Annotated in this window: 105 protein-coding genes and 4 tRNA genes; 35 read left to right on the top strand and 74 right to left on the bottom strand. The window is 68.3% G+C overall.

The window, feature by feature from the left end:
* From rpsC to rplJ, 27 genes are all read right to left on the bottom strand, one after another.
* Positions 1-774, bottom strand: a 774-nt coding sequence (rpsC, locus tag ACYVF6_RS01240) for a 30S ribosomal protein S3 (RefSeq protein WP_460514770.1), incomplete at its 3' end; no start/stop codon positions are given.
* The gene (rplV, locus tag ACYVF6_RS01235) at positions 774-1184 is read right to left on the bottom strand and encodes a large ribosomal subunit protein uL22 (RefSeq protein ID WP_460514768.1); all 411 of its coding nucleotides are present in this window, start codon (positions 1182-1184) and stop codon (positions 774-776) included. The genes rplV and rpsC, both read right to left, overlap by 1 nt.
* Complete coding sequence (gene rpsS, locus ACYVF6_RS01230; protein WP_460514765.1) at positions 1181-1462, bottom strand: 30S ribosomal protein S19; 282 nt, start codon at positions 1460-1462, stop codon at positions 1181-1183. Before rpsS ends, rplV begins: the two co-directional genes overlap by 4 nt.
* 18 nt (positions 1463-1480) lie before the next feature.
* Positions 1481-2317, bottom strand: a complete 837-nt coding sequence (rplB, locus tag ACYVF6_RS01225; RefSeq protein WP_460514763.1) for a large ribosomal subunit protein uL2 — start codon at positions 2315-2317, stop codon at positions 1481-1483.
* A 15-nt stretch (positions 2318-2332) separates the two neighbouring features.
* A complete protein-coding gene (gene rplW / locus ACYVF6_RS01220; protein WP_460514761.1) occupies positions 2333-2638 on the bottom strand; it encodes an uL23 family ribosomal protein in 306 nt (101 codons plus the stop codon).
* Positions 2635-3432 carry a 50S ribosomal protein L4 gene (rplD, locus tag ACYVF6_RS01215; protein ID WP_460514759.1) on the bottom strand — a complete coding sequence of 266 codons (798 nt, stop codon included), beginning with the start codon at positions 3430-3432 and terminating at the stop codon, positions 2635-2637. The genes rplW and rplD overlap by 4 nt, the downstream gene beginning before the upstream one ends.
* A complete protein-coding gene (gene rplC, locus ACYVF6_RS01210; RefSeq protein ID WP_460514788.1) occupies positions 3429-4088 on the bottom strand; it encodes a 50S ribosomal protein L3 in 660 nt (219 codons plus the stop codon). Before rplC ends, rplD begins: the two co-directional genes overlap by 4 nt.
* A gap of 23 nt (positions 4089-4111) precedes the next feature.
* Positions 4112-4420 (bottom strand): small ribosomal subunit protein uS10, encoded by a 309-nt coding sequence (gene rpsJ / locus ACYVF6_RS01205; protein WP_460514758.1) that lies wholly within the window; start codon positions 4418-4420, stop codon positions 4112-4114.
* 323 nt (positions 4421-4743) lie between these two features.
* Positions 4744-5937 (bottom strand): elongation factor Tu, encoded by a 1194-nt coding sequence (gene tuf, locus ACYVF6_RS01200; protein WP_460514756.1) that lies wholly within the window; start codon positions 5935-5937, stop codon positions 4744-4746.
* A gap of 89 nt (positions 5938-6026) precedes the next feature.
* Positions 6027-8132, bottom strand: a complete 2106-nt coding sequence (fusA, locus tag ACYVF6_RS01195; protein ID WP_460514754.1) for an elongation factor G — start codon at positions 8130-8132, stop codon at positions 6027-6029.
* Positions 8133-8239: 107 nt separating this feature from the next.
* Positions 8240-8710, bottom strand: coding sequence for a 30S ribosomal protein S7 (gene rpsG / locus ACYVF6_RS01190; RefSeq protein WP_460514753.1), 471 nt, complete (start codon positions 8708-8710; stop codon positions 8240-8242).
* Positions 8710-9084, bottom strand: a complete 375-nt coding sequence (rpsL, locus tag ACYVF6_RS01185) for a 30S ribosomal protein S12 (protein WP_460514751.1) — start codon at positions 9082-9084, stop codon at positions 8710-8712. The genes rpsG and rpsL overlap by 1 nt, the downstream gene beginning before the upstream one ends.
* A gap of 442 nt (positions 9085-9526) precedes the next feature.
* Positions 9527-13408 (bottom strand): DNA-directed RNA polymerase subunit beta', encoded by a 3882-nt coding sequence (locus tag ACYVF6_RS01180; RefSeq protein WP_460514749.1) that lies wholly within the window; start codon positions 13406-13408, stop codon positions 9527-9529.
* A 112-nt stretch (positions 13409-13520) separates the two neighbouring features.
* A complete protein-coding gene (rpoB, locus tag ACYVF6_RS01175; RefSeq protein ID WP_460514747.1) occupies positions 13521-16991 on the bottom strand; it encodes a DNA-directed RNA polymerase subunit beta in 3471 nt (1156 codons plus the stop codon).
* Between the two features lie 744 nt (positions 16992-17735).
* Positions 17736-18419 (bottom strand): hypothetical protein, encoded by a 684-nt coding sequence (locus tag ACYVF6_RS01170; protein WP_460514745.1) that lies wholly within the window; start codon positions 18417-18419, stop codon positions 17736-17738.
* Entirely contained in the window at positions 18416-19162 is a 747-nt protein-coding gene (locus ACYVF6_RS01165; protein WP_460514743.1) for a hypothetical protein, read from the bottom strand. Before ACYVF6_RS01165 ends, ACYVF6_RS01170 begins: the two co-directional genes overlap by 4 nt.
* Positions 19132-20511, bottom strand: a complete 1380-nt coding sequence (locus ACYVF6_RS01160) for an Mce/MlaD family protein (protein WP_460514741.1) — start codon at positions 20509-20511, stop codon at positions 19132-19134. The genes ACYVF6_RS01165 and ACYVF6_RS01160 overlap by 31 nt, the downstream gene beginning before the upstream one ends.
* A complete protein-coding gene (locus tag ACYVF6_RS01155) occupies positions 20511-21740 on the bottom strand; it encodes an Mce/MlaD family protein (RefSeq protein WP_460514739.1) in 1230 nt (409 codons plus the stop codon). Before ACYVF6_RS01155 ends, ACYVF6_RS01160 begins: the two co-directional genes overlap by 1 nt.
* A gap of 7 nt (positions 21741-21747) precedes the next feature.
* Complete coding sequence (locus tag ACYVF6_RS01150; RefSeq protein WP_460514737.1) at positions 21748-22914, bottom strand: Mce/MlaD family protein; 1167 nt, start codon at positions 22912-22914, stop codon at positions 21748-21750.
* Complete coding sequence (locus tag ACYVF6_RS01145) at positions 22911-23897, bottom strand: Mce/MlaD family protein (RefSeq protein WP_460514735.1); 987 nt, start codon at positions 23895-23897, stop codon at positions 22911-22913. Before ACYVF6_RS01145 ends, ACYVF6_RS01150 begins: the two co-directional genes overlap by 4 nt.
* Positions 23894-24937 carry an Mce/MlaD family protein gene (locus ACYVF6_RS01140; RefSeq protein ID WP_460514733.1) on the bottom strand — a complete coding sequence of 348 codons (1044 nt, stop codon included), beginning with the start codon at positions 24935-24937 and terminating at the stop codon, positions 23894-23896. Before ACYVF6_RS01140 ends, ACYVF6_RS01145 begins: the two co-directional genes overlap by 4 nt.
* The gene (locus ACYVF6_RS01135; protein ID WP_460514731.1) at positions 24934-26268 is read right to left on the bottom strand and encodes an MCE family protein; all 1335 of its coding nucleotides are present in this window, start codon (positions 26266-26268) and stop codon (positions 24934-24936) included. The genes ACYVF6_RS01140 and ACYVF6_RS01135 overlap by 4 nt, the downstream gene beginning before the upstream one ends.
* Before the next feature lie 6 nt (positions 26269-26274).
* Entirely contained in the window at positions 26275-27147 is an 873-nt protein-coding gene (locus tag ACYVF6_RS01130; RefSeq protein WP_460514729.1) for an MlaE family ABC transporter permease, read from the bottom strand.
* A gap of 107 nt (positions 27148-27254) precedes the next feature.
* The gene (locus tag ACYVF6_RS01125) at positions 27255-28028 is read right to left on the bottom strand and encodes an MlaE family ABC transporter permease (RefSeq protein WP_460514727.1); all 774 of its coding nucleotides are present in this window, start codon (positions 28026-28028) and stop codon (positions 27255-27257) included.
* A 31-nt stretch (positions 28029-28059) separates the two neighbouring features.
* Positions 28060-29010 carry an ABC transporter ATP-binding protein gene (locus ACYVF6_RS01120; protein WP_460514786.1) on the bottom strand — a complete coding sequence of 317 codons (951 nt, stop codon included), beginning with the start codon at positions 29008-29010 and terminating at the stop codon, positions 28060-28062.
* 210 nt (positions 29011-29220) lie between these two features.
* Positions 29221-29613: a ribosomal protein bL12 gene (rplL, locus tag ACYVF6_RS01115; protein WP_460514725.1), complete on the bottom strand. Its 393-nt coding sequence runs from the start codon at positions 29611-29613 to the stop codon at positions 29221-29223.
* 56 nt (positions 29614-29669) lie between these two features.
* Positions 29670-30236, bottom strand: a complete 567-nt coding sequence (gene rplJ / locus ACYVF6_RS01110; RefSeq protein ID WP_460514723.1) for a 50S ribosomal protein L10 — start codon at positions 30234-30236, stop codon at positions 29670-29672.
* 302 nt (positions 30237-30538) lie between these two features.
* Between rplJ and ACYVF6_RS01105 the strand changes: the two genes are divergently transcribed.
* A complete protein-coding gene (locus ACYVF6_RS01105; RefSeq protein WP_460514721.1) occupies positions 30539-31063 on the top strand; it encodes a hypothetical protein in 525 nt (174 codons plus the stop codon).
* On the opposite strand, the gene ACYVF6_RS01100 is transcribed toward ACYVF6_RS01105, so the two are convergent.
* The 12 genes from ACYVF6_RS01100 to ACYVF6_RS01045 form a co-directional block, all read right to left on the bottom strand.
* Positions 31060-31638, bottom strand: coding sequence for a hypothetical protein (locus ACYVF6_RS01100; protein WP_460514719.1), 579 nt, complete (start codon positions 31636-31638; stop codon positions 31060-31062). The two genes, ACYVF6_RS01105 and ACYVF6_RS01100, sit on opposite strands and share 4 nt — an antisense overlap.
* 57 nt (positions 31639-31695) lie before the next feature.
* The gene (locus ACYVF6_RS01095) at positions 31696-32490 is read right to left on the bottom strand and encodes a cupredoxin domain-containing protein (protein WP_460514716.1); all 795 of its coding nucleotides are present in this window, start codon (positions 32488-32490) and stop codon (positions 31696-31698) included.
* Between the two features lie 221 nt (positions 32491-32711).
* The gene (locus tag ACYVF6_RS01090; protein ID WP_460514714.1) at positions 32712-33299 is read right to left on the bottom strand and encodes a DUF6318 family protein; all 588 of its coding nucleotides are present in this window, start codon (positions 33297-33299) and stop codon (positions 32712-32714) included.
* Positions 33300-33564: 265 nt separating this feature from the next.
* Positions 33565-34074 (bottom strand): hypothetical protein, encoded by a 510-nt coding sequence (locus tag ACYVF6_RS01085; RefSeq protein ID WP_460514712.1) that lies wholly within the window; start codon positions 34072-34074, stop codon positions 33565-33567.
* A 108-nt stretch (positions 34075-34182) separates the two neighbouring features.
* Positions 34183-35037, bottom strand: a complete 855-nt coding sequence (locus ACYVF6_RS01080; RefSeq protein WP_460514710.1) for a WXG100 family type VII secretion target — start codon at positions 35035-35037, stop codon at positions 34183-34185.
* Entirely contained in the window at positions 35034-35348 is a 315-nt protein-coding gene (locus ACYVF6_RS01075) for a hypothetical protein (protein ID WP_460514708.1), read from the bottom strand. Before ACYVF6_RS01075 ends, ACYVF6_RS01080 begins: the two co-directional genes overlap by 4 nt.
* Positions 35348-36160: a hypothetical protein gene (locus tag ACYVF6_RS01070; RefSeq protein WP_460514706.1), complete on the bottom strand. Its 813-nt coding sequence runs from the start codon at positions 36158-36160 to the stop codon at positions 35348-35350. Before ACYVF6_RS01070 ends, ACYVF6_RS01075 begins: the two co-directional genes overlap by 1 nt.
* 98 nt (positions 36161-36258) lie before the next feature.
* Positions 36259-36963: a 50S ribosomal protein L1 gene (rplA, locus tag ACYVF6_RS01065; protein ID WP_460514704.1), complete on the bottom strand. Its 705-nt coding sequence runs from the start codon at positions 36961-36963 to the stop codon at positions 36259-36261.
* 74 nt (positions 36964-37037) lie between these two features.
* Positions 37038-37469 carry a 50S ribosomal protein L11 gene (rplK, locus tag ACYVF6_RS01060; RefSeq protein ID WP_460514702.1) on the bottom strand — a complete coding sequence of 144 codons (432 nt, stop codon included), beginning with the start codon at positions 37467-37469 and terminating at the stop codon, positions 37038-37040.
* 59 nt (positions 37470-37528) lie between these two features.
* The gene (gene nusG / locus ACYVF6_RS01055) at positions 37529-38404 is read right to left on the bottom strand and encodes a transcription termination/antitermination protein NusG (protein ID WP_460514700.1); all 876 of its coding nucleotides are present in this window, start codon (positions 38402-38404) and stop codon (positions 37529-37531) included.
* Positions 38405-38478: 74 nt separating this feature from the next.
* Positions 38479-38739 carry a preprotein translocase subunit SecE gene (gene secE, locus ACYVF6_RS01050; RefSeq protein WP_460514699.1) on the bottom strand — a complete coding sequence of 87 codons (261 nt, stop codon included), beginning with the start codon at positions 38737-38739 and terminating at the stop codon, positions 38479-38481.
* Between the two features lie 112 nt (positions 38740-38851).
* A tRNA-Trp gene (locus ACYVF6_RS01045) sits at positions 38852-38924 on the bottom strand.
* A 187-nt stretch (positions 38925-39111) separates the two neighbouring features.
* Between ACYVF6_RS01045 and ACYVF6_RS01040 the strand changes: the two genes are divergently transcribed.
* Both ACYVF6_RS01040 and ACYVF6_RS01035 read left to right on the top strand, forming a co-directional pair.
* Positions 39112-40314: a pyridoxal phosphate-dependent aminotransferase gene (locus tag ACYVF6_RS01040; protein WP_460514697.1), complete on the top strand. Its 1203-nt coding sequence runs from the start codon at positions 39112-39114 to the stop codon at positions 40312-40314.
* A 97-nt stretch (positions 40315-40411) separates the two neighbouring features.
* Positions 40412-41431: an adenosine deaminase family protein gene (locus ACYVF6_RS01035; RefSeq protein ID WP_460514695.1), complete on the top strand. Its 1020-nt coding sequence runs from the start codon at positions 40412-40414 to the stop codon at positions 41429-41431.
* A gap of 131 nt (positions 41432-41562) precedes the next feature.
* Here ACYVF6_RS01035 and ACYVF6_RS01030 read toward each other — a convergent pair whose 3' ends face one another.
* From ACYVF6_RS01030 to ACYVF6_RS01020, 3 genes are all read right to left on the bottom strand, one after another.
* Positions 41563-41742, bottom strand: a complete 180-nt coding sequence (locus tag ACYVF6_RS01030; protein ID WP_460514693.1) for a sigma factor-like helix-turn-helix DNA-binding protein — start codon at positions 41740-41742, stop codon at positions 41563-41565.
* Between the two features lie 128 nt (positions 41743-41870).
* Positions 41871-44483: a helix-turn-helix transcriptional regulator gene (locus tag ACYVF6_RS01025; protein WP_460514784.1), complete on the bottom strand. Its 2613-nt coding sequence runs from the start codon at positions 44481-44483 to the stop codon at positions 41871-41873.
* Positions 44484-44534: 51 nt separating this feature from the next.
* Positions 44535-47171: a helix-turn-helix transcriptional regulator gene (locus ACYVF6_RS01020; RefSeq protein ID WP_460514691.1), complete on the bottom strand. Its 2637-nt coding sequence runs from the start codon at positions 47169-47171 to the stop codon at positions 44535-44537.
* Positions 47172-47234: 63 nt separating this feature from the next.
* Here ACYVF6_RS01020 and ACYVF6_RS01015 point away from each other — a divergent pair, with 63 nt between their 5' ends.
* Complete coding sequence (locus ACYVF6_RS01015; protein WP_460514689.1) at positions 47235-48239, top strand: N-acetylglucosamine kinase; 1005 nt, start codon at positions 47235-47237, stop codon at positions 48237-48239.
* Here ACYVF6_RS01015 and ACYVF6_RS01010 read toward each other — a convergent pair.
* Positions 48208-48939, bottom strand: coding sequence for a M50 family metallopeptidase (locus ACYVF6_RS01010; RefSeq protein ID WP_460514687.1), 732 nt, complete (start codon positions 48937-48939; stop codon positions 48208-48210). The genes ACYVF6_RS01015 and ACYVF6_RS01010 overlap by 32 nt on opposite strands.
* Before the next feature lie 243 nt (positions 48940-49182).
* Here ACYVF6_RS01010 and ACYVF6_RS01005 point away from each other — a divergent pair, with 243 nt between their 5' ends.
* The 3 genes from ACYVF6_RS01005 (at position 49183) to ACYVF6_RS00995 (ending at position 50730) form a co-directional block, all read left to right on the top strand.
* The gene (locus ACYVF6_RS01005; RefSeq protein WP_460514685.1) at positions 49183-49848 is read left to right on the top strand and encodes a COG1470 family protein; all 666 of its coding nucleotides are present in this window, start codon (positions 49183-49185) and stop codon (positions 49846-49848) included.
* Between the two features lie 110 nt (positions 49849-49958).
* Entirely contained in the window at positions 49959-50381 is a 423-nt protein-coding gene (locus ACYVF6_RS01000; protein ID WP_460514683.1) for a hypothetical protein, read from the top strand.
* 70 nt (positions 50382-50451) lie between these two features.
* The gene (locus ACYVF6_RS00995; RefSeq protein WP_460514681.1) at positions 50452-50730 is read left to right on the top strand and encodes a DUF1905 domain-containing protein; all 279 of its coding nucleotides are present in this window, start codon (positions 50452-50454) and stop codon (positions 50728-50730) included.
* A 195-nt stretch (positions 50731-50925) separates the two neighbouring features.
* Here ACYVF6_RS00995 and ACYVF6_RS00990 read toward each other — a convergent pair whose 3' ends face one another.
* The 7 genes from ACYVF6_RS00990 to ACYVF6_RS00960 all read right to left on the bottom strand — a co-directional run bounded on the left by ACYVF6_RS00990 (position 50926) and on the right by ACYVF6_RS00960 (position 54478).
* Positions 50926-51981, bottom strand: coding sequence for a UDP-N-acetylmuramate dehydrogenase (locus tag ACYVF6_RS00990; RefSeq protein ID WP_460514679.1), 1056 nt, complete (start codon positions 51979-51981; stop codon positions 50926-50928).
* A gap of 7 nt (positions 51982-51988) precedes the next feature.
* Positions 51989-52408 carry a MaoC/PaaZ C-terminal domain-containing protein gene (locus ACYVF6_RS00985; protein ID WP_460514677.1) on the bottom strand — a complete coding sequence of 140 codons (420 nt, stop codon included), beginning with the start codon at positions 52406-52408 and terminating at the stop codon, positions 51989-51991.
* Entirely contained in the window at positions 52405-52875 is a 471-nt protein-coding gene (locus tag ACYVF6_RS00980) for an FAS1-like dehydratase domain-containing protein (RefSeq protein ID WP_460514675.1), read from the bottom strand. Before ACYVF6_RS00980 ends, ACYVF6_RS00985 begins: the two co-directional genes overlap by 4 nt.
* Positions 52876-53009: 134 nt before the next feature.
* On the bottom strand, positions 53010-53180 hold the full coding sequence (gene rpmG / locus ACYVF6_RS00975; protein WP_460514673.1) for a 50S ribosomal protein L33: 171 nt from the start codon (positions 53178-53180) through the stop codon (positions 53010-53012).
* A 39-nt stretch (positions 53181-53219) separates the two neighbouring features.
* Positions 53220-53292 (bottom strand) — tRNA-Met (locus ACYVF6_RS00970).
* A gap of 47 nt (positions 53293-53339) precedes the next feature.
* Positions 53340-53412, bottom strand: a tRNA-Thr gene (locus ACYVF6_RS00965).
* Positions 53413-53467: 55 nt separating this feature from the next.
* Positions 53468-54478: a glycerophosphodiester phosphodiesterase gene (locus ACYVF6_RS00960; RefSeq protein ID WP_460514671.1), complete on the bottom strand. Its 1011-nt coding sequence runs from the start codon at positions 54476-54478 to the stop codon at positions 53468-53470.
* A gap of 191 nt (positions 54479-54669) precedes the next feature.
* Between ACYVF6_RS00960 and ACYVF6_RS00955 the strand changes: the two genes are divergently transcribed.
* Entirely contained in the window at positions 54670-55554 is an 885-nt protein-coding gene (locus ACYVF6_RS00955; RefSeq protein ID WP_460514669.1) for a helix-turn-helix domain-containing protein, read from the top strand.
* Positions 55551-55724 (top strand): DUF397 domain-containing protein, encoded by a 174-nt coding sequence (locus ACYVF6_RS00950; protein WP_460514668.1) that lies wholly within the window; start codon positions 55551-55553, stop codon positions 55722-55724. Before ACYVF6_RS00955 ends, ACYVF6_RS00950 begins: the two co-directional genes overlap by 4 nt.
* Here the strand turns inward: ACYVF6_RS00950 and ACYVF6_RS00945 are convergent.
* Both ACYVF6_RS00945 and ACYVF6_RS00940 read right to left on the bottom strand, forming a co-directional pair.
* The gene (locus tag ACYVF6_RS00945) at positions 55702-55977 is read right to left on the bottom strand and encodes a hypothetical protein (protein WP_460514666.1); all 276 of its coding nucleotides are present in this window, start codon (positions 55975-55977) and stop codon (positions 55702-55704) included. The genes ACYVF6_RS00950 and ACYVF6_RS00945 overlap by 23 nt on opposite strands.
* A 5-nt stretch (positions 55978-55982) precedes the next feature.
* Positions 55983-56228, bottom strand: coding sequence for a hypothetical protein (locus ACYVF6_RS00940; RefSeq protein WP_460514664.1), 246 nt, complete (start codon positions 56226-56228; stop codon positions 55983-55985).
* 66 nt (positions 56229-56294) lie between these two features.
* Between ACYVF6_RS00940 and ACYVF6_RS00935 the strand changes: the two genes are divergently transcribed.
* Positions 56295-57173: an LLM class F420-dependent oxidoreductase gene (locus tag ACYVF6_RS00935; protein WP_460514662.1), complete on the top strand. Its 879-nt coding sequence runs from the start codon at positions 56295-56297 to the stop codon at positions 57171-57173.
* Here ACYVF6_RS00935 and ACYVF6_RS00930 read toward each other — a convergent pair.
* Positions 57148-57879, bottom strand: coding sequence for a metal-dependent hydrolase (locus ACYVF6_RS00930; RefSeq protein ID WP_460514660.1), 732 nt, complete (start codon positions 57877-57879; stop codon positions 57148-57150). The two genes, ACYVF6_RS00935 and ACYVF6_RS00930, sit on opposite strands and share 26 nt — an antisense overlap.
* 96 nt (positions 57880-57975) lie before the next feature.
* Here ACYVF6_RS00930 and ACYVF6_RS00925 point away from each other — a divergent pair, with 96 nt between their 5' ends.
* On the top strand, positions 57976-58260 hold the full coding sequence (locus tag ACYVF6_RS00925; protein ID WP_460514658.1) for a YiaA/YiaB family inner membrane protein: 285 nt from the start codon (positions 57976-57978) through the stop codon (positions 58258-58260).
* Positions 58261-58267: 7 nt separating this feature from the next.
* Here the strand turns inward: ACYVF6_RS00925 and ACYVF6_RS00920 are convergent, their stop codons facing one another.
* From ACYVF6_RS00920 to ACYVF6_RS00910, 3 genes are all read right to left on the bottom strand, one after another.
* Positions 58268-58717, bottom strand: coding sequence for a PPOX class F420-dependent oxidoreductase (locus ACYVF6_RS00920; RefSeq protein WP_460514656.1), 450 nt, complete (start codon positions 58715-58717; stop codon positions 58268-58270).
* A 67-nt stretch (positions 58718-58784) separates the two neighbouring features.
* Entirely contained in the window at positions 58785-59111 is a 327-nt protein-coding gene (locus tag ACYVF6_RS00915; RefSeq protein WP_460514654.1) for a plasmid stabilization protein, read from the bottom strand.
* 58 nt (positions 59112-59169) lie between these two features.
* Positions 59170-59955, bottom strand: coding sequence for an NPCBM/NEW2 domain-containing protein (locus ACYVF6_RS00910; RefSeq protein ID WP_460514652.1), 786 nt, complete (start codon positions 59953-59955; stop codon positions 59170-59172).
* Between the two features lie 241 nt (positions 59956-60196).
* On the opposite strand from ACYVF6_RS00910, the gene ACYVF6_RS00905 reads away from it, so the two are divergent.
* On the top strand, positions 60197-62509 hold the full coding sequence (locus ACYVF6_RS00905; protein WP_460514651.1) for a rhamnogalacturonan lyase: 2313 nt from the start codon (positions 60197-60199) through the stop codon (positions 62507-62509).
* Positions 62510-62589: 80 nt separating this feature from the next.
* Here the strand turns inward: ACYVF6_RS00905 and ACYVF6_RS00900 are convergent, their stop codons facing one another.
* Together ACYVF6_RS00900 and ACYVF6_RS00895 are read right to left on the bottom strand one after the other, a co-directional pair.
* Complete coding sequence (locus ACYVF6_RS00900) at positions 62590-63897, bottom strand: cellulase family glycosylhydrolase (RefSeq protein WP_460514649.1); 1308 nt, start codon at positions 63895-63897, stop codon at positions 62590-62592.
* A gap of 167 nt (positions 63898-64064) precedes the next feature.
* Positions 64065-64853 carry an ArsR/SmtB family transcription factor gene (locus ACYVF6_RS00895; RefSeq protein WP_460514647.1) on the bottom strand — a complete coding sequence of 263 codons (789 nt, stop codon included), beginning with the start codon at positions 64851-64853 and terminating at the stop codon, positions 64065-64067.
* Between the two features lie 189 nt (positions 64854-65042).
* Between ACYVF6_RS00895 and ACYVF6_RS00890 the strand changes: the two genes are divergently transcribed.
* The 3 genes from ACYVF6_RS00890 to ACYVF6_RS00880 are packed head-to-tail and all read left to right on the top strand — an operon-like array spanning position 65043 to position 67471.
* Entirely contained in the window at positions 65043-65417 is a 375-nt protein-coding gene (locus ACYVF6_RS00890; protein ID WP_460514645.1) for a PadR family transcriptional regulator, read from the top strand.
* Positions 65401-66426 carry a hypothetical protein gene (locus tag ACYVF6_RS00885; RefSeq protein ID WP_460514643.1) on the top strand — a complete coding sequence of 342 codons (1026 nt, stop codon included), beginning with the start codon at positions 65401-65403 and terminating at the stop codon, positions 66424-66426. Before ACYVF6_RS00890 ends, ACYVF6_RS00885 begins: the two co-directional genes overlap by 17 nt.
* 7 nt (positions 66427-66433) lie before the next feature.
* Positions 66434-67471, top strand: coding sequence for a hypothetical protein (locus ACYVF6_RS00880; RefSeq protein WP_460514641.1), 1038 nt, complete (start codon positions 66434-66436; stop codon positions 67469-67471).
* Between the two features lie 558 nt (positions 67472-68029).
* Here ACYVF6_RS00880 and ACYVF6_RS00875 read toward each other — a convergent pair.
* Positions 68030-68857 (bottom strand): LLM class flavin-dependent oxidoreductase, encoded by an 828-nt coding sequence (locus ACYVF6_RS00875; protein ID WP_460514639.1) that lies wholly within the window; start codon positions 68855-68857, stop codon positions 68030-68032.
* Positions 68858-68989: 132 nt separating this feature from the next.
* On the bottom strand, positions 68990-70144 hold the full coding sequence (locus ACYVF6_RS00870; RefSeq protein ID WP_460514637.1) for an epoxide hydrolase family protein: 1155 nt from the start codon (positions 70142-70144) through the stop codon (positions 68990-68992).
* Between the two features lie 47 nt (positions 70145-70191).
* Here ACYVF6_RS00870 and ACYVF6_RS00865 point away from each other — a divergent pair, with 47 nt between their 5' ends.
* Positions 70192-70815, top strand: coding sequence for a DinB family protein (locus ACYVF6_RS00865; protein ID WP_460514635.1), 624 nt, complete (start codon positions 70192-70194; stop codon positions 70813-70815).
* 1039 nt (positions 70816-71854) lie between these two features.
* Here the strand turns inward: ACYVF6_RS00865 and ACYVF6_RS00860 are convergent.
* The 3 genes from ACYVF6_RS00860 to ACYVF6_RS00850 all read right to left on the bottom strand — a co-directional run bounded on the left by ACYVF6_RS00860 (position 71855) and on the right by ACYVF6_RS00850 (position 74932).
* Positions 71855-72424: a TetR/AcrR family transcriptional regulator gene (locus ACYVF6_RS00860; protein WP_460514633.1), complete on the bottom strand. Its 570-nt coding sequence runs from the start codon at positions 72422-72424 to the stop codon at positions 71855-71857.
* Positions 72414-73640 (bottom strand): phenylacetate--CoA ligase family protein, encoded by a 1227-nt coding sequence (locus ACYVF6_RS00855; protein ID WP_460514632.1) that lies wholly within the window; start codon positions 73638-73640, stop codon positions 72414-72416. Before ACYVF6_RS00855 ends, ACYVF6_RS00860 begins: the two co-directional genes overlap by 11 nt.
* A gap of 497 nt (positions 73641-74137) precedes the next feature.
* On the bottom strand, positions 74138-74932 hold the full coding sequence (locus ACYVF6_RS00850) for an SDR family NAD(P)-dependent oxidoreductase (protein ID WP_460514631.1): 795 nt from the start codon (positions 74930-74932) through the stop codon (positions 74138-74140).
* Positions 74933-75045: 113 nt separating this feature from the next.
* Here ACYVF6_RS00850 and ACYVF6_RS00845 point away from each other — a divergent pair, with 113 nt between their 5' ends.
* Positions 75046-75636, top strand: a complete 591-nt coding sequence (locus tag ACYVF6_RS00845; protein WP_460514629.1) for a nucleotidyltransferase domain-containing protein — start codon at positions 75046-75048, stop codon at positions 75634-75636.
* Here ACYVF6_RS00845 and ACYVF6_RS00840 read toward each other — a convergent pair.
* Together ACYVF6_RS00840 and ACYVF6_RS00835 are read right to left on the bottom strand one after the other, a co-directional pair.
* The gene (locus ACYVF6_RS00840) at positions 75612-76889 is read right to left on the bottom strand and encodes an apiosidase-like domain-containing protein (RefSeq protein WP_460514628.1); all 1278 of its coding nucleotides are present in this window, start codon (positions 76887-76889) and stop codon (positions 75612-75614) included. The genes ACYVF6_RS00845 and ACYVF6_RS00840 overlap by 25 nt on opposite strands.
* A 310-nt stretch (positions 76890-77199) precedes the next feature.
* On the bottom strand, positions 77200-78078 hold the full coding sequence (locus ACYVF6_RS00835; protein WP_460514627.1) for a LysR family transcriptional regulator: 879 nt from the start codon (positions 78076-78078) through the stop codon (positions 77200-77202).
* An 81-nt stretch (positions 78079-78159) separates the two neighbouring features.
* Here ACYVF6_RS00835 and ACYVF6_RS00830 point away from each other — a divergent pair, with 81 nt between their 5' ends.
* From ACYVF6_RS00830 to ACYVF6_RS00805, 6 genes are all read left to right on the top strand, one after another.
* A complete protein-coding gene (locus ACYVF6_RS00830; RefSeq protein ID WP_460514625.1) occupies positions 78160-79038 on the top strand; it encodes a DMT family transporter in 879 nt (292 codons plus the stop codon).
* Between the two features lie 19 nt (positions 79039-79057).
* Positions 79058-79612 carry a dihydrofolate reductase family protein gene (locus ACYVF6_RS00825; RefSeq protein WP_460514622.1) on the top strand — a complete coding sequence of 185 codons (555 nt, stop codon included), beginning with the start codon at positions 79058-79060 and terminating at the stop codon, positions 79610-79612.
* A gap of 8 nt (positions 79613-79620) precedes the next feature.
* Positions 79621-79959, top strand: a complete 339-nt coding sequence (locus ACYVF6_RS00820) for a YciI family protein (protein ID WP_460514620.1) — start codon at positions 79621-79623, stop codon at positions 79957-79959.
* Between the two features lie 549 nt (positions 79960-80508).
* On the top strand, positions 80509-81315 hold the full coding sequence (locus ACYVF6_RS00815) for a MerR family transcriptional regulator (protein ID WP_460514618.1): 807 nt from the start codon (positions 80509-80511) through the stop codon (positions 81313-81315).
* The gene (locus ACYVF6_RS00810; RefSeq protein ID WP_460514616.1) at positions 81312-82616 is read left to right on the top strand and encodes an erythromycin esterase family protein; all 1305 of its coding nucleotides are present in this window, start codon (positions 81312-81314) and stop codon (positions 82614-82616) included. The genes ACYVF6_RS00815 and ACYVF6_RS00810 overlap by 4 nt, the downstream gene beginning before the upstream one ends.
* Before the next feature lie 65 nt (positions 82617-82681).
* Positions 82682-83632: a hypothetical protein gene (locus tag ACYVF6_RS00805; RefSeq protein WP_460514614.1), complete on the top strand. Its 951-nt coding sequence runs from the start codon at positions 82682-82684 to the stop codon at positions 83630-83632.
* Positions 83633-83639: 7 nt separating this feature from the next.
* On the opposite strand, the gene ACYVF6_RS00800 is transcribed toward ACYVF6_RS00805, so the two are convergent.
* A complete protein-coding gene (locus ACYVF6_RS00800; protein ID WP_460514612.1) occupies positions 83640-84533 on the bottom strand; it encodes a hypothetical protein in 894 nt (297 codons plus the stop codon).
* Between ACYVF6_RS00800 and ACYVF6_RS00795 the strand changes: the two genes are divergently transcribed.
* Positions 84532-84918 carry a VOC family protein gene (locus ACYVF6_RS00795; protein WP_460514611.1) on the top strand — a complete coding sequence of 129 codons (387 nt, stop codon included), beginning with the start codon at positions 84532-84534 and terminating at the stop codon, positions 84916-84918. The two genes, ACYVF6_RS00800 and ACYVF6_RS00795, sit on opposite strands and share 2 nt — an antisense overlap.
* A 1-nt stretch (position 84919) precedes the next feature.
* Here ACYVF6_RS00795 and ACYVF6_RS00790 read toward each other — a convergent pair whose 3' ends face one another.
* Positions 84920-87142 carry a caspase family protein gene (locus ACYVF6_RS00790; protein ID WP_460514609.1) on the bottom strand — a complete coding sequence of 741 codons (2223 nt, stop codon included), beginning with the start codon at positions 87140-87142 and terminating at the stop codon, positions 84920-84922.
* A 155-nt stretch (positions 87143-87297) separates the two neighbouring features.
* On the opposite strand from ACYVF6_RS00790, the gene ACYVF6_RS00785 reads away from it, so the two are divergent.
* The 4 genes from ACYVF6_RS00785 to ACYVF6_RS00770 all read left to right on the top strand — a co-directional run bounded on the left by ACYVF6_RS00785 (position 87298) and on the right by ACYVF6_RS00770 (position 93192).
* The gene (locus ACYVF6_RS00785; RefSeq protein WP_460514782.1) at positions 87298-89127 is read left to right on the top strand and encodes an ATP-binding cassette domain-containing protein; all 1830 of its coding nucleotides are present in this window, start codon (positions 87298-87300) and stop codon (positions 89125-89127) included.
* A 487-nt stretch (positions 89128-89614) separates the two neighbouring features.
* A complete protein-coding gene (locus tag ACYVF6_RS00780) occupies positions 89615-91339 on the top strand; it encodes an ABC transporter ATP-binding protein (protein ID WP_460514608.1) in 1725 nt (574 codons plus the stop codon).
* 179 nt (positions 91340-91518) lie between these two features.
* Positions 91519-92016 carry a protein-tyrosine phosphatase family protein gene (locus ACYVF6_RS00775; RefSeq protein WP_460514606.1) on the top strand — a complete coding sequence of 166 codons (498 nt, stop codon included), beginning with the start codon at positions 91519-91521 and terminating at the stop codon, positions 92014-92016.
* Between the two features lie 174 nt (positions 92017-92190).
* A complete protein-coding gene (locus ACYVF6_RS00770; protein ID WP_460514604.1) occupies positions 92191-93192 on the top strand; it encodes an ABC transporter permease in 1002 nt (333 codons plus the stop codon).
* A gap of 22 nt (positions 93193-93214) precedes the next feature.
* Here ACYVF6_RS00770 and ACYVF6_RS00765 read toward each other — a convergent pair whose 3' ends face one another.
* From ACYVF6_RS00765 to ACYVF6_RS00755, 3 genes are read right to left on the bottom strand one after another with little or no spacing between them, the layout of a single operon-like run.
* On the bottom strand, positions 93215-93871 hold the full coding sequence (locus ACYVF6_RS00765) for a maleylpyruvate isomerase N-terminal domain-containing protein (protein ID WP_460514602.1): 657 nt from the start codon (positions 93869-93871) through the stop codon (positions 93215-93217).
* A complete protein-coding gene (locus ACYVF6_RS00760; RefSeq protein WP_460514600.1) occupies positions 93868-94431 on the bottom strand; it encodes a YciI family protein in 564 nt (187 codons plus the stop codon). The genes ACYVF6_RS00765 and ACYVF6_RS00760 overlap by 4 nt, the downstream gene beginning before the upstream one ends.
* 38 nt (positions 94432-94469) lie before the next feature.
* The gene (locus tag ACYVF6_RS00755; protein ID WP_460514599.1) at positions 94470-95423 is read right to left on the bottom strand and encodes an EamA family transporter; all 954 of its coding nucleotides are present in this window, start codon (positions 95421-95423) and stop codon (positions 94470-94472) included.
* A gap of 73 nt (positions 95424-95496) precedes the next feature.
* Here ACYVF6_RS00755 and ACYVF6_RS00750 point away from each other — a divergent pair, with 73 nt between their 5' ends.
* The 4 genes from ACYVF6_RS00750 to ACYVF6_RS00735 all read left to right on the top strand — a co-directional run bounded on the left by ACYVF6_RS00750 (position 95497) and on the right by ACYVF6_RS00735 (position 99997).
* Positions 95497-96393 (top strand): LysR family transcriptional regulator, encoded by an 897-nt coding sequence (locus ACYVF6_RS00750; RefSeq protein WP_460514597.1) that lies wholly within the window; start codon positions 95497-95499, stop codon positions 96391-96393.
* 66 nt (positions 96394-96459) lie between these two features.
* Positions 96460-97632 (top strand): alpha/beta hydrolase, encoded by a 1173-nt coding sequence (locus ACYVF6_RS00745; RefSeq protein WP_460514595.1) that lies wholly within the window; start codon positions 96460-96462, stop codon positions 97630-97632.
* A 113-nt stretch (positions 97633-97745) separates the two neighbouring features.
* A complete protein-coding gene (locus ACYVF6_RS00740) occupies positions 97746-99686 on the top strand; it encodes a PPC domain-containing protein (RefSeq protein ID WP_460514593.1) in 1941 nt (646 codons plus the stop codon).
* Positions 99683-99997, top strand: a complete 315-nt coding sequence (locus tag ACYVF6_RS00735; RefSeq protein ID WP_460514591.1) for a hypothetical protein — start codon at positions 99683-99685, stop codon at positions 99995-99997. The genes ACYVF6_RS00740 and ACYVF6_RS00735 overlap by 4 nt, the downstream gene beginning before the upstream one ends.
* A 43-nt stretch (positions 99998-100040) precedes the next feature.
* On the opposite strand, the gene ACYVF6_RS00730 is transcribed toward ACYVF6_RS00735, so the two are convergent.
* Genes ACYVF6_RS00730 through melA form a run of 3 tightly spaced genes read right to left on the bottom strand, consistent with a single transcriptional unit; the run spans position 100041 to position 104874 of the window.
* Positions 100041-102062, bottom strand: a complete 2022-nt coding sequence (locus ACYVF6_RS00730; protein ID WP_460514589.1) for a beta-galactosidase — start codon at positions 102060-102062, stop codon at positions 100041-100043.
* Positions 102063-102071: 9 nt separating this feature from the next.
* The gene (locus tag ACYVF6_RS00725; RefSeq protein WP_460514587.1) at positions 102072-103505 is read right to left on the bottom strand and encodes an alpha-L-fucosidase; all 1434 of its coding nucleotides are present in this window, start codon (positions 103503-103505) and stop codon (positions 102072-102074) included.
* 1 nt (position 103506) lies between these two features.
* Positions 103507-104874 (bottom strand): alpha-galactosidase, encoded by a 1368-nt coding sequence (melA, locus tag ACYVF6_RS00720; RefSeq protein WP_460514585.1) that lies wholly within the window; start codon positions 104872-104874, stop codon positions 103507-103509.
* 138 nt (positions 104875-105012) lie between these two features.
* On the opposite strand from melA, the gene ACYVF6_RS00715 reads away from it, so the two are divergent.
* Positions 105013-105762: a YqjF family protein gene (locus tag ACYVF6_RS00715; protein WP_460514583.1), complete on the top strand. Its 750-nt coding sequence runs from the start codon at positions 105013-105015 to the stop codon at positions 105760-105762.
* A gap of 148 nt (positions 105763-105910) precedes the next feature.
* On the top strand, positions 105911-106171 hold the full coding sequence (locus ACYVF6_RS00710) for a hypothetical protein (protein WP_460514582.1): 261 nt from the start codon (positions 105911-105913) through the stop codon (positions 106169-106171).
* A 48-nt stretch (positions 106172-106219) separates the two neighbouring features.
* On the opposite strand, the gene ACYVF6_RS00705 is transcribed toward ACYVF6_RS00710, so the two are convergent.
* Entirely contained in the window at positions 106220-106714 is a 495-nt protein-coding gene (locus tag ACYVF6_RS00705) for a YajQ family nucleotide-binding protein (RefSeq protein ID WP_460514580.1), read from the bottom strand.
* A gap of 114 nt (positions 106715-106828) precedes the next feature.
* Between ACYVF6_RS00705 and ACYVF6_RS00700 the strand changes: the two genes are divergently transcribed.
* Positions 106829-106910 (top strand) — tRNA-Tyr (locus ACYVF6_RS00700).
* Positions 106911-107479: the final 569 nt, after the last annotated feature.

Below are 107479 nucleotides of genomic sequence, written 5' to 3'. Positions count from 1 at the left end.
ACCGCGGCCGCCACGACCACCACGGTCACCGCCGCGGCCACCACGGCCGCCACGCTCACCACGGCCGCCGCGCTCACCGCGCTCGCCGCCAGGCCGCCGCTGCGCGGCCGCCCGGGCCGCCGCCTGCTGCGCCTCACGCTCGGCGCGCGACGACGGGACCTCACCCTTGTAAATCCAAACCTTGACGCCGATCCGGCCGAACGTGGTGCGAGCCTCGTAGAAGCCATAGTCGATGTCGGCCCGCAGCGTGTGCCGCGGCACCCGACCCTCGTCGTAGTGCTCCGTACGCGACATCTCCGCGCCACCCAGCCGGCCCGCGACCTCGACGCGGATGCCCTGGGCACCGGCCTTCATCGCGCTCTGCAGCGCCTTGCGCATGGCCCGCCGGAACGCGACCCGGCTGGCCAACTGCTCGGCGACGCCCTGAGCGACCAGCTGCGCGTCGACCTCGGGGTTCTTCACCTCGAGGATGTTGAGCTGGACCTGCTTGCCGGTCAGCTTCTCCAGGTCGGCGCGGATCCGGTCGGCCTCCGCACCACGACGGCCGATGACGATGCCCGGCCGGGCGGTGTGGATGTCGACGCGCACACGCTCACGGGTGCGCTCGATCTCGACCTTGGAGATGCCGGCCCGCTCCATGCCCTTGCTGAGCAGCTTGCGGATCTCGACGTCCTCGCCGATGTAGGCCTTGTAGAGCTTGTCGGCGTACCACCGGCTGGTGTGGTCGGTGGTGATGCCGAGGCGGAACCCGTTGGGGTTGACCTTCTGTCCCATCAGCGGGTCCTCCTGTTCCTGCGCGTGGACTGTTCGGCGTTCTCGTCGACGACGCTCTCGACGACGACGGTGATGTGGCTGGTCCGCTTGAAGTACGGGCCTGGGCGGCCCTGGGCCCGCGGGCGCCAGCGCTTCATCGTGGGTCCTTCGTCGACGTAGGCACGCGCGACGAACAGGTCGGCGCGGTTGGCCTGCAGAGTGTTCTCCGCGTTGGCCATCGCGCTCTCCACGACCTTACGGACGGGCTCGGCGGCGGCCTGCGGGGCGAACCTCAGCAGGTCGACCGCGTCCTGCGCCGGCAGGCCGCGGATCAGATCGACGACACGACGCACCTTCATCGGCGTCATGCGTACGTAGCGCGCGACTGCCCGCGCCTGCGGGTTGTCGGTCGCCAGATCGGTGGTTGTCATCGACGCCGGCTCCTTCGGTCGTCCTTCTCGTGACCGCGGAACGTCCGCGTCGGAGCGAACTCGCCGAGCTTGTGCCCGACCATCGCTTCGGTGACGAACACCGGCACGTGCTTGCGTCCGTCGTGCACTGCGATCGTGTGACCGAGCATCGCCGGGACGATCATCGAACGACGGGACCAGGTCTTGATGACCTGCTTGCTCCCCTTCTCGTTCTGGACATCCACCTTCTTCATCAGGTGGTCGTCCACGAAGGGGCCCTTCTTGAGGCTACGTGGCATCCTTCAGGCTCCCTGTTCCTAGCGCTGCTTACCGGTCTTGCGACGACGGATGATCAGCTTGCTGCTTTCCTTGCCCGGACGACGGGTCCGGCGCTCGGGCTTGCCCCACTTGGAGACCGGGTGACGGCCACCGGAGGACTTGCCCTCGCCACCACCGAGCGGGTGGTCGACCGGGTTCATGGCGACACCGCGGACCTCGGGGCGCTTGCCCTTCCACCGCATGCGGCCTGCCTTACCCCAGTTGATGTTGGACTGCTCGGCGTTGCCGACCTCGCCAACCGTCGCGCGGCAGCGGACGTCGACCATGCGCTGCTCGCCGGACGGCATCCGCAGCGTGGCCTTCGAACCCTCACGCGCCTGCAGCTGCACCGACGCGCCGGCGGACCGGGCGATCTTGGCGCCACCGCCGGGCCGCAGCTCGATCGCGTGGATCGTGGTGCCGACCGGGATGTTGCGGAGCGGAAGGTTGTTGCCGGGCTTGATGTCCGCGCTCGGGCCGGTCTCGATCCGCTGCCCCTGCTTGAGGTGGGACGGCGCGAGGATGTAGCGCTTCTCGCCGTCGGCGTAGTGCAGCAGAGCGATGTTGGCCGTGCGGTTGGGGTCGTACTCGATGTGCGCGACCTTGGCCGGCACGCCGTCCTTGTCGTACCGCTTGAAGTCGATCAGCCGGTACGCACGCTTGTGGCCGCCACCCTGGTGCCGAGTAGTGATCCGGCCGGTGTTGTTCCGGCCGCCCTTCTTCGGCAGGGGGCGAAGCAGAGACTTCTCCGGCGTGGAGCGGGTGATCTCGGCGAAGTCCGAGACGCTCGCGCCACGACGGCCCGGCGTCGTCGGCTTGTACTTACGGATTGCCATTCGTCAGTCCTTCGCCTAGCTAACCGGTCCGCCGAAGATGTCGATCCGCTGGCCGTCCTGGACGGTCACGATCGCACGCTTCACGCTGGCGCGCGTGCCCCACCCGAAGCGGGTGCGGCGGCGCTTGCCCTTGCGGTTGAGCGTGTTCACCTCGGTCACGTGGACGTTGAACACCTTCTCGACCGCGATCTTGATCTCGGTCTTGTTGGCGGTCGGGAGGACCTCGAAGGTGTACTTGTTCTGGTCGAGCAGGCCGTAGCTCTTCTCGCTGATGACCGGCTTGATGAGCACGTCGCGGTGGTCCTTGTGCAGGTTGCTCATGCGTCAGCCTCCTTCTCCGCATCAGCGTCAGCGGCCTTCGCCGTCTTCTTCGCCGCGGTCTTCTTGGCAGCCGTCTTCTTGGCTGCCGCCTTCTTCGCGGGCTTCTCCTCGGCGTCGTCAGCGGCGGCGGCCTTCTTGGCAGCTGCCTTCTTCGCCGGCGCCTTCACCTCTACCTCGATGCCCGTGAACTGCTGGTAGGCCTTCGCGGTGAAGATCACGTCGTCGGAGATCAGCACGTCGTAGGTGTTGAGCTGGTCGGCGACCAGGATGTGCACGCTGGCGGCGTTGCGCAGGCTGAACCAGGCGACGTCCTCATCGCGGTGCAGCACCACGAGAACGTTCTTCCGCTCGGTCACCTTGGTGATGGCCGCCATCGCCGTCTTGGTCGAAGGCACGTCGCCGTCGATCAGGCTGCTCACCACGTGCACGCGGCCGTGGCGGGCCCGGTCGGACAGCGCGCCGCGCAGCGCGGCGGCCTTCATCTTCTTCGGCGTCCGCTGCTCGTAGTTGCGCGGCTGCGGGCCATGCACGACGCCACCACCGGTGAAGTGCGGCGCGCGGCGCGAGCCCTGGCGGGCGCGGCCGGTGCCCTTCTGGCGGTACGGCTTGGCGCCACCGCCGGAGACCTCACCGCGGGTCTTGGCCTTGGCCGTTCCCTGCCGGGACGCGGCCAGCTGGCCGACCACGACCTGGTGGATCAGCGGCACGTTGACCTGGACCTCGAAGATCTCCTCGGGGAGATCGACGCTGCCGGCCTTGGAGCCCTCGGCGTTCAACACGTCAACAGTCGTCATTTCGTCTCTCCGCCCTTCGCCGCGTTGCGGATCAGGACCAGGCCGCCCTTGGGGCCCGGGATCGCGCCCTCGACGAGGATCAGGCCCTTGTCGGCGTCGACCGCGTAGACCTTGAGGTTCGCGGTCGTCACGCGCTCGCCACCCATCCGGCCGGCCATCCGCAGGCCCTTGAACACGCGGCCCGGCGTGGCACAGCCACCGATCGAGCCGGGCGAGCGGTGCTTGCGCTCGACACCGTGGGAGGCCTTCAAGCCGTGGAAGCCGTGACGCTTCATCACACCGGCGAAGCCCTTGCCCTTGGAGGTGCCCGTGACGTCGATTGCCTGGCCCTTCTCGAACACCTCGACGGTGAGCTCCTGGCCGGTCGAGTAGGACTCGGCGTCGGCGGTACGGAGCTCGACGAGGTGACGGCGCGGCGTGACGCCGGCCCTCTCGAAGTGGCCCTGCTTGGGCTTGTTCACCTTGCGCGGGTCGATCGCGCCGAACGCGATCTGGACTGCCGCGTAGCCATCGGTCTGCGGCGTGCGCACCTGGGTCACAACGCAAGGACCGGCCTTGACCACGGTCACCGGAACGAGACGGTTGTTCTCGTCCCAGGCCTGCGTCATGCCGACCTTCTCACCCAGCAGGCCGCGCACGGTGCGACCTTCCTTCAAGCTGCTGCTCATTAGTGCGTCCCTCAGAGCTTGATCTCGATGTCGACGCCGGCCGGGAGGTCGAGCCGCATGAGCGAGTCAACCGTCTTCGGCGTCGGGTCGATGATGTCAATGAGCCGCTTGTGCGTCCGCATCTCGAAGTGCTCGCGGCTGTCCTTGTACTTGTGCGGCGACTTGATGACGCAGAAGACGTTCTTCTCCGTAGGCAGCGGCACCGGACCAGCGATCTTGGCGCCGGTACGGGTAACGGTGTCGACGATCTTGCGCGCCGAGCTGTCGATGACCTCATGGTCATACGCCTTCAGCCGGATGCGGATCTTCTGTCCCGCCATCGTCCTTCTCTCCTCATTCGAGCCTTGCGGCCGAGTGTCTGGTCCGCCCGGTTTCTCCGACCCCCGCGGTCGGGTGTGTCGCGTACCCAGACCGCACGGATCCCTTGGATTTGTTTTCCGTTCGGGATGTCGCAGAGCCCGTCCTTGCGGATCAGGCACAGATTGTGTTGCACGTCTCCGCTTCGGCCGCATCCGGATCAACTGACCACAGGACACGCCACGGCGACTCGCCAAAGGCAACCCGGCAAGTATGCCAGACAACCCCTTACGCAAACCAACCGGGGTGGGGCCCCGTTCGAGGACCCACCCCGGTCAGCCTTGCACTACTTGATGATCTTGGTGACCCGGCCGGCGCCGACGGTGCGGCCGCCTTCGCGAATCGCGAACTTGAGGCCTTCCTCCATCGCGATGGGCTGGATCAGCTCAACCCGCATCTCGGTGTTGTCGCCCGGCATCACCATCTCGGTGCCCTCGGGCAGGTGCACAACACCGGTCACGTCCGTCGTACGGAAGTAGAACTGTGGGCGGTAGTTGTTGAAGAACGGCTTGTGCCGTCCGCCCTCTTCCTTCGACAGGATGTAGACCTGCGCCTCGAACTCGGTGTGCGGGGTGTTCGTGCCCGGCTTGACACAGACCATGCCGCGCTCGACGTCTTCGCGCTTGATACCGCGAAGCAGCAGACCGACGTTCTCACCGGCGCGCGCCTCGTCGAGGATCTTGCGGAACATCTCGACCGCCGTGACGACCGTCTTCTGCGACGTCTCGCGGATACCGACGATCTCGATTTCCTCGTTGGTCTTCAGCACACCACGCTCGACGCGGCCGGTGACGACCGTGCCTCGACCGGTGATCGTGAAAACGTCCTCGACAGGCATCAGGAACGGCCGGTCGATCTCACGGGTCGGCTCGGGGACCGACTCGTCGACCGCCGTCATGAGCTCCATGATCTTGTCGGCCCACTCTTCGTCGCCCTCGAGCGCCTTCAGCGCCGAGACGCGAATCACCGGGCAGTCGTCGCCGGGGAACTCCTGGCTGTTCAGGAGCTCGCGAACCTCGAGCTCGACGAGCTCCAGGATCTCCTCGTCGTCAACCATGTCGGCCTTGTTGAGCGCGACAACGATGTACGGCACGCCAACCTGACGGGCGAGCAGCACGTGCTCACGCGTCTGCGGCATCGGGCCATCGGTCGCCGCGACCACCAGAATCGCGCCGTCCATCTGCGCCGCACCGGTGATCATGTTCTTGATGTAGTCGGCGTGGCCAGGGCAGTCGACGTGGGCGTAGTGACGCTTCTCCGTCTGGTACTCGACGTGCGCGATCGTGATCGTGATACCGCGCTGCTTCTCCTCCGGCGCCTTGTCGATCTGATCGAAGGCGTAGAAGGGGTTGACCTCCGGCATCTTGTCGTGCAGCACCTTGGTAATCGCCGCGGTGAGAGTCGTCTTGCCGTGGTCGATGTGCCCAATGGTGCCGATGTTGACGTGCGGCTTAGTGCGCTCGAACTTCGCCTTCGCCACTTCGGGCTCCTCCTGTTTTCTTTACCTTGCTACGCCGTAGTTCAGAACTGGCGCGGAGCTTTACGGTACGGGACGGGTGGCAGGGGCTGTTATTCGCCCCGCGCCTTCTTGATGATCTCCTCGGCGACGCTCTGGGGAACCTCGGCGTAGGAGTCGAACTGCATCGTGTACACCGCACGGCCCTGCGTCCTCGAACGCAGGTCGCCGACGTACCCGAACATCTCGGACAGCGGCACCTTCGCAGCAATCACTCGGGCGCCGTGCCGCTCGTCCATGGACTGCACGTGACCACGGCGGGAGTTGATGTCGCCGATCACGTCGCCCATGTAGTCGTCCGGCGTCGTGACCTCGACCGCCATCATCGGCTCGAGCAGCACAGGGCTGGCCCTGCGGGCTGCTTCCTTGAACACCATCGAACCGGCGATCTTGAACGCGAGCTCGGACGAGTCGACGTCGTGGTACGCACCGTCGGTCAGGGTGGCCTTGATGTCGACCATCGGATAGCCGGCGAGTACGCCGAACTCCATGGCCTCCTGGATGCCCTCGTCGACCGACGGGATGTATTCCTTGGGGATCCGGCCGCCGGTGACCTTGTTGACGAACTCGTAGCCACCGTCGCCTTCGCCGCCGGTCGGCTCCAGGTTGATGATCACGCGGGCGAACTGGCCCGAGCCACCCGTCTGCTTCTTGTGGGTGTACTCAACCTTCTCGACCAGCTTGCGGATCGTCTCGCGGTAGGCCACCTGGGGCTTACCGACGTTCGCTTCGACCTTGAACTCACGCTTCATCCGGTCGACGAACACCTCGAGGTGGAGCTCGCCCATGCCCGCGATGATCGTCTGGCCCGTCTCGTCGTCGGTCCGGACCGTGAAGGTCGGGTCCTCTTCGGTGAGCCTCTGGATCGCCGCGCCGAGCTTGTCCTGGTCGCCCTTGGTCTTCGGCTCGATCGCCACCCGGATCACAGGGGCCGGGAAGTTCATCGACTCCAGGATGATCGGAGCGTCGGGCGTGGAGAGCGTGTCACCAGTAGTGGTCTGCTTCAGGCCCATGACGGCGACGATCGCACCGGCGGAGGCCTTCTCGATCTCCTCACGCTTGTTGGCGTGCATCCGGTAGATCTTGCCGATCCGCTCCTTGCGGTCCTTGGTGGAGTTGACCACCTGGGTGCCGGAGGTGAGCGTGCCGGAGTAGATCCGGAGGTACGTCAACTTGCCGAGGTGCGGGTCGCTCATGATCTTGAACGCCAGCGCGGACAGCGGCGCGTCCTCGTCGGGCTCGCGGATGAGCTCCTCGTCCTCGTCCTTGACCGAGTGGCCCGTGATGGCGCCGACATCGATCGGAGACGGGAGGTAGTTGATCACCGCGTCGAGCAGGGGCTGGACGCCCTTGTTCTTGAACGCGGTGCCGCACAGCACCGGCGTGACCTTGCTGGCGACCGTGGCGCGGCGGATCGCGGCCTCGAGCTGCTCGACCGTGGGCTCCTGGCCCTCGAGGTAGAGCTCCATGATCTCGTCGTCGGCCTCGGCCAGCGTCTCGAACAGCCGGTCGTGCCATTCGCGGGCGGCGTCGGTGTGAGTCGCCGGGATCTCCTCGACGGCGTAGTCCTCGCCCTTCTGGGTCTCGCCACGCCAGGTCAGCGCACGCATGCGGACCAGGTCGATGACGCCCTGGAAGTCGGCCTCGGCACCGATCGGCAGCTGGACGACCAGCGGGACGGCGTTCAACCGGTCGACGATCATGTCGACACACCGGTGGAACTCGGCGCCAACGCGGTCCATCTTGTTGACGAAGCAGATCCGCGGGACGCCGTAGCGGTCGGCCTGCCGCCAGACCGTCTCGGACTGCGGCTCGACGCCGGCAACACCGTCGAACACAGCGACCGCACCGTCGAGGACCCGGAGGTTGCGCTCCACCTCGACGGTGAAGTCGACGTGGCCCGGGGTGTCGATCAGGTTGATCGTGTGGTCTTTCCAGTGGACAGTCGTCGCGGCGGACGTGATCGTGATGCCGCGCTCCTGCTCCTGCTCCATCCAGTCCATGACGGCAGCGCCCTCGTGGACTTCACCGATCTTGTAGGTGATGCCGGTGTAGAACAGGATCCGCTCGGTCGTGGTCGTCTTGCCCGCGTCGATATGGGCCATGATCCCGATGTTGCGGACCTGGGTGAGGTCAACTGTGCGGAGGTCGGTAGCCATCAGGCTCGTCGGTTCTTTCGTCCGTATGTCTTCAAGGAAGGTTTTCCCTGCTCAAGGTTGAGCAGCGCCCCCGGTGTGTGAGAGCGCTGCTCGTGAGCTGCGCTCCGCTACCAGCGGTAGTGCGCGAATGCCTTGTTCGATTCGGCCATCTTGTGGGTGTCTTCACGCCGCTTGACGCTCGCGCCCAGACCGTTGGAGGCGTCCAGGATCTCGTTCATCAACCGCTCGGACATGGCCTTCTCGCGGCGCGCCTGGGAGTAGCTCACCAGCCAGCGCAGCGCGAGCGTGGTCGACCGGCCAGGACGAACCTCGACCGGGACCTGGTAGGTCGCGCCACCAACCCGGCGGCTGCGGACCTCGAGGGTCGGCTTGACGTTGTCGAGCGCGCGCTTCAGCGTGATCACCGGGTCGGTGCCGGTCTTCTCGCGGCAGCCCTCGAGCGCGGTGTAGACGATGCGCTGGGCAAGCTGCTTCTTGCCGCTCTTCAGCACCTTGCTGATCAGCTGGCTGACCAACGGCGAGGCGAAAACCGGATCGACGATCGGCTGGCGCTTCGGCGCCGGGCCCTTGCGCGGCATTAGCTCTTCTCCTTCTTGGCACCGTAACGGCTGCGCGCCTGCTTGCGGTTCTTCACACCCTGGGTGTCGAGCGAACCGCGAACGATCTTGTAACGGACACCGGGGAGGTCCGCCACCCGGCCGCCACGCACGAGCACCATCGAGTGCTCCTGAAGGTTGTGGCCAACGCCCGGGATGTAAGCCGTGACCTCGATCTGGCTGGTCAGCCGCACACGGGCGACCTTGCGCAGCGCGGAGTTGGGCTTACGAGGGGTGGTGGTGTAGACGCGCGTGCACACGCCACGCCGCTGGGGCGAGCCCTTGAGAGCGGGCGTCTTCTGCTTGGACACCTTGTCCTTGCGGCCCTTGCGGACCAACTGCTGGATCGTGGGCACCGCGTCGTTTCCCTCTTCTTTAGTCCGTCATTCGTACGAAGTCTGTATTGGTACTGCTTGTGTGGCTTGTGCGACCCCCGCGGTCGGGTGTGTCGCGTATCCAAACTTCCGCGGCGGGCACACATTGCTAGCCAGCCAGGCGGCAGACACAGCGTGGAACATTACCACGCCTGCGTGTTGCTCGGCTAATCGGGACCTCTTAGCGACCTCATGGCGCCCAGTCAAGCCGCCACGAGCTGACGTCGCGAGATCAACGATGTCAATCCTAGACCCGAGGACCAAACGAGTTCAGCGCTACCTCCACCACCAGCAGCCGGCCGACCCCACACGGGACCACGGCGAAGGCAAACGGGTGATGTGAAGTAAAGCCCAGGCCAAAGAGAACCGACGCGCCACCCACGGATGGGCGACGCGCCGGTTCGCGTTCGTGCTGGCTTCAGCCTCAGGCGTCGTACGTACCGAAGTCGAAGTCCTCGAGACGTACGGCCTCGCCAGAGCCCGTGCCGAAGGTGTAGTCGGAGTCGTAGCCCTCGTAACCCACCATGGAGTACATCGCGGCCTTGGCCTCCTCCGTCGGCTCGACGCGGATGTTGCGGTAGCGCTCCATCCCCGTGCCCGCCGGGATCAGCTTGCCGATGATGACGTTTTCCTTCAGACCGCGCAGCGAGTCGCTCTTGCCCAGGATCGCGGCCTCGGTGAGGACCTTGGTCGTCTCCTGGAACGAAGCCGCCGACAGCCACGAGTCGGTGGCCAGCGAGGCCTTGGTGATGCCCATCAGGACCGCACGGCCGGAAGCCGGCGTGAGGCCTTCGGAGACCACCCTGCGGTTCTCCTCTTCGAAGCGCATCCGGTCGACCAGCTCGCCCGGCAGCAGCTCGGAGTCGCCGGACTCGATGACCGTGATCCGGCGCAGCATCTGCCGCACGATGATCTCGATGTGCTTGTCGTGGATCGCCACACCCTGCGAGCGGTAGACCTCCTGCACCTGGTCGACCAGGTGCTCCTGGACCTTGCGCAGGCCCAGGACGCGGAGGACGTCCTGCGGGTCGGGCGTGCCGTGGGTGAGCTGCTGCCCAACCTCGACGTGGGTGCCTTCCTCGACCAGCAGCCGCTGGCGCTTGGAGACGGGGTAGCCCTTCTCCTCGCTGCCGTCGTCAGGGATGACGACGAGCTTGCGGCTCTTCTCGGAGTCCTCGATCCGGATCCGGCCCGCGGACTCGGCGATGGGCGCCTTGCCCTTGGGCTGGCGGGCCTCGAACAGCTCGACCACACGCGGCAGACCGTGCGTGATGTCCTCACCGGCGACACCGCCGGTGTGGAACGTACGCATCGTCAGCTGCGTGCCAGGCTCACCGATGGACTGGGCGGCGATGATGCCGACCGCCTCACCGATGTCGACGAGCTTGCCGGAGGCCAGCGAGCGGCCGTAGCACTTGGCGCACGTGCCGACCTTGGAGTCGCAGGTCAGGACCGAACGGACCCGGATCTGCTCCACGCCGGCCTGGACCAGGCGCTCGATGTTGAGGTCGCCCAGGTCGGCTCCGGCCTCGGCCACCACGTCGCCGCTGGGCGCCTGGACGTCCTCGGCCAGGACTCGCGCGTAGACCGAGGTCTCCACGTTGTCGAGCTTGCGCAGCGTGCCGTCGGCCTGCTTCTCGGCGATGGCCTTGATCAGGCCGCGCTCGCTGCCGCAGTCGTCCTCGCGGACGATGACGTCCTGCGAGACGTCGACCAGTCGCCGGGTGAGGTAACCGGAGTCGGCGGTACGCAGAGCGGTGTCGGCCAGACCCTTACGAGCACCGTGGGTGGAGATGAAGTACTCCAGCACGGTCAGGCCCTCGCGGAAGTTCGCCCGGATCGGACGCGGGATGATCTCACCCTTCGGGTTGGCCACCAGACCACGCATAGCGCCGATCTGACGGACCTGGATCATGTTTCCGGTCGCGCCCGAGTGGACGGTCATGTAGATCGGGTTGGAGGTGTCCAGCCCGTCCTCCATGGCCTTACCGACCTCGGCGTGCGCCTGCGTCCAGATCTCGATGAGCTCCTGACGGCGCTCCTCGTCGGTGATCAGACCGCGGTCGAACTGCTTCTGGACCTTGGTCGCCTTCTCTTCGTACCGAGCGAGGATCTCGCCCTTGCTCGGCGGGCTGTAGACGTCGTCCATCGCGACCGTGACCCCGGAGTACGTGGCCCACTTGAAGCCCGTCTCCTTGAGCTTGTCGAGGCAGTTGGCCACCTCGACCTTGGGGTAACGCTCGGCCAGGTCGTTGACGATCGCGCCGAGCTGCTTCTTGCCCACCTCGTAGTCGACGTACTGGTAGTCGTCGGGGAGGGTCTCGTTGAACAGCGCGTGCCCGAGCGTGGTCGTGAACAGCACCGGGTCGCCAGGCGCCCAGCCCTCCGGAGCCTCCCAGCTCGGCGGCGGCACAATGCCCTTGAGCCGGATCTTGATCTTGCTCTGCAGCTTGATCTCGTGCCGATCGAAGGCCATGATCGCCTCGGCCACCGAACCGAACGCCCGGCCTTCACCCGGCAGCTCGCCCTGACGCTTCATCGTCAGGAAGAACAGGCCGATGATCATGTCCTGGGTCGGCATGGTGACCGGCCGGCCGTCGGCCGGCTTGAGGATGTTGTTGGTCGACAGCATCAGGATCCGGGCCTCGGCCTGCGCCTCGGCCGACAGCGGCAGGTGCACCGCCATCTGGTCACCGTCGAAGTCGGCGTTGAACGCCGTACAAACGAGCGGGTGGATCTGGATCGCCTTGCCCTCGATCAGCTGCGGCTCGAACGCCTGGATGCCGAGTCGGTGCAGCGTCGGCGCACGGTTCAGCAGAACCGGGTGCTCGGCGATGACCTCTTCCAGCACGTCCCACACGACCGGGCGAGCCCGCTCGACCATGCGCTTGGCGCTCTTGATGTTCTGCGCGTGGTTGAGGTCGACCAGCCGCTTCATGACGAACGGCTTGAACAGCTCGATCGCCATGCCCTTCGGCAGGCCGCACTGGTGCAGCTTCAGCTGCGGACCACACACGATCACCGAACGGCCGGAGTAGTCGACGCGCTTACCGAGCAGGTTCTGGCGGAACCGGCCCTGCTTGCCCTTGAGCATGTCGGACAGCGACTTCAGCGGACGGTTGCCCGGCCCGGTGACCGGACGGCCGCGGCGGCCGTTGTCGAACAATGCGTCGACGGCCTCCTGCAGCATCCGCTTCTCGTTGTTGACGATGATCTCGGGAGCACCGAGGTCGAGCAGCCGCTTCAGCCGGTTGTTCCGGTTGATCACACGACGGTAGAGGTCGTTGAGGTCGGACGTGGCGAACCGGCCACCGTCGAGCTGCACCATCGGGCGCAGGTCCGGCGGGATCACCGGCACGCAGTCGAGCACCATGCCCAGCGGGCTGTTGGTGGTCGTCAGGAACGCCGACACGACCTTCAGCCGCTTCAGCGCACGGGTCTTCTTCTGGCCCTTGCCGGTACGGATGATCTCGCGCAGGTTGGCTGCTTCGGCGTTCAGGTCGAACGACTCGAGCCGCTGCTTGATCGCCGCCGCGCCCATGTCGCCGGAGAAGTACTTGCCGAACCGGTTGCGCATCTCGCGGTAGAGGATCTCGTCGCCTTCGAGGTCCTGCACCTTGAGGTTCTTGAACCGGGTCCAGACCTCCTCCAGCCGGTCCAGCTCACGCTGGGCACGGTCACGGAGCTGCTTCATCTCGCGTTCGGCCGACTCCTTGACCTTGCGGCGGGCGTCGGCCTTGGCGCCTTCGGCTTCGAGCTGCGCGAGGTCTTCCTCGAGCTTCTTCATGCGCTGCTCGACGTCGTTGTCGCGACGCGACTCGATCTGCTTGCGCTCGACATCGATCCGCGCCTCGAGCGAGGGCAGGTCGCGCTGGCGGGCGTCGTCGTCGACCCGCGTGATCATGTAGGCGGCGAAGTAGATGACCTTCTCGAGGTCCTTCGGCGCCAGGTCGAGGAGGTAGCCCAGCCGGCTCGGCACACCCTTGAAGTACCAGATGTGCGTGACCGGAGCCGCCAGCTCGATGTGGCCCATCCGCTCACGACGCACCTTGGCGCGAGTGACCTCGACGCCGCAGCGCTCACAGATGATGCCCTTGAACCGGACGCGCTTGTACTTGCCGCAGTAGCACTCCCAGTCCCGGGTCGGGCCGAAGATCTTCTCGCAGAAGAGGCCGTCCTTCTCGGGCTTGAGCGTGCGGTAGTTGATGGTCTCGGGCTTCTTGACCTCGCCGTGCGACCACTGCCGAATATCCTCGGCCGTCGCAAGGCCGATCCGAAGCTCGTCGAAGAAGTTCACGTCGAGCACGTGTTCTCGAACCCCTTTGGATTGGTACTGAATGGGTTACTTGTGGGTTGCTCAAAGTTGACGGAGGTGCCGGGGAGCCGGGGCGCGGAACGCCCGGGCTCCCCGGCGACCGTCAGACTTCCTCGACGCTGCTCGGCTCTCGCCGGGTCAGGTCGATCCCGAGTTCTTCTGCGGCGCGGAACACGTCCTCTTCGCTGTCGCGCATCTCCACGGCCATGCCGTCGCTGGAGAGCACTTCGACGTTGAGGCAGAGCGCCTGCATCTCCTTGACGAGAACCTTGAACGACTCCGGGATACCCGGCTCCGGGATGTTCTCGCCCTTGACCACCGCTTCGTAGACCTTGACTCGACCACTTACGTCGTCGGACTTGATCGTGAGCAGCTCCTGGAGTGCGAACGCCGCGCCATAGGCCTCGAGCGCCCACACCTCCATCTCGCCGAACCGCTGACCACCGAACTGCGCCTTACCACCCAGCGGCTGCTGCGTGATCATCGAGTACGGACCGGTCGAACGGGCGTGGATCTTGTCGTCGACCAGGTGGTTGAGCTTCAGCATGTAGATGTAGCCCACCGACACCGGGTCGGGGAACGGCTCGCCCGTGCGGCCGTCGAGCAGTCGCGCCTTGCCGTCGTGGCCGACCATGCGATCGCCGTCACGGTTGGGGTGGACCGACGCGAGCAGGCCACTGATCTCGGTCTCCCGCGCACCGTCGAACACCGGGGTGGCGACGTTGGTGCCAGGCTCGGCCTCGTCAGCACCGATCGCCTTCAGCGAGCGCTGCCATTCCTCCTCGTCGCCGGCGATCTGCCAGCCGGACTTGGCGATCCAGCCGAGGTGGGTCTCGAGTGTCTGGCCGATGTTCATTCGGCGAGGCACACCCAGCGGGTTGAGGATGATGTCGACCGGCGTGCCGTCGGACAGGAACGGCATGTCCTCGACCGGCAGGATCTTGGCGATGACGCCCTTGTTTCCGTGCCGGCCGGCGAGCTTGTCGCCGTCCTGGACCTTGCGCTTCTGAGCCACGAGCACGCGGACCAGCTGGTTGACACCCGGCGGGAGCTCATCGCCCTCGTCGCGGTCGAACACCCGGACGCGTACGACGGTGCCCTGCTCACCGTGGGGAACCTTCAGCGAGGTGTCGCGTACTTCACGCGCCTTCTCACCGAAGATCGCACGGAGCAGCCGCTCCTCCGGCGTCAGCTCGGTCTCACCCTTGGGCGTGACCTTGCCGACCAGGATGTCGCCCGGGACCACCTCGGCGCCGATGCGGACGATGCCGCGCTCGTCGAGGTCGGCGAGCATCTCTTCCGAGACGTTCGGGATGTCGCGGGTGATCTCCTCCGGACCCAGCTTGGTGTCGCGCGCGTCGACCTCGTGGAGGTCGATGTGGATCGAGGTGAGGATGTCCTCCTGCACGATCCGCTGGGACAGGATGATCGCGTCTTCGTAGTTGTGGCCGTGCCACGACATGAACGCGACCAGGAGGTTGCGGCCGAGCGCCATCTCACCGTCGTCGGTGCAAGGACCGTCGGCGAGAACGGTGCCGACCTCGATCCGGTCACCTTCGGCGACCAGCGGGCGCTGGTTCATCAGGGTTCCGGCGTTGGAACGGTTGAACTTGGACAGGCGGTACGTCTGGTACGTGCCGTCGTCGCAAGCCACCTCGACGAAGTCGGCGCAGGCCTCACGGACCACACCGGGCTTCTCCGCGACCACGACGTCACCGGCGTCGACCGCGGCACGGTATTCCATGCCGGTGCCGACCAGCGGCGCCTCGGAACGGATCAGCGGCACCGCCTGGCGCTGCATGTTGGAACCCATCAGCGCGCGGTTGGCGTCGTCGTGCTCGAGGAACGGGATCATCGCCGTCGCGACCGACACCATCTGGCGCGGCGAGACGTCCATGAAGTCGACCTCGTCGCGCGGGATGAGGTCGACCTCACCGTGGCGCTTGCGGACCATGACCCGCTCTTCGACGAACCCACCATCGGCTTCGAGAGGAGCGTTGGCCTGGGCGATGACGTGGCGGTCTTCCTCGTCAGCGGTGAGGTAGACCGTCTCGTCGGTCACCTTGCCACTGACGACCCTGCGGTAGGGCGTCTCGACGAAGCCGAACGGGTTGACGCGCGCGAACGTCGACAGCGAGCCGATCAGACCGATGTTCGGTCCTTCCGGCGTCTCCACCGGGCACATCCGGCCGTAGTGGCTGTGGTGGACGTCGCGGACCTCCATGCCGGCCCGGTCACGGGACAGACCACCAGGACCGAGCGCGGAGAGCCGGCGCTTGTGCGTCAGGCCCGCGATCGGGTTGGTCTGGTCCATGAACTGGCTCAGCTGCGAGGTGCCGAAGAACTCCTTCAGCGCCGCGACCACCGGGCGGATGTTGATCAGCGTCTGCGGCGTGATCGCCTCGACGTCCTGGGTGGTCATCCGCTCGCGAACCACGCGCTCCATCCGGGCCAGGCCGGTGCGCAGCTGGTTCTGGATCAGCTCGCCGACCGTGCGCAGGCGGCGGTTGCCGAAGTGGTCGATGTCGTCTTCCTCGACGACGATCTCACCCTGCGGTGCCGGCAGCTCGGTCTTGCCCTCGTGGAGGGCGACGAGGTAGCGGATGGTGGCCACGATGTCGTCGATGGTCAGCACCGACTGGTCGTGCGGCAGCTCCAACCCGAGCTTCTTGTTGATCTTGTAGCGGCCGACCTTCGCCAGGTCGTAACGCTTGGGGTTGAAGTAGTAGTTCTCCAGCAGCGCCTGGGCGGCCTCCTTGGTGGGGGGCTCGCCGGGACGGAGCTTGCGGTAGATGTCGAGCAGCGCGTCGTCCTGGCCGGACGTGTGGTCCTTCTCCAGGGTGGTGCGCATCGACTCGTAGTCGCCGAACTCCTCCAGGATCTGCGCGTCGGACCAGCCGAGCGCCTTGAGGAGGACGGTGACGTTCTGCTTGCGCTTGCGGTCGAGGCGGACACCGACGGTGTCGCGCTTGTCGACCTCGAACTCGAGCCAGGCACCCCGGCTGGGGATCATCTTCGCGGTGAAGACGTCCTTGTCGGAGGTCTTGTCTGGCACTCGTTCGAAGTAAACGCCGGGCGAACGGACGAGCTGCGAGACCACGACACGCTCGGTGCCGTTGATGATGAACGTCCCCTTGTCGGTCATGAGCGGGAAGTCGCCCATGAAGACGGTCTGGGACTTGATCTCGCCGGTTTCGTTGTTCATGAACTCGGCGGTGACGAACAGCGGAGCGGCGTAGGTGAAGTCACGCTCCTTGCACTCGTCGACGGAGTTCTTCGGCGGCTCGAACCGGTGGTCCCGGAACGAGAGGGACATGGTGCCCGAGAAGTCTTCGATTGGAGAGATCTCCTCGAAGATCTCCTCCAGGTGGGACCTGTCGGGTACGTCCGTGCGGCCTGCGGCCTGGGCTTGGTCGAGGCGAGCCTTCCAGCGCTCGTTGCCGACCAGGACGTCGAAGCTGTCGACCTGCAGAGCGAGCAGGTCGGGAACTTCGGAGGGTTCCTTGATCTTTGCGAACGAGATCCGGCGAGGCGGTTCGACGAGGCCGTTGCGGCCGGTGGAGCCGTTGTTCATTCCAGTAGTTGTTGCGTCAGACGCAGTGGTGCGCGAGGCGGCCAAGAGGGGTCCTTCCGAGGCTTGCGGACTCGGTTTCTCACATGCCAGACCGACCTGGGCGCCCCCAGGCGCGGTCGGAAGGCAGGGCAAAGCGACAGTGTAGCCCTTTGGCGCACCACTGTCCAGTCCCGTTCAAAAACCTCTTCGCGATTTGTCCGACTCCCTGCGTCGCCGTTCCTTTGACGTCACTCGGGTGACGGCGAAGCACCGGTCTCGGTCACCGTGCTGGCTACCCGCGGATGGGAGTGCTTACCCATCCTTCTTCCGATCCGGGCCGGTCCTGTGCGCTGCACGCATCTGGTCTGCTTGGCGTGCTGACGTGCTGAGATGCAGCTGCACGGGCCCGCCGGCCGGCGGGTCTGCGATCGATCAACTTCTCGATCTGAGAAGGAGCATGACCCCGATCACCGTCGGAAGTCAAGCGTCATCGCCGCCCAACTCGACTCCGAAAGGTGACGTATGGGGAGAGCCGGGGAGATAGCGGAAGGGAGAAGGTCACAGTTGGGCATCAGTTCGGAGGGCCGCCGGGCGCCCGCGTGTCGGCCGCGGCCGGCAGCCGGGTTCGGCTGACGTCTGGCGCGCTGCCCGCCGCCCCGGGCAGGCGGCCGGCTCCGCAGCCGGCGACGGGCGCGCCATCGCCGGCGGCGATCGCGAGGGGCGGGCTGGCCGTCGAACGGCGAAGTGCGCGAGCCGTCGGGAACCCTAGAGCGCCTGGACGCTGGCGACCAGCCACCGGTCGTCGGTGCGTTCCATGGTCATGCGGACGCGGTTGAGGTCGGTGCGCTTGCCGGAACGGAGGGTGGAGCTGGTCGTCTGGTTGACGAACAGCAGCGTGACCACCCGGTCCGGGGTCGCGGAGACGACGGAGCCCTTGATCACCTGGGCGGACACGACGGCCTTGATCTTCAGCGCGCTCGGCCGGACGACGGTCGTCGTGGTCTTGGCGTACTGGTCGGCGAAGCCCGGCGCGAGGTGGCGCTTGGCCTTGGCGAAGTCCTTGTCGAGGTGGCGGTAGTCGTAGGACAGCATGTCGACCGCGGCCGTGGTCGCCGCCGAGACGGCTTGGGTACGGGCGTCGTCGACGCGGGAGGCCTGGTAGGCCTGGTAGCCGAAGACGGCGATCAGCACGAGCAGTACGACAAGGAGCGCCGCCAGGCCCGGGATCAGCCACGCGAACCAAGCCGGCCCCTGCGCCGTGCGGTCGGGCGGGGACGGCGGCTCATCGGGTGCCGCCTGCTCCTCGGCGGCGTCGGAGCCGGTCGCCTCGGCGGCGCCCTGGGCGCCCTCGGCGTCGTCGTCCAGAGGCTCGGTCGGCCGGTCTGCCGGTTCCACGGTCTCAGTCTTCCCCGCCGTCAAGGTGTTGGTCAGCTTGGTCAGGTCGCTCATCCAACCACCTGCAGGTCGACCACGCGCCAGCCTTCCGGCTCCTTCGACAGGTCCAGCTGGAAGCGGTAGTGCCGCACCTCCGGCTGCTTGGTGAGGACGTTGCTCACCTTTCCGTCCGCGACCACCAGGGCCCGCGCGGAGTCCTGGTCGAAGCTCACCAGGCCCGCCTCGAGCACCGTGCCCTTGGCGATCATCTTGTTCTCCGAGAGCAGCTTGCGCAGCTCGGTGAACACGTTCGAGCTCTGTTTGGCCAGGTCACCGGCCGCCAGCTGCTGGACGCGCTTCATGTCGGTGTCGAACGAGCGGTAGTCGAGCGTCGTGAAATTGACGGTGAGCTGCCGCGCCACGCGGAGCGCCTCGGCGCGGTTCTCGCGTTCGGAGGCGGCCGCCCGGGACTGTGCCGCCAGGAAGCCGACCGCGACCAGCGCGCCGACGACGAGCACGATCAGCGTGACCAGGACGGGCGTGCCGCCGGCGAAGAAGCGCCCGGCCAGCCGGGGCTCACTGCCGGAGGCCGCTCCCCCACCGCCGGCGGCCGTCTCCGGCTCGTCGGTGTCCGAGGCATCCTCGGCAGCCTCGGCCTCCGCCGGCTCGGGCTCGGCAGCCTTCCCAGCCGCCACGTCGTCCGCGGGCGCCGCCTCAGCGATGTCCGCGGCCTCGCCGGCGTCCGGCTTGGCGGCGCTGCCTTCGTCAGCACCCACATCCTCGGCGCTCACTCCGTCAGCGGCCCGATCAGCAGCCATTTCCACGAATCCTCTCCAAAGGCACCGTACTGCCCGCCCAGAGAGCCGATCTCCGCCACGGTGCCGTCCGGCAACCTGATCTTTCCGGTGGCCGGGTCGTAACCCGTCGCGCCGTACTGGTCGGCGGTCTCGTCCGCCGGCGACGGCGCCTTCTTGCTCGACGTCGACGAGCCCTGGCGGGTGTCCGCCGGGCTCGGCGTCTGCGGCGTGTCCTCGTCGGGCGACAGCGGCGAGCGCGGCAGGTGCTTCTCCTTCGCCGGCTTCGGCGCGAACTGCGACCCGCGCATCGTCGTCGTCTCGTCCTCGCAGCCGGCCTTGTCGTTGGCCGCACGCGGCTTCACGTCCTCGGGCGGCCGCTTCTTCGTCGACTCGTAGCCCTTGCGGCACGAGCCGGGGCTGAGCGAGAGCTGCAGGCCGAAGTGCGAGGTGTAGTGCCCGGTGAGCGGGTCCTTGTCGATCACGGCGAAGCTGCCGACCAGGACGTGCGGATAGAGAATCAAGATGTGCTGGACGCCCTCGAGCCGTGCCTCCACGATCTGCCCGGTCGTCAGCATGTTCCCCAGCAGCACCGGTACGTCGCCGCGGTTCTCCTCCACCAGTCCCTGCACCTGCTCGGCGGTCGCGACACCCTGGTCGAGCACCGTACGCAGGTCCTGGTCCGACTCCACCACGGTGTCGGACAGCCCGGCGAGGTCCTTCGCGAAGCTCTTGATCGAGTCGCCGGAGTCGCGCTGGGTCGAAAGCACGGTCTGGCTGTCCTCGATCAGGCCGACGGTCTCGTCGAGGTTGTCGTTGGCGCTGTGGATCAGCAGGTTGCCGTTGTCGACCAGCCGCGACAGGTCGTTGCCCGTGCCCGAGAACCCCTTGCCCAGCTCGTCGAGCACCGTCACCAGGTCTTCCTTCGGCACCGACTCCACGAGCTTGTCGACGTCGAGCAGCAGTGCCGTCGTCGGCAAGGGTGTACGCGTGTCCTTGCGCGGGATCGTCGCACCCTCGGCCAGGAACGGCCCACCGTGTCGCCGCGGCTGCAGGTCGACGTACTGCTCACCCACTGCCGACCGGTTGGCCACCACCGCGAGCGTGCTCGCCGGGATCTCGGTGCCCTTGTCGAGCTCGAGCTCCACGTGCACACCGTTCTTGGTGGGGTCGAGCGCGCCCACCCGGCCGACCGTGACGCCGCGGTAGGTCACCGCCGCGCCCTCGAAGATGCCGCCGGCCTCGGCGAAATCGGCGCGGACGGAGTAACCGCTGCTCCCCCACCCGACGTACCGGACGCCGGCGAACCCAATTCCGACCGCCGTCAGCAGGACGAAGATCATCAGCTGGACGCGCACCCTGCGGCTGACCATCACAGACCTCCCAGCAGCAGGTTGGCGAGGTCGTCGGAGTCGTCTGAGGACGAACCGTTCGAGCTCGGCTTGGGCGTCGACGGCTGCACGCCCTCCGGGCAGTTGATGATCGGCGGCAGGCAGATCGTCGGCAGCGGGATGATCGGCGTCGGCGCGTCGGTGGGCTGTGGCAGGCTCGTCGGAACCGGCAGGTTGGTCGGCAGCGGCACCGGGTTGTTCGTCGGCAGCTGGATCGGCCCCTGCCCCGACAGGATCGTCTGCAGGTCGAGGTCGAGCGTGAGCTGCAGGTTGACGTAGTCGCCGCGTACGGTGTCGGCCGCCGAGTCGGCGAAGGGATACGTGAACAGCACCTGCAGCGACTTCGGCAGCGCGTCTCCCGACTTGGCCAGCTCGGTGAGGATCGGCTCGAGGGAGTTCAGGTTGGCCACCAGGTCTTCCTTGCTCGACTCGATCACGCGCGTGCCGACCTCGCCGAGCTTGGACAGCTCGGTCAGGAGCTTGGTGAGGTCCTTGCGCTGGTCGGCGAGGATCGTGAGCGCTGCCGGCAGCTCGTCGACGGTCGTGGCGATGGTGTCGCGCTGCTTGGCCAGCGACGCCGCCAGCTTGTCGAGGTTGTCGATCGCGCGGGTGATCTCCTGCTTGTTCTCGTCCAGCTGGGACAGCAGCAGGTCGAGCTGTTTCAGCAGCTCCTTGACGTCGGCCTCGCGGCCGCCCAGCGCCTTGTTGAGCTCGGTCGTGATCGTCTTCAGCTGGGCTACGCCACCACCGTTGAGCAGCAGCGACAGCGCCGACAGCACCTCTTCGACCTCGACGTTGCGGCCGGTACGCGCCAGCGGGATCACGTCACCGTTGCCGAGCCGGCCGTACGTCTGCGCCCCTGTCGACGGCCGCCCGAGCGAGACGAACTTCTCGCCGAGCAGGCTGGTCTGCCGGATCTGCGCGGTCGCGTTGTCGGGCAGCTTCACGTTGGAGCGGACGCGCATCTGGACCTTGGCGGTGTAGCCGTCGAGCCAGATCTTCTCGACCTCGCCGACGCTCACGTCGTCGACCTTCACCGACGAACGCGGCACGAGGTCGAGCACGTCCCTGAACTCCGCGGTGACGTGGAAGACCTGGTCACCGGAGGCGACACCGCCGGGCAGCGGCAGGCTCTGCACGGAGAACGAACAGGCCGAAAGCAGCACCGCCACGGCGCCGAGCAGCCCGACCAGTCGTCGCATGCGCTTCATCGGGCGGTCACCGTCCCCCGTCGGGCGGGAGGATGCCGCCGAGTGTCAGGTCACGGGAGGGCGCGGAGTTGTTGGCACCCTCCGCCGGGCCGCCCGGAAGCTCAGGCAGGTCGGGCAGGATCGACAGGACGCTGCGCAGGTCGTCGCAGACCGACTGCGGCTGCCCGGTCTGCAGCAGCAGCGAGCAGAGGTAGAGCCCCGGATCGTCGAGCTGGGCGAAGTTGTCGCGGGTGTCGAGTGTGCCGGTCTTGGAGTTGTACGCCTGGTCGAGGTTGGCCAGCGCGACCGGGCCCTTCTCCAGCACCTCCCGCAACGCGTCCTGCTGCTTCACCAGCGTCTTCGAGAGCTCGGTGAGGCCGTCGACGTTCTTGCGCAGCTCGTCGCGGTTGTCGCGGATGAACGACTGGATCTCCTTCAGGGCGACCGCCAGCTCTGCCAGCGCCCGCTGCAGGTCCTCGCGCTCGCCGGACAGCTGGCGCGCGACCTCCTCGAGATCGGAGTTGAACGCGCGGACGTGCTCGTCGTTGGCCGCGAGCTTGCCGGTGAACTGCTCCAGCTGGCGTACGGTCGCGAACAGGTCCTCGCGGCTGCCGGACAACGTGCCGGTGGCGTCGGCGAGGTCCTCGACCGTGGTGTGGAGCTTCTTGCCCTGGCCGTCGAGGTTGTTCGCGCCGGTCTTCAGCAGATCCGACAGCGCGCCTTCCTGGTTGGCGCCCTCGGGGCCCAGCGCGACGGCCAGGTCGTCGAGGCTGCTGTAGATCCGGTCGAGCTCGACGGGCGTCGCGGTCTCGGCGAGCGGGATGTCGTGCCGGTCGGGCATGACCGGGCCGCTCTTGTAGACCGGCGTGAGCTGCACGAAGCGGTCGCTCACCAGCGACTGCGCGACGATCACCGCCCGGGCGTCGACCGGGAGCTTGTACTTCGCGTCGTAGCTCATCTCGACCCGCACCGACGTGCCTTCGGGCGTCACCTTGTCGACGGTGCCGATCGGTACGCCGAGCACGCGGACGTCGGACCCGGCGTACAGGCCGACCGTACGGCCGAAGTGGGCCGTCAGGTGCCGCTGCGGCGGGTCGGGCCACAGTGCCCACACCATCGTGGCGAGAACCGCGACCGCCACGACGACGGCGACGATGTGGACTCCCTTGGTCCAGCGCGTGAGGAGAGTGCTCATCGGTTGGCTCCCGTCACCTGTGGGACCGCGGGCAGCGGAACGAGGTTGGGGATGTAGGTGTCGAACCACGGGCCGGTGCCGAGCGTGCTGGCGAACACCCGGACGAACGGCGCCAGCAGCTCGATGCTCTTGTCGAGGTTGTCCTGGTTCTTACGCAGCACCGCAACGACCGACGCGAGCCGGGCCAGGGTCGGCTCCAGCTGGTCGCGGTTGTCCTCGACCAGGCCGGTGATCTGGTCGGAGAGGTCCTGCGCGGTCACCAGCAGCTCGTGGATCAGCTGCCGCCGCGCCTTGATCTCCTTCAGCAGCAGGTCGCCGTCGCGCAGCAGCTTCACCAGCTGGTCGTCGCGGTCGGACAGCACCTTGGTGACGGTGTTGGTGCGATCGAGCAGCTGGGTGATCTGCTTGTCGCGTTCGGCGATCGTGCGCGACAGCCGCGACAGACCCTTGAGCGAGGCCCGGACCTCCTCGGGGGTGTTGGCGAACGTCGCGTCGAGCGTCTCCAGCGCGGTCGCGAGCTGCTGGGTGTCGATCCGTTCGGTGGTCGTGGTGAGGTCGGACAGCGCCTCGAGAACGTCGTAGGGCGCGACCGTACGCGAGCGCGGGATCTCGGCGGCGGGGTCGAGCCGGCCGGTTCCCGAGGGCTCCAGCGAGAGGTACTTGCGGCCGAGCAGGGTGCGGATCCGGATCGACGCGCCGGTCTCCTTGCCGAGCCGCACGTCGTCCTGCTGGACCTTGAACGCGACGCGTACGTGGTCGCCGTCGAGCTCGACCCGCTTGACCTCACCGACCCGGACGCCCGCGACACGTACCTCGTCCTTGGGCCGCAGCCCGCCGGCCTCGGTGAACTGCGCGGCGTACGTCGTGCCGCCGCCGATCACGGGCAGGTCGCCGGCGTTGAACGCGCCGTAGACCAGCACGCCGAGCGCCGCCAGGCCGACAGCGCCGATGATGAACGGATTCCGCTCCCGGAAGGCCTTCATCGCTGGCACCTCCCCGTCGTCACGTGGAGGCCCGGACGTACCAGCTCCTGACCGGTGGGCAGCACGACCCGGCCGTCGAAGTCGCACATGTAGAAGTTGAACCAGGAGCCGTACGTCGCCGTGCCGGTGATCTTCTGGAGCTTGTTCGGCATGTTCTGCAGCGTGCGCTCGACGATCGCGCTGTTGTCGTCGAGCGTTCCCGCGACCTTGCCGAGCTGGGCGATGTCGTCCTTCAGCGGGCCGCGGGAGTCTTCCAGCAGGCCGGACGTCTGCTGGTTGAGCTCGACGATCGCCGACAGCGAGTCGCCGATGGCCTTGCGGTCTTCGGAGAGCCCGGAGACGAACCTCTGCAGCTCGCTGACGAGCAGGGCCAGCTTCTGGTCGCGGTCGGCGACAGTGCCGAGCACGACGTTGAGGTTGTCGATCAGGTCTCCGATCACCTTGTCGCGGTCGGCCAGCGTGCTCGTCAGCGACGCGGTGTGGGCCAGCAGGCTCTCGACCGTGCCCGCTTCGCCCTGCAGAACCTGGATGATCTCGTACGCGAGCTGGTTGACGTCCTGCGGCGACAGCGCGGCGAACAGCGGCTTGAAGCCGTTGAACAACACCGTGAGGTCGAGCGCGGGCTGGGTCTGGGTGAGCGGGATCGTGGCGCCGTCGGCCAGCTGGTCGGGCGAGCCGGCGCCTTCGCTGAGCGAGATGTAGCGCTGACCGACGAGGTTGCGGAACCGGATCGCCGCCTGGGTGCTGCGGGCGAGCTTCTGGTCCTGGTCGACGCTGAACGTCACCTCCGCGACGGCTCGGGAGCCGTCGCCCAGCACCTTGATGCGCTTGACCTCGCCCACCTGGACGCCGGCGATCCGGATGTCGTCACCCTTCTCGACACCGGTGGCGTCGGTGAAGATCGCCTTGTACTCGTCGGTGTCGCCGAGTCCGACGTTGCCGATCGTGATCGCGAGACCGGCCGTGGCGATGCTCGTCACCACGAAGAAGATGACCAGCTTGACCAGCGAGCCGGCGGTTTTGCCGTCGAGCCCTCTCATCGCAGGTTCACCTCCGAGCCGCGCGCCATCGGGCCGAACAGCAGCGTCGCGATGTCGGGTACGTCCTCCGGCGAGGTGCCCATGGCCGGCGCGGCGATCGCGTCGATCAGCTCCTGCTCCTCTTTCGTACCGGCGTATCCGCTGGTGGGGTTGAAGATCCCGGACGCCGACGCGTCATCGTCGTCGACGCCGACCTGTGCGTCGGACGCGGGCGCGGGGTTCTTCTGGCTGTAGGGCGGGTTGGGCAGGCCGTGGCAGGCCGGGCCGCTGTCGTCGAGGAACTCCGGCTTGTCGTTGGCGTCGTAGGCCTGGCGCTGCGGAACGAGCTCCAGGGTGATGTGGAACGCCGGCGCGCTGCCGGGGTAGTGCTCGCCGCCGCCGAACGCGTCCTCGAACCGTGGGATGTAGTTGACCATGGCTTCGATCAGGCACTTGTACTCCGGTGAGTACGTCTCGAGCAGGTCGAGCGTCGGCCGGCTGATCTCGCCGACGCTGATCAGCGAGGCCTCGTTCTGCTCCAGGAACGTACGGCCGGACGTGCTCGTCGCCGCCAGGTCGGTGAGGAAGTCGTGCAGGACCTGCTTCTTGAGTACGACGGTGTTGCCGGTCTTGGTGGTGTTCTCCAGCAGCCGCATCAGGTCGGGCGTGGCGTCGTCGTAGATCGCGGCTACGTCGGCCAGCTTGGAGATGTCGTCGTTGGCGGCCGGTACGTGGGGGTTGATCTGCTTCAGATAGCCGTTCAGCAGAACGAGGTTCGCGCCCACGTCGTCGCCGCGGCCTTCCAGCGCGGTAGCCATGGCGTTGAGTGTGGCGTTGAGCTGCTCGGGCTTGATTGTGCGCAGCAACGGCAGCGTGTCGTCGAGCACGGTCTCGAGCTCGATGCCGACGCTCGACTTGTCGCGGGTGATCACGTCGCCCGCGGCCAGCCGCTTGGTGGCCGGCTCGGACGGCACGACCAACTCGACGTACTTCTCGCCGAACAACGTCTTCGGCAGAATGCGCGCCGTCACGTTGGACGGGATCGCTTCCATCGTCTCGGGCTTGAGCGCGAGGTCGATCGTCGCTCCACCGCTCTCGTCGACGTCGACGTCGCGTACCTCGCCGACCAGCAGGCCGCGCAGCTTCACATCGGCGTGCTTGGACAGCTGCAGGCCGACGTGCGAGGTCTGCAGCGTGACGTCGGTGCTGTGGACGAAACTCTTGTTGAAGAAGGCGTAGGTGAGCCAGCCGAAGAACACCAGCAGCGCGAGGAACGCCACGCCGAGCACCTGCCGGCCCGCCCGGCCGGCCAGCCGCCTGCTCCGAAGCTTCGTTCTGGGTCGCTGCGCCATCGCTGCCTACCCTGCCAGTCTCACGGTGGTCGTCGCACCCCAGATCGCCATCGACAGCAGGAGGTCGACGACGTTGACCGCCACGATCGACGCGCGGATCGCCCGGCCTACGGCGACGCCGACGCCCGCGGGCCCGCCGGACGCGTGGTAGCCGTAGTAGCAGTGGATCAGGATGATCGTGATCGCGAAGATCAGCACCTTGCCGAACGACCACAGCACGTCGTACGGAACGAGGAACAGGTCGAAGTAGCTGTCGTAGGTGCCCTCGGACTGGCCGTAGTACTGCGTGATGATCAGCCTGGTCGCGAAGTAGGACGAGAACAGGCCGATGACGTAGAGCGGGATGATCGCCAGCAGGCCGGCGATGATGCGGGTGGTGACGAGGTAGGGCAGCGACGGCACGCCCATCACCTCGAGCGCGTCGACCTCCTCGTTGATCCGCATGGCGCCGAGCTGCGCGGTGTATCCCGCGCCGACGGTCGCGGCCAGCGCGATGCCGGCGATCAGCGGCGCGATCTCGCGGGTGTTGAAGTAGGCCGAGATGAAGCCGGAGTAGGCGCCGGTGCCGAGCTGTTGCAGCGCGGAGTAGCCCTGCAGGCCGACCTCGGTGCCGGTGAAGAACGCGAGGAACGCGATCACACCGACCGTCCCGCCGACGACGGCGAGCGCGCCGGTGCCGAACGTCACCTCGGCGAGCAGGCGGAGGATTTCCCTGCCGTAGCGGCGGATCGTACGTGGCGTCCAGGCGAGCGCCCTGAGGTAGAAGGCGAGCTGGCCGCCGAGCGCGTCGAGCCAGTTGAACGGGCGGGCGGCGGTGCGCCGCGCCGCCTGGGCCACCCGGTTGGGTGGACGGTCTTGTAGGGCAGGGATCTGCGACATCCTCGCTCATGCCCCCTTCGGCGGCACGAGCTGACTGTGCTTGCCCGGGGGACGACCCCCGGACCCCCGCGGCAGCGTCACGGCGCTGTGGCTCAGCAGCATCCGCGTCACGCTCCCTTCGGCGGCACAAGCTGGAAGTAGATGGCCTGCATCACGAAGTTGGCCAGGAACAGCAGCATGAACGTGATGACGACGGACTGGTTCACCGCGTCGCCGACGCCCTTCGGGCCGCCGCCGGCGTTCATGCCCTTGTAGCTCGCGACCATCGCGGCGATGAAGCCGAACACCAGCGCCTTGATCTCGCCCGCCCACAGGTCGGACGGCTGGGCCAGCGCGGTGAACGACGCGATGTAGGCGCCGGGCGTGCCGCCCTGGAGCACGACGTTGAAGACGTAGCCGCCGATCACGCCGACGACCGCGACCAGGCCGTTCAGGAAGCCCGCGACCAGCATCGCGGCGACGACTCTCGGCACGACCAGGCGCTGCAGCGGGTCGATGCCGAGCACCTCCATCGCGTCGATCTCCTCTCGGATCTTGCGGGAGCCGAGGTCGGCGCAGATCGCGGAACCGCCCGCGCCGGCGATGAGGAGTGCGGTCGCGATCGGGCTGGCCTCGCGTACGACCGCCAGCACCATCGCCGAGCCGGAGAACGCCTGCGCGCCGAACTGCTTGATCAGCCCGCCGACCTGCAGCGCGATCACCGCACCGAACGGAATCGCGACGAGTGCGGTCGGGACGATCGTGACGCTGGCGAGGAACCAGGCCTGCTGGATGAACTCGCGGATCTGGAGGGGACGGCGTGGGACGTTGCGGAGAACGTCGAGGACGAATGCGAACAGCCGGCCACTCGCACGGATGGGAGTGGCGGGCGTCCAGCTCACCGAACACCGCCTCTGCGGGCGCGGGCCGGCATCACGCGTAGACCTCGTCGTCGAGGAACGAGCCGGGGGGAGGGTTGACGCCGTTGTCGATGCACCACTGGCCCGGTGGGCGCTGCGTCATCCGCGGACGGCCGTCGGACGGGAGCATCTGGAGCGGGATCGCGGGCAGCGGCGGCGGCTGCACGCCTGCCTCGGCCTCGGCGGCCAGCTCGTCGACGTCCTTCTCCTCGGTCATGCCGATCGGACCGTATCGCTTGGCGCCGAGGAACTGGCGTACGACCGGCTCCTCAGACGACAGCAGCATCTCGCGCGGCCCGAACATGGCCAGGTGCCGGTGGTAGAGGAGCCCGATGTTGTCGGGCATGGTGCGCGCGGTGTTGACGTCGTGGGTGACGATCAGGAACGTGGCCTCGGTGCGCTGGTTGAGGTCGACGATCAGCTGGTTGATGAACGCCGTGCGCACGGGGTCGAGCCCGGAGTCGGGCTCGTCGAACAGGATGATCTCGGGATCGAGGACGAGCGCGCGGGCAAGGCCGGCGCGCTTGCGCATGCCGCCGGAGATCTGGCCGGGGAGCTTGGTCTCCGCGCCGACCAGACCCACCATGTCCATCTTCTCCATGACGATGTCACGGATTTCGCGCTCGGACTTGCGAGTGTGCTCTCGCAGGGGGAATGCAACATTGTCATAAAGATTCATCGAGCCGAACAGCGCGCCGTCCTGAAATAGCACACCGAACAATTTCCGCAGCTCGTACAAATCACGTTCACGGCAGGTAGCTACGTCGTAACCCTCGATATATATGTGCCCTTGATCCGGCTTCAGAAGTCCGACCAGAGATTTGAGAAATACGGACTTGCCAGTTCCGGAAGGCCCCAGCATGACGCTGATTTCGCCGGCGGGGAGATCGAGCGTGACGTCACGCCAGATCAGCTGTCCCCCAAAGGACTTCGTGAGCCCTTCGACGCGAATCTCAACGCCCACAGGCGTGCGCTCCCTTGCAATTTGGGCGAAGCGGGCACAGCGATGGGCATGGCAGCCCTGTTCGTACCCAACGAGGCAGTGGTCGCCTAGGTTACGCGCCAGTAAACCGGGTTGTGAAGCCCCTTTGCACGAAATTGCCCGAGAGCAAAGCAAAGCGCCCTGCTTTCCCCAAAAGCGGGGAAAGCAGGGCGCTTTGTGCGCTTTAGCTCGTCACTTCAGGGTGACGGTGGCGCCGGCGGCCTCGAGGGCCTCCTTGGCCTTGTCGGCCGCTTCCTTGTTGGCCTTCTCCAGGACCGGCTTGGGCGCACCCTCGACCAGGTCCTTGGCCTCCTTCAGGCCGAGGCTGGTGAGCGCGCGCACCTCCTTGATGACCTGGATCTTCTTGTCACCGGCGGCCTCGAGGATGACGTCGAACTCGTCCTTCTCCTCAGGAGCCTCGGCACCACCGGCCGCGCCACCGGCGGCCGGCGCGGCGGCAACGGCGACCGGAGCGGCCGCGGTGACGCCGAAGGTGTCCTCGAACTGCTTCACGAACTCGCTGAGCTCGAGGAGGGTCATCTCCTTGAACGACTCGAGCAGCTCGTCGGTGCTGAGCTTAGCCATGAGTGGGTGTTACCTTCCGTGGGTTCTTGATGGACCAGATCGGGCGCGTACGTCAGTCAGCTTGCGTCTGCGTCGCTGGTGTCGCTCGTGTCGCCGGCAGCGCCGCCCTCGGACTCGACCTTCTGCCGAAGTGCTTCGGCGAGCTGGGCGGTCTTCGACAGCGGTGCCTGGAACAGCGCGGCCGCCTGGCTCAGCGATGCCGACATGGCACCGGCGAGCTTGGACAGCAGCACCTCGCGCGACTCCAGGTCGGCGAGCCTGGTGATCTCGTCGACGCCGAGCGTCTTCCCCTCGAGGAAACCGCCCTTGATCACGAGCTGGGGGTTGGCCTTGGCAAAGTCACGCATGCCCTTGGCGACCTCAACCGGGTCACCACTGATGAACGCGATCGCCGATGGCCCGTTCAGCAGGTCGTCGAAACCCTCGACGCCGGCTTCCTTGGCCGCGATCTTGGTCAGCGTGTTCTTCACCACGGCGTAGCTGGCGTTTCCACCGAGTCCGCGCCGCAATTCCTGCAGCTGCTTCACGGTGAGCCCGCGGTACTCGGTCAGCACTGCACCGCTGGACTCGCGGAACTGGTCCGTGAGCTCAGCGACGGCGGCTGCCTTGTCCGGCCTCGCCATGGGTCTCCTTCGTCAGTGTGGCTGACCGCCTGTCATGGCGAAGAAGATGCTCAGAACATGAGAAACGCCCCACGCAGGCTGCGCGAGGCGTCTGGCCAGGCTCCATCGAGACTGACGTTGGTCCCACTCACCTGCGCAGGCCGTCCACGTTCTCGTGGATCCTTCGGCCGCTCCTGTTGGAGACGGCAAACCGGCGGTCTTCGGCAGGTTTGACAATACAGTACGGCCCTGTAGCACGCCAAAAGCGGCCCCAGGCCAGTGGACGGGGACCGGTCCCGAATGTCCGGTCCTATAACGGTCGCATGCCTCGAACGATGTTACGTCCGGCCGGCGCGGTGCTTCTGACGGCCGCGGCACTGTCGGCTCTGACCGCTCTGGCCGGGTGCGGCTCGGCGGACCTGCCCACCGCCGACCCGACGTCCGGGCGGACGACCTCGGCGTCACCGTCTCGTACCGCATCGCCCACCCGGACGCCGACGGCCACGGCCACGGCCACGCCAACCGCCACGCCCACACCGACCCAGAAGCCCCGGCCGAAGCCGAAGGACGGCACGAACCTCGACGCGTGCTACGACGGGAGCTGCGAGGTGCTGGTGACCAAGCCGGTCACGATCCGGCTCGACGGGAAACTGGGCGTACCGGAGCTACCCGTGGAGAACATCGGCCCGGACGGCGTTGACTTCCCCATCGTGCTGCCCGACGGCACATCGGTCGGCATGCTCGGCCAACGACCCGACCAGGGCGGTCCGTCCGGGGTCAACAAACTGCGGGTCTGGGTGGTCTGGCTCGGCAAGGACTCCGCGGTCATCCGGCTGGCGCCCGCCTAGAACGACCGGCCGACGACCTGCCAGCCGGCCCTGGCCTTGCGGACCATGTACGTATAGGTGACCTGCTCGGCGGGGTAGTCGACGCCGCGGCCGCGGCTGCTCTCCTTCACCGTGTACGGGGCGATCCTCGCCTTGACGGTGACCCGCACCTCGTCCTTGCTGGTCGTGGCAGCCGCGCTGAGCCTGGGGCTGACGAACGCGCCGCCGGTGACCGACCCGCCTGCGGCGTAGAGCTTCGCGAAGTACGCGATCGACGCCTGGCAGGGCGCGCAGTCCTTGGCCACCATGGGTTTGACGTTCGAGAAGTCGCCACTGGCCGTGGCCCGGTCACTGGCGGCCATGAACTCGCGTACGAACGCCTGCGCCTCAGCAGCCACCTTCGGATCCAGCGCCATCTGCGTCGCCGAAGACCGCGCGGTGGCCGTCGTCCGCACCGTCCCGGCAGCGTGCTCGGCCGCCTGACTGGCGGTCGGCGTGCTGGCCGCGGCCGGCTGCTTCTCGGGCTCGGCGGAACAACCGGCGACGAGCCCGGCGAGCAACAGAACAGCGAGCGGGGCCATGCCTCGTACGCGCATGGCCCCGCACACTACCGGCAAACCGGACGTTTCATCCGTTCTTTCGCAAACCTCGAACTAGTCGGTGATCACGCTCTTTGCCTGGGACACCTGGATCCGTTCAGACACTGCGTCAATCACGACCGCGTCCATGGGCTCCGTGCGCCCGTCGACCGTGACCTCGCCGTCCCACGTTGCCCCGAGGCTGATCGTGTACGTACCGGCCTTCTGGAACTGGGCCGTCACGTAATAGCCATCGGTTGCATCCTCTGGCAACGTCCCGTCGAACGCGCGCCCACGGCCCTCCGCGGTGTGCGGCTTACCGCCGTCGAATGTCCAGTTGATGGTCGCCCGGGCGTCGATCGTATATATGAAGGGTTCAACCTTGCCGAGAACCTGGCCCTGGATCCTGATGTGGGGCGGGTCGGCCTCGGGTTCCCACACTATGACGTCATCTCCGAGGTCGCCGACGGTTGCCGGATAGCGCGTCGAGACGATCGTGCTCAGGTTGACCAGGGTCCGGTTCTCCGCACCCGGGCTGTCCGGGGACACATCGATCTCGAGCCCGGTGAGCTTCTGGAAGACCTGGAAGTTGACCGCCTGGATCTCCTCCTGCGTCACGACGTGGTCCTCAGGGAGCTCCTGGCAGTACGGGGTCGCGTGTTCCTCGTCCCCGTCCTCGGGCGGGAGTGGCACCCAAGGCGGGTTCCCGTTTTGCTGAGGATTGTTGAACACCCGCTCGAAGATGATCCGCGGGGCGACCGGCCGACCGTTCTCCCCTGGGAGATCGTTACAAAACGTGCCCGCCGGGTTGTCGCCCGTGCATTGGAACTGCGAACCGTCGTACTCCGTCGGGCACTGGTAGAGCGCCATGTCTCCCGGACCCCAGTCGACATACCTCGTCGGACGGTGCGCCGGTCCTGGGTTTCCAGGCGAGCTCTCCGGGTCTTGGTAGTAGGAGCCACTTTCCTCGTGGTATTGCCACCCGATTCCCCCTGCGGGAGGCCAGGCGTACGCCGGCTCGTGCGCGGACGGCACGAGCACCAGCAGCGGTGCCGCGAGGGCGAGCAGCCCGCCTACGGCCAGAATCCTTCTCAACGCAGTTCCCACGTTCGGACCTTCCACTCCTGACCAGCCTGCTCAAGGGTGAACTGCACGTTCTGGACACCCGCCGGATCACGGCCAACCACGCCGCCCGACTTGTTGAGTGTCTTGCACTCTGTCGCCGAAACCTTCGCTGAGTACGGAACCTGCCGGACCGTTCCCGCAAGGGTGTACAGGTTGCCGACGGTCACGCCTTCCGGCGTCCCCACCTGGCATCCCTCGATTCGCCCGCCCTTGCGGTACACATCATCGATGTAGCCCAGCACCTGGCCGCAGAACCCGCACTTGTCATGGGTGAGCTTCCGCACCTCGGCGGTCTTTCCAGTCTTGTAGGCGTTGTTGAGCGCCTGCAGATAAGCGCCGACGGTGCCTTCGACCTTCGCCTTGTCAGCGGCGTCCAACTTCTCGCTGGACGACCCCTTCTTCTCATCCGGCGTCGCGTTGCTCTTGGTCGCGGTTGGAGAAGGCGTGTCCGGCGTGGCCTCGGCGGTCGTGGTTTCGTTGCCGATCGTGGTGCCTTCGGGACCTTTGTCCGAGCAGGCGGACAGCGCGAAGATGGCAACGGAAGCCACCGCCACGGCTACTACACCCCGTATGCGCACGTTTTGTACACCTCATCCGAGTTGTCCACAGGCCAACGACGATCCGCGGCGGCGGGATCGCCCATTCCGCTAACGTGATTATGATGGCCCAAACTTGCCCATGGTTGCATCCCCCGGTGAATTTTCGCCTATCTGTCCTGCCCATGGCCCCGCGGACATGAAGTCATCATCTTCGTGGATATACCCAGATCGGGCGTATCGAAGATTCCGGACGTTTGTCCACAATTCGCCGCAGACGGTGTCATTGCGGGCGTTCGGTCCATCCTTGCGGCGCCGACGGTGGCAGGAAAGGCACCTTCAGGTCCAACGTGTTGTACGACAAGCGCGCTGCCGCAAGCCCGCAGGGCAGGGCCAGGACTATGAGCAGGCTGATCCCAGCGCTCGCCCAACTGAACCTCCCGTCGGCGAACTCCATCAGGGGGTAGGCCATCAGCAGAAGCGTGAGGACCAACCATCCAGCGAAGCCGAGGCAGCCACCCAAGATGTTGAAGCTCATCGGGCCCGTCAGCCTCGCCGGATCGCCGCTACCAGCAAAGATCCGTCGAACGGTCCGCCAGGCGAACATCCCCATCGTGAGGGATACCAGGTCTACCCCGAAGACGGCGATGGCGAGGTACATCGGTGCATCTCCCGACGCCTCGAGAGTTGGCGGATCGAACGCGATCACGCCCGACAGCAGCAGGCAGAGCGCTGACAGGACGAGCCAAGGCACGATCCATCGCTGCTTGACGCCAGCTCGCTCGATGAGCACCTGCCGCTGCTGCGGCGACAGCGCGTAGAACCACTCCTGCGATCCAAGATCCTGATTCCGGAACTTCACCGCTGGTCCTCCTGCTTAGCCCCGGCCCAGCCACTGCCATCAGCCATAGTTGAGCCGCCAGTCGCTGGCGTCGCCGTCCTGCCAACTCGCGTCCGACAAGGCGGATGCCTTCGACTCTGGCCAGCGACCATCAGGAAAGGCCTCGTTGGTCGCGATCCGATTGTTGAGGTCAAAGAACGCCGCGAATTGCGGACCGACCACCGCGCCGACTGCAGCGATCAACTTCACCACTTTGTCGACACTGGTCGTGATCTTTCTTGCGATCTCCATCAGCGACCTGACGATCGCGACGATGGAGCCACCGACCTCGAGCGCGGCGACAGCTTCGATGATCGCGACGCCGAGGGCGACGTAGAAGGCCGTGATCGCTGCCGCCACCGCCAGAAGGAGGTTGCGCAAATCTTCGACGATTGCGACCACCTCGCGCATGGCCGCCAACTGGGCGCCGACAGCACCGTCATAGGCGGCCCGGGCTCGGCCCTTCCAGTCGGCCTGGACGAAGCGTTGGGACTGCTCGAGCTGACCGACAACGGACCTGACCGGGTTACGTACGTCGTTCACCCAATGCCAGGCTCCCAGCGTCGCGGCGCCAGGAAATCCGACTGCCATCAGCATGTCTCGGCAGACCGAGAGGAATGTCTCGCCTTGAAGCTTCAGGATCTCGATCTGTCGGTTGACCTGATCCCGGATGATGCCCGGCAGCTCGTCGCATGCTCGGGAGACCATCCCGAAGACGTTGTCGAGGGCCTGCTGAAAGTTCTCCATCCCGGTCTGCATCTGGCGGCCGAGCTCCTCGAGTTGAGACGGCTCGACTTCCGCCGGCTCACCTGAGGGTGCAGGATCGCGGACGTCTCGCACCAGGTTCTGGACTGGCTCCCAGAACCTCATCGTCACCACTGATCCTTCAGTTTGTGGACGCCGGCCTCTTCCTCACGGGCGTACTGATCCTGCGCCGACCACAGCTTCATCGACATGCTTCCGGCCTCGGTCACGGCCTGGTTCAGCAGGGCCGCCAGGCCATCTTGAATCTCCTGATATGGCTGGTGCATCCCCACAGCCAGACCCATCTGGTAGGTCTCCAGCCTCAGATCACCAGCGCGGCGGGCAGCAGCTTCGAGAACGAGTTTCTGCTCGTCCCACACCTTGCTGGCCTTGCGCAAGGTCTCGAGTGCGACCTGGACGTCTTCCTGGTTCGGGCCGGACATCATGCGCTCCCAGATCGGTCAGGTGATGAAGCGTCGAACCCACGCCAGTTGGCATAACGAAGCAGGGCCCCGCCTGGGTCTTGCATGACTGTGGCCAGCTCTGGCGACACCACCTTGGGAAGCGCTGGCACGCTCGGCCGGGCGTCCAACGTCTCGTATGCCGTACGGAAGGCATCGTTCAAGGTTTCGTTCAGCTTGCTCAGGCTCGCCCGACCCACCCAGGTGGCGTCGAGGAGGAGCTGTGACACGGAGCCGTCGGGTGTGAGCACCACTCGCGCATGGTCGCCGGCTGCCAGCTCGGCGCGAGCGGGATCAGCGGCCGGCTCGCGCGGTTGATTCAGCGAGGCCAGCAGCGAGATCGACTCCTCTGCCAACGCGGCCAGGTCGACCACGGGAAGCGAGTCCGTACGTGAAGTAGCTGCCGACTCCGTCGCGCTGACAACCGGAGCCGGCCGGGCTTCGGCTGCCGTCAGGGCCTCCGACCAGAGCTCGACGCGGCGTAGCTCAGCGGCCTGAATGGCCTCGAGCACGGCCGACGCGAGCTGGTCGGGTGGGAGCTTCTCCTGCCAGCGGGCGTGCAGACGCACCGTGCTCACCCTGCCGGACTCGTCGAGTGTGACCGTAGCCGCACCGAGCTGGTCGTTCGCCGTAACCGGAGTGTTGGCCGCGGACTCGGCCGCTTCCAGCCTCCCGGCGAACGCCGACGTCTCTGCCGCCAGCTCCGCCAGTTTGGACACCGCATCGTCGAAGTCGGGTGTCGGCGCCATCTGTCCCCCATTCCCCGCTACGTGCAGCGCCAGATGCGCATGCACGATATCACGCTACGTGTTCGACCGTCAACGAAAACGCATCGTGCCCCCAGTCCGAACCAGGACCAGGGGCACGATGGACAGTGCTAAAAGAGCGGTGATCAGCCTTCGACGGCGATGTGGGTCTTGTTCGGGTCGACCTGGATGCCGGGGCCCATGGTGGTCGAGAGGGTGATCTTCTTGAGGTAGCGGCCCTTGGCGGCCGACGGCTTCAGGCGCTGGATCTCGTCGAGGGCGGCGGCGAAGTTCTCCGACAGCTGCTGCTCCGAGAACGAGGCCTTGCCGATGATGAAGTGGAGGTTGGAGTTCCGGTCGACGCGGAACTCGATCTTGCCGCCCTTGATCTCCGTGACGGCCTTGACGACGTCGGGCGTCACAGTGCCGGTCTTGGGGTTCGGCATCAGACCACGCGGGCCGAGCACGCGGCCAAGGCGGCCGACCTTGCCCATCAGGTCGGGGGTGGCGACAACGGCGTCGAAGTCGAGCCAGCCGCCCTGGATGCGCTCGATCAGATCGTCAGAGCCGACGTAGTCGGCGCCGGCTGCCGTGGCGGCTTCGGCGCGCTCCCCTGTGGCGAAGACCAGCACCCGCGCGGTCTTGCCGGTGCCGTGGGGGAGGTTGACCGTGCCGCGCACCATCTGGTCGGCCTTGCGGGGGTCGACCCCGAGGCGCATGGCGACGTCGACCGTCTGGTCGAACTTGGTGCCGGTGGTCTCCCTGGCGAGCTTGATCGCCTCGGCCGGGCCGTAGAGCGCGTCGAGGTCGATCTTCTCGACCGCGGCGCGGTAAGTCTTGCTGCGCTTCACGAATGTCTCCTAAGCGAAAAGAAGCTGTGGTTGCCGGGCCAGCGCGTGGCCCTTCCACGTACGAGCTGGAGGTATTAGTCGGTGACCGTGACGCCCATCGAACGAGCGGTGCCGGCGATGATCTTCATCGCCTGCTCCTCGTCGTTCGCCGACAGGTCGGGCTCCTTGGTCTTCGCGATCTCGCGAACCTGGTCGCGGGTGATCGAGGCGACCTTCACCGTGTGCGGCGTCGGGGAGCCCTTGTCGATTCCGGCGGCCTTCTTGATCAGCTCGACGGCCGGCGGGGTCTTGGTGACGAACGAGAACGTGCGGTCCTCGTAAATGGTGATCTCGGCAGGCACGACGTTGCCACGCATCGGTTCGGTGGCGGCGTTGTAGGCCTTGGTGAACTCCATGATGTTGATGCCGGTCGGACCGAGCACCGTACCCACGGGCGGGGCCGGCGTCGCCGCGCCGGCCTGCAGCTGGAGCTTCAGGACCGAGGCGATCTTCTTCTTGGCGGGCATGGAAGTGTGATGTTCCTCTTAGATGGTTGCGGGTGCTTGTCCCTCAACAGAACAGAAGCTCAGACCTTCTGGATCTGGTTGAAGGACAGCTCGACCGGGGTCTCCCGGCCGAAGATCTCGACAAGCGCCTTGACCCGGCGGGCGTCGGCGTTGAGCTCGGTGATCGTCGCGTGCAGCGTGGCGAACGGGCCGTCGACCACCATGACAGAGTCGCCGACCTCGAAGTCGACAACCTCGGTCTTCTTTTTCTTGGCCTGCGGCGACGCCTCTTCGGCCACCACGACCGGGGCGAGCATCTTCTCGACTTCCTCGAGGCTCAGCGGCACCGGCTGGTGGGCGTGACCGACGAAACCGGTCACCGACGGCGTGTGGCGTACGGCCGCCCACGACTCGTCGGTGAGGTCGAGGCGAACCAGGACATAGCCGGGCAGAACGGTACGCCGCACCATCCGGCGCTGGCCGTTCTTGATCTCGGCGACCTCTTCCTGGGGGACGACCACCTCGAAGATGTAGTCCTCCATGTTGAGGGACTGGATGCGGTTCTCGAGGTTGGCCTTCACGCGGTTTTCCATGCCGGAGTACGTGTGGATGACGTACCAGTCACCCGGCTTGGAGTGCAGCGCCGCGCGGAACTCCGCCAGCGGGTCCTCGGTGCCCTCGACACTCTCTTCCGACTCGTCGGAGTCGGAGACATCGGAGTCGGAGACGTCGGAGTCTTCGGCCTCGACAGCGTCGTCAGCATCCTCGTCGGAGGAGGCGTCGGCAACGGCCGCGAAGGCGTCGACATCCGCGTCGACCTCATCGGCTACGTCTGCGGAGTCCCCCGCGAGCGGCTGCTCAGCCGACTCGCTCCCCGTGGCGTCGGCCGGCCGCTCCGACTCCGCGTCCAGCTGGCCGGCGGCCAGGTCGCGGGATTCGTCGTCGTGGTCGGTCACTCTCGGTACTCCGTCTTCTGTTCGTCGTTAAGTTCATAAGGTGGTGCGTGAGATGCGGTGCTCGAACGCGGCGATCAGGCGAGGACCCAGAGGATCAGCCTGCCGAGTGCCAGGTCGATCACCGAGACGATCGCGATGACCGCCAGCACGAAGACCAGCACCACCAGCCAATACGTCATGAGCTGGTTGCGAGTCGGCCAGATGACCTTCCGCAGCTCCGCTACGACCTGACGTACGAAAAGGGCCAATCGGGCGATCGGGCCGCCTCGACGCTCACCCTTCTTCGCCGGGCGAGCACGGTCCGGGGTCGCGGTGATTCCGCGGGTCTCCGTCACTGTTCGTCCTCACCGGTATCGGAACCGGACGGGCACTCCGCCCGGTGTTTCTCTGGCGCCGGTCCTCGGCGGACCACACGCTTGACTCCGACCGACGACCGGCCGGTGTCGGCAGGGCAGGAGGGACTCGAACCCCCAACCGCCGGTTTTGGAGACCGGTGCTCTACCAATTGAGCCACTGCCCTACGGCGACCGTCGACCAGCTTCCGAACCCGATGGAGAGAAGGACACGGAGAACTAGGGTCGTTGACCACCAGTGGTCGAGTGTACATGGGGCGGCCGCGAGCGTGTCGCCGATGGGCCCGATCAAGGCCAGTGCCCGATCGGTGGCCTGCGTAGCAGACTCCGGGACGGCTTTGCCACGATACTGCCATGACATCTCCTGCGCGTATCTCGGCCCGAATCGGTGGTATCGCGGAATCGGCCACGCTGGCCGTGGACGGCAAGGCGAAGGCGCTCAAGGCGGCTGGGCGTCCGGTGATCGGCTTCGGGGCCGGCGAGCCCGACTTCCCAACCCCCGACTACATCGTCGAGGCCGCGGTCGAGGCGTGCAGGGATCCGCGTAATCACCGCTACACGCCGGCGGCCGGCCTGCCCGAGCTGCGGGAGGCGGTCGCGGCCAAGACCAAGCGCGACTCCGGGTACGAGGTCGCGGCCAACCAGGTGCTGATCACCAACGGCGGCAAGCAGGCGGTCTACGAGGCCTGCGCGCTGGTCCTCGACCCGGGCGACGAGCTGCTGCTCCCGGCGCCGTACTGGACGACCTACCCCGAGTCGGTCATCCTCGCCGGCGGCGTGCCCGTGCCCGTCGTCACCGACGAGAGCCAGGGCTACCTCGTGACCGTCGAGCAGCTGGAGGCGGCCAGCACGCCGAGGACGAAGGCGCTGCTGATGTGCTCGCCGTCGAACCCGACCGGCGCGGTCTACCCCGAGGAGTTGCTGCGTGAGATCGGCCAGTGGGCCGCCGCCCGCGGCATCTGGGTGATCACCGACGAGATCTACGAGCACCTGACCTACGACGGCGTGACCGCGACCTCGCTGCCGGTCGTGGTGCCCGAGCTCGCCGACCGCTGCATCGTGGTCAACGGCGTCGCCAAGACGTACGCCATGACCGGCTGGCGGGTCGGCTGGCTGATCGGCCCGGCCGACGTGGTGAAGGCCGGCTCCAACTTCCAGTCGCACCTCACCGGCAACGTCTCCAACGTCTCGCAGCGCGCGGCGATCGCCGCAGTGTCGGGCGACCTGTCGGCGGCCGCGGCGATGCGCACCGCGTTCGACCGGCGGCGGCAGACGATCGTGAAGCTGCTGTCCGACGTTCCGGGCTTCACCTGCCCGACGCCGAAGGGTGCGTTCTACGCGTACCCGTCGGTGAAGGGCGCGCTGGGCCGGACGATCCGCGGTCGCACGCCGCAGACCTCGTCGGAGCTCGCCGAGCTGATCCTCGACGAGGTGGAGGTCGCGGCGGTGCCGGGCGAGGCATTCGGGACGCCTGGATATCTCCGGTTCTCCTATGCCCTCGGCGACGACGACCTGATCGAGGGCGTGACCCGGATCCAGAACCTTCTGTCGGAGTAGGGCGAGTCTCGTGGATGTCGCCGAGGAGCGAGGACGGCCATGGCCGCCGCAGCCCCGGTGACATCCACGAGACGTGCCCTGGATAACGTGCGCATGCATGCGCCCGCTTGACACTCTCCGCAAGGCGCACCTGCACCTGCACTTCACCGGGTCGATGCGACACTCGACGCTCGTCGAGCTGGCCGACCGGGATGGCATTCGGTTGCCGGACGCGCTGCGGGAGGAGTGGCCGCCTCAGCTCTCGGCCACCGATGAGAAGGGTTGGTTCCGCTTCCAGCGGCTGTACGACACGGCCCGCTCGGTCTTACGCACCGAGTCCGACGTACGCCGGCTGGTGCGGGAGACCGCCGAGGACGAACGCGACGAAGGGTCCGGCTGGCTCGAGATCCAGGTGGACCCTTCGGGCTACGCGTCGCGGTTCGGCGGCATCACGGCGTTCACCGACCTGGTGCTGGACGCCGTACGCTCGGCGAGCGCGTCGACCGGTGTGGGGATCGCCGTGGTGATCGCGGCCAACCGCGTGCGGCATCCGCTGGACGCACGGACGCTGGCCCGGCTGGCGTCGCAGTATGCCGGCCGGGGTGTCGTCGGCTTCGGCCTGTCGAACGACGAGCGGCGCGGCCGGGCCGAGGAGTTCGAGCGGGCGTTCTCGATCGCCCGGCGGGCCGGCCTGCTCTCCGATCCGCACGGCGGCGAGCTCTGCGGGCCGGAGAGCGTACGCGGATGCCTGACCGCACTCGGGGCCGGCCGGGTCGGGCACGGGATCCGTTCGGTGGAAGACCCCGCACTGGTCGACGAGATCGCCGAACGTCAGATCGGACTCGAGGTCTGTCCCGCCTCCAACGTCGCACTCGGCGTCTACCACGACGTGGCGGCCGTTCCTCTGCGCAAGCTCTATGAGTCCGGCGCGCCCATCGCCCTCGGCGCCGACGACCCTCTGCTGTTCGGCGTCAGACTGGTCGGCCAGTACGAAATCGCCCGCGAGCTCGGCTTCACCGACCCGGAGCTCGCCGAGCTGGCCCGGATGTCGGTCCGGGTCTCCACCGCCCCTGGGGAGACCCGGACCCGCCTGTTCGCCGACATCGACACCTGGCTGAACGGGCCGGCAGTTAGCTGAGCGAACCCGCACCGGGCTGATTTCTCGTAACCGCCCGATCCGTCGTGGGTTCGCGCATCTGCTCGCTCCGAAGATGGCTGGAGACCGAAGAGCGAGCAGATGCGCCAGCCCACGACGGCTGGGATGGCAGGTCAGGCAGAGTTGAGCAGGTGGGCCAGCTTGGCCTCCGCCAGGCGGAGCATCGTCCCGACTGCTTCCGGAACGATGTCGAGCTCGGCGGCGATCTCAGCTTCGGCCCGACCCTCGTCGCGCAGCGCCAAGGCTCGCGCATACGAGTCAGGCAGCTGGCTCAAGGCGTCGGTGCGTTCCATGTCGTTCAACCTAGAAGCGCCTGAGCACGATCGCCTGAGCATGCCCATACTCAGTTTGAGTAGCCCGCATGCTCGGTCACCCAGCGCTGTCGATACGTACGTACTAGGTATACCGATTCGTCCCGGACTCAGGCGTCGACGATGTCGCTCAGCGCGGCTCGCCCGCTGATACCCAGCTTCCCGTAGATCTGGTGCAGGTGGTTGTCGACCGTACGCTTCGACAGCACCAGCCGCTCGGCGATCTCCTTGTTGGACAGCCCCTGCGACGCCAGCTTCGCGATGTCGCGCTCGCGCGGCGTCAGCTCCGGCGCCGACACGGTTTCGACCGCGGGGGTACGAGCGCCCTCGCACCGGTCCAGATAGAGAGCCGAGCGGGTACGTGAAGCCCGCCCGCTGGCCAGCCGCCCGGCCGAATGGTGGGCCGCCGAAGCCTGCGCCGCCGCCTCGGCCGCCAGCAGGTCCGCGCCCATCCGCGAGAAGCCCTCGGCCACCTGGTCCAGCACCTCGCCGTCGCGCGCTGCGGCGGCCCGCGCGTGCAGGGCGGCCGCCTGGATGAACCCGCCGCGGACCTCTTCACGCAGCTGATCCAGCCGATCGACCGCCGATGCCGGCGAGCCCAGCCGCACCAGGTCGTGCAGCGCCGCGCCCTCCACCCCACGCGCCGAAGAATGCCGCGCCTTCACCGCCATCTCCCCCGCCAGCTCGACCGCGCCCACCCGGTCTCCGGCGGCCACCGAAACCCACGGTCGCGCCAGGTCGGCCCAGATGTCGAAGACCCGCACCGACCGTCGCGGCGACGCCTGCGCCTCGCGCAGAGCCGCCTCCGCGGCCGAGCCGTTGCCGAGCAGCGCCTCGACGTGTGCCAGCTCGCCCAGCAGGAACGCGGGTACGTGGTACCAGCCGAACTCGTGCCGGCGATATCGGCTGAGCCCTTCCCGCAGGATCTGCCGCGCCGCCACCGGCCGCCCGCGCATCCGCGCCGCCTGCGCGCACGCGACGCGGTAGATGTAGCCCGCGAAGTGCGGGCCGTCCTTCTCCGCCGCCGTGAACGCACTGCGTGCCAGCTCCGAAGCCTGCCCGATCCGCCCGCCGTACAACAGGGTCTGCACCATGCCGAGGTCGACCATCACGCCGAGGAACGGCACCTCGTCGTCCCACGGCTCGACCAGCTTGCGGGCCGTGAGCAGCGAGGTCATCGAGTCGATCCGGCCGGTGTAGCACAACGCCATCACCCGCGCGGCGTGCGTCATCGCCTCCGCATGGCGGTTGCCGAAGGCCTTGGCCAGCAACTCGTCGGCGAGCTGAACGCAGTCGGCAGCCTCGGCCGCGTGGTGCAGGAACAACGCCCGCAACCCCGCGCACTCCTCGCGTAACGCCGCATCCTGGGCCGAGAGCTCGGCGTCGCGGAGCACGGTCATGCCGCGCTCCACCTCGTCCATGCCCCAGAACAGGTTGATCGCCCGGCCGAGCACCAGATCGGATCTGTCGTCTGACGACATCGGCACGAGCATCCACTGCGCCAGCAGGTCCTCGACCTCGGTGTTCTGCTGCCCGAGGAACAACGCCCGCCACAGCACGCGGATCGCCGGCACACCCGCGCCCGCCTGGATCGCCTGCTGCGCGAGCCGTATGGTCAGGCCCATGTCGAACGCCGACCAGGCCTGCCGCAGCGCCGACATCAGGATTTCCTGCGCGACCGCCACGCCGGCGTCGAGCCGCCAGGTCGCGATCCGCAGCCAGTCGTCGTTACGGGTCGCGCCGGAGTCCTCGACGGCGTCGGCCAGCAGCCGCTTCCAGCTGCGCGCCCGCAGCGGCGGGCATTCCGAGCGCAGCACCTCGCCGTACAACGGATGCGCGAGATAGACCTCGGTGCTTTCGTCGACGCGCAGCAGGCCCTTCGACTCGACGGTCTCGAGTACGCCAGGTTCGACCAGCCGGGTCAACGCGCCGGTGCCGAGCGGCTCGCCGTAGGCCACCAGCTCCAGCGCGCGATGCTCGTCGGTGTTGAGCAGGCCGATCCGGTGTGTCACGAGCTCGACCAGCCGCGGCGCGACGACCCACTCGCCCTCCCACCGGTAGACGCCCTCGGTCTGCGCCAGCGCGCCGGTGTCGAGTCCGGCGTTGACCAGCTCGCGTAAGAACAGCATGTTGCCGCGCGTGGTGTCCCAAAGGGACTGCACGGTGCGCGACTCGACCTGGCCGCCGAGCATCTGGGCGAGCACGGCCGCCATCTCGCCGTGCGACAGCGCCTGCACCTCGACGCGCTCGACCAGCTCGTCCTTCCACAACGCCGTGATCGGCTCCGGTGCCGGCTCGCCCGTACGGATGCTGGCCAGCACGAACGCCTGCCCGGCCTGCACGAGCTGATGCAGCAGACCAGCTGATGTCTCGTCGAGTACGTGCGCGTCGTCGACGCCGATGACCAGCCGGCGCGAGCCCGCCGGCTCGGCCAGCGCGTCGGCGGCGAAGCGCAGCAGGTTGGTAGGGCTGCCGGCGTTCGGGAGCTCGGCAGGCAGCAACGACGCCAGCGCACCGAACGGAATCGAGGACGTGGCGGGCGTGGCCACCACGGAACGCGCGTGCACGCGGCTGACGTCAGCGGTGCGGACAGCTTCGGAGAGCAGGCGGGTCTTGCCCACCCCGGCGGCGCCGGCGAGAACGAGCCCGGGCACCCCCGGATCGCTTATCGCGGCACCGATCAGTTGGAGTTCCTCGGCCCGACCGACGAAGGGCCACCGCATGCTCACTCACCGAAGACTAACCCTGTCAGGCCGGTTGTGACAGTCCCAGGCTCATTCCTTACCGAACCATGTACCAAGCTCGGCTCGTCGGCTTATGCCCAGTTTCGCGTAGGCCTGGTGCAAATGGTTGTCCACCGTACGTTTCGACACCTGCAGGCGTTCGGCGATCGCCTTGTTGGACATGCCTTCTGCCGCCAGCTTCGCGATGTCGCGTTCGCGCGGTGTCAGGTCCGGCGACGAGACAGCTTCCACGGCAGGGGTTCTGGCGCCTTCGCAGCGGTCGAGCAGCAGCGCCGAACGCGCCCGCGACTCGCGCGCGCTCGCCGGCTTGCCCGCGTTCTGGTGCGCCTGGCTGGCCTGGGCGTATGCCTCGGCGGCCAGCAGGTCGGCGCCAATCTTCTCGAATCCGGCGGCCGCTTCGTCCAGTTCGTCACCGTTGTCGCGGGCCGCGGCCTCGGCGTGCGCGACGACGTACTTCAGCATCCAGCCACGGAAGGCCCCCCGGATGTCGGTCAGCCGGTCGACGACTCTCGACGCGTATCCCAGGCGTACGACGTCGTGCAACGCGGCCATCTCGACGCCGACGGCCTTGGACTCCCGGCAGTGGTCGGCGAGCCGGAACGCCGACTCGATCGCGCCGACCCGATCGCCGGCGGCCACCGACACCCACGGCCGCGCGAGCTCGGGCCAGAACTGGAGTACGCCGGTCGAGCTACGCGCCGACTCGTCGGCCTCGCGAAGTGTCGCGGCGGCCACGGCGCTGTTGCCGAGCAGGGCCTCGGCGTGGGCGAGCTCGCCCAGGAGATAGCCCGGCCCGACGTACCAGCCGAAGCTCTGCTGCCGATAGACACCGAGCCCTTCGCGCAGGATCCGGCGAGCCGTCTCCGGCTTGCCGTTGTAGCGCGCGACGTGCGCACGAGCGGCGCGCGCGAAGTACGCCGAGAGCGCTGGACCGTGGTCCTCGGCCTGGGCCGTGATGTAGTCGGCCAACTGGCCGGCGAGGTCGAGCCGGCCGGCGAACAGCAACGCCCAGACCGACGTCGTGTCGATCATCATGCCGAGGAACGGCATCTCGTTGTCCCAGGGCTTCACGAACTCGCGAGCCTCCAGGAAGATGCCGGGGTCGTCCAGCCTGGAGATGCAGGTCAGCGCCAGGCACTGGGCGGTACGGGCCAGCGCCTCGGCGTACGGCGTCGAGGGCTCGCGGGCGAGCAGCGACTCGGCGAGCTCGACCCCCTCGATCGACCGCTCGGCGTGGGCCAGCAGGACCGCCGACAGCCCGGAGTACTCGTCGCGGACCGCCTGGTTGCTGGTGGCCGCCTCCGCTTCGCGGAGCAGCTCGAGCGCGCGGTCGGTCTGGTCGAGACCCCAGCAGAGGTTGATGGCCCGTCCGAGCACCAGGTCCTTACGGTCCTGCTCCGGCATCGGCGCGAGCATCCAGTGCGCGATGAGCGCCTCGGTCTGTTCGGTTCGTTCGGCGAGCGAGAGTGCGCGCCACAGCAGCTTGACCGCCTCCACCCCAGCGCCCTCGGCGATCGCCGCCTGGGCGAGGCGCTCGGTCAACGGCAGGTCGAACGTACGCCAGGCCTGTCGCCCGGCCTTCATCAGAAGATCTGCCGAAGTGGAGATGTCGGCGTCCAGCCGCCAGGTCGCGATCCGCAGCCAGTCGTCGTCGCGCTTGTTGTCGTCGGTCTCGAGGCTGTCGGCGAGCATGCGCTTCCAGCTGCGGGCCCGCAGCGACGGGCACTGGGCGCGCAGCACCTCGCCGTAGAGCGGATGCGCCAGCTGGATCTCCTCGCGGCCGGGCCGGTCGCTCTGCCGGATCGAGAGCAGGCCCTTCTCCTCCACGGAGTGCAGCGTGCGCACCTCGGCGAGCCGCGACACGACCTCGCCGGTCAGCGGTTCGCCGTGGGCGACCAGCTCCAGCAGGCGGTGCTCGTCGGCCTCCAGCCGGCCGAACCGCGCGGCGAGCAACTCCTGCAGCCGCGGCGCCATCACCCACTCGCCGGTCCAGTGCCAGACGCCTTCGAGCTTGGCGAGCGCTCCGCTGTCGAGCCCGGCGTTGACCAGCTCACGTAAGAACAGCATGTTGCCGCGCGTGGTCTCCCACAGCCGCTGCACGGTCGCGGACGCGATCTGGCCGTCGAGCACCTGACCGAGCACGTGCTCGACCTCGGCACTCGTCAGCGCGCGCACCTCGACGCGTTCGACCAGCTCGTCCTTCCACAGGCCGGTGATCGGCTCCGGTGCGGGCTCGCCGCTGCGGATGCTGGCCAGCACGAACGCCTGGCCGGACTGCGCGAGCTGGTGCAGCAGGCCGGCGGAGGTCTCGTCGAGTACGTGCGCGTCGTCGACGCCGAGCACCAGGCGGCGCCTGCCGGCGGGCTTGGTCAGGGCCTCGGCGGCGAAGCGCAGCAGGTTGGACGGGCTCGCGGCGTCGGGCAGGGTGGCGGGCAGGAGTGAGGCGAGCGCGCCGAACGGGATCCGCGCGGTGGCCGGCGTCGCGGCGACGGCGGTGGCGAGCGTCGAGGTGGTGTCGGCGGCGTGCACGGCTTCCCAGAGCAGGCGGCTCTTGCCCACGCCGGCCGGGCCGGCCAGGACGAGCCCTGGCGCATCCGGGTCGGCGATCGCCGTCCCGATTCGCCGAAGCTCATCCGCCCGTCCGACAAACGGCCACCGTACGCCCACAAGTGAAGACTAATGGTGTTTGTAGTTAGCTGACCCCGTAATCGGCGAGCACGAAGGAGCAGCGTGTACCTCGGAGTCGACGGCGGTGGAACCAAGACCGCGTTCTGCCTGGTCAACCAGTCCGGCACGATCGTGTCCCGGGTTCAGGCGCGCAGTATCTACTACTTCGCCACCGGCATCTCACTCGTCGGCCAGGTGCTCGAGGAGGGCGTCCACGAGATCTGCGCGCAGGCCTCGATCACGCCCGCCGACATCGCGTACGCGGTCATCGGGCTGCCGGGATACGGAGAGGCGAGCGCGGACCTCGCCGAGCTCGACGCCGCGCCGCGAGCGGTGCTCGGGCACTCGCGTTACCGCTGCGGCAACGACATGGTGTGCGGCTGGGCCGGCTCGCTCGGTGCCGTCGACGGCATCAACGTGGTCAGCGGCACCGGCTCGATCGCATACGGCGTGCGCGGCGGCGAGGAGCTGCGGGTCGGCGGCTGGAGCGAGCTGTTCGGCGACGAAGGGTCGGCGTACTGGATCGCGGTGCAAGGGCTGGCGGCGTTCTCGCGGATGAGCGACGGGCGGCTGGCCGCCGGGCCGCTGCTGGACGTGCTCCGGTCGGAGCTCGCGTTGCACGCCGACCTCGACCTGATCGACCTGGTCGTCAACCGGTGGGAGGGCGACCGGACGCGGATCGCGGGGCTGTGTCCTTATGTCGTGGAGGCGGCGGCGCGCGGAGACTCGGTCGCTGCCGGGATCCTCGACCGGGCGGCGGCCGAGCTCGCGCTGCAGGTCGACACGATCCGGCGGCGGCTGGACTTCCCCGCCGGCGAACCCGTTCTGGTGTCGTGGTCAGGTGGAACGTTCAACGCGAAGCCGGTCGTCGAGGCGTTCGTCCGCGAGCTGGCTGTTCTCTATGCGGAGTACGAGCCGCGGCAGCCGCTGTACGAGCCCGACCTCGGTGCTGCTCTCTATGCCGCCAGGCTCGCGGGCACGCCCATCACGCCAAGTACGCCTACTACGCCTACTGCGCCTACTGCGCCTACTGCGCCTACTGCGCCCAGCCGAAGTCGACCCAGCTGAGCATCGGGCCTACCAGCCACCAGGCGCTCACCGCCAGCGCACCGAACGCCACCAGCGCGAAGAACGTCACCCACACCAGCGGATGCGTCCTGGTCAGCCGCGCGAGCTGGTCGGCGTCAGACGTCTGCGCGCGTCGACTGCGCTTGACCTGCAGCTCGAACACCGGCCGGATGCCGCCGAACAGCAGGAACCACGTCAGCGTGTAGGCGAACGCGCACTCCACGTCCGGCGAGCCGTACCAGCCGATGGCGAACAGGCCGCCGCCCACGACGATGACCGCGACCCAGCCGTAGAGGTTGCGGACGGCGAGTAGCAGTGCCGCGAGCAACGCGATGCTCAGCCACAGCAGCAGCGTCGACCGGCCGGCGGCCAGCAGAGCGGCGTACCCGAGTCCGAGCAGGCTCGGCGCGATGTAGCCGGACAGCGAGGTCAGGATCATGCCCGGCCCGGTCGGCTTACCCCTGGAGACGGTGAGCCCCGAGGTGTCGGAGTGCAGCCGGATACCGGACAGGCGCCTGCCGGTGACCAGCGCGGCGAGCGCGTGCCCGCCTTCGTGGACGATCGTGATGACGGTACGCAACAGCAGCCAGGTCCGGACGTACCCGACCACCACCAAGGCGACCACGACCGTCCCCCAGATCACGGCGTCGTCGGGCTTCGGCGTCGAGGCCGTGAGTTGTTCCCAGAAGTCCGCTGGCACAGCCCCGATCCTGCCAGCTCTGCCTGGGTGCCCGCATGGCGTAAGCGGTCAGTAGGCATGCACACCCGGAGTGCCCGGGAAGATGAGCGCACCGATACTCAGGACGATGTGCGGGCGCGCGGTCAAGCTTGCAGCGTGATTACGTGTCAGCGCTGCGGCCAGCTGAATGACCCAGGCCGCACCCAGTGCTCCAACTCGGAGTGCCGGGCGCCGCTGACCAGACGTCCCACGATCCGGGCGACCTTGACACCTCCGTACGCCGAAGTGCTCGTGGGCAAGACCGTCGAAGTCATCGTCGAGGTCCGCAACGACAACACCGAGGTGGAGGAGCTCGCCCTGGGTATCCAGGGCCGGCTGGGTGAGTTCGGCTCGATCGCACCCGCGCATCTCTCGCTGTTTCCCGGCGAAGAGGCGCAGGTACGCGTGACGTTCACGCTCACCAAGGGTGACAACACACCGAACGGGCCGATGCCGTACGGCATCACGGTGACTTCATGGGTAACCGCAGACCTCGCAACGCTGGTGTTCGGCGTGGTCACAGTGACCGAGACTGCGACGCCGACGATTCGGCTCCAGCCGCTCGAACGCAGCGGCTGGAGGTCGGCGTACTACCGCGTGGAGATTGGCAACGCTGGGGACTCCACGCTCGAAGGTCAGATCATCGCCAGCGACTCCGACCAGTCGCTCCGGTTCGACATCGAACCGAGGAACGTCCGCGTTCAGCCAGGTGGATCCGCGACCGTCCACCTGCGGGCCCGGCCCCACCACCTGCGCTGGTGGGGCCGGGCACTACCGCATCCGTTCTGGGTGCTGTTACAGCCACGTGGGGATGACGCAGTTCGGGTGGATGGCGTCATGAAACAGCGGTCACTGGTGTCAGTACGGGCAAGTAACCGTGAGAGTGGCTAGGGGTGTCCCGTGGATCAGCATGTCCGCACAAGGAGCGTGGGCCCGCAGCGCGGGCGGCTGATCCACCGGAGACCCCTGGCCGCCTGGAGTAATCAGGGGATCTGGGGCACGTGACGACTGAAACGACGACGCCATTGAAGCTCGACCTGGAACTCGTCGAACCGAGCGTCTGCATGGCGGCCGGACGGCCGGCAACCGTCCTGCTGCGGGTTGGCAACGTCGACAGCGAGCCTGTCGACCTGGTGCTGACCATGCGCGGGCGGCTGGCGGCGTTGGCGGTGATCGAGCCGGCCGGGTTACGGCTCTCACCTGGTGAGACCCGGACGGCCCGGATCACGTTCCAGCCGGCGCACGGGCCGCACGTACCTTCCGGGCCGATGCCGTACGCGGTCTCGGTGCGTCGCTTGTCATCTGATGACCAGCTTGGGGTGGCGTTCGGATTGATCGACGTCCACCAGCAACGCCCGCGCCGGTCGTTCGGCTCGGGGACGCCCTGCATCCGGTCGGCGGAGGAGCCGCCGCCGGAGCGCTGAGGTTCTCGCGATGAGTTTCGCCGTCGCCGCTGGTCTATCCGGTTAGTAAGTGAACGGAAGGAGACCAGAGGTGCCGAATCTCGACAAGCAGTTCACCGCGACACTGCGGAAAAGCCCGGCCCAGGGTGGCTGGACCTATCTCATCTGGCCCGAGTCGGTCGAGTACTTCGGCACGCGTGGGCTGGTCAAGGTATCCGGAACGATCGACGGTTGCCCGTTCCAGAGCTCGTTCATGGCTCTGGGCGACGGCACGCACAAGCTCCCGGTCAAGGCCGACGTACGCAAGCAGATCGGCAAAGGCGAAGGCGACAGCGTGAGTGTGCACCTGACCGAACGCCTGGAGCGCTGAAGCTCCCCGCTGCGAATGACCACGTTAACCACGCAATTAGCGGGTTAACCACGCCCCGGGGCGTGGCGAAGCACCTACTAGCGTGGCGAACCGCGAATGACCACGTTAACCAGCCAATTGCGTGGTTAACGTGGTCATTCGCACGTCGGCAGGCGGCAGTGCAGGTTGGTGCGGGCCGGCAGGCGGTAATGCGGGTCAGAGGGTGCAGCCGATGAGTACGGGTTCGGGCGCCAGCTCGAGCCCGTACTTCGCGTGTACGCCGTCGCGGACTTGGCGGGCCAGCGCGAGCAGGTCGGCGGTCGTTGCCTGGCCGCGGTTGGTCAGGGCCAGCGTGTGCTTGCCGGACAGCTGGGCCGGGCCGCTGCCGTAGCCCTTGGTGAAGCCCGAATGCTCGATCAGCCAGGCCGCGCTCGTCTTGACCGTGCCGTCGGGCTGGGGCCAGCGGGGTGCCTCGATCGGCAGCGCGTCGGCCTGCTCGGCCGTGAGCACGGGGTTGGTGAAGAACGAGCCCGCGCTCCACGTGTCGTGGTCGCCGGGGTCGAGGACCATGCCCTTGCCGCGGCGCAGGCCGAGCACGGCTTCACGGACGGCCGGCATCGGCGCGCGCTCGCCGAGCTCGACGCCAAGGGTGCGCGCCAGCTCGGCGTACTTCACCGGCCCGCTCAGCTCACCCGGCTTGAACTGGAACACCACCTCGAGCACGACATATCGCTCCGGCGAACGCTTGAACCGGCTCGTGCGGTAGCCGAAGCCACAGTCGGCCGCCGCCAGCGTGACGACCTCCCACTCCTCGCGGTCCCAGACCCGCACCTGCGCGATCGTGTCAGCGACCTCCTGGCCGTACGCGCCGATGTTCTGGATCGGCGCCGCCCCGACCAGGCCCGGGATGCCGGACAGTGCCTCGACGCCGGTCCAACCCTGACCGATCGCGTACTGCACGAAGTCGTCCCAGTTCTCCCCCGCCGCGACCCGCACCGTCGCACCGCCGCACGCTGACGCGTCCGCCACGGCGATGCCACGGGTGGCGACCTTGATCACGACGCCGGCAAAGCCTTCGTCTGCGATCACGACGTTGCTGCCGCCGCCGAGGATCAGCACCTCGAGCCCGGCGTCATCGGCCTGGCAGACGTAGTCGCACAGCTTCTCGACGTCGTCGATCTCGTCGAAGTGCTCGGCCGGCCCGCCGAGGCGCAGCGTGGTGTGCTCGGCCAGGCGTACGGGCGGAGGCTTCGGCTTGCGCTTGAAGATCACCGCGAGCTCAGTCCAGCTGGACGACCGCGCGGGCGGCCCCGAAGATCTTGTCCGGCCCGCAGGTGGCGGCCAGGTCGACCCGCACCTGGCCGTCGTCGAGCTTGGCGGCGACCTTGCCGGTGAACGTCAGCTCGACGCCCTCGTCGGTGTCGGGGACGACGACGGGGTTGGTGAAGCGCACGGAGTACTCCAGCACCCGTGCCGGGTCGCCCACCCAGTCGGTCAGCACGCGCGCGCCCGAGGCCATCGTCAGCATCCCGTGCGCGATCACGTCGGGCAGCCCGAGCGCGGTCGCGGCCCGGGTGTTCCAGTGGATCGGGTTGAAGTCGCCGGACGCGCCGGCGTAGCGCACCAGGGCGTCGCGGCGGAGCACGACGTTGACCACCGGCAGCTCGGTGCCGGTCTCCACGCTGTCGTAAGCGATCACGCCGCTCCCTCCGCTGCCTCTGCGTGAGCCTCTGCCTCGGCCCGGTGGACGACCGTTGCCTGGGCGGTGCAGACCCGGTGGCCGTTCTCTGTGGTGATCTCGGTACGGGTGAAGATCAGGTCGGAACCCGCCATCGAGCGTGCCTTGTCGACGGTCAGCGTGCCTATCAGCACGTCGCCGGGGCCGATCGGGCGCTCCTGGGCGAACTTCTGGTCCGCGTGCATGATCTGGTGCAGCGGCAGGCCGAGGTCGTCGAGCATCGCCTGCAGCAGCGGGAACGCCACCACGATCGCGAACGTCGGCGGGGCCACGATGTCGGCGTGCCCGTGCTCCTTGGCCGCGTCCGTCTCGCGGTAGACGGGGTTCGGGTCGCCGATCGCGTCGGCGAACTCGCGGATCTTCTCGCGGCCGACCTCGTACGGCTGCGAAGGCCCGTACGTCCGGCCGACTATCTCATCCAGCGGCATGGTTGGGCCCCTTCCTGGGCCGAACGCGAATGACCACGTTAACCACGCTAGTGGGTGCTTCGCCACGCCCCGGGGCGTGGTCAACCAGCCAAAAGCGTGGTTAACGTGGTCATTCGCGAGAAGAGCGAGGGCCTCTAGCGGGTCTCGCGGTGCGCCCGGTGCGTGCGGCAGCGACGGCAGTATTTCTTCAGCTCGAGCCGGTCGGGGTCGTTGCGCCGGTTCTTGCGCGTGATGTAGTTGCGCTCCTTGCACTCTGTGCACTGCAGAGTGATCTTGGGGCGTACGTCAGTGCTCTTGGCGGCCACGATCTGCCTCTTGTTTGCTCGGACTGGACTGATGTTGTGTAGCGGTGGCCGGACTTGAACCGGCGACACAGCGATTATGAGCCGCTTGCTCTACCGACTGAGCTACACCGCTGCGGACCGGCAGCCCGCCCGCCGATGAAGCGCGCGGACACCGATCAGAGCCCCAATACGGAATCGAACCGTAGACCTTCTCCTTACCATGGAGACGCTCTGCCGACTGAGCTATTGGGGCGAGGCGACAACCGAGGATATACGAGCGCCGCCGGATTTGGTAATCGGGTATCCCCTCAAGCCACCCGGGCGGCGACGTGGACAAGCATACCGTCCGGGTCGTGCAGGGCGACGCTGTCGGTCTGCCTCACGAGCTCGAGCTCCAGCCGCTCCCCTGCGCCCAGCCGGCCGGAGGCGCCGGACCAGACCTCGTCCGCCGGGTCGCCGCGCAGCTGCCAGCCCGCGAGCTCCACCGGTTCCGCCGAGACGTTACGCAGGACCAGCGTCTGCCCGATCAGGCTCTCGATCGCCAGCTCGCCCGGCTGGACGTACGTGCCGTCGAGTACCTCGTTGACCAGAGCGGGGTAGTTGCCGATCAGCGCCACCGCGCCCTGCGCCACCAGCGAAGCGACGGACACCGGGTCGTTCGGCGTCCAGAACGCCGACCGCAGCCCGGCCGCGCGGATTCGTACCAGGTCGCCCGGCCGCAGCGCCCGGAAGTCCGGGATGTAGTAGTGCACCCACTCGGAGAGGCGCCGCAGCTCCGCGTCGTCCGGGACGATGCTGCCGAGCTGGCCGAACGGCACGGCGTACTGCACCTCCTGCGCGAACCGCTCCAGCGCCTCGTGGTCGAAGCAGGTCGCGACGCAGCGGTACGGAGCGGTCAGCCAGTCGCCGGGGGCGTTGCGGATCACTTCCGCGGTCGACTTCTCCAGGCCCGGGTGCAGGCGCGGGCTCTTGATCTCCAGCCAGAGGCCGATGCGGTCGCGCATCTTGGCCAGGGCGGCCCGCAGGGTCGGGATCCGCTCGCCGGCGTACGCCTGGTCGAACCAGCCGCCGGCGTCCAGCTGCTGCAGCTCGGCCAGCGTGAAGTCGCCGACGCGGTACGGCTCGCGGTCCGGGAAGACCTCGCGAACGTTCGTGGTGCGGGTCAGCGTGGAGTCGTGCAGCAGGACGACCTCGCCGTCCTTGGACAGCTGTACGTCGACCTCGACGAAGGCCGCACCCTGCTCGACCGCCAGCTCGATGGCGGCGATGGTGTTCTCCGGTGCGTGGCCGGAGGCCCCGCGATGGCCGACAACGATCACTTGCGCAGTGTTGGAGTACGAGCCGGCAGAAGTCTTGGAAGGCACGGGTCTCTACTCTGCCCGAACCGGGCAACCGGCGGTTGGACAGGTCCGGAATCGGCTACGTGATCAGTCGGTGACACATGGCATCATTGCGCCTGTGACCTGCGGAAACGAGCCCAGGTCTTTCATTTCAGATGAAAGGGTCAACGATGACCGACGGGACCACTGGCTCGACGGTGCCACGCAGGCAACTCGGCCGACATCTGCGAGATCTGCGCAACCGCGCTCGGTACACCGTGCGCGCGGCCGCGAAGGCGCTGGAGTGGTCCGAGGCGAAGATGTGGCGGATCGAGACCGGCCAGACCTCCATGCGCGCGCACGACGTTCGGCTGATGTGCCAGATCTACGCGGCGCCACCCCGGCTCGTCGAGGTCCTGGCCGGCCTTGCGGCAGAGACCAAGGCGAAGGGCTGGTGGCACTCATACAGCGGCGCGATTCCCGAGTGGTTCAACGTCTACGTCGGTCTGGAGGAGGCGGCCGCGGAGATATCGGAGTATCAGTCCGATCTGGTGCCCGGACTCCTCCAGACCGCCGACTATTTCCGCACCATGGTGCGGAAATTCGCGCCGGACATAGCCGACGATGAGCTGGAGCGCCGCGTCGAGCTCCGGATCACCCGGCAGGCTCTTCTCACCAGGAGGGTGGAGCCGCCGCAGTTCAATGCGGTACTCAGCGAGTCGATCCTGCAGCGGCCGATCGGCGAAGGCCGGATCATGGCGGCGCAGATGCGGCACCTCGCGAAGCTGAGCGACCTGCCCAACGTGTCACTGCGGGTCATTCCGTTTCGCGCCGGCTACCATCCTGGCGTCGACACCGGCGCCTTCGTGTTGCTGCATTTCCCGCGAAACGTCGACGGTTCCGAAAGCGAGCCGCCAGTGGTCTACATCGAAGGGATCACCGGCGCGCTGTATTTGGAGAAACCACCAGAGATCGAAACGTTTGCCGGTGTGTTCACCAGCCTCGTAGACTCCGCACTTGACGTGCGAGCGTCCCAAAGCTACATCCTGCAAGCAGCTAGGGAGTTCGAGCAGTGAACTGGCGCAAGAGCAGCTACAGCAACAGCGCAGGCGGCAACTGCGTCGAGGTCGCTGGATCTGCGGACCGGATGGCGGTGCGGGATTCGAAGGACCGCGGCGGGCCGGTGCTGGCGTTCGACCGCACCGACTGGACGGCGTTCCTGGCTAGCCTGGCCGCCACTCGTTGATGATCGCGATCAGGTCGAACACACCTGATCCCGAGTCCCACATGCGAATCACGAGCTTCAACCCGCTACGCGGTTCGATGATCCGGATCGTGGAGTCCGCGAGGTCGTCGTACCACTGCCACCGCCGCTTCCAGCCCGAGTCCACGATCGACAGCATGACGTCGGCGACGAGATAGCGATCCGCGTTCGTGACCGACTCGCTCGCCCACCAGTCGGCGAGCACCTGCTCCCCGTGTGAATGCAGCCGCAGCATCGGAGTCAGTTGGGGGCGCGCAGCCTGGCCAGGAGCTCGTGCACGTCGGCCGCGCTACTCGGATCTCCAGGCTGCTCGGGTGCGCCGGACAGCGCCTTCTCGTACACCGGGTCCGCGTGCAGCCGCGCCGTCACCAGCGCGTCGTCTGCGAGCCGGATCAGCGGCGAGGGATCCTTGGTCCGATCGTATTCGGCGGCCGCCTCGTAGAGCGCCCGCACGATCCGCTCGAGTTCGTCGTGAGGCATCCGCATCCGTCCACGGTAGGTCGCGGCCCTGGTCTGCAGAAGGGCCTTCCGGCCCCTGATAGGACTGGACGTATGCGCATAGGTGTCGTATTTCCCCAGACCGAAACAGGCGCCGACGCCGGAGCGATCCGCGCGTACGCCAACGCCGTGACCGAGCTCGGCTACACCCACATCCTGGCCTACGACCACGTACTCGGCGCGGACGCGTCCGTGCGGCCGGGCTGGAAGGGCTACACCCATACCGACACGTTCCACGAGCCGTTCGTGCTGTTCGGGTTCCTCGCGGGGTTCTGTCCGCTGGAGTTCGTGACCGGCGTGATCGTGCTGCCGCAGCGGCAGACCGCGCTGGTCGCCAAGCAGGCCGCCGAGGTCGACATCCTGTCCGAGGGCCGGCTGCGGCTGGGGGTCGGCATCGGGTGGAACGAGGTGGAGTACGAAGCGCTCGGCGCCGACTTCCGTACCCGCGGCAAGCGGATGGAGGAGCAGATCGCCGTCATGCGGCGGCTGTGGGCCGAGCCGATCGTCAACCTCGACGGTACGTTCCACACGATCACGGCAGCCGGCATCGCGCCGCTGCCGGTCACCGAGCAGATCCCGATCTGGCTCGGCGCCACCAACGCGCGGCGGGGCTTGCTGCGAGTGGGCCGGCTGGCCGACGGCTGGTTCCCGCAGTTCGCGCCGGGCGCGCAGCTGGACGACGCGCTGGCGGTCATCCACGAGGGCGCGCACGAAGCCGGCCGCGACCCTTCGGAGCTCGGCATCGAGGGTCGGATCACGCCGGACCGCGGCGTGTACGAGAAGCTGCCCGAAGAGGTCGAGGCCTGGCGCGCGGCCGGCGCGACTCACCTGTCGATCAGCACGATGAAGCTCGGCCTGTCGTCGGTCGACGAGCACATCGGCGTACTGGAGCAGGTCGCCTCGACCCTCAAACCCCAGCCTGGACAGAGCTGAACGGCGCCATGGCCTGGTCGACGATCGACGCCAGCAGCGGGACGTTCGCGTAGAGCAGCCAGGCCGCGGCGACGACGAAGCCGGCGGCGAGCACGTGCTCGTACCACCGTCCCGTGGTCAGCGGTCCGCCGCGCATGCGGTTCGGCTTGCCGTCGAACCAGCTGAACGGCCTGGGCACGCCGCCCTCGGTGAGCGCGTCGCCGATGATGTGCACGAGCACCCCCACGCCGACGGCGAACGGCAGCCAGGTCGCGCCCGCCGCCGCGCCGTTGGCGACCAGCCACCACGCGGCGGCGGCCGAGGCCAGCAGGTTGATCGGCCACGACTTCTCGGCCTGGCCGGGGATGACGAAGTGGCATGCGCGCAGTGCGAGTCCGATGGCGAACGCGAGGACGAACATCGACGTCCAGCGGTTGAAGCTGGCAGCGTACGCGGCCGCGCCGAACGCGACGGGCGCGAGGATGAAGTCGTGCGTACCGCCGCGGTGGCCGCGCGACAGGAACGTCACCACCCACGCGATCACGGCCGACAGCGGGCCCCACATCCGGGTGGCGGTGGAGTCGTCGTGGTCGAGGTCCGGGAGCAGCGCCATACCGCCGCAACAGGCGACCCAGGCAAGCTGTGACGCCGCGTTCGGCAGTGGGACGAGTGGGAGCAGTGCCGCGCCCGCGGCCATTCCGGAAACAGCATGTGTGTGGCCCAGCACCGCGTCAGCGTACTCAGGTGGGATGAGTATCCCCGCGCATTGAGATAGGCGTTTCTACTCATGCGTGGTGGCCGGTTCCGGCCTCAGGATCCGTACATGAACCAGCCTGTGCAGTCTCCAACGACGGCCGCGTTCTCCATGCAGGCCGCGATCTCGTTCGGCGTCTCGATCCTCGCAGTGACGCTGGGCATCATCTACCTGCCGATCGGCGGCTGGCCACGTGCGTTCCTCGGGCTCGGCGTGCTGTACGCCGTGACGTCGACGTTCACGCTGGCCAAGGTCGTGCGCGACCGGCAGGAGCAGAGCAGCGTCGTCAGCAAGGTCGAGCAGGCCCGGATCGACCGCCTGCTGACCGAGAACGATCCGTTCAAATCGGTCTAGCGCGGGTCTAGAGGTCGATCGCGGTGGCGCCGGCGGTCTGCGAGAAGGTCAGCACCCTCGACACCTTGATCCGCAGCGCGACGCGCTTGTCGGCGACCATGGCGGCCCGGAACTCCTCCCAGTCGGGGTGCTCGCCGGAGATCTGGCGGTAGACGTCGACGAGCTCGTCGACGGTGCTGTCGTGGGGGTCCTGCGCTGTCAGGGTCAGCTCGGCGTCGCCTTCGGCGACGAGGTACTCGCCGAAGTTCGCGCTGACGTAGAAGCTGGCGCGCGGGTCCCTCCGTAGGTTGCGCGTCTTGGCGCGGTCGTCGGTGATCGACACGCGGATCACGCCGTCGGCGTAGGTGTAGGAGACGTTCGAGAGCTGGGGACGGCCGTCGCGCTTGAGCGTCACGAGGACGCCGGCGTGGCCGTTCGCCAGCCGGTCCAGCCCGGCCTGGGCGGAGTCGGATGCCATGGACAGGACAGCAACGCGATGGCTCGGGTGATTCCCGGGCGGGCTGGCGGCGTTGTACGCGCGGGTTCTAGCGGCCGACGGCGCGCGCGAGCTGCGCCTTGTTCATCTTCGAGCGGCCCTTGATGCCCTTGCGCTTGGCGTCGGCGTACAGCTGCTCCTTCGTACGACCCTGGGGACCGCTGCCGGACCGCTTGCCACCGCGCTGACCGGACGACAGGTCCTTGGTCGAGGTGCGGCTGCGCTGGCGGGACTCGCCGGAGCGAGCGCGCTCCTTGTTGACCGTGCGGGCCGCGATCTCCTCGGCACGGTCCTCCGACCGGCCTTGCTGGCGCTGGTTCGACTTGACGTGCTGATACTGGCGTTCGCGCTTCTGGCTCCACTGCTTCTGCGGCATTTCGCTTTCGCTCCTTTCTACGGATCTAGATACCCGTTCAGGAGCGCCGACACCTATTTCAGCTGGAGGTGAGGTACGGCTGACCCCACGACGGATAGGCCCAGCCACGACAGTCACCGCCGGCCGACTCCGCGACAGTGGCGACTTTGACCTGGAGGCGAAGCACACCTGTTACGTCGAGGTCGAGCGTCTCGTGCTGCTTCCACTTCACCGTGATCGATTTGAGCTCGTGTCCGTCTCCGATAAAGGTGAATTTGGCCTCGGTCTCCGGGTTGGAGTCCCCACGCAGCCCAATGACCGTGTGCAGAGTCTCGAACTCGCCGGCCAGGTCCCATCCGGTGAACGCCTGATCGCCGCTCTCGTTGCACGGCTCGAGGCTGTAGGAAAAGCTGTCCGGATAGAGCGTGCCGTCGATCTTGTACGCACCGTTCTCATAGTTGCTGTAGCTGTCGTCCTCCACCAGGTCCCGTTTCGTCAGCAGCGTGGTACCTGCCGGTGGGCCACTCGCGGGTTGAGCCGTGGCCGCGGGTTCGGTCGGTGCCGGAGCTGGGGCGGTCACCGTCACCGCTGGAGGTGTGACGGTCGCCGTTACCGTGCTGCTGGCCGTCTGCGTCGGCTGCTGGCCGAGCGAGACATTCCAGACCGACACGCTCGCGTTCGGTGCGGCGAGCAGCGTGATCAGCGCGGCCGCGATGGTCGCGCCGGCACCGACTGCCGGGCCGGCCAGCCAGCGCAGCCTTCGGGGTTTCGGCTTCGGCCTCGGCGTCGGCTTGGCGGGCTGCTCCGGCCCGGGCGACGGTGGGCGGATCGGCGGCGCATGCGCGGGGTTCGTCCCAGGATTCATGCAGTTGTGGTCGTCGTAAGCGACGAACGGTTACCGACCGCACCGCTACGTTGTCGAAGCGTGGTGCAAGTAGGAAGCGGCCGTGCCGAAAGCCGCGCGGGTGACCGGTTACGGAAAACGCATTCCCCCATCTGGACGGCGGGTTCCGGCGTTCCTAGTCTCCGAAGCACCACCTGAATCGACTCAAACGCCTTCGCCGGCCTGTCAGGGAGGTTGCAGGCGACGGCGGAAGGAACACGCCATGCGAAAGCACTACCTCGCGGCCACGGCCCTGCTGGCGGCGGCCGCGACGGCCGCGACCTCGCTCGGCGGCCCGGCCGTGGCGAGCAACGGCCCGGCCGACGTCACCACCGCCGGCGTCGGCACCGCCGGTCACCGGCCCGCCGTACAGCTCGAACATCTCGACCGCGGGCTGATCGCCGCCGCCACCGGTGAGGGCGTCTTCCTCAGCTGGCGGCTGCTCGGCAACGAGGTCACCGGCCACACCGCCACGGGCATGAGCGGGCCCGCGTTCAACGTCTATCGCGGACGCGAACGCATCGCGACCGTCACCGACAGCACGAACTTCCTCGACCGCACCGGCACGCCGGACGCGACGTATCGCGTCGCCGCTGTCGTGCGCGGCCAGGAGCAACGCAGGAGTGCGGCCGCCGCGCCGTGGAACGGCAACCACTACGACCTGCCGCTGCGCAAGCCGGCCGACGGCGTCACCCCTCGAGGCGAGGCTTACACCTACTCCGCCAACGACATGAGCGTCGGCGACGTCGACGGGGACGGGCAGTACGAGTTCGTCGTCAAGTGGGATCCGTCCAACTCCAAGGACGTCTCGCAGGTCGGTTACACCGGGCCGGTCTACATCGACACGTACGAGCTCGACGGCCGCCTGCGTTACCGCGTCGACCTCGGCGTCAACATCCGCGCCGGTGCACACTACACGCAGTTCCTGGTCTACGACTTCGACGGCGACGGTCGTTCGGAGCTGATGTTCAAGACCGCGCCCGGCACGAAAGTCGTTACGTACAAGGCGAACGGCGAGGTTGCGTCCGAGCGGTACGTCACGATGCCGAAGGCCGACGTCCACGCCGGCTACACGCATCAGGACGACTATCGGCTCAGCACGGCCGGCTATCACGAGCACCTCGTTCAGCTGTTCCTCAACTGGGACAGGCATCCCGAGGTCGTCGCCGGACACTGGCCCGCGACGCTGGAGCAGGCGTTCGGCATCGAACCCCGTTATTCGTATCCGCTTTCGCGGACCGACGCCGAAGCGCTGGTCGACTACTTCATGGACGTCTATGCGCCGAGCCGCTCGACGCGCAACGTGCTGCGAAACTTCGAGGGGTTCATCGTCGACGGGCCGGAGTACCTTTCGGTGTTCGACGGCGCGTCCGGGCGCGAGCTGCAGACCATCCGCTACAAGCCCGGGCGTACGGACGACGGCTTGCTGTGGGGCGACTATGCGATGGCCCGCATCGAGCCCGGCAACCGCGTCGACCGGTTCCTGTCCGGCGTCGCCTATCTGGACGGGCGGCACCCGTCCGCTGTCTTCGCGCGCGGCTACTACACGCGGACGACGCTCGTCGCGTACCGCTGGGACGGCGAACGCCTTCGGGAGAACTGGTATGTCGACTCGGGGTGGGTCCCGATGACGAACCCGTTCAACGACGGGCCGCACGGGCGCGACGGCACCAACCCTCGATATGCGACGATCACGACGCAAGGCGCACACTCGCTGAGCGCCGCCGACGTCGACCTCGACGGCAAGCAGGAGATCGTCTACGGCGCCGCGACGATCGACGACGACGGCAGCGTGCTGAACAGCGCGTTCGACGTACTGCCGCCGGGCAGCGCTTCGCCGGGGTCGGTGGTGCGGCTCGGCCACGGCGACGCCATGCACGTAACGGACATCGACCCCGCGCGGCCCGGCGTGGAGGTCTACATGGTGCACGAGGGCGCGACGTTCGCGCCGTACGGCTACGCCCTGCGCGACGGCGCGACCGGGGCTGTGCTCTTTGGCGCCTACACAGGCCGCGACACCGGCCGCGGCATGGTGGGCGACATCCTGCCCTCCTCCCCCGGCCTCGAGACGTGGGCGGTCGACCTGCGTACGGCATCCGGCGAACTGTTGGGGACTGATAGGCCCGGCACGAACCAGAGCATCCGCTGGGCGGCCGACCTGACCACCCAGATCATCAACGGCGCCGACGCGACCACCCGCGAAACCCCGCGCATCGAGGACTGGCGGCGTGGTGTGCTGCTCACGGCCGACGGCACGCTGGCCAACAACTTCACGAAAGGCAACCCGAGCCTGGTCGCGGACATCTTCGGTGACTGGCGCGAGGAGCTGCTGCTGCGCACGGTCGACAGCACGGCGGTGCGGATCTACCTGAGCACGGAGGTGACGTCCCACAAGCTCTACACCCTGATGCACGACCCGCAGTACCGCGCGGAGACCGCGCGGCAGCAGACCGTGTACAACCAGCCGGCGTACACGAGCTTCTACCTCGCCTCCGACATCGACTGGTCCAAGGTCCCGATCCCCAACCTGCGCTAGCTGTTCCGTTCACCCCGGCCGGCTGGCTGCCCGTCCTTTGCTCTGGGCACCAGCCGGCTGAAGCGTGCGTCAGTGTCCGCTCAGGTGGCCGCGCAGGTCACGGCCGACGGCATGCCGTTGCTTCCGTTCCACGACCCGAGGAAGCCGAACGTGGTGCTGGCCCCCGCCCCCAAACCACCGTTGTAGCCCTCGTTCCGCGCCGTCACGTTCGACCCGCTGGTCGACACCGTGGCACCCCAGGCATTGCTGACCGTCTGCCCGTTCACGTACGCCCAGGTCACCGTCCAGCCGCTGACCGCCGCGCTGCCGGCCGTCACGCGCACCTCGCCCTGGAAGCCGCCGGGCCACTGGCCGACGACGGAGTACGCGGCCGTGCAGCTGCGCCCGCCGCCACCTCCACCCCCGCCGCCACCGCCCGCGTAGATCGACGCTTCGTGAGCCGTCGCGCGGATTCCGTTGGCGCCGTTGAAGATTCGCTGGCCCCACGTCGTGAGCTGGTTGGGGTCGAAGTTGGTGGCCATGTCGAGGATCGGGTCGGTGTTGCCGCTCCACGACCAGCCGAGATAGCCGAGGTTGCGCGCGGCCGCCTCCGCCAGGATCGTCTCGTGGTCGACCTCGCCGTCCCTGAACCTCCAGCCGAACTCACCGATCACCAGCGGCCAGCCGTTGGTACGGAAGCGGTCGAGGTAGTCGGTGATGCTCGACGCGGTGCTGAACACGCTGTACATGTGGATCGACAGCACGATGTTGTGCTGGCTGTCGGCATTGAGGATCGTCTGGGCGTTGTCGCGCATGACGAACTGCCAGTCCTGGCCCCAGTTCGGCGCGTCGACCATGAGCAGGTGCTGGAAACCGTTGCTGCGCATCTTCTGAATCGCCGCGGTCGTCGCGCTGGTCCACTGGGCGGCGTTGGTGTTGCCGATCGGCTCGTTGCCGAGGTTGATGACGACGTAGTTCTCCTGGCCGACCAGCGCGCTCTTCTGGCTGATCCAGTAGTTGACGGCCTCGTCGAGCGACGCGGCCGCTCCGTCTTCGCCGTAGCCGGTGGTGTCGTGCACTTCCAGTACGCAGATCAGCCGGTTCTGCTTGCACAGATCGATCACGGCCGTGACGTCGTTGGAGGGGCCCCAGCGCTTACCGCTGCCGAGTACGACTCGTACGGTGTTCGCGCCGAGCGCCTTGATGTTGGCGAACGAGCTGGTCTGGTTGGTGTACCACACGTGCGGATGGTTTACGCCGCGCATCACGAACGTCTGGCCGTTGGCCTCGACGATGTTCGTGCCGCTGATGTGCAGGCCCACGGCCGCGTTCGCCTGCGGCGCCGAAAGCAGATACGAGGCGACGATCGTCAGCAAAGCAAGGCCGAACACGAGGAACTGTCGTTTCATGCCTACCTCTTCTTCGATGCCCGGCGCTGGCAGAACGGCACGACCCGCAGTGGTTATACGCGTTTGTAATCGAAGATCCCGACTCGTGCAATCACGTAGTCGAAACGACCAGTGGTATGGGGAAACCCCGGGTTGCCTCGGCGACCCGGAGTTTCCCTGCGCCTTCGTTACTGCGGGAGCGGCTCGCCGGTCTCCAGCAGCGTCTTGAGGCTCGACAGCAGCACCGGCCAGCCACCGGTGATCATCTCGAGCACCTTGCTGCCCGGCACGAACCCGTCGTGCACGACGGTCAGCTTCACCGTGCCCTCGTCCTGCGGCTCGAGCTCGAACGTCACCTTCGAGCGCGGCTCGGCGGCGATCTGCTTCAGCGTGTCGTCGTCGACGCCCGCGGCCTTCGCCCACTCAGGCGTGAACGTGTGCCACGTGTACGACAGCCGCCGGCCCGGGTCGGCCTCGAGTACGACCTGGCCCGGATCGGCCGTACTGTGGTCGAACTCCTCCCAGATCATCGGCGCACCAGGCTCCCAGGACGTCGTGAACGTCGCTCCCCAGTACCGCTTGGTGAACGCCGGATCGGTCAGCGCCTCCCACAGTCGTTCGGGCGTGGTGTTGATGTACGTGGTGTAGACGAACGCGTTGTCGCTCATCGGATCCTGCTCCAATGCCGTTTTGAGGTCGGCGAGCGCTCGGGCGCGCTCGCGGTCGTACTGGTTGATCCACCGTTCGGCGATGGCGTTGATCGGCTCGACGTTGAGGTAGTGCAGCTTCTCCCGGCCGCGCCACCTCGTCGTCACGACGTTGGCCGCTTCGAGTACGGCCAGGTGCTTGCTGACCGACTGCCTGGCCATGTCCAGTCCTGCGCAGAGCTCGCGCAGCGTCTGGCCGTTGTTCGCGTTGAGGCTGTCGAGCAACTGCCGGCGGCTGGGGTCGGCCAGCGCCTTGAACACCTCGTCCATACAGCCCATCCTCGCAGCCATCTACCGATATGCAGCCGTTCGGCTGCCTTTTCTTGGTTCCGACTATAGGCAGCCGTTTGGCTGCATGTCAACTGGACTCTCTTGCCATTCCAGTGCCCTTCGTGGTCTACTAGTCGATGTCGTCAACTAGGCGATGAGATCGACCTTGCTTAAGCTGGGAGTTACTGGATGCCCGAGGACCGCTGGCCGGCGTCATGGCTGCGTGGCGTACTCGAGCTCGCTGTGCTTTCCGTGCTGATCGACGGCGAGAGCTACGGGTACGCGCTCGCGCAGCGCCTGTCCGAGGCCGGGCTCGGCAAGGTCAGCGGCAACACGCTGTATCCAGTGCTGGCCCGGCTGGAAGCAGGCGGCGCGGTGTCGTCGCGCTGGACCGAAGGCGATGGCGGGCCCGGCCGCAAGTTCTACGCGATCACCGACATCGGTCGTGCGCGGTTGGACGCCGACGGCGCCGACTGGGAGCAGTTCGCCAAAGCCACGATCGCGCTGGTCGATGACGCGCGAGCCAAGGGTGGGGGTTCACGAACGGATGTCACGCAAACCTGACTGGTACGCCGAGCTCGCCGACGCACTGCGGTCGCGCCGGCTCGAAGCCTCGCGGATCTCCGAGATCGTCGCGGAGGCCCGCGCACACTGCGACGCGACCGGCGAGCAACCGTACGCCGCCTTCGGCGACGCGTCTGCTTATGCCGCTCGCCTGATGAGCGCCGAGGACCCGGAGGAGACGCGCTTTCGGCACACGGCGCGGCGCTACTCCTGGTCGGCGCAGCCGGCGCGGTACCGCCTGCTGATCACGATCGGCGGCGCGCTGGCTGTCTTCGCGGCTTACGACTGGCTGGTGGCCGGAGAGTCGTACAGCTGGGAGGCCAGCCTCGTGGTCGCCATGCCCCTGTCCGTCGGGGCGTTCGCCCTTGCCCAGTTGCGCGACGACTCTCGCAACGCCGGCCGGCCGGCAGCCGCACGATGGCTCACTCCCGCGTTCGTGGCGGCCTTGATCGTCGGAATCCTCAGCAGCTTCGTCGTACCGGAGGGCTGGACCATTGCTGTTCCGGCGCCGGAGCTGCTGATTCTCGGACTCGCGATGCTGGGCGCCGGGTGGTGGCTCGGCGACCGATGGCAGCGCGCGCATCTGACGTCCGAGGCCTCGCTGTCGCACGACGAATGGCTCGACCGGCTGGCGGGGTTGCTGGAGGGCCGCTACCGGCTCCCGGTGGCCAAGGCGCGCGACTTCCGCGCCGAGGCGGCCTCGCATCTGGCCGAGACCGGCGGCGATCCGTCGCAGGAGTTCGGACCTGTCGACGACTACGCCGCTGAGTTGGCCGAACGATCCGGCCTCTCCCGCAGTCGTCCGAAGACACCGGCCTGCTACGTCAGGTTCGTGGCGATGGTGCTCTGCGCAGGCGTCACGGCGATGGTCATCGCGGGGCACGGCCTGTTCAGCGTCCGAACGGCGATCATCGGCGCGGCCACCGTACTGGCGGCCGCCGACCTTCTCCGGCTGACGCTCGCCGCCAACCGCCGCCGCCGCGTTGCAGCGCAATCCGTACGGAGGTGATCGGCCGATGCCGACCGAACCCGACTGGTACGCCGAACTCGCCGACGCCGTGAAGTCACGCAAGGTCGACGCCACCCAGCTCGCCGAGCTCGTCGACGAGGCGAGGGCACACTGCGACGCCTCCGACGAACGCCCGCAAGACGCCTTCGGCGACGCTCACACCTACGCGTCCGAAGTCTCCAGTGCCGTGCATCCTGACGAGGCTCGGTTCCAGCACGTCGCCCAGCGATACGCCTGGTCGGGTCGGCCAGTTGTCCTTCGGTTGCTCGGCGCCTTCGGAGCCGCTCTGGCCGGGTACGCCGGCGGGGGCTGGCTGGTGTTCGGTCTCGTGCACACGTGGACGACACTCGACCTGCTCGGATTCCTCACGATGTGTGCCGCAGTCTCGATGTTCAACCTACGCGACGAACTCCGCGACGCGGGCCGCCCATCCACCGGACGGAAGTACCTGGGTGCGAGCCTGTTCTTCCTCGCCGCATCTGTCGTGATCGGCTCCTTTCTGCCGACAGTAGAGCTCTTCCAAGCGCCGACGCCGGCGCTCATCCTGGGCGGAATCTGCTTGATGGCTGTCGAATGGGTGCTCGGCGATCGCTGGGTCAAGGCGCACCCACCCCAACCACACCATTCACGGGAGGTGTGGCTGGACCGGCTGGCGGACCTACTGGAAGGCAGGTACCGGCTCACCGCAGCCCAGGCCCGGGACCTCCGCGCCGAGACGGCCTCGCACCTGGCCGACTCCGGCGCGGAGCCGGAGGCGGAGTTCGGTCTGGTGGACGACTACGCCGCCGAACTCGCCGAACGTTCCGGACTGAACCGGAGGGACAAGCCCCCGGGCCAGCTCGGCCGCCTGGCCGCCGCCTTCCTTCTGCCGCTGTTCTTCGCCGCCGTCACCATCGTCGTCATCCTCCGGGAGGGCCCACTCAACCTGCGGACCGCGATACTGGCCGGGCTGACGCTGATCTTCGCCCGCCTTGCCTTCTCCTCCTGGCAGCGATACCGGTCCACCGACGGCCAGCCGACCAGCTCCGCGAGCCGCCCGACCTGACCTGGATCGTCAGACCAGCAGGAGAGCATCAGCTCGCCGACGCCGACGCCGCGGCCGATGTACGCACCGACACACGCCTGCCCGCGAAGGCGTTGCCGCCAAGACCGCTCGCGGCTACCGCAGCCAGCCAACGCACCGACACTCGCCCGCAAAGGACGCTGCGGCCACCGCCCGCGGCGACCGCCGCGGCCAGCCAACGCACCGACACCCGCCCGCTCGCGAAGAGCGTTGCGGCCAACGCCGCCCGCGACGACCGCACCGGCTCGCCCAACGTCGACCCTGGATACCGTCTCCGGCTCGCGAAGGACACCGCAGCCACCACCAGCGGCGACCACGGCCGCCGGCCAAGCACCGACAAACGCCCGCTCGCGAAGGAGCCTTGCGGCCAACGCCGCCCGTGACTACCGCACCAGCTCGGCCCGACAGCTCGGCCCGGCAGTTCGACCTGGGCAGCACGGTCGGACCAGCAGGAGAGCATCAGCTCGTCCACGCCGAGGTCGGCGTACACATCGACACTCTCCCGCGAGCCGAGAACGTCGCGGGCAACGCCGCCCGCGGCTACCGCACCAGCTCGGCCAGACGTTCAACCTGCCCGGCATCGTCGGACCAGCAGTAGAGCATCAGCTCGTCCACGCCGAGGTCGGCGTACGCATCGATCGTCTGCTGGATCGCCTCCCTCGTGGTGGGGAGGCCGGCCAGGATCTGGTCGACGTAGGGGTTGGAGCCGTAGTAGCTCGCGAGTGCACGTTCGGCTTGCTCCGTCGTAGCCCGCGGACCGAGCGCCACGTTGCACTGCGCAACGAACCGCGGCCTTCCTTCACGGCCGTGAGCGACCCAAGCCGCCTCGACCGTACGGTAGATGTCGCCGGCGTAGCTGGGTGGTGCGGCACAGAGCAGCCCGTCGCCGAAGCGCGCAATTCGTCGCAGCGCTGCTCCGCGCCATGCACCGAAGAGGATCTCCGGGCCGGTCGAGTGTGTAGGGGTAGGACCTATGTGGTTCTCCTTCCAGGTTTGGCGAATCAACGTGAGCTGCTCGTCGAGCCGACGGCCGCGCGTAGCCAGGTCGACGTTCAGTGCGGCGAAGTCGACTTCGTTGCCGCCTACGCCGAGACCGAGCGTGAATCGGCCGCAGGACATGCGGTCGAGCGTCGCGACCTGCTTCGCCAGCAGCAGCGGTTCACGTAGCGGCGCGACCAATACCTCTGTCTGCAAGCGAATTCGGGTGGTGGCTCCAGCCAGCGCGGCCAGCGCCACCATCGGCTCAGGGTTGTGGTGGACCACCCGGTCGAGCAGTCCGAGGGTGCTGAACGGACCTTCGTCGGCGAGTTTCGCCCAGCTGAGCAGGGTTTCAGGGACTCCGATAGGAAGGCCGAGGCCGATCTTCAAGGTGGAACTCCAGCTTCACGAGGGGTCGGTGTGGGTACCGCCCGCTCCATTGCCCGCTCGATGCGGCCGACCCGTGCCCTCGTCTGCGGTGTGGTTCTTGAGGGCTGACGTAACTGGAGTGCGGCCAGCATATCAGGGTTTTTGGCGAAAGGGACGCAGGGATTCACGCAAATCGGCGACGATCAAGTCGGGCTCCTCCATCGCACCGAAGTGCCCGCCGCGGTCGAACTCCGTCCAGCGCACGACATTGTTGTTGCGCTCGGCCAGCCGGCGGATCGGCAGCGAGATGTCGTGCGGAAAGACAGCGACGGCGAGGGGTACGGCCGAGTCGGGCTCGAGCTCGCCCCAGCCTGAGAAGCCTTCCTTGTAATAGCGCGCCGACGAGCCGGCGGTGCCGGTCAGCCAGTAGAGCATGACGTTCGTGAGCAGCGCGTCGCGGTCAACCGCGTCCTCAGGCACGTTCTCGGAGTCGGTCCACGCCTTGAACCCGTCGGCGATCCACGCCAGCTGCGCGATCGGCGAGTCGGTGAGGCCGTACGCCACCAGGAGCGGCTTCGTGCCCTGGATCGCAGCGTACCCGCCGAGCTCGTACTCGTATTTGTACTGCTTCTCTATGCTGCGTTTCTCGTTCTCCACGGAGAGGTCGGCGGTCGCCTCGTCGGCGGTTGCGGAGAAGACGGACGTGAGATGCAGCGCAACGAGCTGGTCGGGCGCCTGCAGCCCGAGCTCGCGCGAGACGAGGGCGCCGAGGTCGCCGCCGTGCGTGGCATAGCGCTCGTACCCGAGGCGGCGCATCAGCTCGGCCCACGCGCGGGCGATCCGTTCCACCGTCCAAGGGCTCTCGCGGGTCGGGCCGGAGAACCCGAAGCCCGGCGGCGTGGGGATGACGAGGTGGAAGGCGTCTTCGGGGTTGCCGCCGTGGCTGCGCGGATCGGCCAAGGGCTTGATCGTCTCGAGGAACTCCACGAACGAGCCCGGCCAGCCATGGGTGAGCAGCAGCGGGAGCGCGGCGGGCTCGGGCGAGCGGACGTGGACGAAGTGGACCTCGTGGCCGTCGAGCTCCGTTGTGTACTGGGGCAGCTCGTTGAGCTTCGCCTCTCGTTCGCGCCAGTCGTATTGGGTACGCCAGTAGTCTGCGAGCTCGCGGAGGTAGTCGACGGGGATGCCGTAGCTCCAGCCGAGCCCAGGAGGCTCCTCCGGCCAGCGGGTGTTGTCCAGGCGCCGGTGGAGATCGTCCAGGGCGGCTTGCGGGACGTCGATGCGGAACGGCTTGATTTCGTCGGTCATGGCGTTGGACGGTAGAGGGCGTTGCGGTCAGGTTGTGTCCTCTGTCGGTGGTCGATGGCAAGCTGTCCGGCATGAAGGAGATCCTGTGGTCGGCCTTGCGGTCCAACCGCGAAGCGCTGCTGTGGAAGCTCGAAGGCCTCAGCGAATACGACCGGCGGCGGCCGCTCACGCCGACCGGCACCAACCTGCTGGGTGTGCTCAAGCATGTGGGCAGCGAGGAGTACGGCTACCTTGGCGAGACGTTCGGCCGGCCGGCGCCCGAACAACTCGCCTGCATGACCGACGGCTCCATCTGGCAAGGCGGCGACATGTGGGCGACGCCGGAGGAGAGCACCGAGTATCTGCTCGGCTATTTCAGGCGGGCGTGCGCCTGGGCCGACGAAACGATCGCATCATTGCCCTTGGACGCGGAGGGTTCAGTGCCGTGGTGGTCCGACGGCAAGTGCACGCTGGGCCAGATCCTCGTCCTCATGGTCTCCGAAACGGCCCGCCACACCGGCCACGTCGACATCGTCCGCGAACTCATCGACGGCGCGGCCGGCGACGCCCCCGGCTCCACTTCCATGGGCGACAGGGACAAGCAAAGCTGGCAGGACTACGTCGCACAGGTGGAGTCCGCCGCCCGCAAAGCCGCCATCGCCGCCGGAGAGGAGCTGCCATCGAGAAGCTGACGAACTCCTGCTACGCACGCCCGCTCCCGCCCGCGGCCAACGACAACAACAGGCAGCGCTGGCGCAGTCGGCAAGGCTGCCAACACCTGCGGCCAGCAAGCCGAACGCGGCAACGCAAGCACACACCGCTCACGTGATCGGCCAGACTGCCAACGCGCAGCCAAGCGACGAGCCGCGCCGACGCCAGCACACATCACTGGGCGCAGCCAGCAACGCCGTCCACGCGTAGCCAGCTTGCGGCCTGCGGCACGGCAGCTCGCACGGGTAGCGCGGTCGGCCAGGCCGCCATCGAACGGCCGGCAGCCGACGCCGCCAACGCCAGCGCAGTGTTGGACGCAGCCGGGCGTGCCACCAACGCGTAGCCAGCCAGCGGGCCGCGCCACGGCAGCGCGCACGGGCAAGCGCGACCGACCAGATCGCAACGCGTAGCGAGCCAGCGGACGGCGGCCACGCCAGCACAGTGTTGGACCCAGCCAGCCACGCCACCAACGCGTAGGCAACCAGCGGCACACGCCACGACAGCACGCACGGACAAGCGCGACCGACCAGACCGCCAACGCGTAGCCAGCCAGCGGGCCGCGCCACGGCGGCTCGCACGGGTAGCGCGACCGACCAGGCCGCATCGTGTGGCGGGCAAGCAGGCCGCGCCACGACGGCGCGCACAAGTGAGCGCAGCCGGCGTCATTGCGAACACACGTGGTCAGTAAGCCGACCGCGCCAACGCTGACAGAGCACTACCTGTGGCCGGAAGCGCGCACCAGCAACGCCACAACCGAACGGCGCCGCCGCCGACGCGGATGGCTGTTACCGCAAGCCAACGCCGACCACCGCGCGCGACGAGCCGCCGACCGCAGGGCACCTGCCTGCGGCGAGCCAGCCTCGCACGCCGACCTACAAACACTGACCGACCCACCGCACCCAGGCACCAGCCGTCGCATCGGCGGCTGGACGTCATCGCCGCCAGAAAGGAGCCGCCGTCGAGGAAACCGATCCATACCCAGCTACACCCCACGCCCCGCCGGCGCTGGCCGGCGTCCGGTCAGTGGTCCAGGCGGGCCAGGCCGGCATCCAGTGCGGCCACCACGTCGAGGGCGGGGTCGTCTGCCCAGGCGAACCAGGCGGCGAGGAGTGCGCCGAACACCAGGCCGCCGACCGTGCGGGCTTCCGGTTCGTCGCCGATGCGTTCCGCGGTGAGCTCGAGGATCAGGCTGCGTACACGGACGATGTTCTGGAGGCCGGCCGCCCACACCTCAGGCACGGTGAGGGCGAGCAGCTGGCGCTGCTTGGCCTCCTCCACCGCCGGTGAGTTCAGCGTGCCGAAAACCTCCGCGAACGCGCGCCGGAACGCTTCGACAGCGTTGAGGTTGGGCGGTTGGGCGCGGTACGCCGAGGCGATCAGCGTGTCGTAGCCGTCGGCGGAAACGAGGTCTTCCTTGGTTGCGAAGTAACGGAAGACCGTACGGTGCGACACCTCCGCTGCGGCCGCGATCTGCTCGATGCTCGTCGCCGCGTAACCCTGGGTTCGGAAGAGGCGCAGCGCTTCGGCCTGGATCGTCGCCTTCGTCTTGGCCTTCTTGCGTTCGCGCAAGCCGTCCGGGTCAGGCGTCATCGGACACCCGCAAGCCCGCGCCCGCGCCCACGCCCTCGTACGGGATCACCGGGCGATACTTGCCGCCCGCTGACTGTTCCGGTTCCTCCGTCGCCCGCTCGACCGCCACGTCGTTCAGGCCGTGGTCGGCCAGCAGGTGGCGGATCGCGTCCAGCACCGTGGCCCACACCTGCTCCACGTCGGCGCCGGCGACAGTACGCAGCCGGATCCGCAACCGGTCCGGCGAGACCTGCACGACCTGGAACAGTTCCACCCCCGGCACCCGGTCGACCAGCGTGCCGAACGCCAAGGGTGCGATGCTCACCGCGCCGAACGTCAGCAGGTTCGCCGCCCTGCCGCGGACCCGGATCGCGGGGAGCGGGTTGCCGCAGGCGCAGGGGTCCGGGCGTTGCAGCACGCTGTCGCCGAGGTCGTATCGAATGATCGGCTGCACTCGGTTGGCGAGGTTCGTCACCAGCACGCTGTGCGACTGCTGCCCCACCGGCGTCGGGCGAAGGTCGGCGTCGACGGGTTCGAGCACGACCCAATCGCTGTTGACGTGGTACCAGCCCTCCGCGCAGCCGTCAGTGAGGTACGGGCATTCGCTCGCGCCATACGTCAGCCGCACCTTCGCCCCGAACGCCGCCGCGATCCTCGCCTGCTCCGCCGGCGAGAGCGACTCCCCCGCCGGCTCGAGCAGTACGGGACGCAGGGCCAGCCGGCCGGCCTCCTGCTCACCGGCGAGCATCGCCAGAACGCTGCCGTAGCCCAGCACCACCGCCGGCTGGAAGTCGTTCAGCTGCCGGACCAGCTCGGCGAGCGGCAGGTGCACGGAGAACAGCCGGATCGCCTTACCCGCAAGGCGATTCCGCCGCAGCGAAGCCGTACCTGCCGCCACCAGGAAGTGCCCGCCCGTCGCGGCGACGATCGCCATTCGTCCGCCGCGGCGGAGGATTCGCCCCAGGTCGCCCGCGGTCAGCCAGGAGCGCATCATCCGCAGGCTGAGCGCGAAGTTCACCGCGAGGTCAGCGGCGTCCTTGACGAAGATCGCCGGCGTGCCGGTCGTACCGGAGGTCGTGACGACCGTGTACTTGCCGAGGAACCGCGTGCCGGCCAGCTCAGGATCGGCGACGAACGCGCGGGCGCCGTCCAGCGTGATCTCACGATCGGTCGCCCAGTCGTCGAAGCTCACCATCAGGCTGCGCTTGCTGGTCGTCGGCAGCACCTCCGATCCCACCGACTCAGACGGCAGGTCGCGGTAAAGGCGCCGGTAATAAGGGGAATGAGTACGAGCGTGTGCGACAAGCTCGGCAAGCCGCCGGCGCTGCGTCGCAGGCGGCAGACCGTCCCGCCGGACCTTCCCGGCCGCTCGAGCGATTCGAAAAACTGTCATCACACTGTCAAACGTTACTCCACTGTCAGAAGATCCGCCAATCACCGGACCGCGCCGCACTGACCCGTGCCGCGGTACGAGGCTCGCGCCGGCGCTACGGGCGAACGGAGCGACGCTGCGCTCCTCCAAAAGCGCCGGTGGGATGGCCTCATGGAGGCGGGGCGTCGCGAGCCCGAAGAGCGCGACACCGCACCCATCCCCAGGAAGTCCGTGGAATGTGCAGGTCACCGCGAACCCGAAAGGAACGATGGCGCACCCCTCCCCCAGAACACGCGAAGTGAGCTCGTGAGTTCGGGCCGCCGCGAGTCGCAGCGAGTCGCGGCGCGACTGTGAAAGTCGGCCTAGGGCAGGATCGCGTCGACATAGCCGCCGTCGACGCGGACGGCGGCGCCGGTCGTCGCCGAGGCCTGGGCGGAGCTCAGGTAGACCACGAGGTTGGCGATCTCCTCCGGCTCGATCAGCCGTTGCAGCAGCGACTGCGGCCGGTGCAGCCGCATGAACTCGCGCTGTGCCTCCTCCCACGGCAAGTCCCGATCGACCAGCTGGTACACGAAGTCCTCGACCCCGCCTGTATGCGTCGGCCCGGCGATCACGCAGTTGACGGTCACACCGCTGCCCGCCGCCTCCTTCGCGAACCCGCGCGACACCCCGAGCAACGCCGTCTTCGACACGCCGTAATGAATCATCTCCGCGGGGATCACGACCGCCGAGTCGCTCGCGATGTACTGGACGCGCCCCCAGCCGCGCGAAAGCATCCCCGGCAGGTACGCACGAGTCAGCCGGACGGCGGCCAGCACGTTCACCTCGAAGTACCGCCGCCACTCCTCGTCGCTGATCTCCAGCGCCGGTCGCGCCTCGAAGATCCCGAGGTTGTTGACCAGGATGTCGACCTCTGGCAACGCCGACAGCACCGCCGAAGCGCCCTCCGCCGTCGACAGATCGCCGGGCGCCGCCACCAGCTCCCCGGCAGGCTCCTGCCCACCCAACAAAGCGATCGCCCGCTCGACCGACGCCTCCCCGCGCCCGTTCACGGCCGTGCGCGCGCCCGCCCGTGCAAGCCCGGCAGCGATCGCCAGCCCGATGCCCTGCGTCGACCCGGTGACGAGCGCGGTCTTCCCTGTGAGGTCCAGTTGCATGGTCGCTCCCAACAAAACGTGGTCCGCCAATTCACCGAACACTTTCCCCTGCGCAGGCGAACAACCCGGAAAACGGATTGCGCACGCCGCCGCCAGCCGCGACCGTTGTGCGGGTGACCGTCCCCGAGATCCTCACCCGCACGGCGAAGACGATGGCCGGCTTCGAGCCCGCCTGGGTACTCTGCGGCGGCTGGGCCGTCGACGCCTGGCTCGGCCGCGAGACGCGCGAGCACCTGGACGTCGACCTTGCGATCGCGGTAGAGGACCAGCGCGCTGTGCTCGACCACCTCGGCGGCTGGCACGTACGCGGCCACGACGACGAGGACGACTCGACCACCGAGCAGTGGGACGGCCGCCAACTGGCGTTCCCCGGCCACATCCACGCCACCTCGCCCGACGGTATCGAGCTCGACATCCAGCTCAACCGATGGAACGCCGGCAGCTGGGAACTCAGCACCGAACCCCACATCACGTTGCCGGTAAGGCGATCCAGCCGGCCGACGAGGTGGGGCCTCCCGGCGGCAACGCCTGACGTCGTCCTGTTCTACAAGGCTTCGGCACACCCGCGACCGCACGACGACCAGGACTTTCGAACGCTGGCACCGACGCTCAGCGACGCCGAGCGCTACTGGCTCTGGGAAACGCTGACGCTGGCCCGGCCGACCTGTCCGTGGCTCCCTCACCTCTCCGCGATGATCGCCTGATCCGCCAACGTGTCGAGCTGACGGAACGTCGTCCGGCCGCCTGCGGTTGCGACGGCGTCGACAGCGATCGGCGTACGCTCGGCCAGATCCCAGCCAGAGAAGCGATATCCCGTCAGGTCGAGCTGTACTTCGACATCGCGGGCGAACGGCTGGTACAGCACGACGAGCTCACGGTCAGGGCTTGTCGCCAGCCGGAACGCCTCTCCCGCCTTGTCGGTAAGGAGTTCCTGCGCAGGCAGCAGCCTGTCGAGCCGATGCTGGGCGAACAACCGGGCCAGCAACGAGACGTCGTAGGCACCCGGAAACTCCAGCGCCCGCGTCCATGGGAACGGTTCCAGAGACGACTTCCGCGCCAGGAAACGACCGCTCGGCGTGTGCCACATCCACATGCCGTGCGCGCCGTATCCGATGCCGGCCGTCGCTCCGGCCAGCACGCTCTCCCAGTTCGCCCGGCGTACCTCGGCGCGGCTCCAGCGGCCGTGGCCGCCGACCTTGCCGTGCTGCTCGTACGGCGGCTCGGCCGCGAGTACGGGCTTGCGCGGCTGGTACGCGACGTACTGCGCCGGCTGCCGCCAGGTCAGCTCCTGGCTCTCGACGTTGTGCCCGGACTGGTGGGTGAAGAAGTCGAGGCCGTCCAGCAACTCGTCCGGCAGTACGGCGTTGGGCGCGGAATGCGTTGTGTACAAGCAGTCCGGCGCGGTCTTGCGTAGCTGGGCGAGAGCTTCGGAGTAGGCAGCGTTCGCGCCCGGGATGCGGTAGTTGTCGTCGCCGCCGATCACGAAGATCGGTTCGAGATCGGCGAACGTGGTGGCGACCCGCTGGACGTACGCCTGCCGGCTGACGTCCGGCATGACGGCGTTCGGGGTGAGCGTGGCGCCCCAGGTGCCGGGGACGTAGTTGTTCCAAAGCACGACGAGCGCGAGCCGCAGGCCGTACTCCTCGTGCGCGATCTGCGTGAAGCGTCGCGCGTTGGCGAAGTACGCCTCGTCGGGGCGCCCGAAGTCGTAGTGCCCCGCTCCGTCGAGCGCGAACGGCTCGCGCGCGCCGGGCCGCTCGTCGCGGTCGTGCAGGATCGGGAGGATCGACACCAGGGCGCCGGTGAACCCTTGGCGGCGGCGGGTCGCGAGGTAAATCCGCCAGTCGTCCTCGGACGGGTCGGCGAAACTGCTCCAGGCGGTGTCGAGGATCAACGGAAAGTACTTTCCGTCGTTGCAGAGATGGGTTCCGGACGGATCGACGGTGAGGCGAGGCACGGTACGTAGGCTAACGCCGGGCAGCTATCTCGATCGAGACGTTCGAGGCCGGGTTGCCCAGGTTGGCCACCGGGCCGGTTCCGCTGCAGCCGTCGGCGTTCGGGCCGATCCGACGCCGCTCTGATGCTGACGGCGCGGAACGCCACCCAGCACTTCCTTCCTCTCCGCAATTTGCGGCTACCGCAAATTGCGGCCTACGAGGATCACGGCCACGCGAACGCCGGCAGGCCGCAACTTGCCGGGAGCGACTGGTCGAACGGCTTGATCACAGCCGACTGTCGGCCCCAGCTGGGAGTCGCGCCTGGAGGGGCTAGCTCGGCTGAACGGCGGCCCGGCCGAGGGCGGCCGCCAGCGCCGCGGACGGCTGGTGGCCCACCTCGTAGTGGACGAAGAGCGTCCGCCGCAGCGGCGGATCCAGCGGCAGCAGGACGATCCGGCTCGGCGCGGGTCGGGGCGCGGCCAGCGCCGGTACGACACCTGCGGTGATGCCGGCCGCCACCATCGCGATCACCGTTTCGACGTCGCGGACGGTGTGGTCGGGGCACCATTCCACGCCGTGGTCGGCGAAGCGCGCCGCCAGCAGCGGGCCGCAGGTACCGCCCGGGTCGGCCACGCCGGCGGCGGCCAGTTCGGCGAGCGTCACCCGGTCGGCGCGGCCCAGTCGGTGGTTGCTCGGCAGTACCGCCAGGAACTCGTCGGCGATCTCCTCGGTCGCCCAGCCATCTCCGGCCGCCGGCGGCGCCGTACCGACAGCCACGTCGACAGTCCGCTGCCCCAGCCACTCCGCCAGCTCGTCATCGTCCCCCTGAACGGTCAGGACGTCGAGCTCCGGCACCTCGGCAGCCAGCTCGCGTACGGCGTCAGGCACCAGCCGGACCAGCGCACTCGCCACCGCACCCACGCGAAGGCGGCCGGGCTCGCTGGTACGGGTACGCACGGCGAGCGACTCGATCGCGCGCAGCGGCTCCATCGCAGCCTTCGCCTGGGCCGCGACCTGCCGCCCCAAGCCGGTCAACGCGGCCCCGTGCGAGCCGCGGTGCACCAACGCCGCCCCGAAGCGGCGTTCGAGGCTCGCGATCGTACGGCTGACGCCCGACTGCGTGAGCCCGAGCACCTCCGCGGCACCGGTGAAGCTGCCTGCGTCCGACACAGCGAGCAAGGCCTCCAGCTGGGCGATCGTCAGGTCCACGCAGCCCATGATGCCAGCTCATGTCGGCGACAACCAACAGTCGTTGGACGCATCACCGCAGGTCAGCTGAGACTGGAACCCATGCCGACCGCCGTCCTCCCCCTCATCGCCCTGTGGCTGTGTTGGGGCACCTCGTTCCCGGCGATCCGCGTGATGGTGACGATGCTCCCACCGCTACTCGCGTCCGGCACGGTCTTCTGCATGGCCGGAGCCATCCTCGCCGCGAGCCGGCCGAGCGTCCTGCGCGGTCTCACCCGTACCCAAACAGCCCGCGCGGCCGGCGTCGGCTGCTGCCTGCTCGGCGCTCAGGGCCTGGTCGCCGTCACTGTCGCCGAGCAACGGGTGTACGCGGGTACGGCCGCGCTGCTGGTCGCCACCGTTCCGCTCTGGGTATCGATCCTCCGCGCATTCACCGGGCACCGACCCACCGCCGCGGGTGCCGGCCGCCTCGGCCTGGGATTCGCCGGCGCCGCCACAGTGCTCGCGGCCGACACCGCCGACGACGGACCACGCGTCAACGCCTGGGCCCTCGCCGTACTCGGGGCCGCCGTCCTCTGGGCTGCCGGTACGGTCTGGGCCAGCGCCAACGAGCAGCCTCCGCCCAGGCCGGCCACGGTCGTCCAGCTCTTCTCCGGTGGCCTTGGTCTGCTGATCGTCAGCGCAGCGACCAGCGAGCCCGCCGCCCTGGCCACCAGCCAGATCAGCGGCCAGTCGGTCGCAGCCCTCGCGTACCTCGTCGCCGTCGACTCGCTCGCCGGCTTCGCGCTGTACAACTGGCTGCTCCGCAGTGCCCCGATCTCGCTGGTCAGCACGTACGCCTACGCCGTACCCGTGATCGCCTACGCCATCAGCGTCATCGTCCTCGGCGAGCCGTTCCGCCCACTCGCAGCGCTCGGCGCCGCCGCGATCGTCGCGGCGATCGCCGGCGAGCTAGCCGCCAGAAACGTCGATCCCGTCTGAGCCCGCTCGTGTACGAGACATGAGCAAACTGATCGTGGTCAACTACCTCTCGCTCGACGGCCGCTTCGACTACGGCGACTGGATCGAGCCGTACCTCGACGACACCGTCGTCCGCGCCATATCTCAAGCCACCGTCCAGGCCGCCGGCATGTTGCTGGGCCGCCGTACGTACGACAGCTTCGCCGCCATCTGGCCGGACGCCGACGAGAGCGAGCAAGCCGTGGCGGCGATGAACAGGATGCCGAAGTACGTCGTCTCGACCACGCTTCGCGCCGGCGAGGCGAGGTGGAACGGCACGGAAGTACTCCAGGCGGCCGATCCCGACCGGATCCGCGCCCTCAAGCGGCGGCACGACGGTTACCTCGTCGTGTTCGGCAGCGGCGAGCTGATCCAGACGCTGATGGAGCACGACCTGATCGACGAGTACCGCCTGCTCGTACTCCCGATCATCCGCGGCACCGGCCGGAGGCTGTTTCCTGACCGGACGACGACGCCCAGTGGCCTGCACCTGGCCGACGCAACCTACACGCGATCCGGTGTGCTGATCGCGACCTACCAGCGCGAGCGGCGATGATGAGCGGCATGACGCGCTACCTGCTCAGCCTCTACCAGCCCGACAGCGATCCCCCGGTTGACGGCGACCTCCACCAGATCCAGCGCGACTTGGACGCGTTGGAGCAGCGCGCCAGGACGGCAGGCGCATGGCTGTTCTCCGGCGGCCTCCAACCGCCGGCCACCGCGGGGGTCGTACGTTCCAAGGGCGGACAGGTCGTCACGACCGACGGGCCGTACGTCGAGGGCAAGGAGCACATCGGCGGCTTCGTCGTGATCGAGGCGGCCGACGGCGACGCAGCGAACGAATGGGCAGGTCAGCTCAGCGAGGCAGCCACCCTCCCTGTCGAGGTCTGGCCGATCCGGTAGCTCGAGGCGCAACGCGGCGCCGCCCACCGCAGCCTGCTGTGACACCGCCACCGCGCAACTGCAGTCCACCGCAGCCACGCCCCACCGCTCGCCACGGCATGGACCATCACTCGACTGCGGCCATTGCAGCTGCGGCCCGTCGCGGCCACCGCCTGCCACAGCCGCCGCCCGCCACAGCTACCGCCCGTCGCCGCCACCGCCCGCCACAGCCGCCGCAGTTTGCGGCTACCGCATTTTCCAGGCATCGCAGGACCGCTCTGCCGCCCACCGCAGCCCACTGCTGCGCCACGCCAACCTCCTTGGCGGCCATCCGGGCCGTCACCCGCTCGTCCCGACCTGCAAGGCGACGACCATCTCGTCCCCGGATGAGTGGTAGCCCCGGACAGGCCCAACCGTCGCCCCGGCATCGACGGCCGGCTGAGCCTTCCTGCCCGAAGCGAGCCCGTGGCAGCGTGCCGACGTTCTCCTTCGCTTCATCCCGCCATCCGCCAGCTTTGGCACGGCCAAGCACTTGAACCTGACGTAACGTGAGGTTCTACCGTCGACCTCGTGGACGAATTCGACGACCCGGACGAGCGCCGATGGACGATCGGTGAGCTGGCCAAGGCGAGCGGCACCACCGTTCGTACTCTGCATCACTACGACGAGATCGGCCTGCTGCGACCGACCGAGCGGACCGCCGCCGGCCACCGCCGCTACACCGAGGCCGATGTACGCCGCCTCTACCGCGTGCGGGCCCTCGCCGGCCTCGGTCTCTCGCTGGACGAGGTAGCCGTCGCGCTGACCCAGGCAGCCACCGACATCGAAGGGCTCCGCGACCTCCTGACAGCCCAGCTGGCGGCCTTGGACGCACGCGCCGCCCAGCTCGAGGACCTCCGCGGCCGCGTCCAAGTGCTGCTCAACCAGCTCAACGACGACACGCTCCCCGGCGCCGACAGCTTCCTGTCGACGCTGGAACCCCTGCGTACGTTGGACATCGACGCCTATCTCACCCACCGCGAGCAGGCCGCACTGGCCCGGCGGGCCGGCGAGCTCGGCGCGGAGAACGTCGACGACCTGAAGTCGGAGTGGCTCCGGCTGGTCGCGGAGCTCCGCCGGCACCATCGCGAGCAGACGCCGGTCGACGACGCCCGCGTACAGGCGCTGGCCGCTCGCTGGTACGAGATCGGCGCGGCGTTCCGTACCGGCGACCAGTCGGTCGACGAGCAGATCGACATCGCCGCCGAGAAGGTCTGGCAGGACGGCGGGGCGGCGATCAGCGAGGAGCTGGAACCCCGGATCGGCTGGCCGGGCGGCGGCGCCGGGCTCGCGGAGGTCGTCGAGTACGTACGCAGTGCGCGGGAGGCCCGGCGATGACTTCTGTGGGCGAATGGCTGTGCGGCAACGCTCATCGGCTGCGGACGCTCGATCCCGCGGACGACGACTTCAGCGATCTCGAGCCCTTGCGTGACATCGTTGGCGACGCGCGGGTCGTGTCGATCGGCGAGAGTACGCACCGGGTGCACGAGTTCTATCAGCTGAGACATCGGATGATCCGCTTCCTGGTAAGGGAATTGGGCTTCACCGCGCACGTCATGGAGTCGGGTTTTCCGGAGGGTCTCGCGGTCGACAATTATGTCGTCAACGGAGTTGGCGATCTGGATTCCCTCCTGTATAAAGGCCTCACGTACCACATGGGTAAGTGCGAAGAGATGCGTGAGCAGCTGTTGTGGATGCGTGGCCACAACGCTTCGCACCAACGTAAGGTGCGGTTCTACGGCATGGACGTGCCCGGCTCCAGCGCGACGGTGGTGCCTGCGATCGAGGCAGCGCTGACGTTCCTGGACGACGTGGACCCGGCATACGCCGAGGCGGTGCGGGCACGGTTGCTGCCGTTGTTCGACTACCTGCCCTCCGACCGTTCCGGGCTCGCCTGGGCCGCGCCGGCGATCCAGGCATACCAAGCGCTCGACGCCGCGTGCCGGCACGAGCTGACGGCGCGAATCGGCGAGCTCACCGAACGCCTGCAGGCGATGCGGGTGGTGTACGCCTCACGGGCAGGTTCGCCAGAGCGGGCTGACGTCGCGTTCCGCTGCGCGGCGACCGGCCGGCACCTGGACGCGTTCCTGGCGGCTGCGGCAGCCGGGACGGAGCGTACCTACGAAGGCGCCAACCTTCGCGACATCGCAATGGCCGACAACGTGGAGTGGATCCTCGGACGCGAGGACCGGATCGTCGTGACAGCGGCGAACGGACACGTGCAGCGGTGGCCGTTCCGCGTGCCGCCGTACGTGCCGAACGAGCTCACCATGCTCGGCGAGCACCTTGCAGCATCTATCGGAGAAAGGATGGTGGTGATTGCGACGACATTTGGTGGCGGAAGCCTGTGGGTGCACCGGCCGATACCCGGCGGCGCGCCCGGACACACCGAGTCCTCCGTCGAGGACCTCGGGCGGCTGAACGAGCCCGGAAGCCTTGACGCGTTGCTCGCGGAGAGCGGAATGCCCTTGCTTCTCGTACCTTTGCGCGATTTGCCCGTCAAGGGCGCGGTCGCGGAACGGTTCGCGGAAGTCGACTCGATCCTGACCGGGCCGCACCGGCAGCCGGTCGATCCGCTGGTGGCATTCGATGCCGTCTTACACATCGACCAGGTCACGCCCTGGCACTCGTACATCTGAGCGCACACGGGAACGGCTTGCGCCGGACGAACGTCGAAGGTTGTGTGCGGCCTCGAATCGCCTTCGTGGCAACGCTGTCCGTGGCTGCCGCCGTCGTCGCTGGCGGCGGCTGCCACGACGGTGGGCAAGGGTTCGGGAGCACCACGGGAGCCGAGGGCACGACCACGCTCACGACCGAGTCACCAGTCCCGTGGCCGACGGCTGCGCCTCCGAACTACGGCCAGACGCTGGCGGACCTGCCGTACGGTACGTTCCGGCTGCATGGCGCGTTGCCCGAGGACGGCGGTCCGGCCACCGCGCGGACGTACGACCTGGAACGGCCGACCCAGCGTCGGGTGCTCGATCTCGCGGCCGCGCTCGGGTTCGGCGACGCGGAGGTCGAGTTCGGGCAGAGCCCTTGGACGGTTGTCAAGGGCGAGGCCGTCCTGCGGGTGTGGCCGGAGACCGGAGGGCTCTGGGAGTACCAGCGCGCCTCCACGTATGGGCCATCAGGCGAAAGCCCGCCGGACCGGGCGCACGCGCTGGCGACCAGCCGGCCACTGCTGCGTGCGGTCGGGTTGGACAAGCAGCGAGCGACGGTCGACACGCGCAACTCCACGACCGCGGTCGAGGTCGCACCGGCGATCGACGGCCTTGCCACGTGGGGATACGAGACCACCCTCCAGCTCGACAGCGATGGCGTCGTCGGCGGTCGTGGGTGGCTCGGCGTTCCCTCGGGCCAGGCCGCCAGGACGGTGGACGATGCGGCTCGGACGTTCCAGCGGCTACGGGCGCTGGCCGATCACCCGCCGTCGGTCGACGGGTGCCCGTCCCGGGCGTCTCGTTCGTACGTACGCATGCGCACGCCGCCCTGCCCTAACCTCGACGCATCGTTCGACGTGGTTGGCGCCCGGTTCGTCCTTGCCGTCGACGACGTGCCACGCGGCACGGCCGTACACCTGGTGCCGGCCTGGCTGTTCGAGCTGCAGAGCTCCACGACACCGCGATACGTGGCGTTTCGTGCGGCGCCGGAATAGAGCGTGCTCACGACTCCCGCGGGTCCAGGAGTACGGCGTCGGCTGGGAGCGGCCAGCTACTGGTACGCAGGCTGAGCCTGTATTCGTACGGATACTGGTCGTCCTCGTCAGCCGGAAGTGGCGCCCGGACGAAGCAGCGGTGCAGCAGCAACTCCTGCCTGCGGTCGAGGCTGAGATCAGTTCCTGCCGAATTCGGCGGATCCGGACGAGCGCCGTCGATGTAGATGCTGCCGTCCCAGTTCAGGTGGAAGCCTTCGGAGTCTTCGTACCAGCGGCTGGGCGGGGTGGCCCACCGTGAGTTGTGCCCCCAGCCGTGCGACAGGTCGCTGGTCTTGCGCGGCTCGCGGCAGGTGGTGAAGTACAGCGTCGACGTGCTGGCGATGACCGGATCGACGAGCCGGCGCGGTGCGCGCAACCGGACGCCCGCGCGGCAGAAGAGCAGGTCACCGAAATGGAAGCCCGGCCATACCAGGTCGGTCACGACCACATGGTCGAGCGTCTCGTCCGGCTCGACGGACACGATCTCGTGGTGGAACGGCGAGAACGACGTGCTGTCGTCGTAAGCCTGCAGCCCGGCCGCCTCGAAGAACTCGCGATGGGTCCGCACCGCCCGCTCGTCACCCGCGCGGCCGAGCTCCAGCAGGTAGTTGCTGACCGAGCCGAGCGCGAACAACGTGTAGAGCGCTTCGCAGTGTTCCTCGAACGCCTCGTTGCCTCGCTCGATCAGCTGCGCCTCCCGATGGCGGAGTGGCGCCAGCAGGGCGAACGTGTCGCGCGCTTCGACGGCCCAGCGGGGCAGGACCTCGTCCGGTTGCCTGCCTTCCATCAGCTCGCCGTAGCACCACCGGAAGCGTTGGTAGTCGATCAGCACTGTCCCAGCCTTCCAGTACTGTCGGCGCATGCGTTCTCGAACGGACGGAATGTGGTGGGGCGCTGCCATCGAGGCGCCGGATCCCAGCGCGCTCGCCAGGTTCTACTCCGAGCTGGTCGGCTGGCCGATCGGTCACGAGGAGCCGGGCACCGCGATCCTGGCGCCGCCGCAAAGCTCGACCTACATCGTCTTCCAACAGGCCGACGACTACCAACGGCCGGTGTGGCCGCCGGTCGAGGGCAAGCAGCGGCCGATGATGCACTTCGACTTCCAGGTCGGCGATCTGGACGCCGCGGTGGCCGAGGCGGTGGCGCTCGGCGCCACGGTGGCGCCGGACCAGCCACAGGAGAACGTACGCGTGCTGTTCGACCCGGCGGGACATCCGTTCTGTCTCTGCCTGGACGCCGACGAGTGATCTAGAGCCCGGCTCCCGGCCCCTGGCTGCGGGCGATGCGATTGTTGCGCACAACCGCGTTGATCACGTAGATCAGGGTGCAGGCGAACGCCAGCGTGATGGCGATGCCGGCCAGGTAGAAGTCGCCACCCGCCAGCAGCACGCCGGCTGTGATGGCCGTGATCACCAGGTGCAGCAGGGCGCACACGGCGGCGGCGTACCCTGCGAGGAGCCGCCGTGACCGGAGGCCGGCGCCGGCCAACGTCAGCGCTCCGATGAGGAACGCCAGGACGAGCAGGAAGCCTGGCAACTCGGACAGCGGCGTGTCGGCCGCCATCTCGACGATCCGGCCACCTCCCGATCCGGCCGAACCTCCGCTGCTTTCGATCGGGAGGAAGAGGGCTACCAGCCAGAGCACCGCAGCCGCCAGCAACCAGAGCGGTTGATCGCGCCGTGGGCCACTTGGTCTGGCTCGTTCGCCAGCTTCGACAGGTTTGGGTGGCTCGGACGCTGCGCGCCCTGGTGCCCGTCCCGCCGCCGCCATCATCGCTTCCACACGCTCGGACAGCGGACTGTCGCCGGGCTCCTCTATCTCAGCGGCGGCTGGCGCCGCCTCCGCGACCGTCGCTTGCGAACGCTCAGACCCCGCGACGTCGTCGGGCTCCTCGGATTCTGCGGCCACCGGCTCGGACGCCAAACCTTCGAACGCCACCTCGGACCCGGCAGCCGGTGCCTCCGGCTCCGCGACCGTCGCTTGCGAACGCTCAGACCCCGCGTCGTCGCCGGGCTCCCCGGACCCTGCAACCACCGGCCCGGACGCCAAACCTTCGACCGCTTCCTCCGACCCGGCAGCCGGTGCCTCCGGCCCCGCGGCCGACGCAGGCGCTCGCGGCGCGGGCGCCGTGGCTCCGGCAGGCTCCCCAGGCTCGGCGGCGCGTCTCGTCGCCGCCGGCGCTTCGACTCGCACCGGTGTTGGGAGTACCTCGGGCTCCTCCGGTTCGGCAGCGGGTGGCTCCGGCGCCGCAGGAGGTGCTTCGACCTCCACCCGTACCGGCAGGGTGCCGCCCGTCCAGCGCAGCTGGAGCTCGAGGTCACCCGAGGGCACATCGTCTCCGACGGTGACCACCAGTTCGCCGTTGTCGACGGATGCGGTCAGGCCGTCCGGTGCCGCTTCGACGAAGGCCTCCATACCGATCGCCGAACCGCTCAGGGTCGCCCGGGCGGTCGTTCCCGGCGACGCCGCGAGCTGGGCAGGTGAGACGCGCGGCTGGCACGCCTTCAGGCCGAGATCCGCGGCCGCGCGTACTCGCAGCGAGTCGTCTTCCGTCAGTTCGACCAGTGCGGCGACCGCGGCCCGCGCCATCGGCAGGTCGTCGCTGGTGGCCCGGTGCCGTAGGTCGGTCGCGGCTCCGAGGCGAGCCGCGGGCACCGGGCTGGCCAGCAGCTCACGGATCTCGGGCGGCAGTACGGTCACCACGGCGCGGGCACCGCGCGGGTTGCGGGTGATGTGGAGTTCGCCGCTGGAGCCGAACGTCCAGATGTGCGGGGTCTGCGGCTGGCCGGCGCGGGCGATGTGCTGGCGGATGTGGTCGAACAGTTCGTTCAGACCGACCCAGCCGTCGCCGTCGCGGTCGGCGTGGCCGTCGGTGATGGCGTCGCGCATGGCGGAGGCGAAGACCGAGGGCTGGACGTGGGTGTCGGTGAGGCGCTCACCCTCGAAGGCGTACTCGATCGCGCTCGACGCGGTGATCACCGCGCGGGCCCGCGCGCCGGAACCCAGCGAGACGAACGCGTCGCCGACCTGAGGGTCACCGGCCGCGCGAGCGACCATGCCGCGAGCGAACGCGCCGCCGTAGCAGCAGTCCAGGAACACGACAGCGCCTTCGGCGCGGCTGGAGTTGAGCAGCGAGCAGAGGAACTGGGCCGCCACCGCGGTGGACTGCAGCCGGTTGGGTCGGGTGTCGTGAGCGGCGAAGTAGAGGTTGCCCTGGACGTCCTTCAGGCCGTGGCCCGACAGGTAGAGCAGCACGAGGTCGCCGGGCATGGAGTCGGCGAACAGATCCTCCAGCGCGAGCCGCATCTCCTGTGCCGAAGGGCTTTCCAGGGTGTCGACGGTGAACGGGCCGACGCGTGGATCGGCGAACAGGCCGCCCAGCTCCACGGCGTCCCTGGCCGCCGACGGCAGCTGAGCCAGCTGACCGTCGGCATACGTCGAGGTCGACACGAACAACGCACGCCGGGTCATACCCACCTCCCCTACGGCCAATTGTGCGTACCCGGTGCCTCCGCCGCCCCGGAAACGCCGAAACCCACCTATGTCGGTGGTCCCACCTATTGTCAGAAACCCTCACCAAACCGCCCCTCACCCACCAGAACCGGAGGTGCCCCGACGTGCTCGCCATGGTGCGCTACGCCTTTCGGCTGTTGCCCGCGGCCGCTCTGAGCTGCCTCCTGCTGCGGCTGCTGGGCGCGGGCCTGCTGGTGGTGACTCCGCTGCTGGTGGGTGCGGTGGTGGGCCGGCTCCCGGAGGTGGCCGATTCCGGTGTCTCGGTCTCGTTCGTCGCACAGCTGGCCGCGCTGCTGACCGCTCTCCCACTGGGCAACGCCATCGAGGCCGTGGCGGCCGTGCCGTTGGAGCGGCTCGAGGCGGAGGTGGAGCGAGACGTCTTTCTACGCCTCGGTGCCGCGGGGTCGGCTCGGCCGGGGCTGGCGAGCCTGGAGGATCCGGAGCAGGTCGGCCGGCTGCAGCGGGTCAGCCTCCAGCGATGGCAGCTCCTCGCCGGGGTTCGGCTCGCGTGCGGCGGGTTGATCGGCTCGGCGCTGGGGTTGCTGGGGAGCGTCGTCGCGCTCGGGGTGGTCTTCTCCTGGTGGGTGGCGTTGCTGCTTCTGACCGCGGCCATCGGGCGTTCGCTTTACGGCGCGCGCAACATGAACCGGCAGATGGACGCGTGGAGCTCCCAGACCGAGGGGCAGAAGCACGCGACGTACGCGTTCAGGCAGGGGATGGGTGGTGCGGCCAAGGAAGTGCGGATCTTCGGGCTCGCCGGGTTCCTGCGCGATCGCTACTGGACTCACCTGACCGACGCCCTGCGTCCGTTCTGGCGGTTGCGGCGGCGGCAGGCAGTGGAGGCTTCGCTGGTGGGGCTGGTTGAGGTCGCTTTGCTGGTGGGGGCTGTGGTCTACGCAGGCTGGCAGGCCTCTCACGACCAGCTGACGTTGGCGGGCCTGGCGGCGACGCTGCCGCTCGTCCTCGCGATCTCGGCGGTCAACCTCGAGCAGGTGTCCGAAGTCCAACGCGGCGCGGCGGTCCACCAATGGATGCGCGCGCTCGATCCGAGTGGGCCGGGCGGATCCGTTGAGGTCATCGACGTAACGGCTCGGGATGCCCAACCGAGTCGGCAGAGCACAGGCGCGCCTCAGATCGTCTTCGATGACGTCCACTTCGCTTATCCGCGAACCGCCAGGCCGACGTTGCGTGGACTCACGATGACCCTCGACGCGGGTGCGGCGGTGGCTTTGGTGGGCGTCAACGGCGCGGGAAAGTCAACGCTGGTGAAACTGCTGGCCGGCGCCTACCGCCCGACCGCCGGCCGGATCCTCGTCGATGGCGTCGACCTCGCCGAGCTCGACGAAGAGGGCTTACGCGCCTGGCAACAGCGGATCGCGCCGATCACGCAGGACTTCGTACGCCTCGCCCTGCCGGCCGGCGACAACATCGAGTTGGGTGCGGGCCGGCTGTGGTCCGGCCGCATCGACGGAGACCAACCACCCCCAACCGCGGCGATCCGGCAGGCAGCGGCACGCGCCGGGATCACCGACCTCGTGGAGGGTTTACCGCGGCAATGGGCAACCCCGCTTGACAAAACCCTGCCAGGCGGCGCCGACCTCTCCGGCGGCGAATGGCAGCGACTTGCGCTGGCCCGCGCCCTGCGTGCGACCGACGCGGGTGCCGGTGTCCTCGTGCTGGACGAGCCAGCCGCCGCTCTCGACGTGGAGTCGGAGGCCCGACTGGTCAGCGGTTACCTCGAGCTCACTCGATCGGTGACCTCCCTGGTCATCTCCCACCGCTTCTCGGTCGTCCGCCCTGTCCCGAAGATCTGCGTCCTCGAACACGGCCGAATCGTCGAGCAAGGCTCGCATGACGACCTCATGACCCCCGGCGGCCGCTACCACGACCTGTTCACCATGCAGGCCAGCCGCTACGCCTCCACCGCGGGAGGTCAACCATGACGGTCCCTCCGCCCGCGACCTGGTTCCGCTCCCCCAACCTGCAGCCAGCGCTCCGCCCTCGCCGACCCACCGCTGCTACGGCCGACGGGCGCCACTCACGCACTGCCTGCTCGCCAACGCCGGCGCCGGCGCCGGCGCCGGCCAGGCATCTCTCACGGATCATCGCCCTCTGGCCGTCAACTGACCGGCGCGCGAGGCCGCTCACTTCCGTCGCCGACGCGGCCGACCAGCCGCTCCAGCGGCCAACCACCCCACCCAGCAAGGCGATTGCCGGCAACGCACGGCCATCGGAACGCAGGCGGCGACAGACGCGGGCGGTGTCTCCGTTGGCGATCCGCCACCGCTCGTCCACCTCTCGGCCCGCCTTCGCGGGTGCTGTCCTCTCCCACGTCGGAGGGCGGCCATGAACCTCTTGCGAATTGTCGGGCTTTGGTTGTCGACTGCGTGGCGGGCGGCGCCTTGGCTGACGGTGGCGATGTGCGGGTGCATGATTCTGACCTCCACGTTGCCGGCCGTAGGCGTGCTCGGTGTGAGCCAGGTGATCGCCGCGTTCACGGCCAGGCAGTCGATCTGGCCGGGCATCGTCATCACGGCGGCCGCGCTGCTCGTGATCGCGGTTGTGGGCCAGGTGACGTGGCCGGTCAGCGACACGGTTGAGGATCTGGTGTCGAGGCAGGTACACGACGACCTGTTGCGGCTCACCGCCGAGATTCCGTCGATCGCGCATCATGAGGACCCCGCGCTGTCGGACCGGATCGGGATCATCGAGGACGACGTGAACGCGCTCGTCGGCGGGCCGCTTCTGCTCGGCATGCTCGGCTCGGTCGCCAGCACGATCACCGTCATCGGGCTGCTCGCCTCCGTGCATCCGGCGTTGTGCCTGTTGCTCGGCGTCGCCCTGCTCCCCGCGTTCGTCGAGGCGCGGAGCGCGCAAGCCCGCAACGAAGTCCAGCTCACCAACGAGCGCTACCGCCGGCTGGCGCAGCGGTGCGTCGACGTGCTGAGTGCGACCAGGCAAGGCCTGGAGGTACGTTGCTTCGGCCTCGCCGGTCCCCTCCTCGCGGTCAGTGGTGAAGCGATGCGGCAGCGCACCCGTCCGCGGATCGCCGTCACGAGGCGGTTCACCGGGTACGCCGCAGCCAGCTGGCTGGTGTTCGGCGCGGCCTACGCGGCCGCCGTCTGGTGGACCGTCTTCCGATTACGTGACGGCTCGGCCGGCGTGGGCGAGCTCTCGCTGCTGCTGCTCATCGGCGCGCAGGTCGTGTCCGCGGGCCAGGCGATCACCAGCAACACGCGGATGGTCGTCGACCAGTTGCAGGTGTTCGGGCGCTACCACTGGCTGCGCGACTACTCCGAGCGTCGGCGCTGGCAGGAGGCCACGCATACGCCGCCGGCCGTTCTCAGCGACGGGATCCGGCTACGCGGAGTCTCGTTCGCCTATCCCGCAAGCCGTTCTGACGGCGACGCCGGCCAAGACAGCGTCGGCGGACGGATGGCGGTACGCGACGTCGACCTGCACCTGCCGGCCGGCTCCACGGTCGCGTTCGTCGGGCCCAACGGCGCCGGCAAGTCGACTCTGGTCAACCTGCTGGCCCGCCTGTACGACCCGACGACAGGCACCGTGGAAGTCGACGGGGTGCCGCTCACCGACCTCGACCCCGTGGCTTGGCGAGAACGCATCTCGGCCGGTTTTCAGGACTACGCGACGTTCGAGTTCACCGCCGCCGACAGCATCGGTGTCGGCGACGTGGAGCAGCGAACCGACCGTACGCGCCTCGCGGCCGCCGTCGCCGGCGGTCAGGCCGGCGCCGTGATCGACGGTCTGCCACAGGGACTCGACACCCAACTCGGGTCGGGCTTCGATGGCGGCGTCGACCTGTCCGGCGGGCAGTGGCAGCGGCTCGCCCTCGCGCGAGCGTTCATGCGAGACCGGCCGCTGCTGATGCTGCTCGACGAACCCACGGCGGCGCTCGATCCGCAAGCCGAACACGCGCTGTACGAGCAGTACGCCACGACCGCGCGCGAGCTGGCCAGGTCGACCCGCACGGTCACTGTGCTCGTCTCGCACCGGTTCTCGACAGTTCGGATGGCGGACCTGATCGTCGTCGTGCAGGACGGGCGGGTCAGTGAGCTCGGCTCACACGACGAGTTGATGCGCGCCGGCGGGCACTACGCGCGGCTGTTCGATCTGCAGGCGAGCGCCTACCGCTGACCCTGCGGACAGAGCGGCGGCCACGATGTCGTTGGAGTTCGAGTAGGTCCAGCCCCGCCCGGCACGACGTACGGCTGGTGCACACAACGCCACGTCGATCTCCTGCTGCGGAACCCACATCAAGCCCGAGGGTCCACCGCGGTTGGCAGGTCGGCACGGCATCTCGTACCGTCTCCGTCGTGGCTCCCCGAAAGGAACAGAAAGAACAGAACCGCCAGCCGCGGACGCTCGAGCTCCCAGCCGGCGGCACCGTGCTCGCCCGCGGCCTGCGCGGCACGGCGGAGCCGGACCCGCCGCCGACGTTCGGACTGTACCTGCTGGGGCATCCGCTCAACCGCCCGAGCTGGTACGGCCGCTACCTGGTCGGCCTCCGCCCGTGGACGCCACCGTGGCCGTACGCCCGGATCGACTGGCCCGACTTCTCCGCACCACGTCAGCCCGACCAAGCCGTGGGCGAGCTGCGCGAGCTACTGACGCGAGTCGGCAACGGCGAACGAGTCGAAGTCGCCTGCGGCGGCGGCCGTGGTCGTACGGGAACCGCGCTGGCGGCGCTCGCCGTGCTGCAGGGCGCACCAGCCGCCGAGGCCATCGCGTGGGTACGCCGCGCCTACGACCCGAAGGCAGTCGAGACGGCAACGCAACACCGCTTCCTCGATCGAGTCGCCGGCACCGCTTGACCACGACCCGCCGGAACTTGAGGCGGACTCGCCGCGACAATGCCGCCCAAACACCGGAAAACGACCGCGCGACGATAACCAATCGCTCACAAACCAAGGGCTTCACGGGTCAACAGCCCCAGTATCGAGTAACACTCGGACCTTGACTCCGTCAGCTCACGGGAGGTTCGAGCCATGACCGGATACATCGTTCGCCGGCTGCTCGCCGGTGTACTCGTCCTGCTCGCGACCTCGACATCGACGTTCATCCTGTTCTTCGCAGGTCCGGTCAATCCGGCCGAATCGCAGTGCGGCACTCGCAACTGCCCGCCGGAACGGATCGAGCGGATCGAGCGGGCGCTCGGCCTGGACCAGCCGAAGCTCAAGCAGTACGCCGATTTCATGGGCGGACTGTTCGCCGGCCGCGAGCTGCGGGCGGGCGAATGGGTCAAGCAGTGCCCGGCCCCGTGCTTCGGTTACTCGTTCCGGCAGGACCGGCCGGTCACCGAGATCATGGCCGAGCGCATTCCGGTGACGGTCTCGATCGCCGTCGGTGGCGCCACGATCTTCCTGTTCGTGGGTGTCGTGCTGGGTGTGCTCGCCGCGATCAAACGAGGCACGGTGATCGACAAGGCGCTGGTGGGCGCGTCGATCGGGGTGAGCTCCGTGCCGTACATCGTGGTCGCGATCCTCGCCTACCTCTACCTCGCCGTGGCCTGGCAGCTGTTTCCCCGGACCGGATACCACAACCTGTTCGGAGAGGGCGGCAGCCTGATCGGCTGGGTCAAGGGACTGCTCCTGGCCTGGATCGTCCTGGGTCTCTACAACACGACCCAGTACGCCCGGTTCAGCAGAGGCTCGATGGTCGAGACCCTTGGCGAGGACTACGTGCGTACGGCGAGGGCCAAAGGGCTCCCCAACCGCGCGGTCTACGTCAAGCACGCGCTCCGCGCCGCGATCGCCCCGGTCATCACGATCTTCGGACTCGAGTTGGCCGGCCTGCTGGTCAGTGCGGTGTTCACCGAGCAGGTCTTCCAGCTCGAAGGGCTGGGACGGCTCTCACTGCAGTCCGTGCAAAGCGGCGACCTCCCGATCGTGATGGGCACGGTGATGTTCACGTCGGCAGTGATCGTCATCGCCAACCTCGTGGTCGACGTCGCCTACAGCTTCATCGACCCGAGGGTACGACTGGCCTAAGCCAGGCCGGTTGACGCGGAGGTCAGCCGAGCACCAACGGGAGCTTGGCTGCCAGGTCGCCGAGCTCCGCGCGTTCCGCAGCAGTGGGTGCGCGGCGCCCGGTGCCGACCAGCAGGACATCCACGTCGGGCCAGCCTGCGGGAAACGGCGAGCCGGCGAGCTGCTCCACCATCGCGCGCGTACGCGCCAGGCCCGAGCCGGCCGGCCCCTCCACGTGCGGAAGGTGCGCTACCAGGTCGAGGTGGTGCAGCGTCCACTCCAGTACGTAGGCGTCGAGGTAGTCGCCCGCGGTGAGCACCTGTTCCTGCGTACGGACGCGCACGCTCCGGTCCGCCAGGTCGGCGGCGCGTCCCGCGGCCGAGCCAACGTCGTCGAGGTGGAAGGCGAGCAGCGCAGGGTCCTCGTAGGCAGCTGCCAGCCGGACGGTCAACGCGGACAGCGGATCGTCGGCGTCAGGCGGCGCGCCGGCGATCGTCCAGTAGGTCACCGCGTCGCGCGTCGGCTCCTGATCGGTCGGCGTCACGAGCGTGATCAGCACGTCCTGCGCGTCGATGACCAGGTGACAGACCAGGTCGCGGACCAGCCAGCCGGCACAGCCGGACGGCTTGGCGTGGTCCTCGGTCCGCAAGCCCGCGACCGCTCGCCGCAACGCCGCCCACGAAGGCGAGAAGAGCGTCACGACCGTCCGCCGAACTGCCAGGCGTGCACCTCGATGTGCGCGTACCGCTCAGAGTCCAGGAGGACGTCGCGCGCGTCGTCCGGCCCCGGCGCCCGGACCAGCGCCGCCGTTCCCAGCCAGGTCACGCCGTCGTCGGCGAGCAACGGGCCGTACGCGATCAGCTCGTCCCGCGCAGCCGGCGGCGGCAGCGGCGGCTCGAACGAAGCGACCGGCTCCGATCCGAAACCGAGCACCAGATACCGATTGCCACCCTCCCGGCCGCCGTGGAAGTCCCACATCGTGCGGCCCAGCAGGTTGCGCCACCGCCGCAACATCACGTCCCTGTAGACCCCGGCCTGATAGTTCGGCTCGTCGAACGCGAACGCCCGCGCGGCACCGGCGTCCGCCAGATCGACGACATGCACGCTCCCGGTGAACGTCTCCCCGTCCGGGCTGAACGTCGGCCCGCGCGCGATCATCCCGTCGGCGTACCGGTCCATGTAGGACCAGTGCCGCTCCCACAGCTCCTCGCGCAGGGCCAGCGACCCGGGCCGAACCCGGTGATAGCAGAAGAACTCCATACCGACAGTCCTAGCAGCCACAACAGTGGACAGCCGATCTACACCGCCGTACGCGAGTCCGTTACCACGAGCTCCGCAGCCTCAGCCCGCGACCGACGACGGACGCGGAGGCGGAGGCGGAGACGCCTCACCATCCCCTGCGCGACGAGCACACCGATGATCAGGAGTACGCCGCCCACGAGCTCGGCCGCGTTCGGCACCTCGTCGAGGATCGCCCAGGCCGACGCCATCGCGACCGCCGGTGCGAGCAGCACCCACGGCACCACGGAACTGGACGGGTTGCGGGCCAGGAGCGCGTTGAACGCCGCATAGCCGACCAGGGAGGCGAGACCCGCGGTGTAGAGCGTCGACAACGCGGCATGCCAACCGAAAGCCGCCAGCCCGTCGCGCACACCACTCGGCCCGTCGACGACGAACGACAACGCCAGCAGCGGAAGCGGTACGACGGCCGCCGACCACACGGTGAGCCCGAGACCACCGGGAGCCCTGGCCGCGCGCGAGACGACGTTGCCGATCCCCCACGACAGTCCGGCGAGCAGCACCAGCACGAGCGGGACGAACGTGACGTGCCCGCCCCGGCCGAGACCGACGACGACCAGGCCGAGCGTCCCGAGCACCACGCCGCCGACCTGGGCGGCGGTCGGCCGCTCCCGCAGGACCCTGGCGGCGATCACGATCGTGAACACCACCTGCGACTGGAGTACGAGCGCGGCCAGCCCAGGTGGCATGCCCGCGTCCATCGCGACGTAGAGCAAGCCGAACTGTCCCAGCGACATGAACATCCCGACGCCGACGATCGTGCGCCACGGCACCGCCGGCCGTGGAACCAGCAAGCAGGCCGGGAACGCGACGACCGCGAACCGGATCGCGGCGAAGAGCAGCGGAGGTACGTCGTTGCCGCCATGAGCGGCCAACCCCCAGTCGATGACGACGAAGTTGAAGCCCCAGATGGTGGCGACGAGAGCGGCGAGAAGCAGGTCACGGCGGGTCACGGCTCCCAGCGTCCCGCAGCCGACCGTTAAGCACCAGCGAATACTTCTTCACGTAAACCGTTACGATCGCTTCATGATCGACCTTGCGGCACTGGTGGCGTTGCGTGCGGTCGGCACCCACCGCACCGTCACCGAAGCGGCGGTGGCGCTCGGCTTCACGCCCAGCGCGGTCTCCCAGCAGGTGAAGCGGCTCGAACGGCAGACCGGCGTGCCCCTGCTGGAACGGGTCGGCCGCGGTGTCATGCTCACCCGCGCCGGCCGGCACCTCGTGGACGAGGGCGCGCGGCTGCTCGCAGACCTCGAGTCCCTCGAAGCCGGCTTGCACCGGCAGGCCGGCACGGTCGCCGGGAACGTCCACCTCACCGCCTTCTCGACAGCCATGCGCGGGCTCGTCGCGCCGATGGCCCGCGCCCTGCTCGACGCCTATCCGGAGCTCTCGCTCCAGCTCGTCGAGCGTGAGCCCTGGGACACCATCGAGCTCGTCGCGACGGGTCGAACCGACCTCGGAGTGGTGCACAGCTGGGGCGACATCCCGCTCGGAATTCCCGAGCACCTGGAGGCCACGGCCGTCGCGTACGACGTCGCGGACGTGATCGTGCACAGCAACCATCCGCTGGCCGGGCGGACCCGTGTCCGCCCCGCCGACCTGGTCGAAGAGCACTGGATCGCGACGCCGGAGGGCACGATCTGCCGGCAGTGGCTCACGCGGATGTTCGACGGCACCGGACGGCTCCCCCGCATCGCGCACATGTCGATGGAGTTCGACAGCCACCTGGCGCTCGTCCGGGCCGGCCTCGGGGTCGCGCTGGTTCCACGCCTCGGCCGCGCCTCACTCGGCGACGGTCTCGTCGCACTGGAGGCCGACGACCCGGTTCCGACCCGCGAGATCGTCGTGCTCCACCGGCGGAGCATGACCGAGTCACCCGCGATCGGCGTGGTTCTGGAGGCGCTCCGCACCGGCGTCTCCTGAGCCCGCCGCCGGGGGCATGACGTGGCTACGCTCGACCACGTTGCCCTGACTTCGGAGGAGGACGAGATGGACGTGCGGGGACGCGGACGGCGGGAGTTCCTCGGGTTGATGGGGGCGGCGCCTGAGCAGGCGCTGGCCGAGATCCGGCTGCGTTCGCCGCAGCTGTACGAGTCGGTGGTCGACGTCGGGTTCGGCGCGATCCTGGCCCGGCCAGAGCTCGGTCGCGAGCAACGCGAGCTTGCCACAGTGGCGATCCTGGCCGCCCTCGGCGGCGCCGAGCAGCAGCTCGCGCTGCACGCCGGTGTGGCGCTGCGGGCCGGGCTCAGCCCGTCGGAACTACTGGCGTTGTGCGAGCACGTCGCCGGCTACGCCGGCTTTCCGCGCGCGTTGAACGCGGCGGCCGTGGTGGATCAGGCGATAACGGACGCTGGGTTGCCGCGGCCGCCTCGCATGCGTTCCGTCCAGTTGAGCGATCGCGAGACCGTCGTCGCCGAGTTGGGCGAGACCGGCCCCGCGGTCGTACTGGTGCACGCGCTCGGGCTGGACTGGCGGATGTGGGAGCCGGTGATGCCCGCGCTGGCCGCCGGCCGGCGCGTGCTCGCCTACGACCTGCGCGGGCACGGCGTTGCCGCCGGCAGCCCTGCCCCGTACACCATGGACGACACCGCCGACGATCTGCTCGCCGTGCTCGACGCGCTGGAGATCGAGCAGGCGCACGTGGTGGGCCTGTCGTTCGGTGGCGGTGTCGCGCAGACCGCCGTCGTACGCCGGCCGGACAGGTTCGCCTCGCTCGCGCTGCTCGCCACCGTCGACCAGCCGCTGGACGCTTTCGAGGGGCGCGCGCGAGCAGCCGAGGACGAGGGCATGCCCGCACAGGTGGCGCCGTCGCTGACCCGCTGGCTGACCCCGGCAGCGATCGCCGAGAACGGCTGGGGCGTGCGGTATGCCCGCGAGCGTGTGCTGCGCGGCGACCCGGCCGACTGGGCAGGCGCGTGGCGGGCGTTCCAGAGCCTGGATGTGCAAGGCCGGCTTGACACGCTCGGGCGGCCCGTACTCGTCCTGGCCGGCGAACTCGACGCGTCCACGACACCCGAGATCATGGCCGGCATCGCCGAACGCATTCCCGGATCGCGGTACCAGCAGCTCCCGGACACCCCGCACATGCAGACCCTCGAACAACCGAAGCTGGTCGCCCAGGCACTCGACGCCTTCCTGCCAAGCGAAGCAGCGCCAGGCTAGGCCGGATCGCTCGCAGGTACATCTTTCGACGGTTGCCTCGTCCGCCGGACGGATGCGTCCGCTCCGTCCGGCGGAGGATGTCTCTGCCAGGGAACGCGAAGTACGTTCGCCTCATGCCTGATCACTCGGACCTTCGACGAAACCGTCCAACCAGAAGGGGCATCCGCCGGGTCGCGCTCGCCCTGGGTGTGTCCGCTCTCACCGCTCCGCTCGCGCTGATCGGTGTCGACGTGAGCGCCGCCGCGCCGGAGAGCGAGCGCAACCACGTTTCGGGCGGCATCGACGGCGACGCGCTGCGCCAGCGGATCAGCCGGGAGAAGCCCAAGGAGGTACGAGCGGCCGCGAACGCGCCGAGGCTGACCGAGCGGGAGGCAGCCGGCGGCAACGACCGGATCGCCGACGCAGAACGCATGCCCAGGCCACAGGCCCGCCACGATTGGACGCTGCGGATCGACGGCACGCTGAAGACCGAGCAGGTAACGCCGGTTGACGTCGAACCGAACCAGGAGGACGACGGGGCGATCCCGCTCGCCCGCGACCTGGAGCTCGGCGGCCAGCGCCGTGGGATCAGCACCACAGGCGAGATCGGTGACGGGCCGCACGGCTCGAAGGGCACGAAGACCGGCGACTACGACTTCTACCGCGTCGACGCCGCGGCCGGCGACACTCTCGACCTCGACCTCGATCCTGGTGGCGAGCTGACCCCCAACGCGTTGCTCTACGACGCCAACGGCAACGTGCTGATCGGTGCCCAGGACCTGACCGGCAGCGGTGCCGTACACCTTTCGCATCCGATCGAGCGGGCCGGCACGTACTACCTCGCGGTCGGCACCTACATCCCGAAGGATCCGTTCGATCCCGCGTCCGGGCTCGCCGTGATGACCGAAGGGCCGTACCAGCTCGACGTCACCCTGCGCAGCGACCGGATGGCCGACACCGATGTCTACGCGATCCCGCTACGCAAGGGCGACGTGCTGGGCACCACCGTGAGCGGCTCGGCCCGCCGGATCGCGATCCACCAGCTGGACGGTGAGCTCGTCCAGGGCTCCGCGGTCGACGTCGGGCCGATCTATCCTGCCGACTCGCCGCTTCCCCGCGGTGGTAACGCCACCGCCAACCACGTCGTCGAGCAGACAGGGCTCTACTACGTCGCGGTCAGCGACGGCTCCGGCGACTACTCCCTCACAGTGGCCTCACACCCCGCGCCGTCGACGAAGGACGAACCTCCGCAGACCGTCCTGCTGGACTTCAGCGGCCCGACGTTCGACAACAGGGTGTTCGGCGCGGCCGTGGTCACGCCGGGCGTACGCGAGGTCAGCCCGATGCGGGACTTCCTGCCACGGTGGGGACTGCAGGAGTCCGACGAGCAGGCCGTGATCGAGGGCGCCACCGAACGCGTACGAGAGATCCTGCGCGACGACATCCCTGGCTCCAAGGTTCGGATCACGAACTCGCTGGAGGATCCGGACCTGTTCGGGAAGCCTGGGGTCAGCCGCGTGATCGTCGGTGGCACCGTCGAGGAGGCCGGGCTGTTGCCCGCGTTCGGCTTGTCACAGTCCATCGATCCCGGCAACTTCGTCCGCGAGGAGACCGCGATCGTGATGCCGGAACTGATGAGCGGTGACGAGAATCCGGCGTCGCTGAACCACTTCATGACCGACGACAGCGACCGGATCCGCGCGGTCGGCCAGGCCGTCGGCAACGTCACCGGCCACGAGATCGGCCACTTCCTCGGCAACTTCCACACCGACGACTACGACGACCACACCAACGTGATGAACACCGGCAACCTGCTGGAGTTCTTCGCCGCCGGACCGGACGGTGTGGCCGGCACCGCGGACGACGAGCGCATCGGGATGCGCACCAGCGCGTACGACCTGCTGCAAGGGCTGTCCGGTGTCGAGAGCACCCCGGCCCGGACGAGCGTCGCGCTGCGCGGAGCGGGTCGTCGCACACGGGCGGCTCACACTGGCGCGCCAGCATGCCGCCAGCGCCTCCGACCAGGATGGACGCGTCCGCGAGACGTGGGTTATTCCTTGAGGAGAAGACGATGACGCGTAGGACACGGACTTTCATCGCCACGGCACTGACGCTCGGAGCCGTCCTGGCAGGAGCGTCGCCGGCGCTCGCCGTCGCGGCCGCCCCTGCCGCGCGGGCTCCCCAGTCACAGACCACCGGTGCGATCGACGTGATGGCCGCCTGCTTCCCGAACCCACCGGCCGGCGACGGCTGGCACACGACCGGCGTGTTGTACGGAACCTGCAGCGAGTGCATCGCGGAGGCAACCCTGTACAGCAAGGGCGGCTGGGACACGCACTGCCAGACCCAGGCGCCCGGCGTCCACGTCCTGTGGATCCGGCCGTAACCGACCGGGAAAACCCTGACGCGACGGGCGGCCGCCCGTCGCGTCAGTTTGCTGTGAGCAGGCGGACGCCGCGAACGGGAAGCGTCGTGGTGCTCTCGACCTCCTCGTTGCTCAGCAGGTCGGTGTGCCGGCCCGCGGGCAGCGGGACCTCCACCTCGGCGCCGCTGTGGTTGAGGAGGTAGAGCACGGCCGTCCCGTCCGGCGCCACGCGGCGGCTGACCTCGACACCTGCCGGCGGCTCGACGCCCAGCGGACAAGCGATTCCAGCTTCGGAGGCCAGCGCACCGACCAGCGAGCGCAGGCTGTCGGGCGTCAGCAGCGTCGCCAGGAAGTACGCCCGGCCGTCGCCCACGACGTTACGGGTCAGCGCCGCCTCGCCGGCGTAGAAGTCCTTCTCGTAGACGGCGACCGCCTCCGCGCCCTCCAGCCAGACCCGCTCGCACAGGACGCCGGACGGCAGCGAGGTTCCCGCGGCCAGCGAGCCGATCGCGGAGTCGAGCCGCAGCGCGTTGGTACGGTCCGGCGGGCAGGCGTCGGTCTCCTCGACGGTCAGGCCCAGCAACGACCGCAACGGGCCCGGCGCACCACCCGGATGTACGAGGTCGTCGGCGTCGACCAGCCCGGTGAACGGCGTTGCCAGCAAGGTGGCGCCGGCCCGGACGCGTTCGGCGAGCCGCTCGGCCTCGGCGGACTCGAGCATCGTCAGCACCGGCGCGACGATCAGGTCGTAGCGCGACAGGTCGGCCCGCGGCGACACGACGTCGGTCTGGATTCCCAAGGCATACAAGGCGGCATACGCCGCCCGGCACTCGTCGAGGTAGTTGAGATCGTCGCTCGGACCGGAGGAGTACGACAGTCCCCACCAGTTCTGCCAGTCGAACAGCACGGCTGCCCGCGCGTCGACCCGGCCCTCGAGCGTCCGCGTGCCCAGCGCCGAAAGTTCCCCGCCCAGCTCGGCCACCTCACGGAACACTCGTGCGTCCGAACGTCCGGGATGCTCGACCACCGCGCCGTGCAGCTTCTCGATCCCACCGCGCGACCGCCGCCACTGGAAGTACATGACGGACTCCGCGCCCTGCGCCACCGCTTGGTACGACTGCAGCCGCAACAGGCCCGGCGGCTTCAGCCAGTTGTACGGCTGCCAGTTCTGCTGCGACGGGCTCTGCTCCATCAGCAGGAACGGCTGCCCCTCGCGCAGCCCGCGCATCAGCGCGTGGTTGAACGCGACGGTCGACGGCGGGTCGTGCGGCCGCGGGTAGTTGTCCCACGACACGATGTCGAGCTCCTGTGCCCACTCCCGGTAGTCCAGCGGGAAGAACGGGCCCATCAGATTCGTCGTGATCGGTACGGTCGGCGTCACCGAGCGCAGGATCTCAGCCTCCGCACGGAAGCAGCCGAGCAGCGCGTCCGACGCGAACCGTTGCCAGTCGAGCCGCAGCGCCTGGATCGCGCGTTCGCCCTTGTTGTAAGGCGGTTCGACCTGCTCCCAGTCGGTGTAGGTGTGCCCCCAGAACGCGGTGTTCCAGCGCCGGTTGAGCTCCTCGAGCGAGCCGTGCCGCTTCTTCAAGTACTCACGGAACGCCTCGGCGCACAGGGCGCAGTAGCAGATCGTGCCGTACTCGTTGCTGACGTGCCACAGCTGCAACGCCGGATGGCCGGCGTACCGGTCGGCGATCGTGCGTACGAGGGTCGTCGCCAGCCGGCGGAAGTTGGGCGAGGACGGGCAGAACGTGTGCCGGTTGCCGTGCCGTCGCCGGATCCCGTCGGCGTCGACGACGAGCACGTCGGGGTACTGCTGGTCGACCCAGGCCGGCACGGAGGCCGTCGCCGTGGCCAGGCAGGCGCCGATCCCGTTGTCGGCAAGGCGGTCGAGCACAGAGTCGAGCCACTTGAACGTGAACGTCTGCTCGTCGGGCTGCAGCGCCACCCAGCCGAACACGGGCAGCGTCACCGTGGTCACATGCGCCTCGCGCATCAGGCGGACGTCTTCCGCCCAGACCTTTTCCGGCCACTGGTCGGGGTTGTAGTCGGCGCCGTACAGCACCTTGCCGAAGTTCACGCTCACGCTGTCACCCTAGTCCGAGAGTTCGAGAGCCAGACAGTTGACGTACGCCGTTGGCCGTTGCTCGGGCAAGCGTACGGCCAGCACGCCGTACGGCTGTTCGAACGGAACCTCTCCGACGCCGAGCAGCCTTACCCGCTTGACCTTCTCGGCCGGAGTCAACGACTGAATGACCGCGACGTCGTTGTCCGGCCAGCGCAGCTGGAATGCGTACACCGTGTCGTCGCGCCGGGTGAACCGGAAGTCGGCGCTGGTCCACTCGACGGCGTCCTCGCTGAAGCCCTCGATCCGCACGCGGCTGACGCCCTCGCCGGAGACGCGGAACGGGCGGGTGCCGTAGATCCCCTCGCCGCAGGTCGCCGTCCAGGCGGCGAGCTCGCGTAGCAGGTGCGTGAGCTCGGCGTCGAGCGTGCCGTCGGGGCGCTGCGGCACGTTCAGCAGCAGGTTGCCGTTCTTCGCGACGATATCGACGAGCAGTTCGATGACGTGGCCGGGCGTCTTGTAGACGTCCTTGACGTTGTAGAACCAGTCGCCCACCGACGTGTCGGTCTGCCAGGGCTCCGGCTTGATGTCGGGCTCCTGGCTGCGTTCGATGTCGAGCACACCGATCGAGTAGATCTCCGGCCGGCGGTCCTTCTGGTTGTAGACGGCCTGGTTCACGCCGCCGTGCAGGGCCGCGCTGGTGTTGTAGAGATGGGCGACGAGGTGCAGCCCCGGCGCGTAGCCGGCTTCGCCGAACGGCGGCGGGCCGTCGGAGTAGAGCAGGTCCGGCTGGTACTTGTCGACGACCTCCTTGATGCAGTCGAACCAGCGCTGGTGCCACCACGGGTTCGACGTGTACCACGGATCGAGCTTGCCCGCGAGCGCGTCGGGGCTGTAGTGCTCCTGGTTCGGCAGGTAGAGGTCCTCGAACGCCGGGTCCGTTCCGTCGTAGTGCTTGTTGACCGCCCACCAGCTGAACGTCGCGCCCAGGTGCTCGGTGAGGCCGAACGGCAAGCCGTGCTTGACGGCAGCCGCCTTCCATCTGGCCACGATGTCCTGGTGCGGGCCGACCTGCACGGAGTTCCACCGGTGCAGAGCCGAGTCGTAGTTGAAGAAGTGGTCGTGGTGCATCGCCTGGCCGACGAAGTACTTCGCGCCGGCCGCGGCGTAGAGTTCCATCAGGCCGTCGGGATCGAAGTTCTCGGCCTTCCAGAGCTGGACCAGATCCTTGTAGCCGAACGTCGCCGGATCGCCGTACGTCCTTACGTGGTAGCGATGCTGGTCGCTGCCCGGACGGTACATGTTGCGGGCGTACCAGTCGCCGAACCGCGGCACGCTCTGCGGACCCCAGTGCGACCAGATGCCGAACTTCGCGTCGCGAAACCACCGCGGTGTCTCGAACTCGCGTAGCGACTCGAACGTCGGCTCGAACGGACCGTCCGCGATGCTGGCCTCGAACGTCATCTCACGCCTTCAGCTCGGGCGGCAGCAGCGCGGCGTGCGCGGCGAACAGGTCGTCGACCATCGAGCGGATCTGCTCCAGCTTGAGCAGCGCGCCGGTCAGCGGATCCATCATGACGGCGTGGTAGACGTGCTCCCGGTTGCCGGTGATCGCGGCGGTGACGGCGAGCTCCTGGACGTTCATGTTCGTCCGGTTGATCGCGGCGCACTGCGGCGGCAGGTCGCCGATGACGGTGGGCTGGATGCCGCCCGCGTCAACCAGGCAAGGGACTTCGACGCACGCACCCTGCGGCAGGTTGCTGATGATGCCGCGGTTCTCGACGTTGCCGTAGATCACGCTCTTGATGTCGGTCTCCATGCTGTTGACGATCGACGCGCCGTATTCCACCGACGGCTTCAGCTCGTCCTTCAACCTGGCCAGGAGGTTCTCGGTCTGCCCGTCCTCGTCGTGGGCGGCGCAGATCTCGTAGTAGTCCCACCGTCTCGGGATGTAGTCGAGCACGCTCTCGGCGTTCTTGCGGAAGTACGGCTGGTACTCCGACGCGTGGTGGCTCGACTCGGTCTGGAAGTAGCCGACGGCGTCCATGATCATCGTACGGACGCGCTCGACGCCGCCCTCGTAGACCGAGGCGCCGCGGCCGGCTTCGGAGTGGTCACCGTGGTCGTCGGCGAACTGGCTCGCGTCGCGCCAGCCGAGGTGGCGTTCCTTCATCAGGTCGCGGAGGCGGGGGTAGAGGTCCTCCTTGCCGCGCTTGAACTCCAGGAACCAGGCCTGGTGGTTGATGCCGGCGGAGATGTAGTTGACCTCTTCGTACGGCACGTCGAGCTCGCGGGCCAGCATGCGGGACGTGCCCTGGACGCTGTGGCAGAGGCCGACTGGGCTGAGGCCGAGGTGGTTGAGGTACCACGTGGCCATCGCCATGGGGTTGGCGTAGTTGATCAGCTGGGCGTCGGGGCAGACCTCGTGCATGTCGGCCGCGATCTCGCGGTAGGCGTTGACCGACCGGAGGAACCGGAACACGCCGCCGGGGCCCACGGTGTCGCCGACGCACTGGTCGATGCCGTACCGGCGCGGGATCTCGACGTCGTGCTGGTACGACTCGACGCCTCCGACCTGGAACGTGATGATCACGTAGTCGGAGCCAGTGAGCGCTTTCCGACGGTCGGTGGTGGCCTCGACCCTGGCGGGGAGGCTGTGGTGCGCGATGAGGTCGCGGGCCGCTCCGGCCGTGCGCTCCAGCCGGGTCTCGTCGATGTCGAGCAGCGACAGGGTGCAGCTCTGGAGGGCGGGGAAGGACAGCAGGTCGCCGATCAGCCGGAGGGGGAACACGTATCCGCCGGCGCCGATGATGGTGATTCGCGGGCTCGCCATGGTTTTGACGCTAGCGGCGGATCGGGCGTACCAGGGGGTCGGCGGGTTGCCAGAACCGGTCTGCGTCGTTCGGCCGGTCGAACGCCTCAGGTCACGTCCAGCCGAGGTTGACGGCTCCGGCCGTGGGATGCTGGCGGCGTGCTCGACCCGGCGGGGCCTGGCCCCGAACCCGTCACCGCGGATCCTCCGCGGTCGTACCCGCGGGCGCTGCTCACCCAGTCGTGGCTCGACCTGACCTTCGTGCACTGGGCGGTGTCGCCGTCGATCGTGGCGCCGCTGCTGCCGGCCGGGACGGTTCCGGACACGTTCGAGGGCGTCACGTATGTCGGGTTGGTGCCGTTCCGGATGCACGGGATCGGCTGGCTGGGGCTGCCCGGCGTGCCGTACCTCGGCAGCTTCCCGGAGACCAACGTCCGGCTGTACTCCGTCGACGGCTTCGGGCGGCGCGGCGTGGTCTTCCGCTCGCTGGACGCTTCGCGGCTGGTTCCGGTGGTCGTCGGGCGGATGGGGTTCGGGCTGCCGTACGTGTGGTCGCGGATGCGGATCTCGCGTTCGGGCGACACCGTGACGTACGTGAGCCGCCGGCGGTGGCCGGGGCCGGCCGGCGCTGCCAGCCGGGTCACGGTGCGGCTGGGGGCGCGGATCGAGTCGCCGAGCGCGCTCGAGCACTTCCTCACGGCCAGGTGGGGGCTGCACAGTGACCGTGCGTTCCTGCCGAACGCCCATGCCCGGTGGCCGCTGCACCGCGCCGAGCTGGTCGAGTGCTCGCAGGATCTCACCGCCGCGGCGGGGCTCCCGCCGGCGTCGGAGCTCGGGGAGCCGGTGAGCGTGCTGTACTCACCGGGCGTGGCCGTCCGCTTCGGCCGGGCCGTGCGGCGGCCGGCGTGAGACCTGTCCGGCCCCTGCTCTTCCTCGACGTCGACGGACCGCTCCTTCCGTTCGGCGGGGCGGGTGGCTACCCGGCATACCTCGATCCACCGGGCGGGGCGAGCCCGCTGCTGGCCCGCCGCTGCTCGGGCTGCCCTCGCTGCCCGTCGTGACCTGGCCGGAGCCGACGGCAGCGGCGTCGGACGCGTGGGACGGGCTGCACTGGAAGACCCGCACGCTGCTCGAATGGGCCGCCGGCCGCCCGTACGCCTGGATCGACGACGAGATCACGGAGGCGGACCGCGCCTGGGTGGCTGCCCGCCGCGGTGGGCAGGCGCTGCTCCACCGCGTCGACCCGCGCACCGGCCTGGACGACGCGGACTTCGCGGTGCTCGGCGAGTGGTTCGCCACACACCAGAGCCGGCGCTGAAGTCGGGCATATGCCGCGAATTACAGCGCCGGTTCTTGGCGTGGTCGTTCAGCGGTAGTTGACGAACTGGACGGCGAAGTCGAAGTCCTTGTCCTTCAGCAGCTTCATGACGGCCTGCAGGTCGTCCTTCTTCTTGCTGGAGACGCGGAGCTCCTCGCCCTGCACCTGGGCCTTCACGCCCTTCGGACCCTCGTCCCGGATGATCTTCGCCACCTTCTTGGCGTTCTCCGTGGAGATCCCCTGCTCGAGCGTCGCGTTGATCTTGTACACCTTCCCGGACGGCCGCGGGTCGGAGGTGTCCAGGTGCTTCAGCGAGACGCCGCGCTTGACCAGCTTCTCCTTGAACAGGTCGAGTACGGCCTCGGCGCGCTGCTCGGAGTTCGCCTGGATCTCGATGCCGAACTCGCCGGACCACTTGAGGTCCGCATCGGTCCCCTTGAAGTCGAACCGCTGAGAGATCTCCTTGGCGGCTTGCCTGAGCGCGTTGTCGGCCTCCTGCCTGTCGACCTTGCTGACGATGTCGAACGAGGACTCGCCGGCCATCCGGGCTCCTTTCGAGATGTGACTTCGGGTCTGCGCGTACTTCGGGTGGCCCACCCTGGGCCCCATCGGTACGCCTGCGCTATCCTCTCAACTCGCCGTCGCAGTACGGCACCCGGCAGGTTGCCCGAGCGGCCAAAGGGAGCGGTCTGTAAAACCGTCGGCTTCGCCTACACTGGTTCGAACCCAGTACCTGCCACACCAGCGAAAACGGCCCCTGACCTGCATGTCCAGGTCCGGGGTCGTTTCATGTGCGAGCTGGCACGTACCCGGCTGAACCCGGCCAGATCCAGCTGTACACGGACGTCCGCTCCCCATACGCTCCCCAAAACCGTCGGCCGGACCTGGGCCGAATCGCCGGTTGCGACGCCAGGCACCCGGCCGGGCTGTCGGATCTCAGGCGACGAACCCGACGAACCCGCGGCCTGCCGCACACCACTCCGGTCGTCGCGCCAACCAGAGACGGCGTGCGGGTGCATGACGTTGGCGCATCCAGCGTCAGTTGCGCCCGTCGCTTTGCACGACCCGCCCAACAGGCCCGCGCCGGCCCGTGGCGCCGCTCTCGATGCCTGGCACGGCCCGCCAACGGCAACCTGACCGCCACCCGCCCGCCGACGGTCAGCCCGGCATGCGCAACCTGCTGACTTGCTGCGGCCGATCCGGAGCATGCCGGCGGCCCGCCCCCACGCTCAGCGCAAGCGGGAGTTGGAGGACCTCGACAGGACGGGAGCGACGGGCGTACTCGGCGGACATGGGCCACCTCCAGGA

Source organism: Flindersiella endophytica, assembly GCF_054779015.1.
Note: the sequence above shows the minus strand (reverse complement) of the source record. Positions and strands in the feature narration are given on the sequence as shown.

Bases quoted from the DNA above. Each gene is read 5' to 3' on its own strand.
- rplV (WP_460514768.1), bottom strand. From the start codon at position 1,184: ATGACAACCACCGATCTGGCGACCGACAACCCGCAGGCGCGGGCAGTC.
- rpsS (WP_460514765.1), bottom strand. From the start codon at position 1,462: ATGCCACGTAGCCTCAAGAAGGGCCCCTTCGTGGACGACCACCTGATG.
- rplB (WP_460514763.1), bottom strand. From the start codon at position 2,317: ATGGCAATCCGTAAGTACAAGCCGACGACGCCGGGCCGTCGTGGCGCG.
- rplW (WP_460514761.1), bottom strand. From the start codon at position 2,638: ATGAGCAACCTGCACAAGGACCACCGCGACGTGCTCATCAAGCCGGTC.
- rplD (WP_460514759.1), bottom strand. From the start codon at position 3,432: ATGACGACTGTTGACGTGTTGAACGCCGAGGGCTCCAAGGCCGGCAGC.
- rpsJ (WP_460514758.1), bottom strand. From the start codon at position 4,420: ATGGCGGGACAGAAGATCCGCATCCGGCTGAAGGCGTATGACCATGAG.
- fusA (WP_460514754.1), bottom strand. From the start codon at position 8,132: ATGGCTACCGACCTCCGCACAGTTGACCTCACCCAGGTCCGCAACATC.
- rpsG (WP_460514753.1), bottom strand. From the start codon at position 8,710: ATGCCGCGCAAGGGCCCGGCGCCGAAGCGCCAGCCGATCGTCGATCCG.
- rpoB (WP_460514747.1), bottom strand. From the start codon at position 16,991: ATGAACAACGGCTCCACCGGCCGCAACGGCCTCGTCGAACCGCCTCGC.
- ACYVF6_RS01170 (WP_460514745.1), bottom strand. From the start codon at position 18,419: ATGAGCGACCTGACCAAGCTGACCAACACCTTGACGGCGGGGAAGACT.
- ACYVF6_RS01165 (WP_460514743.1), bottom strand. From the start codon at position 19,162: ATGGCTGCTGATCGGGCCGCTGACGGAGTGAGCGCCGAGGATGTGGGT.
- ACYVF6_RS01160 (WP_460514741.1), bottom strand. From the start codon at position 20,511: ATGGTCAGCCGCAGGGTGCGCGTCCAGCTGATGATCTTCGTCCTGCTG.
- ACYVF6_RS01155 (WP_460514739.1), bottom strand. From the start codon at position 21,740: ATGAAGCGCATGCGACGACTGGTCGGGCTGCTCGGCGCCGTGGCGGTG.
- ACYVF6_RS01150 (WP_460514737.1), bottom strand. From the start codon at position 22,914: ATGAGCACTCTCCTCACGCGCTGGACCAAGGGAGTCCACATCGTCGCC.
- ACYVF6_RS01145 (WP_460514735.1), bottom strand. From the start codon at position 23,897: ATGAAGGCCTTCCGGGAGCGGAATCCGTTCATCATCGGCGCTGTCGGC.
- ACYVF6_RS01140 (WP_460514733.1), bottom strand. From the start codon at position 24,937: ATGAGAGGGCTCGACGGCAAAACCGCCGGCTCGCTGGTCAAGCTGGTC.
- ACYVF6_RS01135 (WP_460514731.1), bottom strand. From the start codon at position 26,268: ATGGCGCAGCGACCCAGAACGAAGCTTCGGAGCAGGCGGCTGGCCGGC.
- ACYVF6_RS01130 (WP_460514729.1), bottom strand. From the start codon at position 27,147: ATGTCGCAGATCCCTGCCCTACAAGACCGTCCACCCAACCGGGTGGCC.
- rplL (WP_460514725.1), bottom strand. From the start codon at position 29,613: ATGGCTAAGCTCAGCACCGACGAGCTGCTCGAGTCGTTCAAGGAGATG.
- rplJ (WP_460514723.1), bottom strand. From the start codon at position 30,236: ATGGCGAGGCCGGACAAGGCAGCCGCCGTCGCTGAGCTCACGGACCAG.
- ACYVF6_RS01105 (WP_460514721.1), top strand. From the start codon at position 30,539: ATGCCTCGAACGATGTTACGTCCGGCCGGCGCGGTGCTTCTGACGGCC.
- ACYVF6_RS01100 (WP_460514719.1), bottom strand. From the start codon at position 31,638: ATGCGCGTACGAGGCATGGCCCCGCTCGCTGTTCTGTTGCTCGCCGGG.
- ACYVF6_RS01095 (WP_460514716.1), bottom strand. From the start codon at position 32,490: ATGGCGCTCTACCAGTGCCCGACGGAGTACGACGGTTCGCAGTTCCAA.
- ACYVF6_RS01075 (WP_460514708.1), bottom strand. From the start codon at position 35,348: ATGTCCGGCCCGAACCAGGAAGACGTCCAGGTCGCACTCGAGACCTTG.
- rplK (WP_460514702.1), bottom strand. From the start codon at position 37,469: ATGCCCGCCAAGAAGAAGATCGCCTCGGTCCTGAAGCTCCAGCTGCAG.
- ACYVF6_RS01040 (WP_460514697.1), top strand. From the start codon at position 39,112: ATGACATCTCCTGCGCGTATCTCGGCCCGAATCGGTGGTATCGCGGAA.
- ACYVF6_RS01035 (WP_460514695.1), top strand. From the start codon at position 40,412: ATGCGCCCGCTTGACACTCTCCGCAAGGCGCACCTGCACCTGCACTTC.
- ACYVF6_RS01030 (WP_460514693.1), bottom strand. From the start codon at position 41,742: ATGGAACGCACCGACGCCTTGAGCCAGCTGCCTGACTCGTATGCGCGA.
- ACYVF6_RS01025 (WP_460514784.1), bottom strand. From the start codon at position 44,483: ATGCGGTGGCCCTTCGTCGGTCGGGCCGAGGAACTCCAACTGATCGGT.
- ACYVF6_RS00980 (WP_460514675.1), bottom strand. From the start codon at position 52,875: ATGCCGCTGGATGAGATAGTCGGCCGGACGTACGGGCCTTCGCAGCCG.
- ACYVF6_RS00955 (WP_460514669.1), top strand. From the start codon at position 54,670: ATGACCGACGGGACCACTGGCTCGACGGTGCCACGCAGGCAACTCGGC.
- ACYVF6_RS00945 (WP_460514666.1), bottom strand. From the start codon at position 55,977: ATGCTGCGGCTGCATTCACACGGGGAGCAGGTGCTCGCCGACTGGTGG.
- ACYVF6_RS00940 (WP_460514664.1), bottom strand. From the start codon at position 56,228: ATGCGGATGCCTCACGACGAACTCGAGCGGATCGTGCGGGCGCTCTAC.
- ACYVF6_RS00935 (WP_460514662.1), top strand. From the start codon at position 56,295: ATGCGCATAGGTGTCGTATTTCCCCAGACCGAAACAGGCGCCGACGCC.
- ACYVF6_RS00925 (WP_460514658.1), top strand. From the start codon at position 57,976: ATGAACCAGCCTGTGCAGTCTCCAACGACGGCCGCGTTCTCCATGCAG.
- ACYVF6_RS00920 (WP_460514656.1), bottom strand. From the start codon at position 58,717: ATGGCATCCGACTCCGCCCAGGCCGGGCTGGACCGGCTGGCGAACGGC.
- ACYVF6_RS00915 (WP_460514654.1), bottom strand. From the start codon at position 59,111: ATGCCGCAGAAGCAGTGGAGCCAGAAGCGCGAACGCCAGTATCAGCAC.
- ACYVF6_RS00910 (WP_460514652.1), bottom strand. From the start codon at position 59,955: ATGAATCCTGGGACGAACCCCGCGCATGCGCCGCCGATCCGCCCACCG.
- ACYVF6_RS00905 (WP_460514651.1), top strand. From the start codon at position 60,197: ATGCGAAAGCACTACCTCGCGGCCACGGCCCTGCTGGCGGCGGCCGCG.
- ACYVF6_RS00900 (WP_460514649.1), bottom strand. From the start codon at position 63,897: ATGAAACGACAGTTCCTCGTGTTCGGCCTTGCTTTGCTGACGATCGTC.
- ACYVF6_RS00895 (WP_460514647.1), bottom strand. From the start codon at position 64,853: ATGGACGAGGTGTTCAAGGCGCTGGCCGACCCCAGCCGCCGGCAGTTG.
- ACYVF6_RS00890 (WP_460514645.1), top strand. From the start codon at position 65,043: ATGCCCGAGGACCGCTGGCCGGCGTCATGGCTGCGTGGCGTACTCGAG.
- ACYVF6_RS00885 (WP_460514643.1), top strand. From the start codon at position 65,401: ATGTCACGCAAACCTGACTGGTACGCCGAGCTCGCCGACGCACTGCGG.
- ACYVF6_RS00880 (WP_460514641.1), top strand. From the start codon at position 66,434: ATGCCGACCGAACCCGACTGGTACGCCGAACTCGCCGACGCCGTGAAG.
- ACYVF6_RS00870 (WP_460514637.1), bottom strand. From the start codon at position 70,144: ATGACCGACGAAATCAAGCCGTTCCGCATCGACGTCCCGCAAGCCGCC.
- ACYVF6_RS00860 (WP_460514633.1), bottom strand. From the start codon at position 72,424: ATGACGCCTGACCCGGACGGCTTGCGCGAACGCAAGAAGGCCAAGACG.
- ACYVF6_RS00850 (WP_460514631.1), bottom strand. From the start codon at position 74,932: ATGCAACTGGACCTCACAGGGAAGACCGCGCTCGTCACCGGGTCGACG.
- ACYVF6_RS00830 (WP_460514625.1), top strand. From the start codon at position 78,160: ATGCCGACCGCCGTCCTCCCCCTCATCGCCCTGTGGCTGTGTTGGGGC.
- ACYVF6_RS00825 (WP_460514622.1), top strand. From the start codon at position 79,058: ATGAGCAAACTGATCGTGGTCAACTACCTCTCGCTCGACGGCCGCTTC.
- ACYVF6_RS00820 (WP_460514620.1), top strand. From the start codon at position 79,621: ATGACGCGCTACCTGCTCAGCCTCTACCAGCCCGACAGCGATCCCCCG.
- ACYVF6_RS00810 (WP_460514616.1), top strand. From the start codon at position 81,312: ATGACTTCTGTGGGCGAATGGCTGTGCGGCAACGCTCATCGGCTGCGG.
- ACYVF6_RS00795 (WP_460514611.1), top strand. From the start codon at position 84,532: ATGCGTTCTCGAACGGACGGAATGTGGTGGGGCGCTGCCATCGAGGCG.
- ACYVF6_RS00800 (WP_460514612.1), bottom strand. From the start codon at position 84,533: ATGCGCCGACAGTACTGGAAGGCTGGGACAGTGCTGATCGACTACCAA.
- ACYVF6_RS00790 (WP_460514609.1), bottom strand. From the start codon at position 87,142: ATGACCCGGCGTGCGTTGTTCGTGTCGACCTCGACGTATGCCGACGGT.
- ACYVF6_RS00785 (WP_460514782.1), top strand. From the start codon at position 87,298: ATGGTGCGCTACGCCTTTCGGCTGTTGCCCGCGGCCGCTCTGAGCTGC.
- ACYVF6_RS00780 (WP_460514608.1), top strand. From the start codon at position 89,615: ATGATTCTGACCTCCACGTTGCCGGCCGTAGGCGTGCTCGGTGTGAGC.
- ACYVF6_RS00770 (WP_460514604.1), top strand. From the start codon at position 92,191: ATGACCGGATACATCGTTCGCCGGCTGCTCGCCGGTGTACTCGTCCTG.
- ACYVF6_RS00760 (WP_460514600.1), bottom strand. From the start codon at position 94,431: ATGGAGTTCTTCTGCTATCACCGGGTTCGGCCCGGGTCGCTGGCCCTG.
- ACYVF6_RS00750 (WP_460514597.1), top strand. From the start codon at position 95,497: ATGATCGACCTTGCGGCACTGGTGGCGTTGCGTGCGGTCGGCACCCAC.
- ACYVF6_RS00745 (WP_460514595.1), top strand. From the start codon at position 96,460: ATGGACGTGCGGGGACGCGGACGGCGGGAGTTCCTCGGGTTGATGGGG.
- ACYVF6_RS00740 (WP_460514593.1), top strand. From the start codon at position 97,746: ATGCCTGATCACTCGGACCTTCGACGAAACCGTCCAACCAGAAGGGGC.
- ACYVF6_RS00735 (WP_460514591.1), top strand. From the start codon at position 99,683: ATGACGCGTAGGACACGGACTTTCATCGCCACGGCACTGACGCTCGGA.
- ACYVF6_RS00725 (WP_460514587.1), bottom strand. From the start codon at position 103,505: ATGACGTTCGAGGCCAGCATCGCGGACGGTCCGTTCGAGCCGACGTTC.
- melA (WP_460514585.1), bottom strand. From the start codon at position 104,874: ATGGCGAGCCCGCGAATCACCATCATCGGCGCCGGCGGATACGTGTTC.
- ACYVF6_RS00705 (WP_460514580.1), bottom strand. From the start codon at position 106,714: ATGGCCGGCGAGTCCTCGTTCGACATCGTCAGCAAGGTCGACAGGCAG.